Below are 111,371 nucleotides of genomic sequence, written 5' to 3'. Positions count from 1 at the left end.
TCGGTGGACATGGGCGGGCGTTTCCAGGTCAAGCACATCTCGGTGAAACCGGGCGCGTGCCTGTCGCTGCAGATGCACCACCACCGCGCCGAGCACTGGATCGTGGTCAGCGGCACCGCCGAAGTGACCTGCGATGAAAACGTGTTCCTGCTCTGCGAGAACCAGTCGACCTACATCCCGATCGCCTCGGTGCACCGCTTGCGCAACCCGGGCAAGATCCCGCTGGAAATCATCGAAGTGCAATCGGGCAGCTACCTGGGTGAAGACGATATCGAACGCTTCGAAGATATCTACGGCCGCTCCACTCCGATCGAACGCGGCGTGTCGGTGAAAACCATCGCGCAATAACTGATCGATAAAACAAGAAGCCCCCGTCCAGCCTGCTGCGTCCCCTATCCGCAGCGGGTTGGGCGGGGGCTTTTTTTGTCATGATTCTGTGTCGCCTGAAATGGCCTCTTCGCGAGCAGGCTCGCTCCCACACTTGAAATGCATTCCCCTGTGGGAGCGAGCCTGCTCGCGAAGAGGCCCGGTCAGACACCGCAAGTCCCGATGCCCATCGCCAACCTCGCCTACGCTTAGGTAGGATGACCCTCTCTCTTTTCGAGGTTGTGCGACATGTTCATCGGCATTCTGCTGGTCATCACCTGGTTGATCCTGCTGTTGCGCTACCCGGCCAAGGCCCTGCCGGTGTCGGTGGCGGCGGCGATTGGCCTGGGTTTCGTGGCCATGTGGGTGGTGTGGCTGGACAACCGCGAGATCAAGCAACTGGCGCGCCTTGAGATGCGTATTGCCTACGCCCCCGAACAATGCCCGGCCGATCGTCCGCTGCAACTGAAAATGAAGAACGGCAACGACGTGCCCCTGACCGAACTGCGCTGGCGCATCGCTGCCTACGCGCCGGGCGACACGGTCAATCTGGCCGACAACCAATACACCGCTCCGCGCTATCGTGGCCCCGGCGAATTGCAGGCCGGCGGCGAATGGGAAGACTGCCTGCCGATGCCGCCCCTGCGCCCCGGATATCGCCCGCAAACCCTGGAGTTTCGCGCCGAGCGATTGCAGGGTAGTTTCTCCGACTGATCCCCTCCCCCGATTTTTTGCACAAGGAATGCGCCATGCCCGTTGCGTTGATTACCGGTTGTTCCAGCGGCATCGGCCGCGCCCTCGCCGATGCGTTCAAAACCGCCGGATACGAAGTCTGGGCCAGTGCGCGTAAGGCTGAAGATGTGGCGATGCTGGCGGCAGCCGGGTTCACAGCCGTGCAACTCGACGTCAATGACAATGCGGCGCTGGAACAACTCGCCGAGCGGATCAACCAGCAACACGGCGGCCTCGATGTGCTGATCAACAACGCCGGCTATGGCGCTATGGGACCGCTGCTCGACGGCGGTGTGGCGGCCATGCAGCGCCAGTTCGAAACCAACGTGTTTTCGATTGTCGGCGTCACCCGCGCGCTGTTCCCGGTGCTGCGCCGGGCCAAGGGGCTGGTGGTGAATATCGGCAGCGTTTCAGGGGTTCTGGTCACGCCGTTCGCCGGTGCGTACTGCGCCTCGAAAGCGGCAGTGCATGCTTTGAGCGATGCCTTGCGCATGGAACTGGCACCATTCGGCATTCGCGTCATGGAGGTTCAACCGGGGGCAATCCAGTCGAGTTTTGCCAAGAACGCCGGGCATGAAGCCGAACAGTTGATCAATGAACAATCACCGTGGTTTCCACTGCGTGAAGGTATTCGCGCGCGGGCCAAGGCGTCGCAGGACAAGCCGACCCCGGCCGGTGAGTTTGCGGCTGAACTGTTGAAGGCTGTGCAGCAGAGCAAACCGCCACGCTTGATCCGTATTGGTAATGGCAGCCGGGCGTTGCCGTTGTTGGCGGCGTTGTTGCCCAAGGGCTTGCTCGAATCGACGTTGATGAAGCGGTTCGGATTGCGCGCAAAGCTCTGAACTAGAGTCGACACCTTCGCGAGCAAGCTCGCTCCCACATTGGCTATCTGTCACACCGAAGATCTCCTGTGGGAGCGAGCTTGCTCGCGAAGAGGCCAGAAAATACACCTCAAACACTCAGGCCCAGCCCTTCATGAAATCAATGAACGCCCGCACTTTCAGCGGCAAATGCCGGGTGTCAGGGTACAGCGCATACACCCCCTGCTGCGCAAACCGGTAATCCACCAGCAAACGCTGCAACCGCCCGGCATCGAGATCGTCCTGAATCAACCATTGCGGCAAAATCGCCACACCTTGCCCGGTCAACGCAAACGCCCGCAGCGTCGCCGAGTTGTCGGCGACGATGGCCGTGGTTCCCGGTTTTGGCTGGTAGACATGTTCCTCACCGGCCGGATCGGTCACCGTCAACTCCGGCACTCGCCCATGGCCCAGGGTCGGTATCGACTCCAGCGTGGCCAGCGTCACCACCGGCGCAAAGCGTTCGACCAACCCCGGCGCCGCCACTGCAAACACTTCGAACGTCGACAACTGCACCGCACGCAGATTGGAGTCGTGCATGCGCCCCAGCCGAATCGCCAGGTCAAACCGCTCGGAAATCAGATCGGCATGGGTCGATGATGTGGACAAATGAATATTCAGTTGCGGTTGCTGCTGGCGAAACACTTCCAGCGCCGGCACCACCTGGGCCAAGGCAAACTCGACAGTCGTGGTGATGCGCAAGGTGCCCTTAAGCTGAGCGTGCTCCGAACGCGCCTCTTCGATCGCCAGCCGCGCCTCATCCAGTGTGCGCAAACAGCGTCGATAAAAGCGCTCACCGGCATCGGTCAGCGCCAGTTGCCGCGTATTGCGGGTGAGCAAGGTCACGCCCAGTTCTTCCTCCAGGCGCTTGAGGTTGAAACTGACCACGGCGCGCGTTTGCCCCAATGTGTCGGCAGCAGCCGTGAGTGACCCCGCCTCGACCACCGCTTTGAAGGTGTCAAACCGATCCAGACTGACCATATCCAAAGCACTCTTTGTCAAAATGATTTTGACAAACTAGCAGCCAAACCAGCGTTTTCCTATGACCCGAAGCGCCCTACCCTGCACGTCTCATCACAGGGAAGCTGCCATGGCTTATCGCTCGAAAGTCGCGCTGGTGTATTTGTTGGGCTTCGCGCTCGACTTGCTGAACATGTTCGTCGCCAGCATCGCCTACCCCGACATCGCGCAACAATTGCACGCCTCGGTGACGCAACTGGCGTGGATCAGCAACGCCTACATGCTCGGCCTCACGCTGATCATTCCATTGAGCGTGTGGCTGGCGACCCGGATCGGCGAGCGGCGCTTGATCCTCGCCTCGCTGCTGCTGTTCGGTGTGGGCTCGGCACTGGTGGCGCAGGCGGGATCGATTGAAAGCCTGATTGCCTGGCGACTGCTGCAAGGCCTCGGTGGCGGACTGCTGCTGCCGGTGGGCCAGGCCTTGGCGTATCGACAGTTCCCGGCGACGCAACGCGCGCACTTCACCGGAGTGGTGTTGCTGGTGGCGCTGCTGGTGCCGGCACTGTCGCCGGCGGCCGGTGGTTTGATTGTTCAGACGTTGTCCTGGCGCTGGATTTTTTACCTGAATCTGCCGGTGACACTGCTCGCACTTGGGCTTGGCCTGCTCTGGTTGAAAGCCGATCAACCGTTGACTGAACGCCCGACGCTGGACGCGCGCGGCCTGCTGCTGGCAGCCTCGGCGCTAAGTTTACTGTTGATCGCCATCAGTCTGTTGAGCGACGCCGACACCCGTAACCTCGGCATCGCTGCCCTGCTGCTGAGCCTTCTGACCCTGTGCATTTACCTGCGCGATGGCTGGCGCAAACCCGGCGCGATCCTCGACCTGCAACTGATCAAGAACCCGTCGTTGCGTCTGGCGATGCTGATCTACCTGTGCGTGCCGGGGGTGTTCACCGGCACCCACATGATTGCAGTGTTGTACCTGCACAACCTCGGCGTCGGCGCGGCGCAAACCGGCGCATTGATGCTGCCATGGGCCGTCGGTTCGGGCGTGGCGATCATGCTTGGCAAGCGCAGCTTCAACCGCATCGGCCCCAAGCCATTGCTCAGCGCCGGCATGCTCGTGCAATGCCTGGGCATCGTTTTGCTGATGCGCAGCGAACAACCCGCCAGCACGCCGCTGATCATTGCCTATGCCCTGATGGGGCTGGGCGGTAGCCTGTGCAGCGTCACCGCGCAGACCTTGGCCTTTGTTGGCATCGCGCCAGAAAAAATGGGCCACTCCAGTGCCCTGTGGAACATCAATCGCCAACTCGGTTTCTGCCTCGCGGCGGCGCTGCTCGGTTCACTTCTGGGCGCCTTGGGCGGTGTTGGTTTCCAAGCCTGTTTTATCGCCGCCGCGCTGCTGACCCTGTTGCCAATGGTCGCCGTCCTGCGTTTCGACTCGACCCACGTGCTCGCGCTATTGAACCCGACTACCCTTGAGGAAAAAACTGCATGAACGACGCCACGCCCTACCTGGACGAAGTGATCCAGGCGCACGAGGCCATCGAACGATGGTTTGCCGTAGAAGAAGATGACGCCGCGCTGCAGTGCTTGCTGGCGCGTTTTTCGCCCCGCTTTTCCATGGTGACGCCGTTGGGCCGAGCCCTGGATGTCGATGCCTTGCGCGTGCTGTTTCGAGCCGCAGGCGGACAGAAGAAAGGTTTCAGAATCCAGCTCAGTGAGTTACGCGTGATTGCCCTGCATCAGCGCGGCGCGACCGTGAGTTACCGCGAACAGCAGAGCGATGCGAGCGGTGTGCACACGGATCGGCGCTCGACGGTAGTGTTTGAAAAACTCGAAACCGGGCGGGTGTTGTGGCTGTATTTGCAGGAGACGTTTTGTGCTGATTGAAGATTCGGCATTCTCTTGAGACACCGAGCCGCCCTCTTCGCGAGCAAGCTCGCTCCCACAAGGGATCCTGGTTGCGCCGCAGATCCAATGTGGGAGCGAGCTTGCTCGCGAATGGCAGCGACTCGGTTCATCAGTTATCCACAGCGCTCTGATTCACTACCACCGTGCAGGTAATCCCCGCCGCCAGCAGCACACCTTCCGGCACTTCATCAATATGAATCCGCACCGGCACCCGCTGTGCCAGTCGTACCCAGTTGAACGTCGGGTTTACATCGGCGATCAGCTCGCGGCTTTCCGGGTTGTCGCGGTCATAGATGCCGCGGGAAATGCTTTCCACGTGGCCCTTCAAGACTTCGCCGCTCATCAACTGCATGTCGGCCTTGTCACCGACTTTGACGTGGGGCAGTTTGGTTTCTTCGAAGAAGCCGTAAACCCAGAACGAATTCATGTCGACCACGGCCATTTTCGCCTCGCCGATGCGCGCGTAGTCGCCGCGATGCACATTGAGGTTGGTCACGTAGCCGTCGACGGCGGCGCGCACTTCGGTGCGTTTGAGGTTGAGTTCGGCGGCTTCCAGTTGCGCCTGCGCATGTTGGTAATCGGCCAGCGCGGCGTCGGCGATGTTGCTGGCGTCGTCGCGGTTTTCCTTGGAGATCACCAGGTTGTCGAGGTCGGCGCGGCGATGAGCATTGACCTTGCGCATCTCCCACGTCGACTTGCGCGAGGCAACCAAAGACTGTGCTTGTTTGACGGCGATGCGGTAATGCTCAGGGTCGATCTGCATGAGCAGATCGCCCTTCTTCACTAACTGGTTGTCGCGCACCGGTACATCGATCACTTCACCGGTGACGTCGGCGGCGACGTTGATGATGTCGGCGCGTACCCGACCATCGCGGGTCCACGGCGTGTTCATGTAGTGCTCCCACAGCGTGCGGCCGATCCACAACGCCAGGGCCAGCACCAACAAGGTCGCGAGCAGGCTGAAAAACTTTTTCATCGGGACGTTCTCAACGGTAGACAGTCAGCGCCATGGCGCCGAACAGACAGGTAAACAGACTCAGACGCAACAGCGCCGGGTGCCAGAAGAAGCGGTACAGATCGAACCCGGACAAGAAGCGGTCCACCGCCCAGGCCAGTGCCGCAGCAATGAAGAACATCAAGGTCATGGTCGGCATGTACACGCCGTGGAAGGCGATTTCACGAGGCATGGGCAAGTCCTTCGGGCTTGGCGATGGCGTAGGCAGCGAGTGGAGATTGCGGGTCGAGCAGCGAAGTGCGGATGAAGTGCAGATAGCTCTTCACCCGACGCAATGCTGAGGTATCGAAGTGCGGCGCGAATGGCTCATCGGTCGCCGCCACGCGACTGATCGCATGATCGACAGCGACCAGTGCGCGTTCGAGATTGCTGGCGTTCGGTTGCAGAAACAGCCGCACCAGCGCGCGACCCATTACGCGGATCGCCTGGCGCCACGGTTGCGGTTCGGCATAGGCCGGGTGCACCGGCAAAATCGCCTGCTCCTTGCGCAGCTCGATGATCGCGTGGCCGACTTCCAGGACCACGAACATCCAGCGCAGCAGGTTCTTCTGCACCTTCGGCTGCCCGGCCGCGAGACCGTAAGCCTGGTGCAGCAAATCACGGGTACGGCTCTCGAAACTCGACGCCAGGCCTTTGAGCTTGCCGCTGATCGCGTAAACCACTTGGCCACGCAGATCCTGCTCCAGACGCTTCCACAACCAGCGGCTGTTCGGCGGCAGGATAATTGCCCCGGCAGCGGCGCAGACCAGCATGCCCATGACCATGGCGATGTAGTCGTTGATGAAGGTGTACGGGTTGTAGATGGTCAGGTTGTCCGGCACCGAACCGGTGCTGAAGAAGATCAGCAAACCTAGGCCGACACCGGCGTATTGCGGGCGCGACGTGAGGAACGAACCGAGCACGATCACCGGCGCGAGCATCACGCACAACAGCGGAAAACCGTCGATCCACGGGAAGATGAAAAACATCTCGACGAAGCCGATCAGCGCGCCGAGAAACGTGCCGCAGGCCATTTGAAATGCCATACGTTTGGGGTTCGGCGTAGCGGCGGAGAGGCCCACGGTAGCGGCGGCAATCAGGGTCATCGTCGCGCCGCTTGGCCATGCGGTGGCGACCCAGTAACTGCCGAGCACCACCAGAATGAACGAGGCGCGAATGCCCGACGCGGCGGCGGCCCACCAGTTGGTTTGCGGGGTGAATGGCTCGTCCCAGCGCTCACGTTCGTGGCGGTGATCGGCCAATGACGCGTGGGTCTGTGCATAACTGTGCAGGTCGTCGACGAAGCGGTAGAGCAATTCGTAGGCGGTGTGGAAATCCAGTTGTTCGGCTTCGCTCGGGTCAGTGTCCTGAAAGGTTGCCCGCAAGCTTCGAACCCGTGCCGGCAGCCCTTCCTTGTAGGTCGCCAGCGCTGTCGCCAAACGCGCAGCATCGGGGCTGGTCAGGGCACGACCGCTGAAGCCGTCAAGCACTTCGGCGAGATCCTGCAAACCCGGTCTGATCGCGGCAACCACATGTTCTTCGCCATTGCCGCGCAAGCGTTCAAGCAATTGATGCAGAGCGTTGAAGCGCGTGGTGATGCCCATGAACTCGCTGTTCAAGCGACTCAGTCGGCCGTTGCGCCGACGCATGTGCGGGTCTTCGAACACGGTCACGCTGCGCAGCCCTTCCAGCCCCACGGCTTCGGCGATAAAGCGCACGTTGCTCGCCTCGAAAGCTTCGGCTTTGCTGCGCCCGCGCAGGCCATCGGTGACGAACAGCGCGAACACGCCGAAGCGCTGATACAAGGCGTTGCGCATGGCCGCGCTGGCGGTTTGCGGCAGGATCGCGGCGCTGATCAGGGTTGAGCAGAGAATCCCCAGCGAGATTTCCAGCACCCGCCATACCGCCGCCATAAATGCGCCGTCCGGGTGCGCCAGCGCCGGTAATCCGACCATCGCTGCGGTGTAGCCGGCGAGGACGAAACCGTAAGCGCGGAAGTTGCGGCAACGTGCGGCACCGGCCGAGCAGATGCCGACCCAGATCGCCAACGAGCCAAGAAACAGCTCGGTGTTTTGCGCGAACAACGCGATCAACGTGACCATCATCGCCGACCCGGCCAACGTGCCGAGGAAGCGATAGAAACTCTTGGCAAACACCTGGCCGCTCTGCGGCTGCATGACGATGAACACGGTGATCATCGCCGTGCGCGGTTGCGGCAATTCCAGGCGCATGGCCAGCCACAGCGTTAGGAATGCGGCGATCAACACCTTGAAGATGTAGACCCAGGTCACGCCATCGCTGCGCGCCCAGTCGAAGAAACCACGGCGCCATTCCAGGGAGTAGAGCCAGCGCAGAGGTGCGGGCAAGGGGGTCATGAATTCTGCTCAGAAAAGTCGGGTCGGACCGGGATCCTGTGGGAGCGAGCTTGCTCGCGAATGCGGTGAGTCAGGCAACCAATGTGCTGGCTGACACGCCCTCTTCGCGAGCAAGCTCGCTCCCACAGGTTGTGTGTTCAACGCAGGAGAACCGGGGTTTTCGGCACTTGGGTTTTCTCGGCGGTCGGCACATCGTTGCCTGCCCCCAGTCCACCGCCCAGCGCCGTCACCAGTTCGGCATGCGCACTCAACCGCGCCGCCTGCACCTGCTGCTGCACCTGCTGCTGCTTGAACAGCAACGTCTGCGCATTGAGCACGTTGAGGTAATCGGTGAGGCCGCGCTGATAAGCGATCATCGCGATGTCGTAGGTCTTCTGCGCCGTGGCCACCGACTCGGCGGCGAAGCCTTGCTGCTTGTCCATCGACTCGCGGCGGATCAACTGATCGGAGATGTTCTTCAGCGCATTCACCAGCGTCTGGTTGTAATGCGCCACGGCGATGTCGTAACCGGCGGAGGCCTCACCCAATTCGGCGCGCAGTCGGCCACCGTCGAAGATCGGTAGCGAGATCGCCGGACCAACGTTGTAGTTGAGTTTCTTGCCGGTCAAAAACTCCAGCGCGCCCCCGCCGGTAGCCATGTAGCCGAGGCTGCCGACCAGATCGACGTTGGGGTAAAACCCGGCATGCGCCACATCGATACCGCGCGCCTGCGCCGCCACTTGCCAGCGACTGGCAACCACATCGGGACGCTGGCCGAGCAATTCGGCGGGCAATGCCGATGGCAGTTTCAGCGCAGCACCGAGGGACAATGTCGGGCGCTGCAACTGTGCGCCCGCCCCCGGACCTTTGCCGGCGAGCGCGGCGATCTGGTTGCGGCTCAGGGCGATTTCTTCATCCAGCGCATCGAGCTGACGATGGGTTTCCGGCAGTGGCGTTTCGGCCTGGCTGACTTCGAAGTGCGTGCCGATCCCGCCGTTCAAGCGCTTCTGCGCCAGATCGAGAATCTGTTGTTGCTGCTTGAGCGTCGCGGCGACGATGTCGCGCTGCGCGTAATGCAGCGACAGTTCGATGTAGGCGCGGACGATGTTGTTCTGCAATTCCAGCTGCGCCAGCCGCGCCTCGGCCGCGCTCATGTGCGCCAGATCCACCGCCCGCTCGCTGGCATTGCTTTCACGGCCCCAGAGATCGAGCGCGTAGCTGAAACCCAACGCGGCGTTGTTATCCCAGGTGGTGGTGTTGGCCAGATCGCCCGGGCCGTAGAACTGATCGGTCGGCCAGTTGTGGCGTTTGAGGGTCGACTCGCCATTGATCTGCAATGACTCGGCGGATTCGGCGACACCGGCCATGGCTTTGGCTTGACGTACTCGCGCAGCAGCCATGGCCATGCTCGGGCTGCCCTGCACGGCGAGGTCGATCCAGCGATTGAGTTGCGGGTCGCCGTAGGCTTGCCACCATTGCGCGGTGGGCCAGTTGGCGTCACGGGCGGCGTGGGCGATGGCGTCATCGGTGGCCAGTGTATTGGCCTCCATTGCCGTGCCCTGTGGGGCAATTCCGTCCGTTGAGATGCAGCCGCCAAGACCCAGGGTAAAAGCCAGAACACTGAGCGGCAAAAGCGCTCTGTTGATGCGACGCGGCACAGCTGCGAATTCCTGAGAGAGGGGATCGATGCTTCCTCTGTAGGAGCTGCCGCAGGCTGCGATTTTTTGATCTTGATTCCCTTAAAACAAAATCAAAAGATCGCAGCCTTCGGCAACGCCTACAGGGATCGGCGCAATTCTATGGAAGGCCCCGTACGGCGATAAGCTGGGATTTCTGTGAATCTTTGTTACGGTTAACGAGATAATCCTTAAGTCTGGGGTCTCAGCCCCCGAAACTTCGTGTCACAATTTGCCATCTCCCTTGAGAGCACCCCATGGACACTTTGCAAAACATGCGCGCCTTCAGTTGTGTCGCCGAAGCCGGCAGCTTCACTGCCGCCGCCGTGCAACTCGACACCACCACCGCCAACGTCTCGCGCGCGGTCTCCAACCTGGAAGCCCACCTGCAAACCCGTTTGCTCAACCGCACCACGCGGCGCATCGCCCTCACCGAAGCGGGCAAACGCTACCTGCTGCGCTGCGAACAGATCCTCGCTTACGTCGAAGAGGCCGAAGCCGAAGCCAGTGACGCCCACGCGCGCCCGGCCGGGCAATTGAAAGTGCACACCATGACCGGCATCGGTCAGCACTTCGTCATCGACGCCATTGCCCGCTACCGCAAAACCCACCCGGACGTGACCTTCGACCTGACCCTGGCCAACCGCGTGCCGGACCTGCTCGACGAGGGCTACGACGTGTCCATCGTGCTCGCCAGCGAACTGCCGGATTCGGGTTTCGTCTCGCAACGGCTGGGCATCACCTACAGCATCGTCTGCGCTTCGCCGGCCTATGTGAAAGCCAACGGCGCCGCGCAAAAGCCCAGCGACCTGCTCAACCACGCCTGCCTGCGCCTGGTCAGCCCGGTAATCCCCCTGGAAAAATGGGCTTTCGACGGCCCGGAAGGCCAGGAAATGGTCACCATCAACAGCTCGCCGTTTCTGGTGAACTCCGCCGACGCCATGAAAACCGCGATCACCAGCGGCATGGGCGTGGGCGTGTTGCCGGTGTATGCGGCGATCGAAGGCTTGCGCAACGGCACACTGGTGCGGGTCATGCCGAACTACCGCTCGCAAGAGCTGAACCTGTATGCGATCTATCCGTCGCGGCAATATCTGGATGCGAAGATCAAGACGTGGGTTGAGTATCTGCGCGGGTCGTTGCCGGAAATTCTCGCGGCGCATCAAGCCGAATTGGCCGCCTACGAACTCAGCGGCAGCCTCGCCGGCGCGCGTGTCGCCAACTGATTTGTAAACACAATGCGTCTTCTGTAGGAGCTGCCGCAGGCTGCGATCTTTTGATCTTGATGTTTAAAAATCAACAGATCGCAGCCTACGGCAGCTCCTACAGAACGGGGATTTCGCGGATCTTTCCGACAGGTTTTGCAGGTTGTCCGTCGGAAGTGCGCTGGCTAGGATTTGGGTGTCGCTGACGCATCAGCGACCGGGTCTGGAAAACCCGATTTCAACTACCAAAGCTCATGGCATACTGCGGCGCTTTTTAGCTCGCAATGTTATGGCGGCTGTGCGCGGGAGGCCCTAGGGCCTGCCGGTTTTGGTGAGTTGACCGGTTTTTCCAGTCCGCGCACAGCTGCCACCCTTTCGCCTGGAAAACGAAAAGTGGCAGCTTCAACTCAACTTGCCACGAGTATGTTTCCTATGTTCAAACCAACGCCTAATCCACCCGAAACCGACGACACCACCCCCTACGAATTCCCCGGTTCGAAGAAATTCCACGAAGCCGCCGAGCGCGCCCTCGACCACTACCTCAAACCCAACGCACTCACCCTGCGCTTTCATAAACCCAGCACCATGTTCCAGGTCGCCCCCGAACAGGACAGCGAAAGCCTGCTGGTTCACGCCTGCGAATCCCTGGCCCAGGCCAGCCTGATGACCAGCGACATCGCCGCCTACATCGACCTGCCGCAACGACGGACGATTCTGGCGATTCAGCAGATCATCATGCTTGCCGAACTGGCGGTGAACCGCGTGCTGGATAACCACGAAATCTCCCAATCCCCGGCACACAGCTAAAAGCCCCTCACCCTAACCCTCTCCCGGAGGGAGAGGGGACTGACTGTGGTGTATGGCAGAGTTACGCCGACGTGAAATACCGAGTCGAACTCAGACTTTGAAAAGCCCAAAAATCGGCTCCCTCTCCCTCGGGAGAGGGCTGGGGTGAGGGGCAGCAAACAACGCAAATCAAAAGCCGAACACCCGTGCTCTTCACCACTCAACAGGATGAGCGTTAGCTCGGCTGCAGCTCTTGATCTGTAAGGCGACGTCGGAAGGCTGAGTGGAGGGATTGATCCGGGCGTGGGAGCGCAGCGACCGTTTGGCGCAGCCAAACACAGCGAGAGGAGGTGCAGCGAAGCAAACCGTAGGCGCTGCGCCCGGATCGATCCCGCAGCGAAGGAACCCCGAGCCCCAGCGAGCGGGCCGCACGTAGGAGCAAGCGTTTTTTGCTTACTTTTTTAGGCGCTTGTAAAAAAGTGAGTCGCCGTAAGGGCGAAACCGCCAGCCGCAGCCCCCGAAGCAACGGATATACACCCAAAAACCCCAAGAACATGGTCGGCCCAAAGGCCGCCAAGACACCCCAAAACAAAAATGTTAGCGTGCTTGGTATCAAGCCCGAACAAGAGCCAAAAACGATGAAAAAAACTGTCCTGGCCTTCAGCCGCATCACCCCGCCCATGATCGAACGCCTGCAACAAGAATTCGACGTCATCGTCCCCAATCCAAAAGCCGGCGACATCAACGCCCAATTCAACGAAGCCCTGCCCCACGCCCACGGCCTCATCGGCGTCGGCCGCAAACTCGGCCGCGCACAACTGGAAAACGCCACAAAACTGGAAGTGGTCTCAAGCGTCTCCGTCGGCTACGACAACTACGACCTCGCCTACTTCAACGAACGCGGGATCATGCTCACCAACACCCCCGACGTGCTCACCGAAAGCACCGCCGACCTCGCCTTCGCCCTGATCATGAGCAGCGCCCGCCGCGTCGCCGAACTCGACGCCTGGACCAAGGCCGGCCAATGGCAAGCCAGCGTCGGCGCGCCACTGTTCGGCTGTGACGTCCACGGCAAAACCCTCGGCATCGTCGGCATGGGCAACATCGGCGCCGCCGTCGCCCGCCGTGGCCACTTCGGTTTCAACATGCCGATTATCTACAGTGGCAACAGCCGCAAAACCGAACTGGAAGAACAACTCGGCGCGCAATTTCGCAGCCTCGATCAACTGCTCGCCGAGGCCGATTTCGTCTGCCTGGTAGTGCCGCTCAGCGACAAGACCCGCCACCTCATCAGCCATCGCGAACTGGCCTTGATGAAACCCGACGCGATTCTGGTCAACATCTCCCGTGGCCAGGTCGTCGATGAACCGGCGTTAATCGAAGCCCTGCAAAACAAGCGTATTCGTGGCGCTGGTCTCGACGTCTACGAAAAAGAACCGCTGGCCGAATCGCCGCTGTTCCAGTTGAGTAACGCCGTGACCCTGCCGCACATCGGCTCGGCGACGAATGAAACCCGCGAAGCCATGGCCAATCGCGCCCTCGCCAACCTGCGCAGCGCCCTGCTCGGCGAACGCCCGCAGGATCTGGTCAACCCGCAAGTCTGGCGCGGATAAAAAAATATGGGCAAGTGCAACATCGCACTTGCCCGTTAGTTATTGCCATACACAACTTGAAATTGAACAACAAACCAATTCAAACAACAGCGTTATAAGCTCTGCCTAGCAGCCGAATAATCGACAAGCGCTATGGAGAGCAAAAACCTTGAACACCCTGACCACCGACAAACTTATCCGTTACAGCAAAGTTATATTGATGGCCTACATCAGTTTCTTTGGCCTGCTGGTGATGATCCACAACTTCACCGACTATGACTCAAACTACACTTACGTGGCCCATATCCTGAGCATGGACACCACCACTGCCAGCGAAACCATCAAGTATCGGGCCATCGAGTCGCCGATGATTCATCACCGGATTTACTGGTTCATCATTACTTTGGAAGTCACCTACACCGTGCTATGCCTGATGGGTACCTATCAGTTGTTGCGCCATATCAATGCCCCTGCCGAGGTATTCCATGAGGCAAAGAAGTTCTCGATCATGGGCATACTCGCGGCCATTTTCATTTATTACGTGTGCTTGCAAACCGTGGGTGTGGAATGGTTCGACATGGACACTTCGCAATCATGGAATGCCAAGGACTGGGCACGGCATATTGTTGACTTCATATTCCCGGTGATGATTTACATCACCTTGAAAGTCGAGCGCTGACGTTCAGCGCTCGTTTATTTCAAGCCAACTTTCCCTGTACTGGCGGCACCACTGCTTTCGGTTTACGAAACACCAGCACATTGCCCAGCATCACTAACACCAGACCGACCAGCGCCGGCGCTGTCCATTGGTACCCTTCAGCAAACGCCGAAACGTTGAGCGCCACCACCGGAAACAGCACCGTGCAGTAAGCCGCACGCTCCGGTCCCATGCGCCCGACCAGCGTCAGATACGCAGTGAAACCAATGACGGAACCGGGGATCACCAGATACAGCAGCGCACCGACGTAACGCGGGCTCCAGTCCATGTCGAATGGAATGTCTTTGACCAGGCACCACACCGACAGCATCGCCGCACCATAGGCCATGCCCCAGGCGTTGGTGGTCAGCGGCTTGAGACCGGCCTTCTGCTGCACACTCGAGAGCATGTTGCCCGCCGAGAAACACAAGGTGCCGCACAAGGCCAGGCCGAGTCCCAGCAAGGTTTGCGGGCTGGCGTGATGCCCGGCCAGTTCCGGCCAGAACAACATGCCCAGGCCGAACAGCCCCAGCGCACCGCCCATCAGCACATTGCGCGCGATGCGCTGGCCAAAGAACACCCGCGCATTCAGCGCGTTCCACAGCGTCGCGGTGGAAAACACCACCGCGACCAGACCGCTGGGGATCCACTGACTGGCGGTCAGGAAACACATGAAGTTGACGCAAAACAGGCACAGCCCCTGAGCCACGCAGATCAGATGCCCGCGGCGGTTCATCGGCTGCAAGCGACGGCTGAGCAGCAACAGCGCAAACAGCACCAGCGCGGCGAGCCCGAAGCGATAGACGATCGACACCGGAATCGCCACCACGCCAAGCTGCCATTTCAGGGCAATCCAGGTGGTGCCCCAGATCAGCACGGTCAGCAAATACAACGACAGGTTCATGGCAGACACTCCTCGGTAGGCCTTGAGTGTCCGTCCGGGTCAGGCTTGTGCGCTTGCAGATTCTTGCGCTTTTGTCTGGCGGCAGGCTGGCAGCGCGGTGTCTACGGAGTAGGATGCAAGGCGTTGAAGAGAACCGACCATGGCCGCCATCGATACCCTGCAAGTCTTTCAAGCGTTGAACAGCTCGCCGAACGCACGCCTGGTGCACAGCGCCGAGCTCGGTGACGGCTTGTCTGCCGCTTTGTGGACCAACCACCACGATGCGCAGGATTATGAAGCGCCGAGCCACCACACGTTGTCCTGTTACATCGCCGGTGGCACCGGCACCTTTCGGCGCGATCAACCCGGGCAAAAAGGCGGGCCGGACAAGTTGTGCATCCTGCCGGCCGATCATGAATCGGGCTGGGTGATCAACGGTGATATTCGCTTGGCGCACCTGTATTTCAGCGCCGAACAATTCGCCCTCGGTTGCGTCACGCTGCTCGATCGCGAACCCCGCGAGATGCAGTTGCGCGAGCAGACCTTTCTCGAAGATCCGCAACAGGCGCAACGCTTCCGGCAGTTGCTGACGCTGAATTGGGACGAGCCAGCCGAGCGTCTGCTAACCAGCAGCCTCGCCCATGAGTTGATCAGCCACACTTTGCTCAGTCAGGTCGGCGCGCGTCAGGGTTTGCGATTGAAGGGCGGACTGGCACCACACCAGCGTCGGCAACTGGTGGAGTTCATCGACAACCAGTTGGCCGAGCCGATCAGCCTCGGTCAACTGGCCGGATTGTGTGCGCTGTCGGAATACCACTTTGCGCGGATGTTTCGTACCAGTTTCGGCCTGCCGCCGCATCAATATGTGCTGGCGCGGCGCCTGAGCCGGGCGCGGGAGTTGTTGCGCGGCACGGCGTTGCCGTTGGGTGAGATTGCGCTGGCGTGCGGGTTTGCAAGCGCCAGTCATTTCACTAATCGGTTCAAACAGATTTTGGGAGGAACACCTGGCGAGTATCGACAGGCGTTTTTACGATGACTTATTCCGCAATTACTCAAAGCTCTGCCATCGCCACAGCTCAAACGAATCAATATACGGTGTCCCAAAATAGACCCTATAGTAGATAGAAACACGCGCAATACTCGCTATTTCTTTGTCCAGCAGGGGTACCTGATAATCGATCCACCCGAGCTTGTTTTCGAAGCGTTTCAACACGTTTCCAGATGGTTCGTAAAACTCGATATGCGATACATTCTGGGTCGCAAAAACATCTAATGCAAAGCGCAAACGGTGAACTTTTTCAGGTTTCAGAACAATCCGAAGTTCGGCAGAATCATTTTCATTCTGGTGGTCACCGCTGCATTGAATCCCGGTCCCCTCGAACTGACCCTCCACATAACGCTGATCCGACTCAAACAAAATCGTCGACATAGAAGCGCCGTTTTCGCCACCGAGCGTTTGTAGAGAAAAATGTTCAAGATCCAGACTCGAAAATCTCTCCGGTGAATCAGGCTTCACACCGTTGAAGTCTTCTTTCGCAATGAGCTTTAAAAAATAACCCTCGGCTCCAGCTACATGGTCATTTGACATGGCAATACTCTCTTCCAAAGACATTGAGAAGACAGTACACATTTAAATCCTCCCCAAAGCACCTGTCATAACTGACAGGCACTTAGATCGTTTTACAATTACCATGCAGTAGCTGAGAACGAAAATACCTATAAGGGGCCGCCGAAAAGCGCATTAACTTCACTGTTCTCAAAACTCCAAGGTACTCGACAACGAAACCTGCCGCGCATCCCCCATCGACACAAAGAACCGGCTCGCCGCCGAGGTGTAGTACGTGCGATCAAACAGGTTCTTCACATTCAGCTGAAACTTGACCTTCTGCCCCTCAACCCTGGTGTCGTAAGTGGCAAACGCATCCGCCACGGTATAACTCGGCAGATCAAAATCATTCACCGCGTTACCCGCTCGTTCGCCGACATAACGCGCCCCGGCGCCGACGCGCAATTGATCGCCGCCGATCACACTGCCGAAGTCATACACCGCCGACAACGAACCGGAATTCTTCGCTACGTTCTGCAGGCGCTTGCCTTTGTAGTCCGGGTCTTCGGTCACTTCGGCATCGGTGTAGGCGTAGCTGCCAATCATGCTCCAGTGGTCGCTCAACTGACCGGTCAGGTCCATTTCCAGACCGCGCGAACGCACCTCACCGGCCGCACTGTAAATCGTCGTCGGGCCTTCGGAATTGGCCACCAGCACGTTGCGTTTCTTGATGTCGAACAATGCGATGTTGCCGGTGACACGCCCCGGCATGTCCAGCCGCGCACCCAGCTCCCACGACTTGGCTTCTTCCGGGGCGATGCTGCCGTCGAGCACGGTGCTGCTGCCACTCAGCGGGGCGATGGTCGAGTTGGGTTTGAACGATTCGGTGTAGCTGCCGTAGAACGACAAGGCGTCGGTGTAGCGATACACCAGACCTGCGCGCGGGACGAACTTCTGGCCGTTGCTGTCGGTGTTGGCCTTGAACGGCACGCCTTTGCCGGCGTACTGGTCGTATTCCTGGAAGCGCCCGCCGGCGACCAGAATCCACTGCTCGTTGAGGTGAATCGAGTCCTGCAGGAACACCGAATCGCTGCGCAGTTCATCGGTCTGCGCGCTGTCGGGAGCGCTGACGGTCGTACCGGCGACTTCGCGGCCATACACCGGATTGACGTAGCTGAAGGTGGTCAGACTTTTCTGCCGGATCAAGTCCTCGCGGTAGATCTTGCGGTACTCGTCATCGACGCCGAACACAAGGTCATGCTGCATGCCTAGCACATTGACCTTGCCTTCGAGGCTGGCAGTGGTGAAACGGTCGGTGCTGATCGCGTTCTGGGTGCCGTCCATGCTGCGGGTCAGCGTGCCCTTTTTGGTGTCGATGGCGGTCACGCGGACCTGGCTGGCGTCGTAGGTTTCGCGGTTCCAGCTGTAGCCGAAGTGGGCTTTCCAGTCGTCGTTGATTTCGTGATCGGCTTCAAAGTGATACAGGTCCGAACGGCCTTCCATGTTGTTGAACGGTTCGTCGAGGCGTTCTTTGCGCGAGATGTCCAGCGGATGATTGGTGCGCGGATCGATCAGCGTGCCACGGTCGAACGGCGTGAGAAATTCGCGGTGTTCGTAGGCGAACAACAGCTTGGTGCTCTCGCCGAACCAAGCCAGCGACGGGGCGATCAGGGTTTCACGGTGAGTGCCGAAGTTGCGCCAGTAATCTTCGTCTTCGTGGTCGAGCACCATGCGATAGGCCAGCCCGGAATCGCCCAACGGGCCGGTGCTGTCGAAGGTGCCACCGCTGCCGTTCTTGCCGTCACCGTAAGTCGAACCGCGCAAGGTCAGCGCATTGTATTGAGTAAGTTCAGGCTTCTTGCTGACCAGGTTGACCACGCCACCCGGGTCTTGAATCCCGTAGAGCAACGAGGCCGGGCCTTTGAGCACTTCAACCCGATCGACCGTGGCGTTCATGCCACGGCCCTGCACGATCGGCATGCCGTCGCGCATGATCGAGCCATTACGGTTGTCACCGAAACCGCGCGTCATCACCGAGTCCTGAGTGCTACCCAAAGTATTGCCCTGGGTGATGCCACTGACGTTGGCCAGTGCGTCATCCAGATTGCGCGGCGCCTGATCGCGGATGACTTGCGCCGGGATGACATTGACGGTTTGCGGGACTTCCTGAAGCGAAGCTGAGGAGCGCATCACCGAACTGGTTTCCGGTGGCTGGTAGCTCATCGATTCATCGCGGGTCGAGGTGATGGTCGTGGCGCCGAGATTCAGCGCACCTTCAGTAGGCTGAGGCTCCAGCGCCAGCGTGTGGCTATCGGTGCGGCGGAAGTTGAGGCCGGAGCCGCTGAGCAGACGTTGCAGTGCCTGTTCGGCACTCATCTGGCCATTGACGGCCGGAGCTGTCAGGCCGTAGGGCGCTTCGTCGGTGTAGACCACGCTTTGCCCGGTGACGCGGCTGAAGTCGCTCAAGGCTTGCGGCAGCGGTTTGGCGGCCAGGGAAAAGTTGAACTGCTTTTGCGCCTGACTGCTGGTGGTTTCAGCGGCGAGCGCGACGCTCAGCGGCAACAGCGCCAATGCCGAAAAGCTCAGTGCCGAAACGCTTAACCACTGTTTGACCGAACCCGATTTTGCCCTGGACTTCATTGCTCAATGACCTGTGTAGAACCGCAACGGATGCGAATGACTCGCAGTTTCAGTCACTACACGGATGGGGCTGAGGTTTACCTCACCAACATTTGAAAATTATTTTTTGTGGTGTTCGATCGGGCTCCATCGCGAGCAGGCTCACTCCTACATTTGGAATGCGTTCCCCTGTGGGAGCGAGCCTGCTCGCGAAGAGGCCAGCAGCCTCAACGCAAAATAATCAGATGACCCAACACCTGATGCTGCTCAAACCCCATCACCCCTTGCAGCGAACTCAACACGGCCTGCGGATCCTTGCTCGGAAAACTGCCACTGACCTTGCGCGCCGCCAGCTCATCGTTGAGCAACACAATCCGCCCGGGGTAATAACGGCGCAAATCCTCCACCACATCAGCCAGTGTCGACTTGTAATAAGTCAGCCAGCCCTGACGCCAGGCCAACTGCGTCTCACTGTCCACCGTATGCAGTTTTTCTGCCGTACCGTCACCGTAAGCGACCTGCTGCCCGGCCGTAAGAATTTGCTGCTCAGCATCACGATCCGCCGTCACACCAACGCGCCCCGACAACACCGTAACCTGCGCACCGTGAGGTTGCAGGCGCACTTCGAATTGCGTGCCGAGCACCCGCGCCTCACCCTGCTCCGCCGCAACCACAAACGGATCCCCCGTATGTGTGACGCTGAAGAAACCGGCACCACGACGCAATTGCACATGCCGCTCGCCATGACTGAAATCCACGGCAATCGCACTGTCGCCATCCAGCGTCACTTGCGATTGATCGGCCAGTGTCACCGTGCGGATCTCACCGGGTGCCGAGACATAATCGGCGCCCAGGTCATCGATCCAGCGCTGCGGCTGCCACCCGGTGCCGAGGCTGACCATCAGCAACAGACACGCGGCCATCGCCAGCGCGCCCGACCAGCGCAAAACGGGCGAACGACGCGGGCGGTCCATCGCATGAAGGTACCCCTGCAACGCGAAGGCTTCTTCATCGGCCAATGTTCGCGCCGGGCCTTCACTCAACTCCCACACAACCTGAGCCTGTGCGTAAGCTTCGGCGTGCGCCGGATCGGCCCGCAGCCATTGGCTGAAGGTCAGTTGATCGCCGGCACTCGGCCGATCATGCAGCAGGCTCAACCAGGCAAACGCGGCCTGCTCTTGCGCGGGCGTGGGGATAACGGAATCGGCGGGCTTCACGGTGCTTTCCCTGGCAGGCGTGGCGCGGGTTCGCGCAGGCTGGCCTTGCAGGCCTCGAGGGCGCGCATCATATGTTTTTCCACGGCACTTTGGGACAGGCCCATGGCTTTGGCGATTTCCGCATACTTGCGGCCGTGAATGCGATTGAGCAAAAAGATTTGCCGGGTGCGCTCGGGCAAGGCGCGCAACGCCGCTTCGACATGTTTCAGATCATTGCCCGCTTCCAGCGCCGCTTGCGGTTCGCTGCCGTGGCTGTGCGGCTCGTCCGGTTGCCAGCCTTCGTTGACCCGCGTGCGCGTGCCTTCGCTGCGCAGATGATCGATGGCGATGTTGCCGGCGCAGCGCAACAGATAGGTACTGAGCTCTTCGACCTGCACCAGCGGCCGCCGCCAGAAACGCAGAAACAGATCCTGCACCAGGTCCGCCGCCGTCGCCCGACAACCGACGCGCCGGTTCACCAGCGCTTCCATTTGCGAACGCTGGGACAGGAACACCTGAAGAAAATGCGCACGCGCCCCACGCGGCTCGTCGTCGCGGGATTCCGGCGGCAGACCGATCAGCACTTCAGCACTGCGCCCATGCGGCGACCGGGCTGGCCAGCAGACTGACCCCGGCCAGCGCCAATACGAAACGCGGGCGATACGGCAGCAACAAGACCAACGCCAAGGCGCTGAGCATCAGCACGGCGAACCAGTCGACCAGGCCGAAGCTCCAGCCGTTGGCCTTCACCGCCGCCCAAAGCGACAAACACAGCAATAACCATCCGCCGACTTTCAGGCCCTGACGGCGACGTGTGGACGGTTTGTGACCGAGCAATTCATCGTGGTGGCGAGGCATCGACAGGCACAACGCGGTGAATCCGGTGTAGGTGAGCAACAAGGGCAAGAGCATCAGTTCGCCCCTTGTTCAAGGGTGATCGGCCGGGCCTGTTCGCGGCGGGGCTTTTTAATGCTGACGGTGCTGCCGGCACGCTGCATTTTCCACGCGGCCCAAGCCAGGAAGAAACCGGTTGCGAGGCACGTCAGATCAAACCCGGCTAACGCCCAATCACCCTGCATCAGGCTGACGGCGAGATTCCACGGGGTGGTCAGCGCATTGACCAGCGGCACCGCGACAAACAGGGCGGCGCTCAGGGTGAGTTGCTCAACCCAGGCCTTTCGTCCCGGACGCAGCAGCGCGTGCAGCACACTCAAAGCCCAAGCGATAAAGAACGCATTCACCTCCCAATCTGCGCGCTCGGCAAAGCTCACTGACAACAGTCGATTAGCCAGGAAAAATACAGCCACCGCCGCAACCAAGCCGGCCATGCTGGCGATGTTCAGCACTTCAACCAACCGCAGCTCGAACGGCATCAGGCCGCTCTTGGCGTGTTTGAGTTGACGCTTGCCCAACCAGATCACCAGCCCGGTGCCGATCATCGCCGTGCCGGCCAATCCGCAAATGAAATACAGCCAACGCAGGAGCGGCCCGGCGAAGTGGCCCATGTGCAAGCCATAGAACGCACCACCCACCGCCATCGCCATTGGCTGCTCCGGTGTGCTGCCGAGCATTTGCCCGGTCACCCCGTTGAAGGTCACGGCGCGGCCGAAATCATGCACCACACGGTCGCCCGCACGGGACAGCACCACCGTGGCATTGGCGTCCCCCGGATTGCTCACTGACAGACGCGCCGTATGGCCGCCCGACCATTGCTCGCTGGCCTTGCTCAACAGCGGCGCCATGGCCGCCAACGGTGCCGCGCTGTCGGCGCGTTCGGGCGTTTTCGAGGCGGGGAAAACTTCGTCATAAAACGTGCGCACGTCACTGCCGTACGACGCGACGATGCTCGCCGGCATGACCATCGACATGAAAATCACCAGGCTGCTGTAGGTGATCATCAAATGAAACGGCAACACCAGCACACCCACCGCGTTATGCCCGTCGAGCCAGGAGCGCTGCCCCTTGCGCGGGCGGAAGGTGAAGAAGTCCTTGAAGATTTTCTTGTGGGTGATGATCCCGGTGATCAGCGTAACGAACATCACCATCGCGGCAATCGTCGCCAGCCAGCGGCCCCACGGATAGGGCATTTGCAACTGGAAGTGGAAGCGATAGAAGAACTCGCCGCCCATGCTGTCGCGGCCCTGCACTTCGGCGCCGGTTTGCGCGTCGAGGGATTTCGACTCGAAGCGCCCGCGCTCACCGGGATTGGCCGGCACTGGCTGCCAGCGCACGGTCAGGCCGGGATCTCGGGCATCAGGCAAATCGATCAGCCAGCGTGAGGCGCCGGCCGCGTGTTGCTGCAGATAATCCTGGGCCAGCGTCAGGCTCGTCTCGGCACTCACCGATCGCGCGGGGATTTCCGGCTGCATCCAGTGGCTGATCTCATCTTTGAAATAGGCCAGCGTCCCGGTCAGGAAAATCGCGAACAGCAACCAGCCGAACAGCAGTCCGGCCCAGGTGTGCAGCCAGGCCATCGCCTGACGAAAGCCCTCTTTCATGCCAGGCCCAATCCACGTGCTGCGCCAGAGATGGTCGCCAGAATCACGCTTGGCACCAGCAAACCGACCCAGGCCGACCACGCCGTACGACAGGCGAAACACCAGAGCACCGCCACCAGATAGACCAGAAAGGAAATGGTCATGCCGGTCACCACCGCTTCGGCGCGGCTCAACGGCAGCCACAGCGTCAGGGTGACACTGGCCAGCGCCGCGACGAGATAGCCGCCAAACACCGCCGCCAACACCCGTGAGGTGACGGCCAGACGATAAGACATGGGAAGTGTGGCGAGCTTGCCTTTCATGTTTCGACCCTGAAACGAAAAACGTCCGGCCGATCAGCCGAACCTACAGGCGAGCAATATTAATGATAAATATTCTCATACGCAAAAGCATCTGATTGCCGGTTGAGCGTTTCGCCCCTTACAATGCGAACAGTTCTTGTTCTCTAACGCATACTCTCTACCGCGCCACCAAGCGCCCGGAGTAATACCGTTGTCGTCCGCCCATCCCGTCGAATCGCTCTATCAGGCCCATCACGGCTGGCTCACCGGCTGGCTGCGGCGCAGACTCGGCTGCCCGGACAGCGCAGCGGATCTGGCGCAGGACACGTTTATCAAGGTGCTGACCGCCCGCGAACCGCCGATGATCATCGAGCCACGCGCGTTTCTGACGACGTTGGCCAAGCGCGTTCTGTTCAATCATTACCGCCGTCAGGATGTCGAACGCGCTTACCTCGACACCTTGGCGCAGATGCCGGACATGGTCGCGCCGTCGGAAGAAGACAAGGCGATCATCTTGCAAACCCTGATGGAGCTGGATGAATTGCTCGACGGTTTGCCGCGTCAGGTCAAACGCGCCTTTTTGCTGGCGCAGGTCGATGGCCTGACGTATCCACAGATCGCCGCTGAACTCGACATCTCTGTGGCCACGGTCAAACGTCACCTGAACAAAGCTGCCATGCGCTGCTACTTCGCCCTATGAACCGCGCGCCGGATTTCTCCTCGCAAGTGGCTGAGCAGGCCGTGCATTGGCTGATGGAAATGCAGCAGGGCACGCTCTCCCCGCGCCAGCAACAGGCCTGGCAACAATGGCTGGAGGCACACAGCGAACACCGCCGGGCGTGGGAGCATATTCAGCGGGTCAATCAGCGTCTGCGCGGTGTGTCGTCGCCGCTGGCACACGCGGCGTTGAACGGGCCGAAGTCCGGCAGTCGTCGTCAGGCACTGAAACTTTTGCTGATTCTTGGCGCGGGTTCAGCCGTCACGTGGGGCATGCGCGAGCACAATCCTGTGCCGTCGCTGCTCGCTGATTACCGCAGCCCGCTGGGGCAGCGACGCAAAATTTCCCTGGGTGGCGGTGATAAGTTGCAACTCAATACCGCCAGTGCCGTGGACGTCGACGGTGCGCAGCGATTGATCCGCTTGCTCGAAGGCGAAATCCTCCTGACGGCCGCGCAATCTTTCGAAGTGCGCACGGCTCAGGGCCTTCTGAAAACCCAAGGCGCGCGCCTCAATGTGCGTCAGTTTGCCGATCGCACGCAGATTGCGCTGTTCGAAGGTCGCGTCGAACTGATCGGTAATGGACGCGCGCCGATGTTGCTGCCGGTCGCGCGTCAGCTCAGTTTCACCTCGGCATCGGTCAGCGAGGCCAAACCGCTGGAAGCCAACAGCGGCGCCTGGGCCGACGGCATGCTGGTGGCCGCGCATATGCGTCTCGGCGACTTCCTCGATGAACTCGGCCGCTATCGTCGCGGCCAGCTCAATTGCGACCGGAACGTTGCCGACCTGTTGATTTCCGGAACTTACCCGCTGGACGACAGCGAGCGGATTCTTGATCTGCTGGAAATCAGTTTGCCGGTGAAGGTGAGGCGCTTTACCCGCTACTGGGTGACCGTCGAAGCACGGGTTTGAAAAAACTCAAAAATAAATGAGCCGTTTTTCAGATCTGGCGTGACAGAGAAGGAAAGCCCCCTTGATTCAACCTTCTCAGGATCATCCACCATGCACCCCACCCGCCTCACGCCACTGGCCCGCAGCCTGCGCAATCTCGTCCTCGGCGCCAGTCTGAGTTTCAGCGCCCTGCCCGCCGCACTGGCCGCTGAAGCCAAGGCTTATCACATCGCGCCGTCGTCACTGGAAAACGCCCTCAACCAGTTTGGCCGTGAAGCGGGCGTGCTGATTTCGTTTGGTTCGCAAGTCACCAGCGGCGTGCAAAGCCGTGGCCTGGAAGGCAGTTACACCGTAGAACAAGGTTTGAACGCATTGCTCGAAGGCAGCGGTCTGCAAGCACACACCGAGGGCAATAACGCGTTCAGTCTGCAACCGGTGGCGGATGCCGCGCTAGAGCTGGACACCTCGACTGTCGTCGGCGACTGGCTCGGCGATGCTGCGCAGATCAATGTGTTCGAACATCCCGGTGCGCGCGATGTGATCCGCCGCGAAGAATTCGAGCGTCAGGGCGCGACGCAGGCGCGCGATGTGCTCAACCGCATCCCCGGCGTCAACGCCCCGGAAAACAACGGCACCGGCAGCCATGACATGGCGCTGAACTTCGGCATTCGCGGTTTGAATCCGCGACTGGCTGCCCGCTCGACCGTGTTGATGGATGGTATCCCGGTGCCGTTCGCGCCTTACGGTCAGCCACAACTGTCGTTCGCGCCGATCAGCATGGGCAATATGGATGCCGTGGACGTCGTGCGCGGCGGTGGCGCCGTGCGTTATGGTCCGCAGAACGTCGGCGGCGTGGTCAACTTCGTTACCCGGGCGATTCCTGACGAGCCAACGGTCAAGGGTGGCTTCCAGACGGAAACCAGCCCATCGTCGAGCCACGATGGCTTCAAGACCAGCGCCAACCTGCTGGCCGGCGGCACTAACGCCAATGGCCTCGGCGGTGCGTTGCTCTACTCCGGGACGCGCGGCGGCGACTGGCGCGAACACAGCGACACTGAAATCGACGACCTGATCCTCAAGGGCAAATACCAGCTCGACGAAGCCAATAGCTTCAACGCCATGGCCCAGTATTACGAAGGCAAGGCTGACATGCCCGGCGGTCTGAACGTGGCCGATTACGACGCCGATCCGTATCAATCGACGCGCCCGAAGGACCAGTTCTGGGGCCGCCGCACGATGTTCAATTTCGGCTATCGCTATCAGGAAGATCGCCGCGAATTCACCGCCAACACGTTCTTCACCAAGACCTTGCGCAGCGGTTATCTCGATCAGGGCTCCTTCCTCTCGCTGTCACCGCGCGAGTATTGGGTGCGTGGCCTGGAAACCCGATTCGCCCAAGGTTTCGACCTCGGCCCGACCAGCCATGAAGTCGGCGTCGGCTATCGCTACATCAACGAGGCCGGTCACGAACTGCGCTATCGCACACCGATCAGCAGCAACCAATACCCGACCACCGCCAGCCGCAACGACCGCGACACCCGTGGCGGCACCGAGGCCAATGCGTTCTTCGTCGACGACCGCATCGACATCGGCAAATGGACGATCACCCCGGGCGTGCGCTACGAAATGATCGAATCGCAGCAGACCAACAACCTGACCAACGTCAAATACAAGGGCGACTACAACACCGCACTGCCAGCGTTGAACGTGCTCTATCACCTGACCGACAGCTGGAACCTCTACGCCAACACCGAAGGCTCCTTCGGCAGTGTGCAATACAGCCAGATGCCCAACCGGGTGACCAGCGGCGAAGTAAAACCGGAGAAGGCCCGCACCTGGGAACTCGGCACGCGCTATGACAACGGCGCGTTGCGCGCGGAGATCGGCGCGTTCCTGATCAACTTCGACAACCAGTACGAAAGCAACCAGACCAACGACTCGGTGATCGCCCGTGGCGAAACCCGTCATCAAGGGATCGAAACCAGCGTCAATTACGCGCTGGATGACTTGAGCCCGGCGCTGGCCGGTTTCGATGTCTACGCCACTTACGCTTATGTTGACGCGACTATCCGCGAAGATGGACCGAACAAGGGCAATCGCGTGCCGTTCTCGTCGAAACACAAAGGCACGATTGGTGTGGGTTACAGCGAAGGACCGTGGAAGCTTAATCTCGACAGCAGCTTCCAGAGCGACCAGTTCGCCGACAACGCCAACACCTCGAAGGAAAGCGCCGATGGCAGCACCGGCAAGATCCCCGGTTACATGCTGTTCAGCAGCCGCGCCGGGTATGACTTCGGTCCGCAGTTGTCGGACTTGAATGTGGCGGTGGGCGTGAAGAACATTTTCAACACGCAGTACTTCACGCGCTCGTTTGATGACAACAACAAGGGCAAGTATGTGGGTGAGCCGCGTACGGTTTATGTGCAGACTTCTGTGGCGTTCTGAGGATTGAGAAGCCCCTCACCCTAGCCCTCTCCCTGAGGGAGAGGGGACTGATTTGGGGATGCTTCAGAAATTCATCGACCTGCAAGTGCTTTGTCGAATCCATAATCGACCCGGTCTTTCAGGTCGATGTAACCCGCAACACACCTCGGTCGGCCCCCTCTCCCGGAGGGAGAGGGCTGGGGTGAGGGGCCGCGCTCTTGTGCCTTGCGCAAAAATTCGCCACAAACAAAAACGGGCCTGCATTCGCAGGCCCGTTCTCATTGGGTGGCTTATGAAATCAGCGCATCAACTGTTGATCGCTGCCTGTTCGTTCTCAAGAAATTCTTCCTCCAGCAGAGCGTCATTCGCCTTGCTAAATGGCACCACAGCGGCACGTGGTTTACCTCGCAGTTTGCCGAAAAGATGCTCCAGGGCGTGCTCGAGTTTTTCGGCAGCGCCGTCGATTGCCTGTTCCAGCGAATCGGCCTTGTGGGTCACGGAAATCGGTTGATGGCCTTTTGGCCGCGCTTCCAGTTGGCAGCGCAAGTCATGGGGACCTGGTTTGTCACCGTTCTCGTCGCTCAGGTGGACTTCGACACGGGTCAGGTCTTCTTCATAACGTTCGAGCGTGCTCTCAATGGTTGTACGTACCCACTCCTCCAGTCGTTGACTACTTTGAATATGGTTATCGCTGTTGACTTGGATTTGCATAGTTCATCCCTTATTTCAGCTAGCTCGTGAGAGGCCTTGAGTTGAATTTCCTGACCTCCTGGTTACAACAATCGGCCCGACTGCCGAACATTTCAACCCCTGAAAAAAGATAAATATTCATTCGCAAAAAAAGCCGGACAACCGGGCAAAGCACTGGTAAGGTCGGGAGTTGGGTCGCTTGGCAATGTTGCAAAATTTGCTCACAACTGCCCGTCGTTCAACGGGTGCAAACTGCGAAATATCCCCGCCTCCTCGACCAGCCAATCATGCACCGCACGCACACCCGGATGGCTTAAAGCCCCCGGTGCATAGAGCAACACATAGCGTTTGTGATTAGGCACCGACAGGCCAAACGGCACAATCAACGTCCCTCGCTCCAATTCATCGTTAAGCAAGGTGCGGCGGGCAATCGCCACGCCCATGCCGGCAATCGCCGCTTCGATGGTCAGATGATTGCGATTGAAGGTATGCCCACGCCGTACGTCGGCGCCCTCAAAACCAATCGCGTTCAAATAGAATTCCCATTCCGCGTATTCATAACTGCCACGCCAGGCGGTGATGTCGTGCAGTACCGGGAAATGCACCAGATCCGCCGGTCCGTGCAACGGTGGTCGCCCGCGCAACAGGCTCGGTGCGCACACCGGGAAAATCTGCTCGTCGAGCAAGGCTGTGGATAACAATCCCGGGTAGCTGCCGTCGTTCAAATCGATCGCCAGATCAAAATCGCCTTCGTGCAAGGGCACGCTGCTGTCCTCTGCCACCAAGCGCAACTGAATGTCCGGATAGCGTTGCTGCAGGCGCGGCAAGCGCGGCGTCAGCCACTTGCTGAGAAACGACGGAATCGAGCGCACACGCAAAATCCCGCTGATCATCCCGGCGTCCAGTCGACGTAGTTCGGCATCAATGCTGCCATACGCCTCGTTGACCGTGATAGCCAGCCGCTGCCCCTCCGCACTCAGCTCCACACCACGCGCGCGCCGATGAAACAGACGGAAACCAAGTCGTTCTTCAAGTTGACGAATTTGCTGACTGACCGCCCCCGGGGTGATGTGCAGTTCTTCGGCGCAACGGGTGAACGACAGGTGCCGCGCGGCACAGGAAAACACCTGCAGCCAGACATAGGTCTGCGCATGCAATTGACGGCTCATCGTTTAGTCCTGCTAAAGGCTTACTTAGGAAGTTTCGTTAGTCACGTTGGACCGAGGTAGGCAGTATCGCCGACATTGCGCTTGTCCTACAAAAAATGGCAGCGATTCCTACTCCATTGCTTGTAAGGGTTTAGCATGGCTATCAGTGTTTTCGATCTATTCAAAGTCGGCATCGGCCCGTCCAGTTCCCACACCGTAGGCCCGATGCGCGCCGCCGCGACCTTCGCTCAGGCGCTGATTGATCAACGTTTATTGAACGATGTGCGCCGTGTGGAAATCCGTTTATACGGCTCACTGTCGGCCACCGGCGTCGGGCACGCCACCGACCGCGCAACGGTGATGGGCCTGATGGGCGAATGGCCGGACAGCATCGATCCGGCGACCATCGATCCACGTATCCAGCAACTGCGCGAGACAGGCCAACTGTCCCTCGCCGGTCAGAGAGAAATTGCCTTTGACTGGCAACGTGATCTCCTGCTGCTGGACGAGAGCCTGCCCTACCACCCCAACGCCATGTCCCTGACAGCCTTTGGCGAAACGGCCGAGCTGTTCGAGCAGACCTATTACTCGATTGGCGGCGGTTTCATCATCGAAGCGGCAGAAGCCGAGTCCGGTGTCGCCCCGGCCGGTGACGTGGCGTTGCCGTACGACTTCTCCAGCGCCGCCGAACTGCTATCGCTGTGCAAACAGCACAACCTGCGCGTGTCCGAACTGATGATGGCCAACGAACGCGCGTGGCGCACTGACGCGGAAATCCGCCAGGGCCTGCTGCACATCTGGTCGGTGATGCGCGAATGCGTCGAACAAGGCCTGCGCCACGAGGGGATTCTGCCCGGCGGTCTGAATGTGCCGCGTCGTGCAGCGAAATTGCATCGCAGCTTGTTGGAAATCGGCAAGCCGAACGTGATCAGTTCGACGCTGTCGGCAATGGAGTGGGTCAACCTGTTCGCCCTCGCCGTCAACGAAGAGAACGCCGCCGGCGGGCGCATGGTCACCGCACCGACCAACGGTGCAGCCGGAATCATCCCGGCCGTTCTGCACTACTACATGAAATTCAATCCGGACGCGTCTGACGATGATGTCGTCGCTTTCTTTCTGGGCGCGGCGGCTGTCGGCATTTTGTGTAAGAAAAATGCTTCGATCTCCGGCGCTGAAGTGGGCTGCCAGGGCGAAGTCGGTTCGGCCTGTGCGATGGCCGCTGCTGGCTTGGCCGACGTGCTCGGTGCCACCCCGGAACAACTGGAGAACGCCGCCGAAATCGGCCTGGAACACAACCTTGGCCTGACCTGCGACCCGGTCGGCGGCCTCGTGCAGGTACCGTGCATCGAGCGCAATGCCATCGCCGCCGTGAAAGCGATCAACGCCACGCAAATGGCCCTGCGCGGCGACGGCAAACACTTCATTTCCCTCGACCGGGTGATCCGCACCATGCGCGATACCGGCGCCGACATGCACGACAAATACAAAGAGACTTCACGGGGCGGCCTGGCTGTGAACTGGGTGGAATGCTGAGGCCCATTCCCTGACCGCCCCGGCAGGCCGCACGAAGCCGCCTGCCAACCGTGAGCCCGAGCAAAAATAATAACGAGGCGATACCGATGACCGATGTACGTACACCTGCTGCCGAAAATCCCGCTGTAGACCGCACACGCAATGCAGAAACGGCCCACAAGGGCTGGAACAAATTCGACACCACCTGGATGCTCGGTCTGTACGGCACTGCGATCGGTGCTGGCACCTTGTTCCTGCCGATCAATGCCGGTGTCGGCGGTTTCTGGCCTTTGCTGATTCTCGCCGTACTGGCTTTCCCGATGACGTTTTTTGCCCACCGTGGGCTGACCCGTTTCGTGTTGTCCGGGCGCTCCGGGGACATCACCGAAGTGGTCGAAGAACACTTCGGCATCGGTGCCGGCAAGCTGATCACGCTCCTGTATTTCTTCGCGATCTTCCCGATTCTGCTGGTGTACAGCGTGGCGCTGACCAACACCCTGAGCAGTTTCCTCGAACACCAATTGCACATCGCTCCGCCACCACGGGCGATCCTCTCGCTGGTGTTGATCCTCGGTCTGATGGCGATTGTGCGCTGTGGTCAAAGCGTCATCGTCAAAGCCATGAGCGTGCTGGTTTATCCATTTGTTGCCGCATTGCTGCTACTGGCGCTCAGCCTGATTCCAAACTGGAACGGTGCGTTTTTTGCCAGTGCCCAAGAAGCCATGCCAATGTCCGCTTTCTTCAAGACAATGTGGCTGGCGATTCCGGTGATGGTGTTTTCGTTCAACCATTCGCCGATCATTTCCGCGTTCGCGGTTGAGCAGAAACAACGTTACGGCGAGCAGGCCGAACGCAAAACCAGCGGCATCCTCGCCATGGCTCACGGCATGATGGTCGTCACGGTGATGTTCTTCTGCTTCAGCTGTGTGCTGGCGCTGTCGCCGGCGGATCTGGCAGCGGCCAAGGCGCAGAACATTTCGATCCTGTCGTACCTGGCCAACCACTTCCAGACCCCGGTCATCGCTTACGCTGCGCCGCTGATTGCGCTGGTGGCGATCACCAAATCCTTCCTCGGCCACTACATCGGCGCCAGTGAAGGCTTCCAGGGCATGATCGTGAAAAGCCTGCGCAGCCGAGGCCGGGTGATGTCAGCGAGCTGGCTGAACCGTGCGACCGCCGTGTTCATGATCCTCAGTTGCTGGGCCGTGGCAACGTTCAACCCGAGCATCCTTGGCATGATCGAAACCCTCGGCGGGCCGGTGATTGCCTGCCTGTTGTTCCTGATGCCGATGTACGCCATCCGCCGCGTGCCGGCCTTGCGCCAGTATTCGGGCCAGGTGTCCAACGTGTTTGTGGTGCTGATCGGCCTGATTGCACTGTCAGCGATCATCTACTCGGTTCTGCCCTGAAAACGGGCCATTAAAAAAGGCGAGCCGCGTGGCTCGCCTTTTTAATCCCCGTGTTCATTGTTCGACAATTTTCCCGGCACAGCCCTTGCTACTCCCCTGTGGGAACTGTCGCAGGCTGCGATCTTTTGATCTTCATGATCGAAATCAAAACACCGAAGATCAAAAGATCGCAGCCTCGTTTCACTCGACAGCTCTACATGAAGCAACAAATACAGGCCACGGAATGGCCGATGATCCGGTTGGGCGAACCAACCCGATCACGGCCGGTCAACAACTGCACGTTCAATCAGGCGGTGACGCATCATGGACAATCCTTTTCAGATCATTACCGATGCCTTCGCGCCGGACTATCAGATCAACCTGAGCATTCAAGGCCTGGACGGCAGCATCATGCTGACCCTGTCCAACAGCGGCCGGATCGTGGCCAAGCGCATGATCAGCGCCGAGCAGCGCAACGACCCCGCGCGCCTCAAGCGCCTGGTGCAAAGCATCCAGTTCGGCATTGCCATCGAGCAAGGCCACAGCGCCATGGCAATCCTCGAAGCGATGACCAGCGGCGACGGGCTGACCCCGCCACCGCCACGCGTCATCGGCCAGCCCGGGCAAGCAGCCGGGCTTTAAAGCTCGCCCTTCTCGACTTCCGGATGCTCGCTGGAACCGGCACCAAGTTTGCGCTGCGGTTTCTCGATCTTCACCGAAGGAAATTGTGACTAGGCGTAACGCACCACCAGAATCGAGAACGCCAGCAACAGAATGCCGCCGCACAGGTAGATGATGCCCATGTCCGGCGGATTGTGGTGCGAGACGTTGGAGATCAGCAAACGGGTCAGCGCGGTGATCGCCACGTAGATCAGGAAGCGCACCGGCATGTGGTTGGTCTTGACGACACCGAAATCCTGCGCTGTCACAAAAAAGACATTTTTAAAACCTCACTAAAAGCCGCACCATGCTACCTGAGAGGTGAACGCTTTGGCCCCTAACAGCGCACAGTTTTTTAGCATTATACTAATATCTTATCAATTTTTTAACGTGAAAGCCTCACACCAATAACTCTACAAACAAAAAACCAATGAAAGCCCACCAAGTGCTGGGCTTTCATTTTTGATCAGTCAAGCTCGAAAATACATTACAACAAGAAGGCCTATCACCACAAAATAAAACGGAGAAATAGATTTACTTAAAGCAATCTTCTTGAATGATTTTATTTCACCTTTAAAGCTTGTGGCATTCATATTGAAATCAATATCTTGATCTTTTTTTAATGCAACTACTTCGTAGAGCTTTCGATACAAAGTCTCCTGATGAAGATAGAAAGCATCCAGCCACCAAAACAGAGCTACGGGGACCAAGACAATTGTCAAGTAACTGAAGGTCAATTTATCAGCTCCAATAGCAAGCAAGGCTGCTACAAGCGCAATTGTCCACCCCTTCACCAGAAAGGAGTTTGCCGCCATGCGACTTATAACTCCCTGAACGAATGTTAAGTGTGCGATTTTACTATCCATATATTGCTCCTTGATTTTTCTGAGAGTATAGGAAATCCAGAGGATATTCCGGTTTCTCGCGCCGAAAGTAATCACGCCAGCTTAGCAGCGTTTCATTGTTGATTTGAGTCAAATGCGACAAATCAACATCGTAATTAATTCCTAAACTTTTCTTGAAATCTTCATTACCAGCACGATCCATCGCTTCAGCGGTGAATCGCCTATGTTCACGAAGCTCTCTTTTCCTCAAAAGCTTGGTCATAGCAATTTCGGAATAAATCCACGGTGATTCAGTAGCGCTTGTTCCGTTAATGGATTGGTCAATTTTTATCGAATTCGGTGTATTGACGAAAAACACACACTCACATGCGTCCATCGTTTTTGTTAAAGCTGTAGACAACATCATATGAACATGACTGGTGGACTTATTACGATCATCGTAATTGTAAACCTTACGATCTTTATCGTAGCAGTATTCATCATCAATCATTTTTAGAAGTTTTGCCGAATACCCCCAAATTGATGAGTCAATGAAGCAAGTTAATCCGAAAGTCTCATAAAGCCATCCAGACAGAGCAATAATACTTTCCTCATCACTATGAGAGTGGGACAAAAATATATCAGCGCTTACCAAGGGAAACCATTCTGCTACGATTTTTTCAGCGAAAAGTCCGCCTTTCGGATTTTTGAAAGACTCAAGAGTATCGTTTACCGTTCGCTTGTGCTGATCATGAATTGCTTTTCCATAAGCATAATAATGAGCACAAATACTGAAATCAACATCCAAATTAAAACCAGCGTGCATCTTAAACTCCCTATAAAACTGAATATTTGTAATCCATCCGCTTTGCGTAGCGCAGTATACAGGCCCCCAATGCCTGAAAGCACCCACCACCTGTATGAATATACAGACATAAAATGCCTCTGTCCCTCGTATGCTCCACAAGCCAACGGTTCAGCACTGCGCCCAAGAGCCTTGCGGGTGATGCTGGCCTGATGACATAGTTAACGCAATCAGGACTGATAGGGATTCGTCGTGGAGTCGAAACGGATAGCGCTGCTGATTGACTGTGACAACGTAAGCCATGCAGCCATAGGCGGCGTGCTCGACGAGCTTGCGAAGTATGGAATGGTGAACATCAGGCACGCCCACGGTAACTGGAGTTCTCCCCACCTCGCAGGGTGGGTCGAGAAGGTTCACCCCTACGCTATCCGCCCCATGCAGCAGTTCGCGTTCACAAAGGGCAAGAACGCCACTGACTCAGCGATGATCATTGACGCAATGGACTTGCTATACAGCAAGAACGTCGATGCTTTCGCACTCATGACCAGTGACAGCGACTTCACACCACTCGTGCTGCGCCTTCTGGAAAGCGGCCTGCCGGTGTATGGCTTTGGCGAGACGAAGACTCCCAAGCCGTTCGTGGATGCTTGCTCGCAGTTTATCTACACCGAGAATCTGATGGGCGACGATCAGGAGAAAGCTGCAGAGGGTGAGCCACCCAAATCGACGAAGCGCTCCCGCAACGAGCTGCGAAGCGACACATCTCTCGTGCGATTGCTGAGGACTGCTGCGGAGAAAACTGCCGATGACGCTGGGTGGTCGCATCTGAGCCAGGTTGGGGAATTCATACGCAACAACAGCTCCTTTTCAGCAGTGAACTATGGGCACCGCACTTTGGGCGACCTCATTCGCACGTCAGAGCTTTTCGAGATCGATATGCGTCACGGCGGCACAGCCATGTTCATCAAGAACCCGCGCAAACCAGCCGCAGCAACGCACCATCAGCACGAGTCCAGCACATCGTAGCGCGCCGTGGTTCTTAGCGCGTTCAGAACGCTTTCGTATTTAGTTCTGAACACGCTCTGAGGGCTTTCGTATATCACTAAGAATAGAATCACATCCATTTTCAGGAAAGTCGTAATGAAATTCATTGACGATGTTTTAGAGTCAATATCTGGAAGCACGAGAACAAAAATTGAAGACCCATTCATTGGCGCTTTCATCGGGTCATGGCTAATCTGCAATTGGGATAGCTTAGCGCTGCTGGTGTGGGGCGAGGGAACCGCCACAGATCGAATCGCGGCGATAAGTAAGCACTTTCATGAGTTGAAATTATTTGAATTCAACTCGCTCGTAGCAATCCCCCTCCTCATGACAGCCCTATTCATATTTGCCTTTCCTTGGGTGTCATGGGGGTTGAAATCTATACTCAAATACGCAAACGAACGCCTGCACGAACAAGCGGTAGCAATAGAAATCAGTAAGGTCGAGCGACAAGAAGCTCTAAACAAAAAAAGACTTTTAGCTGATCCCGAGAAGAAGTTCTTGGAAGAGAACGTTAGCTTAGATATTGAACGTAGAAAAGAGGTAATTGAGCAACTGAAACTCCGAACGGCTCGATTTAAGGAAAAAGCTGATGCAGCGGCTTCGGCAGCCGCTGAAGCGAAAGCGGAGTTAGAGGTTACTGCGGCTGTAGCCGCAGAGGCGAAAAGTCGAGCAAGTCAAGCTGCACTCGACGAGGAGAAAAAGCAAGCAAATGCAGAGCTTGAAAAACAACGTTTCAGTTTAGCAAGCGCGCAGCTGAAATCAGCGCAAGCATCAAATCGCTTCCCATCAGCTTATGCTCTTATGCAAACGTTAGAAGAAAGCCTCAAAAATGAAGATATTTATTTATCACTGGAAGGTCTTGGAGAAGTTGTAGCAATGATTTTCGGCTACAAAAGCTTCAAAACACTCGTGCATGACGAAAGCTTTAATAATAAAACCTTGGCACAGGTTGCATACATCTATTATGACCGAGATGAATTTGCAACGACTCTGGAAACCATAGTCCAAAATGAAGGTTCCAGAAACGAGGACTTAGACGCAGAATCGCTATTCGACCACGTGATCTCGATTTTCGACAATCTTGATTTTAAGCTACTCCCAAAAGATAAAGTCGAAGAAGTTTATCGGGAAGCATGTAACAACATGCGATATGACTTGCTGAATAGCGAGGAACTATCAGGCCCAATCGCAGAGTCGGATACTATTTTCGACGAGGTTGAGATTGACGATCTGGAGGACATCACTTTTGAAAATGGACTGAGCGTGACTTTTTCTGGCACAGCAAGTGGAAACCACAGAAAAGAATACGACGTTTCTGGACGTGATATCAAATTCAGCATCGAAATAAAAAGTGCATTATTGGTTGGCACCAAAGGGTTAGGAGAGCTGGAGCTTGGTGAAGTGTCAGCCAATCTGGCTGATTACGACTATGAGCCAGAAAATGAAGCGGATGAAGGTTGAGCAATTTTTAATCACGAAACTTGAATCAGATCTCGTAGCGTGACGGCGTATGCTCACGCAACAGCGGCGTTGGATCACTCGGAGCCTTGTAGCCCAAGCACGCCACCGGTTCACCTCTTCGCCCGTGCTACAGATGTGCGCCTGAATCGCTCCCCTCGCCTGCATCTGAGTCCTTCTGACGCCGCAGCATATGCTTGATACGTTCGAAAAAAGCCGCTCGAAAGCGGCCTGAATCATTTAGTGGGCTTTCAGTCTGTCTTCTCTTTCACTGACGGGAATCGGGCCGAGGCATATCGCACCACGAGAATCGAAACGGAAAGGAGCACCACACCACCAGTGAGGTAAAGAATGCCCTCGTCCGGGGATTTATGATGCGACACATCGCTAATCAGCAGTCGAATCAGGGCTGTCACGCCAATGTAAAGCAGGAACCGCAATGGCATATGATTTGTGCGGAAATAGATTCCGCTCATAGCAAGCAGTTCGAGATAGATAAACAGCAGCAGAATGTCATCGACGCTGATTTTTTCCTGATGAAGCATTTCGATGAAGGTGGTGACGCCTGCGTAAACTGTGATCGCACCAATCCCAAAAAGCGCAAGATAATGAAACAGCTCAACCCCAAGGTTTCCGAGGCTGTTTGCCCCAGCATGAACCCTCACGCGCATCCGATCAGCCCATTTCATACCCACTCTCCCCGCACACGCCGAAATCGGCAGAAAAAATCAACACAGCATTTCAGAACAAAAAAGAAGAAAGCCTACGCCATAAGCCAATGATTTTTCTTGGGTTTTAGAAAAATCATACACTGAGAAAAAATGTTAGTTACAGGATGGTTGGTCTTGAAGTAGATCCCGACCATTGCCCCCAATTCGAGATAGATGAACAGCAGCAGAATGTCATCGATCTTGATATGGCCTTCCTCGAGCATCCCGAGAAATTCCATCACCGCCGCCCATGCCGTCACCGCACCGATGGCGAACAACGCCAGATAGTGGAAGGTTTCGACGAACAGGTTGCCCAGGGACTCGGCCAGTTGATGCACGTTTTGCCGCAGTTTCTCGGCCCAGTTGATTTTCACGATGATGTTCCTTAGCTCGAATGCGAGCGGATGATGCGTGTCGGACGTGACGGTTTTCTGCACGTAACGGTTTTCATGCAGAAAAGAGGCCACGCCATCATGGCGAGCCGCCGCCAAACCCGCGCCGTGGCGTTTGGTCGCAGGTGTCAGGTTGGCGCAGAACCTGTGGGAGCGAGCTTGCTCGCGAATGGCCTCACACGATCCAACTGACAAACCCGAAATCCGGTCTACATTGAAAAGCCACTACCCATGGCGCAGGGATTCGCTTATCCTTTTCGCTGTATATGGATACAGTAGTCGTCAAGACAACTTAATGTGAAGGCATGTGAGGTGGTGAATGGCCGTCGAAGTGGTATACCGCAGCAGCCGAGATCTGGAGCGCTTGTTCATGGATAAAGCCGAAGCTGACCGTCATGACAAAATGCTCGAACTGGCCGAATATCTGGCCGATGTCCTGCAAAAAGCCGTTCCGTCCCTGACTGAACAGCAAGTGGAAGAAGCCGGGATCTACATGGCGAAGAATCGCGATGTGTTCGCCCGGGCGTTCAAGAGCCAGCCGGATGCACTGTCCGAACTGCTCAATGCACCGGCCGAACCGGTCGATAATGCCGAAGCTGCAGAACCTGCGGAAACGCCGGCGAAGCCAGCCAAAGCGGCAAAAGCGGCTAAGTAAGCAATGACCGAATTGAATAGGCCCTGAGTCGAATGGCTCAGGGCCTTTTTCATGCCTGTGAAACTCAGCGATACAAAACTTTCTCCGCCAACTCATCCGCCACCCGCGCCGGCGAACGCTTTTCCGCCTGCGCATGGGCGAAGACTTCAGTCAGCCGCGAGCTGATTTTCGAAAGATGCGCGGTAATCGTCGACAACTCTTCACCACGATGTTTCAGCGAGACGTAGATCAAGCCACCGGCATTGATCACGTAGTCTGGCGCATACAGAATCCCGCGCCGTTCCAGTTGATCGGCCACATCCAGATGTGTCAGCTGGTTATTGGCAGAGCCTGCCACTGCCGAACAGCGTAATTGCGTGACGGTATGGCTGTTCAAAACCCCGCCCAGACCGCACGGCGCGAGGATGTCACACGGCGTACTGAGCAACGCGTCGTTGGCGATCGGGTGAGCGTTGAGTTGTTCCATCGCCAGTTGCACCTTGCCGTGATCGATATCGCTGACCAGCAACTCAGCCCCGGCGGCATGGAGTTGTTCGGCCAAAGCAAAGCCGACATTGCCCAGGCCCTGAATCGCGATGCGCAAGCCTTCGAGGTTGTCGCTGCCCAGCCGCGCCATGGCCGTTGAGCGAATGCCGGCAAATACACCCATCGCGGCATGCGGAGCGGGGTCGCCGGCCGAGGTGGTGCTGGTGACGTGCTGAGTCTGTTGGGCGATGCAATCCATATCCGCCACCGAGGTGCCGCTGTCGATGGCGGTGATGTAGCGACCGTCGAGCTGTTCTATGCAACGACCAAAAGCTTCGAACAGCGAGCCACGATTTTCCACATGAGCCGGGCGCACGATCACTGCCACGCCTCCGCCCTGCGGCAGCCCCGCCAGCGCAGCCTTGTAGCTCATGCCCTGAGCGAGGCGAATGGCATCTTCGACGGCGGATTCGTCATTGGGATAGGCGAGATAACGACATCCGCCCAAGGCTGGCCCGAGGCGACTGTTATGGATGGCAATGACCGCCTTCAACCCGGTGACCGGATCAACGCTAAGGTGCAGCGATTCCAGGCGAGTGCTTTGCATGAGCGCAAACATCGTTGGGCTCCCGAATCACTTCTTGTAGAACGCCAGTATAGGCCTGCGCCTGAAAATTGCTGGAGCGCGCCGGAATAAGCGCCCGCGCCGACAACGGTTTTGCGGCATAACCCGACACCTGCGCAGCAGGGGACTGGACGAATCTTGCGGGCGGGGCTAAAACGAGGCATTCCCCGGAGATTTCGATGAGTGCGCGTCAACGTTTTTTCGAATGCCTGTACCGTTCACCGCCCGCGCTGTTCGAAGCCGCGCTGTGGATGGCGGCCGAGCACGAAAAAACGGTCGATCCCGACGCGCTGTTACAAGAATTCAGAGACCTGCAACAACGAGTCAGTTACGGCTTGCCGATGTTGCCGGTCAGTGAACTGGCGCAGCCCCTGTTGCGCCGCATGACTGATCTGGGCTTTGCCCAGGACCACTTCCTGCCGCTGCGCCCGCAAGCAGCGCTGTTGCACAAGGTGTTGCAGACCCGTCGCGGCCAGCCGTTGGCATTGGCGCTGATTGCCCTGGAGCTGGCGCGTGGCCTGGAGATTCCGCTGGTCGGGGTCAACTTCCCCGGACACTTCCTGTTGCGGGTGCCCGGCGCTGATCACTTGCTGGATCCGTGCGGCGGCCGGCGTTTGTACCCAAACGATTGTCGCGAACTGTTGCAGCGCCAGTACGGGCCGAACATGAAGCTGACCGCCGAGCATCTGCTGACCGCCAGCCCCAAGCAGATGCTCCAGCGCCTGTCGCGCAACCTGCGCCAGCTGCACCTGACTCATGATGATTTTATCGCCGCGCTGATCGACGCCGAACGGGTGCTCGAACTGGGTGACGCTGGCGCCGTCGATTACCTGGCACGGGCCAGTCTTTATCAGCGGCTCGACTGCCCGAATGCCGAACGCTTTGATCTGGAGCATGCGCTGATGCTCAGCGACGACCCGATTCAGCGCCTGCGCCTGACTGAACGCCTCAGCCACCTGCCGCCCAACTCCGTCGTCCACTGAATACGCTCGCGATGGCTGTGTGTCAGGCAACGAATGTAGTGACAGAAACACGGCCTTCGCGAGCAAGCTCGCTCCCACAGGTTTGGTGTGTACCTAAATTATCGGCTCGGCACACATCACTGTGGGAGCGAGCTTGCTCGCGAAGCAGGCGGCTCGGTCTTTCAGTTAAACCGCGTTATCGTTCTTCGCTAGCAGGCTAGCTCCCACAGGAGATTGCACTGTGTCGGTGGGCGAACGCACCTGAATAATCAGCAACGCGGCGATGACCGCCGGAATCGCACAGAAGAAGAAAATCTGCGCCACTGGAATATGCATCGCCAACAACAGGCTGCCGAACAGCGGCCCGAGAATCGAACCGAAACGCCCCACGCCCAATGCCCAACCGGTGCCGGTCGCACGCACATGCGCCGGATAGAAATTGCTGGCAAACGCATTCAGCGTCAGTTGCCCGCCGATGATGCAGAACCCGGCGGCGAACACGCAGGCGACCAGATATCGCGGATTGTCGTGATTAAGCCCCAGCAGGATCGTGCACAGCGCCGCCCCTGCCAACACCGCTGACAACAACCGCACCTTGCGCTTCAAGCGGTCAGCGAACCAGGCCATGCAGATCGCGCCCATGGTGCCGGCGAACAGGAACATCGACGTCACCAGATTGGCTTCGTTGAGTTTCAGGCCGCTTTCCAGGAGCAGCGTCGGCAGCCAGCTGATCATGAAATACAACAGAATCAGGCTGACGAAAAACGTTGCCCAGATCAGCAACGTCGGTCGCGCGTAGCCATTGCGGAACAACTCGACCACCGTCAGTTTGCTGCCCTGCTCCCGCTCGTTCTGTTCGAGGCTGGCAACGGGCGGTTGCCAATCCGGCAACATCCGCGCGGTGACTTTGCGCAGTCGCGCATACGGTGGCGCATCACGCAGCAAACGCGGCAACGACTCCGGCAGCATCCACCAGAGAAACGGAAACAGCAGCAACGGCGTGACGCCACCGGCGAGGAACACCGCTTGCCAACCGAATTGGTCGATGAAGCCTGCCGCGACGAAACCACCGGCTGCGCCACCGAACGAGAAGCCACAGGCCGCCAGCGTCACCATCAAGGTGCGCAGGCGCGGTGGCGAATATTCCGACATCAACGCCATAGCACTGGGCATCGCCCCGCCCATGCCGATGCCGCAGATAAAGCGCGCGATCATCAGCGTATTGAGCGAGTCTGCGAAGACCATCAGCACGGTCAGCGTGGCGTAGATCAGTACGCAAGCGAGCAGAATCCGTCGTACGCCAAAGCGGTCAGCCAGCGGCGTAACCGCCAGTGAACCAAGGGTGAGACCGAGCAGGTTGGCACTGAAAACAGGCCCGAATGCAGACTTTTCCAGACCCCAATCCTGCGCCAGCGCGGGCACCACATAACCGAGCACCTGGGCGTCATAGCCATCGGTGACCAGCAGCAAGGCGAGCAGGATCAAGAGCAACCACTGATAACGGGACACAGGACGGGCGTCGAGTGCCGCCCGGAAGCTGGCAATCTGGTTGTGCATCGCAAGGTACCTGTTTTGTTTTTATGATTTTGGGGTAGTTCAACGCCGAACCCTGTGGGAGCGAGCCTGCTCGCGAATGCGCTGTGTCAGCAAAATGAATGGTGACTGACACTCAGCCTTCGCGAGCAGGCTCGCTCCCACAGGGGAATTACGGGGTATCGGGTTGGTTGGCGGGATGCGCCTTGATGAACGCCGGATGTTCAGCCGCCAGTGCGGCAACGCGGCGGACTTTCGGGTAGGCATCCAACGAGACATTGAACCGCTCCGCTGCATACAACTGCGGAATCAGGTACACATCGGCCACGCACGGCCACTCGCCGAAACAGAAGCCCTCGTCGCCAATCAATTGCTCCACCGTCGCCAGCCCTTGGCTGATCCAGTGACTGATCCATTCCACTACCTGCGGCTCGTCGTGCCCCGACTGGCGCAGGCGATTGAGCACGCTGACGTTGTGCAGCGGATGCACATCGCAACCGATCACCGCCGCCACACCGCGCACCTGCGCGCGGGCGAACAAATCTTCCGGCAGCAACGGCACCTGTGGATAACGTTCTTCCAGGTACTCGATGATGGCCGGCGATTGAATCAGTAAACCGCCTTCGTCAGTGCGCAGGGCCGGCACCCGCCCCTGTGGATTGATCGCCAGATACGCCGCTTGCCGATGCTCGCCGCCGGGTGGCGCGATCAGATTGACCGGCAGCGCCTGATAGTCGAGGCCCTTCAGCGCCAGCGCGATTCGCACGCGGTACGACGAAGTCGAACGGTAATAGGTATAGAGATCCATAACCCGCTCCTGTCAGCGCGCCGCCAGCACTTTGCCGCGGCATTCGCCGAAGCCGATCGAAGCAAAACCGTCACGGGCACAACGCGCACGCAGGATGATTTCGTCGCCATCTTCAAGGAACTTACGCACTTCTCCGGAAGCCAGCTCGATTGGCTTTTTACCGCCCTCGGTGATTTCCAGCAGGCTGCCGAACTGACCGTTTTCAGGGCCGGACAAGGTGCCCGAACCGAACAGATCGCCGGCCTGCAATTGGCAACCGTTGACGCTGTGGTGCGCGACCATTTGCGCGACGGTCCAGTACATGTAGCGGGTGTTGCTCAGCGTCAGGCGATGGGCCGGCAGGTTCTGCTCGCGCATGGCTTCGGTGAGCAGCAAAACTTCCAGTTCGATGTCGAAGGCACCGCCGTCCTGATCGCGTTTATCGAACAGGTACGGCAGCGGCTGCGGATCACCTTCAGGACGCTTCGGCTGCGCGGTGCGGAACGGTTCCAGCGCTTCGGCGGTGACCACCCACGGCGAGACGCTGGTGATGAAACTCTTCGACAGGAACGGCCCCAGTGGCTGGTATTCCCAGGCCTGGATATCGCGCGCCGACCAGTCGTTGAGCAGGCAGAAACCGGCAATGTGATCAGCCGCGTCACCGATGGCGATCGAGTCACCCATCTCGTTGCCTTGACCGATCCAGATGCCCAGTTCCAGCTCATAGTCCAGGCGCGCGCACGGGCCAAACACAGGCTCGGTCTGACCGGCCGGTAGCGTCTGGCCTTTAGGGCGACGCACGTCGGTACCGGAAGCACGCACGGTGGAGGCGCGACCGTGATAACCGATCGGCACATGCTTGTAGTTCGGCAGCAGCGGGTTATCCGGGCGGAACAGTCTGCCGACGTTCTGCGCGTGCTCGATGCCGACGTAGAAGTCGGTGTAATCGCTGATGCGTGCCGGCAGATGCAGCTGGCAATCGGCGGCCAGGGGCAGCAGTTTCGCGCCTTGGGCTTCGATGTTGCCGCGGTGCGTGCTGCCTTCGCTGAACAGTTCCAGCAGACGGGTGCGCAGTGCCACACGCCCCTCACGACCGAGTTCGAAGAATGCGTTCAACTGGCCGCCGTGCATGGCTTCGACAGCGCTGCGCGCGACACCGTCGAACAGCCCGGCTTCCAGTGCTACTTGCAGATCGAAGATATGGTCGCCAATCGCCACGCCAGCGCGCGGCATCGCACCGTTACTGCTGAACACACCCAGCGGCAGGTTCTGCAGCGGGAAATCAGCGTGGCCGTTGGCCGAGGCAACCCAGCTGCGGGTGATGGAATTCTGCGTCATGGGTTATCTCCGGGTCGGGTCGAACGTGGCGGGCAAAGTGGCCCAGCAGGCGTCATAAGTGGATTGCAGTTGCGGACAGTCGAGGGCGAAGCGGCTTGGGCGCAGCACCTGACTGGTCTCGAACATGAAGGCCATGGTGTTGTCGATCTTCGCCGGTTTGAGTTCGGCGTTGATCGCTTTGGTGCAAGTCTCGCCATCAGGGCCGTGGGCGCTCATGCAGCTGTGCAGCGAGGCACCGCCGGGCACGAAGCCTTCGGCCTTGGCGTCGTATTCGCCCTGGATCAGGCCCATGAATTCGTTCATCAGGTTGCGGTGAAACCACGGCGGACGGAAGGTGTTCTCGGCGACCATCCAGCGCGGCGGGAAGATCACGAAATCGAGGTTGGCCAGACCGTGCACGCTGGTCGGCGAAGTCAGCACGGTGAAGATCGACGGATCCGGGTGATCGAAGCTGACGGTGCCAATGGTGTTGAACCGGCGCAGGTCGTATTTGTACGGCACGTTATTGCCGTGCCAGGCGACCACGTTCAGCGGCGAGTGATTGAGCTCGGTGGCCCACAACTGACCGAGGAACTTCTGTACCAGCGTGGTCGGTTGCTGCAGATTTTCGTAAGCGGCGACCGGGGTCAGGAAGTCACGCGGGTTGGCCAGACCGTTGCTGCCGATCGGTCCCAGATCCGGCAGACGCAGCGGCGCGCCGTGGTTCTCGGCAACATAGCCGCGCGCTTGTGGGTCGAGCAATTCAACACGGAATTTCAGGCCGCGCGGCAGCACGGCGATTTCCAGCGGCGCGACTTCCAGCACACCCAATTCGGTGGCGATGCGCAGACGACCGAGTTGCGGCACCAGCAGCAATTCGCCGTCGGCGTTGAAGAACACCCGCTCCATCGAGCGGTTGGCAACATAGTTGTAGATGCTGATGCCGGCCGGTTTCTCTGCACCCGCGTTAGCGGCCATGCTCACCAGTCCATCGATGAAATCGGTCGGCTCGGCCGGGATCTCCAGCGGGTTCCAGCGCAGGCGATTGGGCGTCACTTCGCCCAGCGGCCCACCGGCCAGTTGCCGCTCCAGTTTGACGAAGGCCGGGTGATTGGCCGACGGCTGAATCCGGTACATCCAGGTGCGCCGCGCTTCACTGCGGGTCATGGTGAATGCTGTGCCGGAAAACAATTCGGTGTAGAGGCCGTAGGGGGCTTTTTGCGGGGAGTTCTGGCCAACGGGCAGCGCGCCGGGCAACGCTTCAGAGCTGAATTCGTTGCCGAAACCGGACTGATACGCCAGCGCCTGGGCGGTTGAATCGGGGTTCATGGAGCCTCCTGAACAGGGAGTCGGCAGTGGCCCATCGCTCTGGCTCAGAGGTTTCGGCACGCCGGGGTTGTTATTATCGTAATTCGATTACGCATAACGTAATTTGCTCGCTATCCAGCGTCAAGCTATAAAGACGCCCATTCGTTTCGGAACCCGGCCGCACCATGGAAAAAACCAGCGACAGCAACGGCAAACAGAAAGTCCGCTCCGCCGAAGTCGGCACCGACATCCTCAAGGCTCTGGCCGAGTTGTCGCCGTCCACTTCGTTGTCGCGTCTGGCCGAACATGTGCAGATGCCGGCGAGCAAGGTTCATCGCTATCTGCAAGCGTTGATCGCTTCAGGATTCGCCGAGCAGAACACCGCTACCAACCATTACGGGCTCGGCCGCGAAGCCTTGCGTGTAGGCCTGGCCGCACTCAACAGTATGGACGTGCTGAAAGTCGCCGCCCTGCCGTTGGCCGAACTGCGCGACGAACTCAACGAAACCTGCTTTCTGGCGGTGTGGGGCAATCAGGGCGCGACCGTGGTGCATATCGAACCGGCGGTGCGCGCGGTGACGGTGGTGACGCAACTGGGTTCAGTGTTGCCACTGCTCAGTTCATCGACTGGACTGGTGTTCAGCGCCTACTTGCCCCATCGGGAAACCGATGAGTTGCGCGAGCAGGAAATTGCCGCTGTGGATCATCCATTGAAGGATGAAAAAACCTACGCAACCCTGTGCGAACAGATCCGCGAACGCGGTCTGCATCATGTGCATGGCCTGCTGATGCCGGGTGTGGATGCGCTGTCCGCCCCGGTGTTCAACGCCGTCGGCCAGGTCGCCGCCGTGTTGACCATCGTTGGCCCCACTTCATTGTTCCACGCCGACGAAAACGGCCCGGCGGCGCAGCGGTTGCTGGCGGCGACGCGGGCCGTGAGTTGGCGGATGGGTTATGAACCTCTGCAGGGCTGAATGGCGCCAATCGAGCGAGTAACGAGGGCCGTTACTCGCGCAGTTTCATCTCTCAGTTGAGCAGACGAGTGGTGCTGTTCACGACCGCAGGAGGTGCGGTGATTGCTGTCACGTAGTTGATGCTGACTTCAACACCGGTGACGCCTGCCATCACATCGGCGAAATCCCTGACGCTCGATAGCAGAGCAATCGGGTTCACGGGCGTGCCGATCGCCGCCACTTTGCCAACGTACAACAGAATCGCCCCTCGCCACGCCGATGCAAAGTGTGCGTTCGCAGCCTCATCGGAGCCCTGACTGGAAGCCACAATGCCCAGCACAACCGACTGAGTAATGCGCAGTACGGTCAGTGCCAGGCCAAGTGGCGCAATGAACATCGAAGCTACATCCAGGGCAAATTCGGCCAGTACCCTCACATCCTTCCACAGCGCTTCCAGATAACTGCTCGTCTGAAAATCCACATCAGCGACGAGTTGCCCGATTTTAGCCAGGTACTCCTGTTTGAAAGCCAGTACTGGATAACTGTTGGTCAATTCCGGAGTGCTGGTCGCTACCGGGTTCGAGTCCCAGTAAGTGTCCAGGAGGTTTTTCACTGCCTGCTGATGTTCCAGACGAGCGAGGCTCAAGACCTTTTTGTTGAAGGCCACGCTTTTCAATCGACCAGCAAGTTCCTGGACAGGGAAGAAATCCTTGCCATCAGGCGTATCGGGAATATAGACAAAAAACTCATCACGCCCGCTGACTTTGCGCCCAAAAACGTAAGCCCCGACAAGGGCGCGTCCCCTGAGAGTGAACTCGTAAACGCCAATGCCCGGCATCCCACCCGTGGTGATGATGCCCTGACGAGGCAGATCGCGATCAAATCCGTTAATGAGTCCCTGCAACCAGCTGAATTGGTCGAGGGAGAGCTCGCCTTTGATTTTCTGAATCAACGCGGTCCGGAGCATTTCATTTTGTTTTGTTTTTCGATACAGACTTGCTTTCAAGTCAATGTCGGACGCATTGAGGAATTTATCTTTCAGATATTGAAGATACTTTTCACCGGGCCTCAGATCGATCAGATCATTGATAACTCTGGCATTCAGTTGGGCAATGGGCTGTCCGGTAAACGTCCAGAAGGTGGCCTGTCTGAGTTGCTCTCGCAAATTTTCAATCCCGGCCAATTGAGGGTTCACCCAGGTGAAAAATTTCTCGAACGCACTTACGTCACTGCGCCACTTTTGCCACTGAATAAACAGATCGGTCAGGCTGATCTTCGAGTCTGCGTGAAATTTGACCCATACCTCGTCAGGGTTAATGTCCACAGATAAACCTGTCCGGGCAAAATACTGCTTCAGCTCCTTCTTCACCAAATGGCAGGCAAACTGTTTGAACGGCTCGACCGCCAGCATTTCCCGGGAATGATGATGAATAGCCTTGAAATCAGCGTTCAGACGATTGAGTAGGTGCTGATCGCTCGAGCTGGCCTTTCTGTACCATTGAGGGGTGGCAGCCTCGGTTTGATCGATACTCCACAAGATGTGATTTTGAACGGTTCCGAACAAAGGCTCCGCTTCGGGTAAATCGACCAACTTAATCTTCGACCACCACCATTCATTCAGTACCGCAAATGGTTTTAGACTCAGATAATCACTTTGCATCTGCGCACTGTCGCTGGCATGTGCCTGACTCAGCAAGTACGCCCAGGTTTCAGCCTTGGCCGCCCATTGCGCCAACTTTTGCTGCAGGCTTTTCAGGTCGGTGAACTCAAACCACTCCTGCCCGGCTGGCGAACCCGGTATATGCAGGACATGCGCGCTGCGATCGGCTGCCACACCTTTCCTGCGATAAACCAGCAAACCATTGAAAGGCTTGAACCAGTGTTTGAGCGCCACGCCCAGCGTTTCAATGGACGTATCGCCGAGGTTATAACCCATCACCAATTTATGAGCTGAAGGTCCCACGTGTTTCTGCAGAATCGCCGCGAACAGGGTCAGCGCTGTTTTACGGCTAAGGACCAATCGCAGCGACTCGGTAACTTCGGCTTGCGAATACAGAAGACGTTGAGCCGTGGTATAGGCAACACGAACGTCCAACGACTTGATGGCACGCAGGATGTTCGATGGACTCAACTTTGGCAGACTGGAGGGGACCTCCGGAACGATCTGATATTGACCTGCCAGATCATGAGCACCTTGCATAAAGGCCTGAGTCAGCGTTTTGCGCTCGGTGAGTTCCACCTTTTTTCCATCCGCCAGAGGCACGGTATGGGTGACTTTCACGAATACAGTGTCCGGGTCGATACGCTCATCTTTACCCGGCGATATGAAGTCCTCTACGGCCAACCGCGCGTAGTCTTTCAGCGAAGCAACTCCGTGAGTGACCTCATGAAGTTTGACTTCGGCTTCAAGCAGCTCTTTTTGCAGGGAAACATACACTTCCTGATTGACATCGGAAGTGCTTTTCAACCATTGCGGCCAAGCATTCCGCTCGACATGCTTAATCAGTTGTACCTGGCGTTTTCTGGCCTGACGATTCAAATCGGGCAACGATTGTGCGGCCTCTACGGCGACAACAATTTTATCAAACTCCGAGTCTGGCTTGCCGACGGATTCTAGATACCCAGTGATGTCGCTGTACATCGTCTGAATCCGCTTATCAACGAATCTCTCAAACAAATTCGCACGAACTTTCAAAAAACGAATAGCAGGGACGTAGGCGAACCCAACGCGTTCACTGAGCGACAGCGTTTGCAGAAACTCTTCCTGAGTTTCCGCGGAGCCCAGTCGGCTCAACAACGCTTGTTCAAGCTTCCAAATGGAAGAAAACAATTCGAGACCACGATTCGCGCAGTAGAGTACGACAGCGCCCTGCTCACCGGGAATCAACTGCTCATAGACAGGGGTTGTAAGGGGCAATACAAACATCGCGTTCTGCTCGATGTATTTGCCATTCTGACCTTCAATGAAAACCCCGTAACAAGTACCGGTCAGACTGGGTTGTACGGTCGTACTGATCAGCGCGCTTTGTTGCTGAGTAATGACCCCTTGAATCGTCAGCGCCTCCAACTCACGAGCGAAAAGGCTAGCCTCGAGCAAACCTAAAGCAGACTTTCGCGACAACTGAGGATAAGCCCCAGCTGCTTTTTGAACGGTCGGGTTTTCCCAGTACTGCCGCACAGTTGCCGTGTAATCAACCGCCAGTTTCTTCAGCAAATCTGCTACTGATTTTTCAATAGCCGAGATCGGGACTTGCGTAAGAATGTCTTCACGGCTGGTAAAATTCGGGTGATCGAATACACCATAATCATTGACATCATAGTTTGGCGGCCGACCACTTTGCAGGCACTCAAGCGCGATATCCAGCAACCGCCCGACCGGCTGTTTATTTTTCGGTTTGGCGCCCGCCACGACATTGACGAACAGGCTGCTCAGCCGCACACCTTCGGATACCTTCCATAACGCCTCACGCAAAGTGTCCTGCACCACCACTGAAAATGACGGAACACGCTTCAATTCCTGCGAGATACTTTCCAGGGCTTTCCCCACTTCACGCAGACTTTGGCTTTCGGCTTCTTTATTAATTTCCATAATGGAATCTCTATCAGCTTGATAATGACAAGTGACCAATTACAACTTGCCTCGCCAAATCAAGCTAATTCAGATCCAGAACAAAAAGATACCCACCGCACTGTTTCCAACAGTGTTTAATTACAACACCAACAACCCCCTAAGTTACAACTACAAACATCTAACAACCTCACACCTACATCAAACCCAATGTTCTGGCCCTGGCCACCGCATGCGTTCTACGCATCACCCCCAATTTTATATAGATCCTTCGGACATGAGTTTTAACGGTATGCAATGAAAGGAAAAGTTTTTCTGCGATTTGTTGATTGGAATCACCTGCCGCAATCAACACCAAGACTTGTAACTCTCGCTGACTCAGTGAACTTTCAGCTTCAGGTTCGGCTACAACTTGCTGCTTTTCCTCCAGCACATTTGTCCGATCAAATATGTTCGGCGAGCGCAGGGTGACCTGGCGTATCAGCAATTGCGCCTCCGAGCGCCGGACGATCTTCAACGCACATTCCACATGCTCAACCACCCGTAACGACTCGCTGTGCAGCAATGCCACTTCGGCGAGGGCAAAATGCAACTCCGCCTCAAGTGTCTGCGCCCCGCACTTGCGGGCTTTATCCAGCAACATCTGAAGTTGCTCCGGGAGATCACTACCGCGTTGCAAAGATGCCGTGGCCAATATCAGCAAATACTGGATACGCGCTATCAGTTGAATCGTCGCCGGAGGTGCCTGCAACGCGTTCGGCGGTTGATAGTGGCGCAGCACCCGGCTCAACGCCTCATGTGCCAACTGCGCCCGCCCCTGCTGCAGCCAGATCTGGCTACTGACCTGTAACAACACACCACGGTAAACCGTGTCTGGAATCCTGCGCTGCTGCATCAACCGCTCGGCCTCGTGCAAGCGCTCGAATGCTTGCGTGTATTCACAGTGGTTGGCCGCTATCTGCGCCAGCCCCAGATAGCCGAACAACACCCGTTTATCGTGACTGCGCAGACAATCCTCCAGGCCACGTTTGAACAGAACGGCGGCTTGCTCCTCCAGCCCCATGACCAACGCCAATCGACCACGACGCAGGGCGATACGACCGAGCAGCGGCGATGGCCGCTCAGCGCGCTGGCCAAGTAACTGCTCGATGCTCAGTAGCAGGTTGTCAGCGCGGGCTGGAGCACCACGCTGCTCAAGCAACTGCGCGTGATCAAGTTCCAGCAAGCCTTCAAACAGCAAGGAGCCTTGTGCCCGCGCCAGACACAACGCTTCGCGACTGATGGCGTGCGCTTGTTCGAGTTCATCACAGAGCAAGGCTTGTTGAGTCAGCCCTGACAGGCACAGCAGCCTTGTGGCCCAGGCATCGCCATCGAGCGCTTCCAGAGCTTGCTGAAAAAGTTCGCGCGCAGGCGTCATACGCCCCTGCAAATGCATCAGCCAGCCTTGTTGTGCTTGCCAGCGTGCAATCAGTTGTCGTTCCAGTGCCGCCGAAGGTTGCGGCATGAACCTCGCCAGGTGCGCGATGCACTGCGTGGCCTGTTCAAAACGGCCGGCAAACAAAAGAGCTGCGGTAATCAGCCCAACCAATTGCGGTGATCCCAAGGTCACTCCTTCGCCCTGAGATTCATGCAGGCGCAACAACAGCACCACCGTTTGCTCTTCAAAAAGATGCTCGAAGTTGAAGTGCTGCAACAGACTCACTGCCGTTTCGAATTCCTCGGCAAGCAACGCCTGCTCGAAAGCCGAGCGCCAATCCCCGGCAGCGGCGAACCATTGGCATGCCCGACGATGCCATGAGCGGGCCGCAGGCCAGCGCTCATCGCGCATCACTTGAGCCAAAGGTGCAAAGATCTGCAACCACTGGGACGAGTCATTCCATGGTTCGATAAAGCAACCCAGCGTTTGCAGGGTGCGCAGGTAGTCCGCGCCTTCTCCGGCACCGAACAGGTGCTCACACAACTCAGCATTGAAGCGCGGCAGATTCGCCAGTACCCGCCAGACCTCGGCCAACTCCGGCGTCAGGCCGCTGAACAATTCATGCTGCAAATAATCCAGCAGCGTTTCCACCCGTTGCTGCGGCTGAAGGGTCTGCGACCAGTCGCATTTTTGCAGCAGCGCCATGCGCACCCCGGCGCACCATCCACCGGTTCGATGAACAATCCGCGCGGCCACACTGGCAGCCTGCTCCGCTGACAGGTGTTTTAACGCCTGGGCGATTTCTTCCGGGGTCAGCGCCAGCGTCGCGCTTTCGCATTCAAACAATTCGTCGTCCAGCAGCAACCGTGGCCAATTGCACTGGGGGCGTCGACGCGCGCCGATCCACCAGATCAATGCCGGGCTGCTGAGCGCCAGCAAGCGGTCCAACAATGCATCGAGAGCCGGGTCGGGGAGCCGACAATAGTCGTCGATAAACAGCCAGGTGGGCGCTGACCAGCGTGCCAGTGCCGCCGCCAATTGCGCCTCATCCATTGCTGCCAGCCCCAATGCCAGACTCAGCCGCTGACAGAACTCCTCCGTACTCAACGACACGCCCATCAGTGGCAGCCAGTGCACCACACAGTGTGCCGGTGCCTGTGACAAGCATTCGGAGAGCAACGCGCTTTTGCCACTGCCGGGCGGCGCGCAGATCAGCCTGATCCGCGCCACCGATGTCAGTAGCGGCTCACTCAGTCGAGGCCGAAGTTGATGATGGGAAGAAAGTCTGGGCAAGAATCCGGGGCGATCCAGACAGGCAGTCATAGCGGTCATCGGGTGAGCCTTTTTATCGTTGTGCCCTCACCCTAGCCCTCTCCCCTGCACTTGTTGACGAGTATTCAGCGCGCTGATTGGTGTCCATAAAAAAGGCGACCGAGCGGTCGCCTTTTGCCTCGCCTGTGTATCACAACCGTTACCGCACGCCCTCTGCGCGCAAGGCCGCTGGCGTGTAGTCGGCAGCCTTGGCTTCGAAGCCGAACTCGAAACTGTGCTTCTCTTCGTTCTTCATTCCCAGGGCAATGTAGCGACCGGCAATGATGTCGTAGAGCGCTTCCAGTGTGTAGGCCTGCGCCTGGTGATCGTAGTAGTACTGAGCGTGACCTTCGGCGACACGCCACAGTTGCCCGCGACCGTCGTAGTGGTCTGCCAGCGCCACTTGCCAGCTGTCTTCATCGATGTACATGTGACGCTTGGCATAGATGTGCCGCTCGCTCGGCTTGACCGTGCCGATCACTTCCCAGACGCGGTGCAGTTCATAACGGGTCAGGTCCTGATTGATATGGCCGGCCTTGACGATGTCGTCGTACTTGAGCTTCGGCGAATCGAGTTTGTAGCTGTTGTACGGGATGTACATTTCCTTTTTACCGACCAGTTTCCAGTCGTAGCGATCCGGAGCGCCGGAGAACATGTCGAAGTTGTCCGACGTGCGCAGGCCATCGGCGGCGGTACCCGGGCCGTCATAGGCCACTTGCGGCGCCCGACGCACGCGGCGCTGGCCGGCGTTGTAGATCCACGCCAGACGCGGTTCCTTCACCTGATCGAGGGTCTCGTGGACCAGCAGCACGTTACCGGCCAGACGTGCCGGCGCCGTTACCGACTGTTTGAAGAAAGTCAGCACGTTGGCGGCTTTTTCCGGATCGAGATCCTTCATCAGTTGCGGCACGGCGATCTCTTCTTCGAAGCGGATCGGCGTGTAGCTGCCGTTGGTCTGCGGGGTCACCTGGGTGATGATGCGCCGCAGGTTACCGCCGTGATACCGGGTGATGTGGTTCCACAACACCTCCACGCCAGTCTTCGGAATCGGGAAGGCGTAGTAGCGGTTGCCTGTGAAATTGGCCAGGCCATTACCATCGTTAATGCTGGTGACATTGAGCGCGCTGCGTTTGGCCGACTCATAGATTTCCGCTGGCACGGCGACCGTGCGGTGAGTCGGATAGACCGGGATCTTGTAGGTTTCCGGGTAGCGTTTGAACATCGCCACCTGCCCGTCCGAGAGCTTGTCCTTGTACTTGTCGACGTTGGAAGCAGTGATGGTGAACAGCGGTTTTTCATTGGCAAACGGGTCGGCGAGGAAGCCTTTGCTGTCCACCGCCCCGGCGTTTTTCGGGATGCCGCCGGTCCATGCCGGTATCGAACCGTCAGCATTGCCGGCCTTCTCGGCGCCGAGCGGCGTCAGACTGGTGCCGAGTTTGTTGGCCTCCTCCGGCGACACCGCAGCCATCACGTTGGCCGCCAGCAGACTCAGGGCCAGCACACCACATTGCAGAATCATTTTGTGCATTGCATTCATCCTTCTCGGGCAGATCAGAAGTTCACGCCGAAGCTCAGGGCGACGAAGTCACGGTCTTCGAGGACGTTGTAGTCGCCACCGAAAAAGTCGGTGTAACTGAGGCTCGCGGTATAGGTGTTGCGGTAGTCGGCATCGACGCCGACGCTGATCGCTTTCGCACCTTCGTTGAACAGGCCGTTGGGGCCATAACCGGCGACGTCATGCGACCACGACAGGTTGGGTTTGAAGTTGACCCCGCCGATCACGTTGGCGTAATCGAGGATCGCCCGGGCACGGTAGCCCCACGAGGTCGAGGTGACGAAACCGTCGGTATCACCACCGAAACCGTATTGGCCGTATACCGAGTCGCGGCCATAACGCAGCTCGCTGCGCGACTCCAGGCCACCGACATGCACCACCGCAGCTTCGCCGACCACGGTCAGGCGTTCCGCGCCCAACACCTGATCGAAAAAGTGCGTGAGGGTGCTCTGGATTTGCGTGACTTCCTTGCGCCGATAACCTTTGTTGTCCGCCCCCGGGGTGGTGGCGACCGGCGAAGCAGCGCCACCGGCAATCGGATTGAGCAGCGCTAGCGTCAGGTCATTGGTGTTGACCTGTACCGGTGCATTCGGGCGGTAGCTGATCTCGCCAGTCCATGCCGTGCCGGTCGGCAATGTGGTGGAGAAACTCGCGCCGTAGAGGCGAATGTCTTCCGGGTACTCAAGGTAGTAACCACCGCGCCCGAGCATCACGCTCTGCGCCAGGCCGGAACCGCTGCCGGGTGCCAGGCCATTGGCGATCCCGACCATGCCCGGCAATGCCGCCAGCGTCGACAGGCCAGCCGTGGTAGTGCCAACCGTTGGCGTGCGGCTGTGGTAGTTCATGAAATACAGGCCATATTCGGTGTCGTCACCGAGCCAGCGCAATGCCGTGCCCCACTGCCCGGAATCCCGCGCATCGCGGTCGCCGCCACGGGGGATCACCACGCCTTCGCGAGTCACCTGAATGCCTTGGCCAAAAGCCTGGGTCAGCGGGACAAACGGTGCGATTGCCGGGTTGCCAACGGTGTAGCCGTTGTTGCAACCGTCCGCCGCCACATCGACACCGAAGAAGGTGCCGCAGTTGTCGAGAACGGTCTGGTCCCATTCCAGTTGATAGAACCCTTCGACGGTCAGTTGATCGGTCAGGCCTTGGGAGCCAAACAGCATGTTGACCGGAATCAGGCCTTCCTTGATCTCCGCTCCGGGGCGACGAAACGCCGAAACGTCGATCGGGTTGATGCTGTTGATCGAGTTACCGATGAAGGTACTTTCGCCCCAGCTCACGACCTGCTTGCCCGCGCGCACGGTGCCCGGCAGATCGGCAATGGAATAGTTGTGATAGACGAATGCATCGAGAATTTGTGCGCCGGAGGACTTCGCACCTTCCTTGCGTCCGCTGTCGCTGATCGGCTTGAACTCGCGGTCTTCGTCCTTCAGTTCGAAGTCATACCAGTACTTGCCACGCACGAAGACACCGGTGTCGCCGTACTTGAGTTCAAGATCGTGAATACCTTTGAAGATCTTCGAGAAGGTCTCGCCCTTCTTGAAATTCAAACGCCCGTCATCACCGGTCGAGGATTGCCCGGTCCCGCCATTGACCGTGCCGACCAGCGACTTGTCGGCATCGCGCATGCCCCAGCTCGCACCGATCGACAGCGACGAGTCGAAGGTGCCCTCGATCTCGCCAATGTTGAACGCAACCGCGTGCGCCTGGGCGCAGCAACCCAAAGCCACCGCGGCGGCCAGCGCCTGCGGTGTGAAGATGGCGCGCATTGTTGTTTTTGTCATGCGTCTTCCCCGGTGAGTGACAGAAGGCCCCACCCTACTGCCGGGCAACCTCGTCGATAAGCGCACCAAGGAGGTATTCGTGTTGTCGCTCGAAAGGATGAATAGCCTTTAACGACGGGGCTTTGCGCCGTTCATGGATCGGCTGGATGGAAGATCATCAGTGCCGCGCATGGTGCACATCAGCACATGGGACTGTTACGTGCCCCGCAACAGTGCATGTCCGGAATCGGTATTTTTCCTACGTGGTCAACACCTTATTCTGAACGCGCTTTCACGGGACACTCCGCAAAGCGCGCAGCACTGGCCTTTGAGCGACTCAGGCCATTGCTGACAGATTTCAGATGAATCGAAGACTTCGGTTTATCGCCCCGGTGTTCACTGACGTTGATTTGTAGCTCCTTGATCCAACGTCTTACCTTGGCCGCTGCGTTTGCAGCGGCCTTTTTTATGGGCGCCGTTTTACTCACATCACCTGCATCAGCGGGAAGATCCCCCCATTGCTGTAGGAAATATCCTTTTGGTCTTTTAATGCCAAGCTATCAAACCGCTTTCCACATTATTCATACAACCAGGCAGGTCATTACTGACGATTGATGCAGATATTTCCGTTCGAAAGCTGATGTAGGTTAATTGCTCCGCAAACCGAAAAATTCGCAGTGAGTAAAACGAATGTTGGAGCAAAGTTTTGTTGAGGGCGCCGAAACAAAAATTGAAGGAAAAGGGTCTGCAGCCAACCTCATCATGATCAAGCGTCTTGACGCCATACTGGAGCGCAAGCTCGAGATAACCGATACCGATCGACGGTTCTATGCCTATTCACTTCGAATGATGGAGCGATTCAGAGCGATGGGATTCGCCGACGACTACATTCCCAAAAGTAATCCGTCCCTTTGGAATAACCTCCATACGGCCACACTTGAAGACTTCAAACTGAGCGACGATGAGTCATTACGCTATACGGAAGAGGCCATCGACGCGGCGAAAAAACAAGAGTTGGAAGCATTTGAATGCGTCAGCAGATCCAAGAGTTCGACTGCCAAACTCGAACAAGCTGTCAGGCAAGAAAATCTCAGAGATTTGTTATCAGTTTTGGCTATCGGTTTGGCATTTCCCTCCATCGACACACTGTTCGGACGTTATCGTTTTGAAGTTATCGCGCGCGGTGAATTGTGGAGAACATACGAGGAATTATTTCGTGAGGGTGTACTGGCTGAGGGTAATGCGGCTGTTGCCATTCCGGGTCCAAACTGGGAAATCCCGGAATTCATGATTGATAAGCGGTACGAGGAGTAATAGAAGGAGCCTCGCCGCATCCAGAGCGCAGCGAGGCTCAAACGTTTCTTAAAGCGAATACTTCTGCAAATTCGCCATCATTTCCTTCAACGCCTCAATATTGTCCTTCGGATGCGCCGCCCCTTCGAAATCACAAATCTGCTGCCAGTGCGCCGCGACATCTTCCGGCGAGAACCCTTCGCGAGGGTCGAAGCCGGCACCGAGGCTGCGTTCCCAGCGCACCTTGCCCATCCAGCCGCCACCGACTTCGAACAGTCCGGAGGTTTCCTGGCATTGCTCACTGGCCAGATACACCACCAACGGGCTGACCAGTTCTGGCTTCAATTGCTCAAACACTTGCGGCGGGATCAAGCCTTCGGTCATGCGCGTGCCGCCGGTAGGCGCGATGGCGTTGACGAGGATGTTGTTCTTGCGACCTTCGATGGCCAGCGTACGGGTCAAACCGTAGAGGCCCAGTTTGGCCATGCCGTAGTTGGACTGGCCGAAGTTGCCGTAGATGCCTGAGGTCGAGGCGGTGAAGATTACCCGGCCGTAGTTTTGCTCGCGCATATGTGGCCACGCGGCGCGGGTGACTTTGTAGGCGCCTTCGACGTGGACGCGGTAAACCAGATCCCAGTCGGCGTCGTCCATTTTGTGGAAGGTCTTGTCGCGCAGGATCCCGGCGTTGTTCACCACGACGTCGACGCGACCGAAGACATCAAGGGCGTTTTGCACCAGTTTGTCGCCGTCGGTGACCGAGTCGTGGTTGGCTTCGGCAATGCCGCCAGCCTCGCGGATTTCGGCGACGACGCGGTCGGCAGCGGAAGCATTAGCCCCCTCGCCCTGGGTCGAGCCGCCGAGGTCGTTGACCAGCACTTTGGCGCCCTGTTTGGCAAACAACAATGCGTGGGCGCGTCCGAGGCCACCACCGGCTCCGGTGACGATGACAACTTTATCTTCGAAACGCACAGACTCATTCATCGCAGCAACTCCAGCAGGCCAGTATTGAGTCCGAGTGTCAGGCACAGGGCTTTGGGTCACAACGAATACGGCTGAGGCTGAATGGTGTGCGATAAGGTTAGGGGATGATGAAGGCGTCAAAAGATCAAAAGATCGCAGCCTGCGGCAGCGCCTACATTGAATTTGTGTAGGCGCTGCCGCAGGCTGCGATCTTTTGATCTTTCAGGAGCAGGCGACTTTGCGCGGTGGCAGCACAAAACGATCGCGAAACTCCAGATAATGCTTGAGCACCTGCACCGGCGCCTCGGTCTGTGGATAGTGGCCGATGCCTGGCAGCAACACCGTGTCGGCGTCGGGGATCAATTCACGGTAACGCTCGACCATGTGCGCCCCGGAAATCGGATCGACTTCGCCATCGATCACCCGTAACGGAATCTCGCCACGCTGCATCGCGCTCACCCAACGATCACGCTGCACTCGACGCTCGGGAATGTAGCTGATCAATTTGTGCATGATCCGTGGCCCGCGATTGCTGTCGACCAGACTCCAGAAATCGTCCAGCTCGCTTTCGCTCGGTCGGGTTTGCGGGCCGAAGATCTGCCGGAAGCTTTTCACCAGCGCATCGCGAGTGAACGCACGACCGATCATCCAGCCCAACGGGCTGAGCAGCAGTTTCTGCATCAGCACCGGACGATGGGTTTCCGGAAACAACCCGCCGTTGAGGAACACGCAACTGGCGATCTCGATCTTGTCTTCGTATTGCCTGGCGAGCAGTTCCTGGGCAACGCTGTCGCCGTAGTCGTGAGCAAGCAAGTGAACCGGTTGCCCGACCTGCAGATGCGCGAGCAATGCCTGCTGCAGGTCAGCCTGCTCCAAAAGGCTGTAGGTGTGATTGAGCGGTTTGGCCGAATCGCCAAAGCCGAGCATGTCGCAGGCAATCACCCGATATCGCTGGGCCAGCGGCTGCCACAGATAATGCCAATCCCAACTGGCGGTCGGAAAACCGTGGATCAGCAGCAGCGGCTCACCCTGCCCGGCCGTCCAGTAGCGAATCGGCTGGCCACGAAAGACAAACGTCTGGCTGCGTTTACGCCAGACACACAGAGGAATCTCGGCAAGAGGCATTAGAGTTTATATCCGGGGTCTTGTTTATCGAGTTTGCGCAGCAACGCTGGCCATGCCAGCGCGCCACCCATGCCTTGAGCACTTTTGGTGACACCGGCGATCATCGCTTTGGCGCCTGCCAGGATTTGCGGTTCGATGGCGATGAGTTCAGCGCCACCGGTTTGCGCCATGACCTGAATGTCGCAGGCGCGCTGGAAGGTGAACATCATCAGAAAAGTGTCGGCGATGGTGCCGCCACAGGTCAGCAGACCGTGGTTGTGCAGCATCAGGAAATTGTTTTCGCCAAGATCGGCTTGCAGGCGCGCCTTCTCTTCATGGTTCAGCGCCACGCCTTCGTAGCCGTGATAAGCCAGGCTCGAAAGCACGAACAGCGACTGCTGGCTGATCGGCAACACACCCTGCTTTTGCGCCGACACCGCGACACCGGAGGCGGTGTGGGTATGCAGCACGCAAACCACATCGTGCCGCACTTCGTGCACGGCGCTGTGGATGGTGTAGCCGGCGGGGTTGATTTCGTAAGGGCTGTCCATGAGTTTGTTGCCGGCCTGATCGACTTTCACCAGGCTCGACGCAGTGATCTCATGAAACATCAGACCAAACGGGTTGATCAGGAAATCTTCGGTGCCAGGCACCTTGGCGGAAATATGGGTGAAGATCAGATCGTCCCAGCCATGCAGCGCGACCAGACGATAACAAGCGGCGAGATCGACACGGGTCTGCCACTCTGCGGCACTGACCTGGTCTTTGACATTAAGGGACGATTGGACGGGGGCTACGCTCACTGTATGCACCTCTGCGTTCTTATTGTTCTGCACGTACGAGCAGTCTAGTCAGGCGCAGAGCATTGCGTAGTTGCATTGCCAGCCAGCTTGATGACTGAGCGGGTCAGCCAGGCAAACTCCTTGGATCCATGTCAAAGCCACGACGCCAACAAAGGCGCGGCAAACAGATTGAGCAACCCGGTCAAAACCATCACCAGCCCGGCGACAGAGCCTTCCTCGCCGCCCACTTCATGGGCCCGACTGACACCGGCACCATGCGCGCCAACCCCGAAAAGCGCACCGCGCGCCAGAGCACTGCGCAACGGCAACCACTTCAACAACACGCCACCGAGCATCGCCCCGAACACACCGGTGAACATCACGAATACCGCGGTCAACTCCGGCACGCCGCCGAGGTCCTGCGCCAGCGGCATGGCGAACGGTGTGGTGATCGAACGCGGCACCAGTGACAGCGTCACCGAGCTGTCGAGCGCCAGCGCCCTGGCCAGCCCGAATGAAGTGCCGATCGACGCCGCACTGCCGGCAACCATGCCCAACAACAGCGCCGACCAGTGCCGCATCAACAAACGGCGTTGCTGCCAGATCGGCACGGCAAAAGCCACGGTGACGGGACCGAGCACCAGCATCAGCCAGTGGGTGTTGCTGGAATATTCGGCATAGGCAGTGTGCAGGGGCACGGCGAGCGCCAGCAGCAACGCCGGCACCAGAATCAGTGGTGACAAGACGTAGCGCCCGGTGCGCCGATACAACCAGCGGCTGAACAGATACGCCAACAGGGTGAAGGCCAGCCAGAACATCGGCATCCATTCAAGCTTCATGGGAACGCCTCATGCGCACGGCAAGTTCTACGGTGAAAGCCGTCACCAGCATGACCATCAATGTACTGGCGGCGATCACCAACAGGATTCGCCAGCCGTCATTACGCAACAGTACGCCATAGTCGAGCAGGCTCATCAGCGCCGGAATGAAGAACAACAACATCTCGGCCATCAGCAACCCTGCGCCCAATTGCAGGGCGGCGGGTTTTATCCAGCCAAAGGCGAAGGCCAGCAGCAACAGCGCCATACCGATCACACCGCCAGGAATCGGCCACGCCAGCCAGACCGCGAGTTGGCAGCCGAGCAAGTAGAGGCCGAGCAATACAGCGAGTTCAGCGAGAAGACGAGACAGATGTTTGAGCGGGACGGCGTTCATGATTTTGCTCCAGACAGGCGCTTATTTTACGAAGCGCCCTGCCATCCCCGAAGCGAATTGTTAGACTCAATACCATTCCAAAATGGAATCGGACAATGGAATTCAAACAACTGCGCAGCTTTGTCGAAGTGATGCATCAAGGCGGTTTTACCCAAGCCGCAAAAACCCTGCACATCAGCCAGTCAGCGGTGAGCAAACAGATCGCGCAACTGGAACAAAGTCTCGGCACGCCTCTGCTGGAGCGGCTGGGTTCGCAATTGCGCCTGACGGCCGCTGGCAGCGTGGTGCTGCAACGGGCCGAAGGCATGCTGCGCTTGCGCAACGAACTGCTCGCGGAACTGGACGACCTCAGTCATTTGGCACGCGGAGAGTTGCGCCTCGGCCTGCCATTACTCGGCAGCGACGCGCTATTCGCCGAACTGTTTGCGGAATACCGGCGGCGCTATCCGAATATCAGCATCCAGTTGCTCGAGGGCGGTAGCCGCAATATCGAGCAGGCTGTGCTGAGCGGTGAACTGGAGTTGGGCGGCAGTCTGTTGCCCAAGGATCCGCAATTCGACTGTCAGCCGTTTTGCGATGAGCAACTCGACGCCCTGCTACCGGTGGATCATCCACTGGCCGATCGAGGTGAAATCGGTCTGGAGGAATTGGCCGAGACGCCCTTTCTGCTCTATCAGCGCAGCTTCGTGCTCAACGACCGCTTGCTGCAGGCGTGCCAGCAACTGGGGTTTACGCCGAAGGAAGGCGGGCGCAGCGGTCAGGCGGATTTCCTTGCGGCGCTGGTGGCCGCCGGGCAAGGCGTGGTGCTGTTGCCCAGCGTGGTTGCACGCGGTCTGGTGCGGCCAGGCGTGGTGCGCCTGACCTTACGCGCGCCGGATTATCTGCGTTGGGATATCGCGTTTATCTGGCGGCGCGGCGCGTATCTGTCAAAAGCGGCGCAGGCATGGCTGGCGCTGTTGCGCGAGCGTGGAATCAGCCCTTGAGCGTGTCGATCAACTGCGCCAGCCAAGGCTCGGCGTCGGTTTCCGGGGTGACGCTTTCGCTGGCGTCGATGCGCAGCATCTCTTGCACTTCGCGCACACCGAGCTCGCCGAACAGTTCACGCATTTGCTCGCCACCGCCGCAGAAAGTGTCGCCGTAACTGGCGTCGCCCAAGGCAATCACTGCGCCCGGCAAACCGAGCAGTGCGGCGGGCAGCTGGTCGCGAATCGCTGAGTACAGCGGTTGCAGGTTGTCGGGCAATTCGCCCATGCCGGTGGTCGAGGTCACCGCAAGCAATGCTTCAGGGCCGAACGCCTGGATGTCGGCCAGGCTGGCGCGCGAGTTGTGGAAGGTTTCAAAGCCAGCGGCTTTCAACAGGTTCTGGGCGTGACGGGCGACTTCTTCGGCGGTGCCGTAGACCGAACCGGAGAGGATGGCGACTTTCATCAATCTGATCCTGAAACTGAAAAAAAAGAGCCGCGATAGTAACAGTCTCAAGCGCAAAGCTGCGACTGGATCTCAATTGGCGGTAATGGCCAGTAGACAGGCCGTGCGGTTCTTCTAGAATGCCTGCCACTGACAACTCTGAAAGGATTCAAAGATGATCAACGCCAGCCTGCTGCAAATGGTGATCAATGCGTCGAATGACGGGATAGTGGTCGCGGAGAAAGAAGGTGAACAGAACGATATCCTGATCTATGTGAACCCGGCCTTTGAACGACTGACCGGCTACACCAGTGAGGAAATCCTCTATCAGGACTGCCGCTTTTTGCAGTCTGGAGACCGCGATCAGGACAGCCTGAAACTGATTCGCGAGACGCTGGATAACGGCGGCTCGTGCCGGGAAATCCTGCGTAACTATCGCAAGGACGGTACGCCGTTCTGGAATGAACTGTCGATTTCAACGGTGAAAAACGTCGAAGACGGGCAGACGTATTTCGTTGGCGTGCAGAAGGACGTCACCGTTCAGGTCAAGGCACAACAGCGCGTTGTTCAACTGGAAGCTGAGGTCGTTGCCCTCAAAGCAGAACTGGCTGCATTGAAAGCGACAAACGGTCAAAACAAAATCGCGAACTAAGTGTCATTAACTACAATCACCAATGACTTTGTAACTATACCTTTCGAGTTAGCCATGCAGCGCGACGCCCTCCTCACTCAGGATGAGCTGGATTTCATCCAGACCATGCAGCACAACCCGCAACTGAACGTGCGGGATGCGACGTCGAGTCTGCTGGTTAACGGCGGTTCGCAAATCCGTGATTTGCTCACGCGCCTGGCAGCTCACGAGCAAGTGACCATTCAGGCCAACTTCGAAAATCAGCAGATGACCTTCCCGTTGCATCTGGTCGAAGACGAGTTTCACGCGTTGCACCTGCGTCTCGGCGTACCGAGTATTTACGAAGACGGCCCGATGGTGCGGCCATGGCGTTTGACTCTCGAAGAGCCGGTAGCTCTGGAAAACGCCAAAGGTCAGCCGGGCACGTTGTGGGTCCACGAGGTTTCGCACAAAGGTGTGCTGCTGGAAGTGCGCAACAAGACCAAACCGCCCAAGCATTTCGCCCTGTGGTTCAGCCCTTCGGGTTACGAGCGGATTTCATTGCGCGGCAATTTCGAACGGGAAACCGAGAGCGGTTTCTACGCCTACGAACTGAGCCAGACCGACACCGATGAAACCGAGCGTCTGCGCCAGTTCATCCTGCAGCAACATCGCCTGACGCATCCTGCCCTTCACACCTGAGTTTCAGGTATCCAGATTGCCGGCCAGAAACTGCAGCATGCGCTGACGCATGTTCGCGCCTTCATTGCCCAGGCAAGCAACAGAGGATCCGGCCAAGCTGTCCTGTGCCAGATCTGAAGCGTCGCCCGCCAGCATCAACTGACAATCGAGACTCAATGCCAAGCGGTTCAAACGCCGAGGCAATTCGGCGCTGGGCGCGTGATTGGAAAACAGCACGAGTGCATCAGGTTTGATCTTTTCGCAAACCAACGTCAGCTCATCGAATGGCTGACCTGTGGTCAGCACCCGAACACCGGAATTGCTGTCGCTGAGAAACAGCGCCGCCACCAACAACTCCAGCTCTCGACATTGCCCGGCCAGCGCGCTGACGATCACTCGGCGCGGTTGCGTACCACGCAGCATGACGATCCGCTGCAATACCCGCGCCCGCAGGAATCCATCGAAGAACAACCACTCGCTGGTTTGCCCGAAAGCCTCCTGGCGCTGCAACAATTGCAGCCACAAAGGCATGAGGATGTCCTGAAACACCACCGGCAATGAGTATGAAGAGAAAATCTGCCCATAGACGCGGTCCAGTTGCTGGTCGTCGAACGCACTGACCGCCTGCTGGATCTGCTCCTGCCATTGCAGGTAATCCGCCTGCACCAAGTCATCCGGGATGATGTGCGCCAATACTTTCATCGGTTCGGTCTTGGCGAGGATCTTGCCGACCTTGCTCACGGCGACCCCGCGATCAATCCAGTCGACGATGCTGCGCACGCGCTCGATATCGGTCATCGAATAGAGCCGATGCCCACTTTCGGTGCGCGTGGGCTGAATCAGACCATAGCGCCGCTCCCACGCGCGCAAGGTCACCGGGTTTACACCTGTCAGGCGTGCGACCTCACGGATAGGGAACAGATCCTCGCGCTCGAGCACAGAAGATGTCTGCGCAGCAGGCTTTGCGTCCGTGATGACAGGCATAGGCTGTTCAACTTCCATGTCGGAGAGATTTGGATCCCATTCTAACGCTTATGCCCCGATTGCGATCAAGTGCAGAAATGCGACGAAAGTCGCTGGTTTAATCGGGAAAAACCGGAATAATCCTTGCTTGTTGAAAAACGCAGGCCTCTACCCCGGCCCTGCGTCAGGCGAAACTCCTACCCGGAGCGACGCAAATGAAATACGGAGATACATAATGTCTACTTCCCCTGTCACGCTGATGGTTGCCCGTCGCGTCGCTGATGGCCGTTATCAGGACTTGATCGCCTGGCTGCGCGAAGGCGAACAACTGGCCACTGATTTCCCCGGTTACCTGGGCTCTGGCGTGCTCGCTCCGCCGCCCGGCGATAATGAATTCCAGATCATCTTCCGCTTTGTCGATGAGCAGACGTTGCATGCGTGGGAACATTCGGTTTCACGTACCGCGTGGCTGAGCCGTGGCAGCGACCTGTTTGCCCACCCGAAAGAACATCGAGTCAGTGGCATCGAAGGCTGGTTCGGCGCTGCCGGGCAACGTCCTCCACGGTGGAAACAGGCCGTCGCGATCTGGCTGGCGTTCTTTCCGGTGTCACTGCTGTTCAACTTTGTCCTCGGCCCGTTGCTCGCAGAACTGAGCCTGTTGCCGCGTATGTTGATCAGCACGGCGTGCCTGACGCCGTTGATGGTTTACTTCTTTATTCCATTGTCGACCCGATTGCTGGCGAACTGGCTGAACAGTACGCCGGTACGACTGCCTGTTTCGGCGACACCTCAGAAACATTAAAGATCGCAGCCTCGTTGCACTCGACAGCTCCTGCTGGACTGAACACAGACCAGGGTAGGTGCTGTCGCAGGCTGCGATCTTTTCAGGCTCGTCGCTGTTATAGTTTTTGCTCCAACCGCGATGCGAGCCGTTCATGCCTGATTCCTCAGCCCCGATCCTCATCACCGGTGCCGGCCAGCGTGTCGGCCTGCATTGTGCGCAGCGGCTGCTCGAGGATGGCTATCGCGTCATCTTCACTTACCGCAGCGAACGCCCCGGCGTGCAAACGCTGCGCGATCTGGGCGCCCTCGGCCTGTTCGCCGACTTTTCCAGCGAAGCCGCGATTCTCGCTTTCATCGCCGAACTGAAAACCCACACCGACAGCTTGCGCGCCATCGTGCACAACGCCTCCGAGTGGCTGGCCGAAACCCCGGGCAGCGAAGCCGAAGCCTTCACGCGCATGTTCAATCTGCACATGCTCGCACCGTACCTGATCAACCTGCACTGCGGTGAACTGCTAAAACACTCGACGCCCGCCGACATCATTCATATCAGCGACGATGTCACCCGCAAGGGCAGCAGCAAGCACATTGGCTATTGCGCCAGCAAAGCCGGGCTCGACAGCCTGACCCTGTCCTTCGCCGCCCGCTATGCGCCGACCATCAAGGTCAACGGCATCGCCCCGGCCCTGCTATTGTTCAATCCCGACGACGACGCGGCGTACCGCGCCAAGGCACTGGCCAAGTCCGCGCTGGGCATCGAACCCGGCAGCGAAGTGATCTACCAGAGCCTGCGCTATCTGCTCGACAACCCTTATGTCACCGGTACGACCCTGACCGTCAACGGCGGAAGGCACGTCAAATAACACCTGCCTGCGAGGCTGCCCATGACCCGCTCACTGCCCGAGAATTACCGCGAAATCCTCATTGGCCTCGGTGAAGATCCCGACCGCGAAGGACTGCAAGACACCCCGGTGCGCGCGGCCAAGGCCATGCAATACCTGTGTCACGGTTACGAGCAAAGCGTCGATGAGATCGTCAACGGCGCGCTGTTTGCCTCGGACAGTGACGAGATGATCATCGTCGCCGACATCGAGTTGTACTCTTTGTGCGAACATCACTTGCTGCCCTTCATCGGCAAGGCCCATGTGGCTTATATTCCGACGGGCAAGGTGCTGGGTCTGTCGAAAATCGCGCGACTGGTGGACATGTTCGCCCGACGCCTGCAGATTCAGGAAAACCTCACCCGGCAAATTGCCGATGCGGTGCAACAGGTCACCGATGCCGCCGGCGTCGCGGTCGTCATTGAGGCCAGACACATGTGCATGATGATGCGCGGTGTCGAGAAACAGAATTCGACCATGAACACCTCGGTCATGCTCGGCGCGTTCCGCGAGTCGAGCAACACCCGCCAGGAGTTCCTGCAATTGATTGGACGGAGCAAGTAAATGCCACAACTTCAGCCGGGAATGGCGCGCATCCGGGTCAAGGATCTGCGCTTGCGCACCTTTATCGGGATCAACGAGGACGAAATCCTCAACAAGCAGGATGTGCTGATCAACCTGACCATTCTGTACGCCGCGCAGGAAGCGGTGCGTGACAATGATATCGACCACGCGCTGAATTACCGCACGATCACCAAAGCGATCATCGCCCACGTCGAGGGCAACCGCTTTGCGCTGCTCGAACGCCTGACGCAGGAATTGCTCGACCTGGTGATGAGCAACGGTTCAGTGCTGTATGCCGAAGTCGAAGTCGACAAGCCGCACGCGCTGCGTTTTGCCGAGTCGGTGTCAATCACGCTTGCAGCGAACCGCTAGCTTCAAGCTTCAAGCTTCAAGCGGCAAGCTGTAAACTTCGTATCACCGCCACCCATTTTGCAGCTTGAAGCTCGTCGCTTGAAGCTGTCTCGCAGAGACTCCCATGAACGAGCAACAACGCCTCGAACTCGAAGCTGCCGCCTTCCGCCGGCTGGTCGCCCACCTGGACAGCCGCAAGGACGTGCAGAACATCGATCTGATGAACCTTGCCGGGTTCTGCCGCAACTGCCTGTCGAAGTGGTACAAGGCCGAAGCCGACGAGCGCCAGATCGAGATCAGCCTCGACGACGCCCGCGAAGTGGTTTACGGCATGCCGTACGCCGAGTGGAAAGCCCAATTTCAGCAAGAAGCCAACGCCGAGCAACAAGCCGCGTTCGCCAAAGGAAAAACCCATGAGTGATCTGAACACCCTGCGCGCCAGCCTCAAGAGCGGCGAACACGCTTTCGCCGACACGCTGGCCTTCATCGCCGCCGGTTACGACTATCAGCCGCAGGCGTTCAACAACGGTGGCGTGGAAAACGCCGCCGGGCAGAACGAAGGTTCTTGCAAGACCCTGGGTCTGGCACTGCTGGAAGGCCTGAGCGATGAAGACGCGCTGCTGGCGTTCGGCGAGCATTACCGCTCGGTAGTGGCGACGCCTGAGGGCAGTGATCACGGCAATATCCGTGCGTTGATCCAGCACGGTCTGGCCGGCGTCAAATTCACCGCTCAACCCCTGACCCGCCGCTGATTCCTCTATCCACACAAAATCCCTGTGGGAGCGAGCCTGCTCGCGAATACGGACTGACATTCAACATTGATGTCGACGGATACACCGCATTCGCGAGCAGGCTCGCTCCCACATTTGATCTGTGGTGACTGTGATTCTCGGGCACAAAAAAACCGGCCAATCTGGCCGGTTTTTTTATGTCTGCGATTTAGAACGAAGCGTTCTGCAGACCGTCCAGGTAACGCTCGGTATCCAGTGCCGCCATGCAGCCAGCGCCGGCCGAGGTGATCGCCTGGCGGTAAACGTGGTCAGCCACGTCACCGGCAGCGAAGATGCCTTCGACGCTGGTCGCCGTAGCATTGCCTTCACGGCCGCCGTGCACTACCAGATAACCGTCTTTGAGGGTCAACTGGCCTTCGAACAGCGAGGTGTTCGGGGTGTGGCCGATGGCGATGAACACGCCGTCGACGGTGATTTCGTCGAAGCTGCCATCGTTGTTCTTCAGACGCGCACCGGTCACGCCCATGTTGTCGCCCAGCACTTCGTCGAGGTTGGCGTTCAACTTGAGGATGATCTTGCCTTCAGCCACGCGAGCGTTGAGCTTGTCGATCAGGATCTTCTCGGCGCGGAAGGTTTCGCGACGGTGGATCAGGGTCACGGTGCTGGCGATGTTGGCCAGGTACAGTGCTTCTTCAACAGCGGTGTTGCCGCCGCCGACCACTGCAACAGGCTTGTTGCGGTAGAAGAAACCGTCGCAGGTCGCGCAGGCCGAAACGCCTTTGCCCATGAACGCTTCTTCCGACGGCAGGCCCAGATAGCGCGCGCTGGCGCCGGTGGCGATGATCAGGGCGTCGCAGGTGTAGGTCGCGCTGTCGCCGGTCAGGGTGTACGGCTTGGCAGCAAAGTCCACGGCGTTGATGTGATCGAAAACGATCTCGGTTTCAAAACGCTCGGCGTGCTCGCGCATCCGCTCCATCAGGGCTGGACCGGTCAGACCGTGCACATCGCCCGGCCAGTTGTCGACTTCAGTAGTGGTGGTCAGTTGACCGCCAGCCTGCATGCCGGTGATCAGCAGTGGCTTGAGGTTGGCGCGGGCCGCGTATACCGCAGCGCTGTAACCGGCTGGGCCGGAACCGAGAATAATCACTCGCGAATGACGGACTTCAGACATGACCTGCTCCTGTTGACCGGGCCGAAAAACTGGCACGGATCGCCGGACTGCCGGCGGGAATAAAAAAGGACCGTGGAAAACCTTGGGGAAGGCTTGAGCTCGACAGTCCTGTAAAAAGTTGGGTGCAGCGTATCGAGGGGGGCAAGATTAAGGAAATACGGTTTAACAATCCAGCTCATAGGTGGTCTCTATGCCGACACACTGACGAGATGGACGTCTTTGTTACAGTGAATGTCGATCGCTCTACCGTGCTTTCGCCGTCGTTGCAAAGTCGGTAAGGTCGGCGCGTTTTCCCTTGCTCGGAGCACCTTATGCCCGCCCCTGTTCTGTCCGGCCCGCAATACCTGCGCGAAGGCCTCAAACTGGTTCTCAGCCCCGGCCTGCGCCTGTTCGTGTTGTTGCCGCTGGCGATCAACCTCGTGCTGTTCGTCGGATTGATTTATCTGGCCGGCCACCAGTTCAGTCTATGGGTCGATACGCTGATGCCATCGCTGCCCGAATGGCTGAGCTTCCTCAGTTACATCCTCTGGCCACTGTTTGTAGTGCTAGTGGCGCTGATGGTGTTCTTTACTTTCACTATGCTGGCCAACGTAATCGCCGCACCGTTCAACGGCTTCCTCGCGGAAAAAGTCGAAGTGGTGGTACGCGGCACTGATGACTTCCCGGCGTTCAGCTGGGGCGAACTGATCGCCATGGTCCCGCGCACCTTGGCCCGGGAAATGCGCAAACTCGGCTACTTCCTGCCACGGGCGATCGGACTGTTCATTCTCTCGTTCATCCCGGTGGTGAATATCGTTGCTGCACCGCTGTGGCTGTTATTCGGCGTGTGGATGATGGCGATCCAGTACATCGACTACCCGGCGGATAACCACAAACTGGGCTGGAACGAAATGCTTGCCTGGTTGCGGCAAAAGCGCTGGCAGAGCATGAGCTTTGGCGGGATCGTCTATCTGGTGCTGCTGATCCCGGTGGTCAACATCCTGATGATGCCGGCGGCGGTGGCCGGGGCGACGTTGTTCTGGGTGCGTGAGCGCGGTGCCGAGGTGCTGGCTCAGGAAAAGGCCTGAGCCAGACGCTGTGGTTTTGCCGCTGCCTCAGTGGAAAAAGCTCCACGTCCCGATCAGCACCAATGCCCACAGGGCGATGCCTGGAACGATGATCAAAAAATTCCAGGCATTCAGGCGGTTGTTGCCCAAGCCATGCGGATCGTTGGCGGCCAGGTTGATCAGTTGCTGGCCTTCACTGGCGACATAAGCTCTGAGCGGCAGCAGTGCCATAGCAAACAAACTCAGGTACAACAAGCCTTCGAAACGGCTCGATAGTTTATCGAGCACCACTGCAAGCAACGTCAATACAACAAACACCGTTGCCCACTGCTCAAGATCCCAGCTGGATTTTCGGCCGCTGTCGTGAATCGTCTTGTCTGCATGACGATACAGCCTGTGCACGAAAAATATATAGAAGATACCGCGCGCCACTGGCCACAGCTCTTCCTGCGTCCGCTGCTTGTACAGGCTCCAGTTTTTGTACGACCAATAATAGAAATACAGGCCAAAACTGAGCACCGACAGCAGAATGAATTTCCATCTGGCAACCACGTAAAATCCCGCAGCCTGCACATCTTCGTTCAACAGATTCGCCTCAGGGGACGCGTAGACATTTTCCGCCATAGCCATTTCCTTGGTTCAAACGTTCAATCAAGGCTAACGACCGACTGGCGAAAATATTGAGCCCAGCGGGGCCAGTGGCTGTCATCAATCCATCATCAACTCGACACAATGACGACATGGCCTCAGTCGACACTGGGGTCATGACGACAGCTCTACATATCACTCTGATCAGCGAAACCTTCCCACCGGAAATCAACGGGGTGGCCAATACCCTTGGCCGCTTGTGCGATGGACTGCGCGCGCGTGGGCATCAGGTTGAACTGGTGCGCCCGCGTCAGGCCGGTGATCCGCAGCGCAGTGAAGATGACGCGCTGCTACTGTGTCGGGGTTGGCCGTTGCCGGGATATCCGGGGCTGCAATGGGGTCAGTCGTCGATGCACAAACTGCTGCGGCGCTGGAAGCGCCAGCGTCCCGACGTGTTGTACATCGCCACGGAAGGCCCGCTCGGGTTGTCGGCGCTGCGTGCGGCGCGCCGTTTGGGGATATCGGTGGTCAGCGGTTTTCACACCAATTTTCAGCAATACACCAGCCAATACGGGCTCGGTCTGCTGACGCGGATGCTCACGCATTATCTGCGCTGGTTTCACAATCGCTCGGCCATGACGCTGGTGCCGAGCGTCAGCCAGCGCCTGGAACTGGAGCGGCGGCATTTCGAGCGCTTGGCGCTGTTGTCGCGCGGGGTCGACAGCCAGTTGTTTCATCCGAGCAAACGGCTGAACGCCTTGCGTGAGCAATGGGGCCTGTCCGAGCAGGACATTGCGGTGATTCACGTAGGACGACTCGCGCCGGAGAAGAACCTTGGCCTGCTCAAACGCTGCTTCGAAAAACTGCGCGACACTTATCCACAGCGCAATCTGAAACTGATCGTCGTCGGCGACGGGCCGCAGCGGCTAGCGCTGGAAAAGGATGTGCCCGAGGCGATTTTCTGCGGCGCGCAGCGCGGTGAAGCGTTGGCGGCGCACTATGCGTCTGGTGATTTGTTTCTATTTCCGAGTCTGACCGAAACCTTCGGTAATGTGGTGCTGGAGGCGCTGGCATCCGGGCTGGGTGTGGTGGCTTACGATCAGGCTGCGGCGGCGCAGCATATTCGCCATGGCTACAACGGCGTGCTGGCGATGCCTGGTGATGAGCCAGCCTTTTGCGAGGCGGCGGCATGGTTGCTGGAAGAGGATGAGAGGTTGCGCTGCGTGCGCCTGAATGCGCGGCAGCATGCGAGTCGCCAGGGCTGGCCGGCGGTTATCGAGCAGTTTGAAAAGCATTTGCGCGGGGCTTGTGTAGGGGAGCAAGTGGTGCCGAATGCGCAGACATTGCCCTGATTCTCTGCTGACGTTAGAACCGCCTTCGCGAGCAAGCTCGCTCCCACAGGGGATCTCCAGTGAACACAAATTTTGTGAACAGCAGAGAAACCTGTGGGAGCGAGCTTGCTCGCGAAGGGGTCAGTGAGAGCGCCGCTTAAACCAGCGTCATCAACGCCTCACGGCTGAACGGCAAAATATCCTGTTCACGCCCTTCGCGGACTTTCTGCGCCCAATCCGGATCGACCAGCAACGCACGCCCCACCGCCACCAGATCGAACTCCTCTTTATTCAGACGCTCCAGCAGATTCTCCAGACTGGCCGGTTGCGCGACCTTGTCGGTGTTGACCATGAATTGCAGGAACTCGCCATCAAGGCCAACACTGCCAACGGTGATGGTCGGCTTGCCGGTGAGTTTGCGGGTCCAGCCGGCCAGGTTCAGCTCGGAACCGTCAAATTCCGGCTCCCAGAAGCGGCGCGTCGAGCAGTGGAAAATATCCACGCCAGCGTCAGACAGCGGCTTGAGGAATTCACCCAGCGCTTGCGGGGTTTGCACCAGACGCGCCGTGTAGTCCTGCTGTTTCCATTGCGAGAAACGGAAGATGATCGGGAAGCCTTCACCGACCGCCGCACGCACGGCTTGAATCAGTTCGATGGCGAAACGCGAACGGTTGGCCAGGCTGCCACCGTATTCGTCGGTGCGCTGGTTGCTGCCCTCCCAGAAAAACTGGTCGATCAGGTAACCGTGGGCGCCGTGGATTTCCACGCCGTCCATGCCGATGCTTTGTGCATCTTTGGCAGCCTGGGCGAAGGCTGCGATCACATCCTGAATGTCTTGTTTAGTCATGCCGTGCACCACGACCTGACCGTCCTTGATTTTTTCCGACGGACCGTAACCCGGCACGCTGGCGTCCGGCTCGGTGCCGATGCGACGCACGCTGCCCACATGCCACAGTTGCGGAACGATCTTGCCCCCTTCGGCGTGAACCGCATCGACGACCTTCTTCCAGCCGGCCAATGGCGCGTCGCCAAAGAACTGCGGTACGTTCGGATAGCCATTGGAGGCAATGTGGCCGACGGTAGTGCCTTCAGTGATGATCAGGCCAACGCCGGCGGCCGCGCGACGACGGTAGTACTCAATGACTTTCGAATTAGGCACGCCGCCCGGGGAAAAGGAGCGAGTCATCGGCGCCATGACCACGCGGGTCGGCAGTTCGAGGGCACCGAGTTGGAACGGTTTGAACAGGGCTTGAACCGGCATTGGAAGGCTCCACAGGGAATGACTTTATGACGGCGATAATATGGACAGTCAAAGGCTTTGAACAGCACTATTGATTTGAATGATCAAGGATCAGAAACGAAAAGATCGCAGCACCGGCAGCCCCTTTAAGAGCTGCCGAAGGCTGCGATCTTTTGATCTTGCTGTTTCAGCTCAGCGCTTTTTCAATCGCATGCACAATGGTCGGATCATCCGGCGCCGTGCGCGGCGAGAACCGGGCCAGCACCCGGCCGTCCTTGCCGAGCAGAAACTTCTCGAAATTCCAGGTGATGTCCCCAGGAAACTCCGCCCCCTCGCCCGCCAGCAGACGGTAGAGCTGGTGACGATCATGACCGTTGACTTCGAGCTTGCTCGACAACGGGAATGTCACGCCATAGTTGAGGCTGCAGAAATCCTGAATTTCCTTTTCGCTGCCTGGTTCCTGGCCGGCAAACTGGTTGCACGGCAGGCCCAGCACGCTGAAACCTTTGCCTTTGTATTGCTGATAGAGGTTTTCCAGCGCCGCGTACTGTGGGGTCAAGCCGCATTTGGAGGCGACGTTGACCACCAGCACGACTTGGCCCTTGAACGGCGCCAGCGGTAGCTCCTGACCATCCAGGGCTGTCAACTTAAGGTCGTGAAAAGCACTCATGACGAACTCCAAGATTCCCGTGTTCTACTCGAAACAGCCACTTGGCGAGGTCACCAAGGACAGCCGCGGACTAAAAAGGCGCCCGCAGGCGCCTCTCCAGTACTCGAAGCTTAGCGCAGAAAATCAGTGGTGATGGCCACCTTCGCCATGGACGTGGCCATGAGCGATTTCTTCCTGGCTGGCATCACGGATGTCAACGATCTTCACTTTGAAGTTCAGGCGCTGACCGGCCAGTGGGTGGTTGCCATCAACGGTCACGTCATCGCCGTCGAGGTCACGGATGGTGACGATTTGCATCTGGCCGTCCGGCGCCGAAGCGTGGAACTGCATGCCGACTTCCAGCTCGTCAACGCCTTCGAACATGCTGCGGCTCAGGGTGCTGACCAGCTCAGCGGCGTATTCGCCGTAAGCGTCTTCCGGCTCAACGGAAACTTCCAGCTCGTCACCAACAGCTTTGCCATCCAGAGCTTTTTCCAGGCCAGGGATGATGTTGCCTGCGCCTTGCAGGTAGACCAGCGGAGCGCCGCCGGCGGAGCTGTCGATGACCTCACCAGCGTCGTTGGTCAGGGTATAGTCGATGGAGACAGCCTTATTGGCGGCGATCAGCATGGGGCGAGACCTTTTGCATAAGAATATAGAAAGGCCAAGTTTAGCGAAGCAATCGCGCGAAAGCGAACACAACCCGGACAAACGGGTTTCGACGATCGCAGGCTTTCATCAGGACGAGGACGGTCACTGGGTCGTCGAGCTTTCCTGTGGCCACACCCAGCACCTGCGGCATCAGCCGCCCTGGCAATCGCGCGCCTGGGTGCTGGACCCGGCGCAACGTATTGAAAAAATAGGCCAACCCTTTGCCTGCGGTTGGTGCGCACAAGGCTCGGTTAGCGATAACCTTGGCGACTGAATTTCGGTAGGTCGTCAGCTATAGGCGATCGCCATTGCCATTGCCATGCAACTTTAGAGAATTCGCATGCAAACTTTTTTTATCGCGCCCACCGATTTTGGTGTGGGTCTGACCTCCATCAGCCTCGGGCTGGTGCGCACGCTTGAGCGAGCCGGGCTGAAAGTCGGTTTCTTCAAACCGATTGCCCAGCCGCATCCGGGTGACACCGGCCCCGAGCGTTCCACCGAACTGGTGGCGCGCACCCACGGGTTGAAACCGCCACAACCGTTGGGCCTGGCGCACGTCGAGCGGATGCTCGGCGACGGTCAGCTCGATGAGCTGCTCGAAGAAATCATCACGCTGTATCAGCAAGCCGCCATCGGCAAAGACGTGCTGGTCGTCGAAGGCATGGTGCCGACCCGCAGCGCCAGTTATGCCGCGCGGGTCAACTTGCACCTGGCCAAAAGCCTGGATGCCGAGGTGATTCTGGTCTCGGCGCCAGAAAACGAAGTACTCGCCGAACTCTCCGGCCGTGTCGAATTGCAGGCGCAATTGTTCGGCGGCCCGAAAGACCCGAAAGTCCTCGGGGTGATCCTCAACAAGGTCAAGACCGAAGAGAGCATGGACGCCTTCGCTGCGCGCCTGAAGGAGCATTCGCCGTTGCTGCGCAGCGGTGATTTCCGCCTGCTCGGCTGCATTCCCTATCAGCCGGAACTCAACGCACCACGTACCCGTGACGTTGCCGACCTGATGGGTGCACAAGTGCTTAATGCCGGTGATTACGAAACCCGCCGAATGACCAAAATCATCATCTGCGCGCGAACCATGCGCAACACCGTCGAGCTGCTCAAGCCCGGCGTGCTGGTGGTGACGCCGGGCGATCGCGACGACATCATCCTCGCCGTCAGCCTCGCCGCGATCAACGGTGTGCCGCTGGCGGGCCTGTTGCTGACCAGCGACACCCTGCCCGATCCGCGCATCATGGATCTGTGCCGTGGTGCGTTGCAGGCCGGTTTGCCGGTGCTATCGGTGAGTACTGGCTCCTACGACACCGCCAATCTGCTCAACGGCCTGAACAAGGAAATCCCGATTGACGACCGCGAGCGTGCGGAGATCATCACCGATTTCGTCGCCAGCCATCTCGACGCCAAATGGCTGCACCAGCGCTGTGGCACGCCACGGGAAATGCGCCTGTCGCCGGCGGTGTTCCGCTATCAGTTGATCCAGCGTGCGCAAGCGGCGAACAAACGCATCGTCCTGCCTGAAGGCAGCGAGCCGTTCACCGTGCAAGCGGCGGCGATCTGCCAGGAACGCGGGATCGCCCGTTGCGTGTTACTCGCCAAACCGGAAGATGTCGAAGCAGTGGCCCGCGCCCAAGGCATCGCCTTGCCGCCAGGGCTGGAGATTCTTGATCCAGACCTGATTCGCGAGCGCTACATCGAGCCGATGGTTGCCTTGCGCAAGACTAAAAGCCTCAACGCGCCGATGGCCGAACAGCAACTGGAAGACACCGTAGTGATCGGCACCATGATGCTGGCGCTGGACGAGGTCGACGGCCTGGTCTCGGGCGTGATCAACACCACTGCCAACACCATTCGCCCGGCCCTTCAGTTGATCAAGACTGCGCCGGGCTGCACGCTGGTGTCGTCGGTGTTCTTCATGCTCTTCCCAGAGGAAGTGCTGGTTTACGGCGACTGCGTGATGAACCCACACCCGAGCGCCAGCGAACTGGCCGAGATCGCCCTGCAAAGCGCCGACTCGGCGGCTGCATTCGGCATCATTCCGCGCGTGGCGATGATCAGTTACTCCAGCGGCGAATCGGCCACTGGCGAAGAGGTCGAGAAAGTCCGCGAGGCCACCCTCCTCGCCCACGAACAACAGCACTCGATGCTGATCGACGGCCCGCTGCAATACGACGCCGCCGCCAACGCAGAAGTCGCCCGGCAACTGGCACCAAACAGTCAGGTGGCCGGTCGCGCCACGGTGTTCGTCTTCCCCGATCTAAACACCGGCAACACCACGCACAAAGCCGTACAACGCAGCGCCGATTGCGTCAGCCTCGGGCCGATGCTGCAAGGCTTGCGCAAACCGGTGAATGACTTGCCACGCGGCGCACAAGTCGATGACATCGTCTACACCATCGCCCTCACCGCGATTCAAGCCGCCAACCGACCTATGGATGTGTAAATGCTGGATTTTCTACCTGCACCCGTGCGCGGCGTGATCGCTTCGCTGCTGTTGGCACTCAACACGATTCTGCTGTGCTCGTTTCTGTTCTGCGTGGCACTGGTCAAGGCGTTGCCGTTTGCCTTGACTCAACGCTTCGCCGGTTGGCTGATGAGCCACACCCATGAAGCGTGGATCAGCAACAACAAGGGCTGGATGAATCTGGTGCGCCGCACTCGCTGGCACATCAGCGGCCTGCAAGGGCTGGACTACCAACACTCGTATCTGATCACCAGCAACCACCAGAGCTGGGTGGATATTCTGGTCCTGCAATACGTGCTCAACCGACGGATTCAGCCGCTGAAGTTCTTCCTCAAGCAGGAGCTGATCTGGGTGCCGGTGATCGGTCTGGCCTGGTGGGCACTGGGCTTTCCGTTCATGAAGCGCTACTCCAAGGCCTACCTGGCCAAGCATCCGGAGAAGAAAGGCAAAGACCTCGAAACCACCCGCAAGACGTGTGCGAAATTTCGCGATAACCCGGTGGGGATTTTCAACTTCGTCGAAGGCACACGCTTCACCGAAGGCAAGCATGCGCAGCAGCAGTCGCCGTTCAAATATCTGCTCAAGCCCAAGGCTGGCGGGATCGCCTTTGTGCTGGATGCAATGGGCGAGCAACTGGAGTCGATCGTCAACGTGACCATCCACTACCCGGCCGGGCGTCCGGGGTTCTGGGATTTGCTCTGCGGCAATGTGCGCGATGTGGTGGTGCACTTTGAAGAGCTGAAGATTCCCCAGCAGTTCATTGGCAAGAATTACGATCAGGACGGCGAGTATCGCCTGCAGTTCCAGGGCTGGATCAATCAGCTGTGGCTGGACAAGGATGCGCTGCTCGAACAGATGCACCGCGAATACCCAGCCAAACACTGATCCCTTGTAGGAGTGAGCCTGCTCGCGATAGCGGTTGATCAGCCACCAACAATGTTGAATGACACACCGCTATCGCGAGCAGGCTCGCTCCCACAGTTTTGATCGCCGTATGCCCGAATAAAAAAGCCCGCCGATGATTGCTCATCGGCGGGCTTTTTGTTTGTCGCTAACGCTTAGATCGCGCCACGCTTGCGCAGCAGATCCAGCACTTGCTTGACGCTGTCTTCCAGACTCAGCGTTTGCGTGTCGATCACCAGATCGGCATTCAGCGGCACGTCGTACGGGAAGGATTCGCCCGGGATGTTGTCGCCAGCGGCGGCATACAGACCTTGCGGATCACGCTCGGCGCAGACAGCCGGCGAGGCCTGTACGTAGACCGTCAATAGACGATCCTTGCCGATCAGGTCCTTGGCCTGCTCGCGACCTTCAGCGCTTGGCGCGACGAACGCGGCCAACGTCAGCAAACCGGCTTCGTTGAACTGACGCGCGACGTGCGCGGCACGACGCCAGTTTTCGGTACGGCCGGCGCGATCCTGTGGCAGACCTTTGTTCAAGTCATGGCGCAGGTTCTGACCATCCAGTACAAACACCGCACGACCCATGTCGAACAACTTGCGCTCGACGGCGTAAGCCAGCGTGCTCTTGCCCGCGCCCGACAGGCCGCTGAACAGCACGGTCGCCGGTTGCTGGCCGAAGCGCTGGGCACGTTCTTCAGTGGCCACGTGCGCCAGTTTGCCGTGATGCGTGGCAATGCCATGCGTCACCTGTTGCGCGACGATCATGCCGGCGCCGACGGTGCCGTTGGTCAAGCGATCAATGACGATGAACGCGCCGGTGGTGCGGTTGCTTTCGTAACCGTCGAGGGCGATCGGCGCGTCGAGCGCAATCTTCACCTTGCCGATTTCGTTGAGCTGCAACGCGCTCGCCGGGCCTTCTTCCAACGTGTTCACGTCGACCTTGTTGACGATGCTGGCAATCGAACCCGGCACGTAACTGGTGGCGCGTTTGATGTCGTATTTCTTGCCCGGCAGCATCGGCTCTTCAGCCATCCACACCAGCATCGCTTCGAAGCTGTCGGTGACCGGCGGCACGTTGTCGGCATGCACCAACAGGTCGCCACGGGAGATGTCGATTTCGTCTTCCATGGTCAGCGTCACCGCTTGACCCGGACCGGCGTGCTCCAGCTCACCTTCGAAGGTGACGATGGATTTCACCCGGCTGCTTTTGCCCGACGGCAGCACCACGACTTCGTCACCCTTGTGCACGATGCCGCTGGCCAGGGTGCCGGCGAAACCACGGAAGTTCAGGTTCGGACGGTTGACGTACTGCACCGGGAAACGCAGATCGGTGAAGTTGCGATCGCCCGCGACTTCCACGGTCTCGAGGATTTCCATCAGCGACTGGCCGGTGTACCACGGCGAGCGCTCGGACTTGTTCACCACGTTGTCGCCCTTGAGGGCAGACATCGGCACGAAGTGCATGCTGGTCGGCTTCATCTTCAAGCCTTCGGCGAACTTCAGGTAGTCAGCCTTGATCGACTCGAACACGCCTTCATCGAAGTCTTTCAGGTCCATCTTGTTGATGGCGACGACGATGTGTTTGATCCCCAGCAAGGACGCAATGAAGCTGTGGCGACGGGTCTGGGTCTGCACGCCGTAACGCGCGTCGACCAGAATGATCGCCAGGTCACAGGTGGACGCACCGGTGGCCATGTTGCGGGTGTACTGCTCATGGCCGGGGGTGTCGGCGATGATGAATTTGCGTTTGGCGGTGGAGAAATAGCGGTAGGCGACATCGATGGTGATGCCCTGCTCACGCTCGGCCTGCAGACCGTCGACCAGCAATGCCAGATCGATGTCGTCACCGGTGGTGCCGACTTTCTTCGAGTCGCGGGTGATCGCTTCGAGGTGATCTTCGTAGATCATCTTCGAGTCGTGCAGCAGGCGCCCGATCAGGGTGCTCTTGCCGTCATCGACGTTACCGCAGGTCAAAAAGCGCAGCAGTTCTTTACGTTCGTGCTGGCCCAGGTAGGCGAGGATGTCCTCGCTGATCAAATCAGATGCGTGCGACATGACAGCCCCTTAGAAATAGCCTTGACGTTTTTTGTCTTCCATCGAGCCGGCGCCATCGTGGTCGATGACACGGCCCTGGCGCTCGGAAGTTCGCGTCAGGAGCATTTCCTGAATGATGTCCGTGAGGCTTTCTGCCTCGGACTCCACCGCGCCCGTCAACGGGTAGCAGCCAAGGGTACGGAAACGCACTTTCTTTTTGACGATGCGAGCCTTGTCCTCATCGGACAGGTGCTCGAGGATGCGCTCGTCGTCGATCATGATCAGCGTGCCGTTCTTCTCGATCACTTCGCGTTCAGCGGCGAAGTACAGCGGCACAATCGGGATGCCTTCGAGGTAGATGTACTGCCAGATGTCCAGTTCGGTCCAGTTTGACAGAGGGAATACGCGAATGGATTCACCCTTGTTGACCTTGCCGTTGTAGACGTTCCACAGCTCTGGGCGCTGGTTTTTCGGGTCCCAGCGGTGCTTGCTGTCGCGGAACGAGTACACGCGCTCTTTGGCGCGGGATTTCTCTTCATCGCGACGGGCGCCGCCGAACGCTGCGTCGAAACCATGTTTGTCGAGCGCCTGTTTCAGGCCTTCGGTTTTCATGATGTCGGTGTGCTTGGCGCTGCCGTGGGTGAACGGGTTGATGTTCTGCGCCACGCCATCGGGGTTGATATGGGTGATCAGGTCCAGGCCCAGTTCTTCGACCATCTTGTCGCGGAACTTGTACATTTCCTGGAATTTCCAGCGGGTGTCGACGTGCATCACCGGAAACGGCAGTTTGCCCGGGAAGAACGCCTTGCGTGCCAGGTGCAGCATCACGGCGGAGTCTTTACCGATGGAGTACAGCATCACCGGGTTATCGAACTCGGCGGCCACCTCGCGGATGATGTGGATGCTTTCCGCCTCCAGCTGTTTCAGATGCGTCAGTTTGTCGACCATGGCTACTCACGAAAACTTTCTTATGAACGGCCAGCGGGCCGTGTTCGAGCGGGGAATCCTAGCACAGCGACCTTCTTCTAATCAGGACGCTAGCTAGAACGAAAGGGCATATGAATATGCCCACCAGTTCGGCCGATGAGGGCCCATGTGGGAGCGAGCTTGCTCGCGAAAGCGGTGTGCCATTCAACAATGAAGGCGACTGATACGGCCTCTTCGCGAGCAAGCTCGCTCCCACAGGGATTTGCGGTGGTTTTCAGATCGGGTTAGGGCAGTCGATGAAGATGTGTTCGACAGCAAAGCGTTTTGCCAGATAGTCACCCAGGGCCTGTACGCCGTAGCGTTCGGTGGCGTGGTGGCCGGCGGCGATGAAGCTGATGTCGTTCTCGCGGGCGCTGTGGAAGGTCTGCTCGGAGGCTTCTCCGCTCAGGTACAGATCAACGCCTGCCGCGACGGCCTGATCGATATAGCCCTGACCGCCACCGGTGCACCAGCCTACTCGGCGAATCATCGGGCTGCCCTCGATCAACAGCGGTTCGCGGCCCATGGTTTCCTGCACCTTGCGGGCGAAATCGCGCGCGGTCATCGGATCCTTCAAAGACCCGACCAGACCGACAATTTTCAGATTGTCCGGATCCAGCGGCCCTTCCACAGTGATGTCCAGTTGGCGAGCAAGCTGCACGTTATTGCCAACATCCGGATGCAGATCCAGCGGCAAATGGTAAGCGAGCAGACTGATGTCGTGCTTGAGCAATGTCTTCAGTCGACGCTGCTTCATGCCAGTGATGCACGGGTTCTCGCCCTTCCAGAAGTAACCGTGGTGCACCAGCACCAGATCCGCCTCGGCTTCGACGGCGGCATCCAGCAACGCCTGACTGGCGGTGACGCCGCTGACGATGCGCATCACTTGCGGCCGGCCTTCGACCTGCAAGCCGTTGGGGCAATAATCGGCAATTTTCGAGCTGCTGAGGTAACGGTCGGCTTCTTCGACGAGGGTGCTGAGGGCAACGGCCATGAAAGACTCCTAAATATCCCGTTCAGAGGCGCGCGCGGCCTCGTATAATGCGCGACATTATGGGCGGTCTGACCCCGCCTGCAACTTTTCCAGGACGTGCTTAATGCTCAAGGCGCTGCGTTTTTTCGGCTGGCCGTTGTTGGCTGGTGTGCTTATCGCTCTGTTGATTATTCAGCGTTACCCGCAGTGGGTCGGGCTTCCGAGCCTCGACGTCAACCTGCAACAGGCCCCGCAAACCACCAGCGTGCAACAGGGCCCGGTGTCCTATGCCGACGCGGTGACCATTGCCGCGCCTTCGGTGGTCAACCTCTACACCACCAAAGTCATCAACAAACCGGCGCATCCGCTGTTTGAGGATCCGCAGTTTCGGCGCTTCTTCGGTGACAACTCGCCAAAGCAGAAACGCATGGAATCGAGCCTCGGTTCAGGCGTGATCATGAGCCCGGAAGGCTACATTCTGACCAACAACCACGTGACCAGCGGCGCGGATCAGATTGTGGTCGCCCTGAAAGATGGCCGCGAAACCCTCGCGCGCGTCATCGGCAGCGACCCGGAAACCGATCTCGCGGTGTTGAAAATCGATCTGAAAACCCTGCCGGCCATCACTGTCGGCCGCTCCGACAACATTCGCATCGGCGACGTTGCATTGGCCATCGGCAACCCGTTCGGCGTTGGCCAGACCGTGACCATGGGCATCATCAGCGCCACCGGGCGTAACCAGTTGGGCCTGAACAACTACGAAGACTTCATCCAGACCGACGCGGCGATTAACCCGGGTAACTCCGGCGGAGCGCTGGTCGATGCCAACGGCAACCTTACCGGCATCAACACGGCGATCTTTTCCAAGTCCGGTGGCTCGCAGGGCATCGGCTTTGCGATTCCGGTGAAACTGGCAATGGAAGTGATGAAGTCGATCATCGAGCACGGTCAGGTAATTCGTGGCTGGCTCGGCATCGAGGTGCAGCCGCTGACCCAGGAACTGGCCGAGTCGTTCGGCTTGTCCGGGCGTCCAGGGATTGTCGTCGCGGGGATCTTCCGCGATGGCCCGGCGCAGAAGGCCGGCCTGCAACTGGGTGACGTTATTTTGAGCATCGATGGCGAGCCGGCCGGAGATGGTCGCAAGTCGATGAACCAGGTCGCGCGGATCAAGCCGACCGACAAAGTGACGATCCAGGTGATGCGCAACGGCAAAGAACTGAAGCTCACCGCAGAAATCGGCCTGCGTCCGCCACCGGCGCCAGTGAAAGAAAAAGAAGAATAAAACTTCGTTCGCGCCAAGCACGCTAATAAAAGACATTCTCAACAGGCATGTTATATTGTTTCAATTCTAAGAATTGGAACAACATAACATGTCGTCTCGAACAAAGGCTTCCCTGCTCGGCCTGAGCCTTGGTCTGCTGGTCGATCCAGCCTTCGCCGAAGAACCCAAGCCGCTTGAACTCGACGCCATCAGCGTCATCTCCGACTACGAATCGCCGACCGGCCCGGTCAAAGGCTACCGCGCCACGCGCTCGTCCAGCGCGACCAAAACCGACACGGCGATCCGTGATATCCCGCAGGCGATCAGCGTAGTGCCCGCCAGCGTGCTCAAGGATCTGGGCAGCAGCAGTGTCGAGCGCGCGCTGGATTTCGCCGGCGGCGTATCCAAGCAAAACAACTTCGGCGGCCTGACGCTTTACGAATACAGCGTGCGCGGCTTCACCACCTCGGAGTTCTACAAGGACGGCTTCAGTGCCAACCGGGGTTATCCGAGCACGCCGGACGCGGCGAATATCGAGCGCATCGAAGTACTCAAAGGCCCGGCCGCCAGTCTGTATGGTCGAGGCGATCCCGGCGGCACGGTGAACATCGTCACCAAAAAACCGCAGGCCGAAGCCTTCACCACTCTGCAAACCAGCGCCGGCAGTTGGGATCGCTATCGCACCGCGCTGGACGTCAACACACCGCTGGATGATGAGGGTGATGTGCTGTCGCGAATCAACCTCGCGGTTGAGGACAACAACAGTTTTCGCGATCACGTCGACAGCCAGCGCGTATTCGTCGCGCCCTCGATCAGTTGGCAATTGAACCCGGACACGTCGTTGCTGGTGGAAAGCGAAATCGTCCGCCACAGCTCGACCTTTGATCGCGGTATCGTCGCGCCCAACAATAAATGGAGCGGTGTTTCGCGCTCGACTTTCCTTGGCGAACCCAACGACGGCAACATCGATAATCACAACAATCTGCTTCAGGCCACGCTAGAACATCACCTCAACGACAGCTGGAAGCTGCGTCTGGCCAGTCATTACAAGGAAGGCAAACTCTGGGGCGATGCTTCGGAAAGTCGTCCATTGAACGCCAACGGCCGCACCGTCAACCGCCGCTATCGCGAGCGCGACACCAATTGGCACGACAGCATCACCCAACTGGAACTGCGCGGTCTGTTCGATCTCGGCCCGTGGCAACACGAATTGCTGATTGGCACCGAGTACGAAAACTTCCGCAAGAACGAGCGCGTCACCACTATTGCTGGCGGCCCCTACGCCATCGACATCTACAAGCCGATCTACGGCCAGCCGAAACCCAACGGCGCGCGGTCGGGCACTGACTTCTTCGAACAGGTCGAAAGTCATGCACTGAACCTGCAGGACCAGATCGTCTTCACCGACAAACTGCGCGGGATGATCGGCGCACGCTTCGAGCATTTCGATCAGCACATCGACGATCACAGCCGCAACGCCACCAGCAACCAACGCCACGACGCGCTCACCCAGCGGGTCGGCCTGCTCTATCAATTGACGCCGGAAACCGGGTTGTTCGCCAACGCCTCGACCTCGTTCAAACCGAATAATGGCCTCGACGCCGCCGGCAAATCCTTCGACCCGGAAGAAGGCGTCGGTTACGAAATCGGCATCAAGAACGAGCTGTTCGACGAACGCCTGAGCAGCACCCTCGCCTTCTTCCACATCGACAAAGAAAACGTTCTCGCCCTCGACCCGGCCACCGACACCAGCCGCGCCATGGGCAAGGCACGCAGTCGCGGCTTCGATTGGCAGGTCACCGGGCAAGTCACCGATGCGGTGCGAGTCATCGGCGCCTTCGCCTACATCGACGCCGAAGTGACCAAGGGCGACGCGGTGATTTCCACCGGCAGCCGCATCCTCGGCGTGGCCAAGCGTAGCGGCAGTCTGCTCGGGGTTTATGAGTTTCAGGATGGCCATTTGCGTGGTTCGGACGTCGGTGCAGCGTTCACCTACGTCGGCGATCGCTCGGGAGAATCCGGCAGCGACTTCGAATTGCCGGCGTATCACACCGTCGACCTGCTCGCGCATTACAAGGCCAGCGATAACGTCACTGTCGGCCTGAACCTGAACAACCTCTTCGACGAGAAGTATTACGAGCGCTCCTACAGCAACTACTGGGTCAACCCCGGTGAGCCGCGCAATTTCACCGTCAGCCTGACTCTCAACCTGTAAAAGGACGTCACCATGCAATACGGCAAATCCCTTGTACTTATCGCCGCGCTGTTCGCCGGTCAGGTCTCGGCCCATGGCCTGTGGACTGAGCAACGGCGCGGCAATATCGAAGTGGTCTACGGTCATGGCGCTGAGGACAACGCGTTCAAGGCGCAGAAGATCAGCGGCGCGTGGGCTTACGACGCGAGCGGCAAGATGATTCCGGTGAGCGTCGAGCGCCTGACGGATCACGCACGACTGAAACCACTGAAAGCTCCGGCCGTCCTGGCCGTGGCGCTGAACAACGGCATGTGGTCGCAGACTGCTGACAAAAAGTGGGTCAACGAAGGCCGGAGCAAAGTGCCGGGCGCTGTCGAAGCGACGCAGACGTTCAAATACAGCCTGGCGATTTATCAGCCGGGAGCGAAGTTGCCAAAACTGGATCAGATCAAATTGCTGATTCTTCCGGAGGTTGATCCGCTCACCGTGGGGCCAGGGAAATCATTACCGGTGCGGGTGCTGCTCGATGGCAAACCGGCGGCGGGTGTGAAGTTGATTGGCGACTATCGCAATGCGCCGAACACGTTGAGCACCGAGACTGACAAGGATGGTCGGGCGCAGGTATTGGTGAGGAATGAAGGGTTGAATGTGATTGCGGCGCAGATTGAAGTGCCGGTGAAGGACAGCGCGGATGTGAACAGTCGCGGCTTGTTTAGCTCACTGACCTTCCTTGGCGAAGCGCATCACGAATAAGAGCAGACCCTCACCCCAGCCCTCTCCCGGAGGGAGAGGGAGCCGACCGAGGTGTAAGGCGTCATGCATCGACCTGAATTACCGAGTCGATTATGGATTCGGTAAAGCAAGTTCAGGTCCGTGCAACTCGGGAGCATCCCCCAATCAGTCCCCTCTCCCTCTGGGAGAGGGTTAGGGTGAGGGGCTCTTGCCTTTAGAGGTCGCCAAGCCCGTCGATCAGCGCCTGATTCTGCTCCGGCGTGCCAATCGAAATCCTCAGGAACTGCGCAATCCGCTCCTGCTTGAAGTGCCGCACAATCACGCCCTGCTCACGCAGCTTGGCCGCCAGCCCCGCCGCATCATGCTGCGGATGCCGGGCAAAAATGAAGTTAGCCGCCGACGGCAGCACTTCAAAACCCTTGGCCTGCAACTGTGCAATCACCCACTCACGGCTCTCGATGACCAGACGGCAGGTCTTGTCGAAGTGCTCACGATCTTCAAACGCCGCTGCCGCCCCGACAATCGCCAGACGATCCAACGGATAGGAGTTGAAGCTGTTCTTGATCCGCTCCAGCGCCTCGATGAGATCGGGATGGCCGACCGCAAAACCAACGCGCAAACCAGCCAGCGAGCGCGACTTGGACAGGGTCTGTGTAACCAGCAGGTTCGGATAACGGTCCACCAGACTGATCGCCGTCTCGCCGCCGAAGTCGATGTACGCCTCATCCACAACCACTACCGAATCCGGGCTGGCCTTGAGGATCTGCTCGACCGCATCCAGCGCCAGCAGGCAGCCGGTTGGCGCGTTCGGGTTAGGGAAGATGATCCCGCCATTCGGCTTGGCATAGTCGGCCGGATCGATCTGGAACTGCGCGTCCAGCGGCACCGCATCAAACTCGATGCCGTACAAACCGCAGTAAACCGGATAGAAGCTGTAACTGATGTCCGGGAACAACAGCGGCTGATCGTGTTGCAGCAAACCGTGGAAAATGTGCGCGAGCACTTCGTCCGAACCGTTGCCAAGGAACACCTGATTGCTCTGCACACCGTAATACTGGGCGACGGCGGTTTTCAGCAGGTCGCTGTTCGGGTCCGGGTACAGGCGCAGGTTGTCATTCAGTTCGACCTGCATCGCTGCCAAGGCTTTTGGCGACGGGCCGTACGGGTTTTCGTTGGTGTTGAGCTTGACCAGTTTGGTCAGCTTCGGTTGTTCGCCCGGTACGTACGGCACCAGATCCTTGACGAACGGGCTCCAGAATTTGCTCATCGCTCAGTTCCCCTGCCCTTGTAGAAAGTCTTCGTCTTTGATGCGGTATTCAGCACTGCGCGCGTGGGCGCTCAGCGACTCGCCACGGGCCAATACCGACGCTGTTTTACCCAGCTCGGAAGCACCGGCCTCGGAGCAAAAGATGATCGACGAACGCTTCTGGAAGTCGTACACGCCCAGCGGCGAGGAGAACCGCGCGGTGCCGGAGGTCGGCAGCACGTGGTTCGGGCCTGCGCAGTAATCGCCCAGGGCTTCGGAGGTGTGACGGCCCATGAAGATCGCGCCGGCGTGGCGGATCTGCGGCAGCCAGGCTTGCGGATCGGCGACCGACAATTCCAGGTGCTCAGGGGCAATGCGATTGGCGACTTCGATGGCTTGGGCCATGTCCTTCACCTGAATCAACGCACCACGGCCATTGATCGAGGTTTCGATGATGGTCGCGCGATCCATGGTCGGCAGCAGCTTGTCGATGCTCGCAGCGACCTTGTCGAGGAATTCGGCATCCGGGCTGACCAGAATCGCCTGGGCGTCTTCGTCGTGCTCGGCTTGCGAGAACAGGTCCATGGCGATCCAGTCCGGATCGGTCTGGCCATCGCACACCACGAGGATTTCCGAAGGCCCGGCGATCATGTCGATGCCGACCTGACCGAACACGTGGCGCTTGGCAGTGGCGACATAGATGTTGCCCGGGCCAACAACCTTGTCGACCTGCGGCACGCTTTCGGTGCCATAGGCCAAAGCAGCAACCGCTTGTGCGCCACCGATGGTGAACACCCGGTCGACACCAGCGATGCATGCGGCCGCCAGCACCAGCTCATTGATTTCACCGCGCGGGGTCGGCACGACCATGACCACTTCGGTCACGCCGGCGACCTTGGCCGGAATCGCGTTCATCAGCACCGACGACGGGTACGACGCCTTGCCACCCGGCACATACAGGCCTGCGCGATCCAGCGGCGTGACCTTCTGGCCCAGCACGGTGCCGTCAGCTTCGGTGTAGCTCCAGGAATCCTGCTTCTGTTTTTCGTGATAGCTGCGCACACGGGCCGCGGCTTTTTCCAGGGCTTCGCGCTGGGGCACGGTGATGCGGGTCAAAGCCAGTTCCAGACGCTCACGCGGCAGGATCAGCTCAGCCATCGAAGCGACTTCAAGGCCATCAAACTTCTGGGTGAACTCGACCAGCGCCGCGTCACCGCGTTCGCGCACAGCCTTGATGATGTCCAGCACGCGCTGATTGACCGAGTCGTCAGACACACTTTCCCAGCTCAGCAGATGATCCAGATGATGCGCGAAATCCGGGTCAGCAGCGTTGAGTCGGCGAATTGCAGTCGGTGCGGTCATAGCGAGAGCCTCATAGGAATGGCAAAAACTCAGGCGCCCTAACTTAGCAGTCGTTTCCGCTTGGGCACCTGAGATTCTGGCTATGAGGCGGATAGACGGGCGCGACTTAACGTCGCGCAGGTGAATCAGCCGCGGTGTCGCGATTCCACTGCGTTGCGCAGGGTATCGATCAACGCCTGGATTCGGGCGTGTTGCATTTTCATCGAAGCCTTGTTGACCACCAGGCGCGAGCTGATCGTGGCGATCAGTTCCTGAGGTTCCAGGCCGTTGGCGCGCAGGGTGTTGCCGGTGTCGACCACGTCGATGATCTTGTCAGCGAGACCGATCAGTGGCGCCAGCTCCATCGAGCCGTAGAGTTTGATGATGTCGACCTGACGGCCCTGCTCGGCGTAGTAACGCTTGGCCACATTGACGAATTTGGTCGCCACGCGCAGACGGCCTTTTGGCTCCGGCGCGCCGATCTTGCCGGCGGTCATCAGCTTGCACTGGGCGATCTGCAGATCCAGTGGCTCGTAGAGGCCCTGGCCGGTGTATTCCATCAACACGTCTTTGCCGGCAACGCCAAGGTCGGCCGCGCCATGCTCGACATAGGTCGGCACATCGGTGGCGCGCACGATCAGCAGACGAACGTCGTCCTGGGTCGTGGGAATGATCAGCTTGCGGCTCTTGTCCGGATTCTCGGTCGGCACGATGCCCGCTTCGGCAAGAAGCGGCAGGGTGTCGTCAAGGATGCGGCCCTTGGACAGTGCGATGGTCAACATGGGAAACGTCAGTCCTTATCAAGGTACTCATGTCCGGTCGCAATCGGCGCCGGACACACATCGAGCCGGAAACCGGCTCGACTCTTAAAATCAGTGGACACGTCCCTGTGTCCCAATGCAGCAATCAGCCCGGAACGCGACGGATCTTGGCGCCCAGCATCTGCAGTTTTTCTTCGATGCACTCGTAACCACGGTCGATGTGGTAGATGCGGTCGATCAAAGTATCGCCTTCGGCAACCAGTGCCGAGATTACCAGGCTGGCCGAAGCACGCAGGTCGGTCGCCATGACTGGCGCGCCTTTCAGAACTTCAGTACCGGTGACGATAGCGGTGTTGCCTTCAACCTGGATCTTTGCGCCCATGCGGTGCAGTTCGTACACGTGCATGAAACGGTTTTCGAAGATCGTCTCGATCACGGCACCGGTGCCTTCGGCAATGGCGTTGAGCGAGATGAACTGCGCTTGCATGTCAGTCGGGAACGCCGGGTACGGCGCGGTGCGCACGTTGACGGCTTTCGGACGCTTGCCGTGCATGTTCAGCTCGATCCAGTCTTCACCGCAGGTGATTTCTGCGCCGGCTTCACGGAGTTTTTCCAGAACGGCTTCGAGGATGGTCGGATCAGTGTCCTTGACCTTGACGCGACCGCCGGTCACGGCAGCGGCGACCAGATAGGTGCCGGTTTCGATACGGTCAGGCATGACCTTATAGAAAGCCGAACCCAGACGTTCGACGCCATCGATGGTGATGGTGTCGGTGCCAGCACCGGAAACCTTGGCGCCCATGGCGTTGAGGAAGTTCGCCAGGTCAACCACTTCAGGTTCACGGGCGGCGTTCTGCAACACGCTGCGGCCCTTGGCCAGTGCAGCGGCCATCATGATGTTCTCGGTACCGGTCACGCTGACGGTATCGAAGAAGAAGTGCGCACCGCGCAGGCCACCTTCAGGCGCCTTGGCCTTGATGTAGCCACCTTCAACGTCGATCACCGCGCCCATGGCTTCGAGGCCACGGATGTGCAGGTCAACCGGACGCGAACCGATGGCGCAACCGCCAGGCAGTGCCACTTCGGCTTCACCGAAACGAGCAACCATCGGGCCCAGTACCAGGATCGACGCACGCATGGTTTTCACCAGTTCGTACGGGGCGATCAGGGTCTTGATGGTGCGCGGGTCGATTTCGACGCTGAGTTTTTCGTCGATCACCGGCTCGATGCCCATGCGACCGAACAGCTCGATCATGGTGGTGATGTCGTGCAGGTGCGGCAGGTTGCCAACGGTCACCGGGCCATCGCACAGCAGGGTGGCGGCCAGGATCGGCAGGGCGGAGTTTTTTGCGCCGGAAATGCGGATCTCGCCATCAAGACGAGCACCACCGGTAATAATCAATTTATCCATAAGAATCTCGACGCCCTTAGGCTCAGGTGCGCTCGGCCCAGGCCGCGCTGCTGAAAAATTTCATAGTGACCGCATGGATGCTGCCATCGGTGATCCATGGGTTCAAATGGGCATAGACCTGCTGCTGACGCTTCACCGGGCTCAACGCCGCCAGTTCATCGCTAATCACGTTCAGCAGGAAATTGCAGCCTTCGCCCTCAACTTCTACCAACGTTCCGGGCAGCTTTCCTTCAAGGAAGCTCTTCACTTCTACGGCCTGCATGCTCAACCTCAATCGGCGCCCTGTGCGCACGGGTCGGACATCATACAAAAAAGCCCCGCGCCTGCGAACCCCGCATGGCAGGACTCTGACGGGGGGCTTCTTTATAGATGTGGGTTCAGGGGTGCGCCAACAGTTCGGTCAGTTCACTGACCTGAGCAATTTCGCGCATGTCTTCGGGCATCGCACGGATGCTGACAGCCTTGCCGGCCGCATTCGCATCGCGCATGAAGCACAGCAGCAACGATAAACCGACGCTGCTGGACTTCTTCACCGCCGAGCAATCGATCACCAGCGAAGAGGCCTTGCTGGACTTGATCAGCGCCTGGCCTTGCTTGCGCAGGTCAGCGCCGGTGCGATAGTCCAGCACTCCGCTAAGCAGAAGCTCGTCGACATCACTCATACGAACTGCGGCCTCATTCATTGCGCGGGGTTCTTTTCGGTGGCTTCTTTGGCCTTGGCCACTTCCCCGGCCCAACCATTGATGGTCTTGTCCAGATCGTTGCCATTGCGCTGCATCGCGTCGGCGAACTGATCGCGGAACAGTTTGCCGATGTTGATGCCGTTGATGATCACGTTGCGCAGTTTCCACTCGCCGTTGATCTTCTCCAGCGTGTACTGCACAGGATAGATTGCGCCGCTGCTGCCCTTGACGGTCATGTTTACGCTGGTGCGATCGCCCGATTCGTCCTTGGCAGGGTCAACGGTGATGCCCTGGTTGTTGTACTCAAGCAGAGCGTTGCCGTAGAACTGGAACAGGCCTTTCTTGAAGTTTTCCTGGAAGGTCTGCATCTGCGCAGGCGTGGCCTTGCGCGAGTACTTGACCGTCATGATGCTCTTGGAAATGCCTTCGGCATCCACCACTGGCCCGACGATGTTGTTGAGCGCCGTGTAGAAATCCGTCGGGTCCTGCTTGTATTTCTCTTTGTTGGCAGCCAGGTCGGCCAGCAACCGGGTGGTGGTGTCCTGCACCAGATCATGTGCCGAAGTCGCAGCAGCCACGGCGTTACCCATCAACGGCAAGGCCGCCAACAGCACCAACAGGCTGCGTCGCAAGATAGAGATCATTCAAAAGCTCCTCATTTGGCGTCTTTGCTAACGGTATTGAGCAGGAATTTACCGATAAGGTCTTCCAGTACCAGTGACGACTGCGTGTCGTGGATGGTTCCACCATCCTTCAGCGGCTTGTCTTCTCCGCCAACGCTGATACCGATGTACTTCTCGCCCAGCAGACCAGCGGTCAGGATAGACGCTGTGGAGTCGGTCGGAAGATTGTCGACCTTTTTATCCACTTGCAGGGTGACCCGACCGGTGAAGCTGTCGCGATCCAGATCGATCGCCGTGACCTTGCCGATGGTCACACCGGCCATGGTCACTTTGGCTCTGACCGTCAAACCGGCGATATTGTCAAAGTAGGCATAAAGTTTATAGGTGTCGGTGGTCGACGTCGGAGACAGACCACTGACCCGCAAAGCAAGCAGCAACAAAGCCAGGATCCCTGCCAGCAGGAACAGGCCGACACCGATTTCCAGGGTGCGGTTTTGCATCAGAAATCTCCAAACATCAAAGCGGTCAGAATAAAGTCCAGGCCGAGCACTGCCAGCGAGGCAAACACCACGGTCTTGGTGGTAGCACGACTGATGCCCTCGGAAGTGGGCTCACAGTCATAGCCTTGGAATACGGCAATCCAGGTCACTACAAAGGCGAAAACAATACTTTTGATCACGCCATTGAGCACATCACTGGTGAAATTCACGCTGTTCTGCATGTTCGCCCAATAAGAGCCTTCATACACACCCAGCCAGTCGACAGCCACCCACGAGCCGCCCCAGATGCCTACCACGCTGAAAATCATCGCCAGCACCGGCAGGGAAATGAAGCCGGCCCACAGGCGCGGGGCAATGATGTACTTGAGCGGATCGACACCGATCATTTCCAAGCTGGACAGCTGTTCGGTGGACTTCATGTTGCCGATCTCGGCGGTCAGTGCCGAACCGGCACGACCGGCGAACAACAGCGCCGTCACCACCGGGCCGAGTTCACGCAGCAGGGTCAGCGCAACCATCTGCCCCACCGCCTGCTCCGAACCGTAGCTCGACAGAATGCTGAAACCCTGCAGCGCCAGCACCATGCCGATGAAGATCCCGGAAACAACAATGATCACCAGCGACATTACGCCGACCGAATGCAGTTGCTTGACCAGCAGGCCGAAGCCACCACTGATGCCACCGCGACCCAACAACGCGTGAAACAGAAACAGCGTCGCACGACCGAACACCGCGACGGCATCGATCGCCGCCTCGCCGAACCGGCGTACGCGTTCTATTAATGAAATTCTGCGCATCAGCGCTTCCCCAGAAGATCTGCGCGGTAATCCGTCGCTGGAAAATGGTACGGCACCGGGCCATCGGGATCGCCGGTCATGAACTGACGGATACGCGGCTCGTCCGAGTTCATCAACTCGTCCGGCGTACCCTGCCCCAGCACCTGACCATCACCGACGACATAGATGTAGTCGGCAATGCTCGCGGTTTCGGCCAGATCGTGGGACACCACGATACTGGTGATCCCCAGTGCATCGTTGAGCAGGCGGATCAGGCGGACCAGCACGCCCATGGCGATCGGGTCCTGCCCGACGAACGGTTCGTCGTACATGAGGATCTGCGGATCGAGCGCAATCGCTCGCGCCAGTGCGACGCGGCGCTTCATGCCACCGGACAGTTCGTCCGGCATCAGCTCGATGGCACCGCGCAGACCGACCGCCTGCAATTTGAGCAGGACGATGTCGCGGATCATTTCTTCCGGCAAATCAGTATGAACACGCAGGGGGAAAGCCACGTTCTCGAAAACATCGAGATCGGTGAACAGTGCGCCGCTTTGAAACAGCACACCCATGTGCTTTCGCGCATCGAACAGATCGCTGCGCGAAAGCGCAGGCAGGTTCTGGCCGTTGACCCAGACTTCGCCGCTGGCAGGGCGCAGTTGTGCCCCCATCAATCGCAGCAGCGTGGTCTTGCCACACCCGGAAGGTCCCATGATGCCGGTGACCTTGCCGCGCGGGATGCGAATATCGACGTTATTGAAAATGCTGCGCGCACCGCGCTTGAAGGAGACTCCCTTCAGCTCGACCGCGTAGGCGTTATCGGCACTCATCTAAACTCCTTGCGATGCAGCCTCTCACTCGGACGCCTGTCTTTACTTAAAAAGTACGTACATCCCGGGCAGGCCGAACTGGCGGCGAACTATATCACTGCAAAGGCTACGCGCCCAAGGCTTGTACCAGCCTGTGTTCGGCGATATGACAGGTGCGCAGGCTCTTTTCCCGGGTTTTGGTAACGAGTAATGACAAAGCACGACGAACTTGCGTGAGGCTTTGCAACATAACCGCTATAATCGCCGCCTTTTCATCGGGCTATACGATTTCTGACATGAGCCAATCCAGCGACCTGATTCAATCGGCACAACGCACCATCCAACTCGAAGTGGAAGCCGTACAAGGCTTGTTGCCCCATATCGACGCCGATTTCGTACGCGCTTGCGAGATGATTCTGGCCAGTAAAGGCCGTGTAGTCGTGGTTGGCATGGGCAAGTCCGGGCACATCGGCAACAAGATTGCAGCCACCCTGGCCAGCACCGGCACCCCGGCCTTTTTTGTCCACCCGGCCGAAGCCAGTCATGGCGACATGGGCATGATCACTCGTGACGATGTGATTCTGGCCCTGTCGAACTCCGGCTCGACCAATGAAATCGTAACCCTGCTGCCGTTGATCAAACGTCTGGGCATCCAGCTGATCAGCGTCACCGGCAACCCGCAATCGCCGCTGGCCAAGGCTGCCGAGGTCAATCTCAATGTTCATGTCGAGCATGAAGCCTGCCCGCTGAACCTGGCACCGACCTCGTCGACGACCGCAGCACTGGTCATGGGCGATGCGCTGGCCGTGGCACTGCTGGAAGCACGCGGCTTCACCGCCGAAGATTTCGCTTTCTCGCACCCGGGTGGCGCCCTCGGCCGTCGCCTGCTGCTGAAAGTGGAAAACGTCATGCACGCCGGACAAGAGTTGCCGCAAGTCCAACGCGGCACGCTGCTCAAGGACGCACTGATGGAAATGACCCGTAAAGGTCTGGGCATGACCGTCATCCTTGAAACCGACGGTAAACTCGCCGGGATCTTCACCGACGGCGACTTGCGCCGCACGCTGGATCGCAGCATCGACATCCGCAGCGCCACCATCGACCAGGTAATGACGGCCCACGGCAAGACTGCCCGCCCGGAAATGCTGGCCGCCGAAGCCCTGAAAATCATGGAAGATCACCGAATCAACGCATTGGTAGTCGTAGACGAGGAAGATCGCCCGGTCGGCGCCTTCAACCTCTCCGACCTGCTGCGCGCAGGAGTCATGTAATGAGCAACGATCTGCTGCAACGCGGCAAAGCGATCAAACTGGCGGTTTTCGACGTCGACGGCGTCCTCACCGACGGGCGCCTGTACTTCCTTGAAGACGGCAGCGAGTTCAAGACCTTCAACACCCTCGACGGTCAAGGCATCAAAATGCTGATGAACGCCGGCGTGCAGACCGCTATCATCAGCGGCCGCAAGACACCCGTCGTTGAACGTCGAGCGAAAAACCTGGGGATTCCCCACCTGTTTCAGGGCCGTGAAGACAAACTGGTCGTGCTCGACGGCCTGCTTGCGCAACTGGGCCTAAGCTATGAAGAAGTCGCCTACCTCGGTGACGATCTGCCCGACCTGCCGGTGATTCGCCGGGTAGGCTTGGGCATGGCCGTGGCCAACGCTGCCGATTTCGTCCGCGAACACGCCCATGGCGTTACCCACGCCCGTGGTGGCGAAGGTGCCGCCCGCGAATTCTGCGAATTGATCCTGCGCGCCCAGGGCCGCCTCGATGCGGCCAACGCCGCGTACCTGTGAGCCAAACCATGTTCAGCAAAAAATTTCGTAACTTCCTGCTGTTCGGCTGCATCGCTGCGATTTTCGCAGCGGTCGGCTATTGGAATATCAGCCCGGAACGCTTTCTCGACAAACCACCGGTCACCTCGGTTGAAACGCCTATCGACTGGTATGCAACCAACACGCATACCCTGCAATACCTGCCGGATGGCAAGGTGCAGTATGAGATGACGTCCGAAAAAGCCGAGCACGTGAAGGCAACCGACGTCACGCTCGTGACCAAACCCGACCTGAACATGTATCGCGGAACAGAATTTCCGTGGCACGTGACCAGTGAGCGCGGTGAAGTGAACTCAGGCGGCACCGAAGTCGAACTGATCGACTCGGTACGCGTTGCGCGCACCGATGAAAAGAAGCGTGACATCCTGATCACGTCCACTCGCATGACCGTGTTCCCGCAGCAGGAATATGCGCAGACCGAGCAACCCGTTAGAATCGACGGCGCTGGCGGTGTATCGACTGGCGTTGGAATGAAAGCGTACCTGAAGGAAAGCAGGATACACCTGCTATCGAACGTAAGAGGACAGTATGAGGCTCGTTAAAACCCTCCCTATTTTGCTCAGTCTGGGCGCAGCACTGGGAAGCGTGAGCGCCTGGGCTCTGCCGAACGATCAGCAGCAACCTATCCGCATTCAGGCCGACGACGCCCAACTGGACGACAAGAACGGCATCGCCACCTATAAAGGTGATGTGATCATCACCCAAGGTTCGATGATCGTTAAAGGCAACACCGTCACCATGACTCGCGCGCCGAATGGAGATATCGACGTGGTGACCTCCGTGGGCAACCTGGCTTATTTCGAGCAGTTGCAAACCCAGGGCGACACCAAACCGGTTCAAGGCTACGGCGTGACGATTCAATACCATGCCCAGCAAAACCGCGTCGTGCTGATCGACAAGGCCAAGGTCGTCGACAAAGACGGCAACGTCACTCAGGGCGAGAAAATCGTCTACGACACCGTGAAGAAACTGGCCAGCGCTGGTCGCGCTACCGGCAGCAAGGTCACCGAAACGCGTCCGCGCATCGACATGGTGATCCAGCCGAAGAAGAAAACCGACGAGAAAACCCAGTAATGGCAACTCTGAAAGCTCAGCACCTGGCCAAGGCCTATAAAAGCCGCCAGGTCGTGCGTGACGTCAGCCTGTCGATCGACAGCGGCCAGATCGTCGGCCTGCTCGGCCCGAATGGCGCCGGCAAGACTACGTGCTTCTACATGATCGTCGGCCTGGTACAGGCCGATCAGGGTCGTGTGCTGATCGACGATCTGGACGTCAGCCACCAGCCGATGCACGGTCGCGCCAAGGCCGGTATCGGCTATCTGCCGCAAGAAGCGTCGATCTTCCGCAAACTGTCGGTGGCCGACAACATCATGGCCATCCTCGAGACCCGTCAGGAGCTCGACAAGGCCGGCCGTCGCAAGGAGCTGGAAAGCCTGCTGCAGGAATTCCACATCAGCCACATCCGCGACAACCTTGGCATGAGCCTGTCCGGTGGTGAACGCCGCCGAGTGGAAATCGCTCGCGCGCTGGCAACGGCACCGAAATTCATCCTGCTCGACGAACCGTTCGCCGGTGTCGATCCGATCTCGGTCGGCGACATCAAGCAGATCATCCACCACCTCAAGGCCAAGGGCATCGGTGTATTGATCACCGACCACAACGTCCGTGAGACGCTGGACATCTGCGAAACCGCTTACATCGTCAACGATGGTCAACTGATCGCCGAAGGCGATGCAGAAACCATCCTGGCCAACGATCTGGTCAAGGAAGTGTATCTGGGCCACGAGTTCCGCTTGTAAGCGTAACAGTGCCCGGTGCGCCGCCCGGGCGCTGTATCGATTCAAGCAGGAATTAATACGCTTTAATTGTTACAGCGCTCTAGGCAAACACTTCAGTTTCAGGCATATAATTTGCTTAAGTTTGGCGCCCCGGCGCCCTGTAGTGGATGGCGCATAGCGCCGGCGAATAAGGTGTTAAGCCCCTGCCATGAAACCATCGCTAGTCTTGAGAATGGGCCAGCAGCTGACGATGACACCGCAGCTGCAACAGGCCATCCGCCTGCTCCAATTGTCGACCCTGGATCTGCAACAGGAAATCCAGGAGGCTCTGGAATCCAATCCGATGCTCGAACGCCAGGAAGAAGGCGAAGACTTCGACAATTCCGACCCTATGGCCGACAACGCCGAACAGAAGCCCAACACCGAGATCCAGGAACCCTCGTATCAGGAAACCGCGCCGACGGTGGACAACCTGGAGGAAGGTGACTGGAGCGAGCGTATCCCCAACGAACTGCCGGTCGATACCGCCTGGGAAGACGTCTATCAGACCAGCGCCAGCAGCCTGCCCAGCAGCGATGACGACGAATGGGACTTCACCACCCGCACGTCCGCCGGCGAGAGCCTGCAAAGCCACCTGCTGTGGCAACTGAACCTGGCACCGATGTCCGACACCGATCGCCTGATCGCCGTCACCCTGATCGATTGCATCAACAATCAGGGCTACCTGGACGAAACCCTCGAAGAAATCCTCGAGGCGTTCGATCCGGAACTCGACATCGAACTCGATGAAATCGAAGCCGTCCTGCACCGCATTCAGCAATTCGAACCTGCTGGTATCGGCGCGCGCAACCTTAGTGAATGCCTGCTGCTGCAATTGCGTCAGCTACCCGCCAAGACGCCTTGGCTGGCTGAAGCGAAACGTTTGGTCAGCGATTACATCGACCTGCTCGGCAGCCGCGATTACAGCCAGTTGATGCGCCGCATGAAGCTCAAGGAAGACGAGCTGCGCCAGGTCATCGAACTGGTGCAAAGCCTCAATCCGCGCCCTGGCTCGCAAATCGAATCCACTGAGGCCGAATACGTTGTCCCTGACGTCATCGTGCGCAAGGACAACGAGCGCTGGCTGGTCGAGCTGAATCAGGAATCGGTGCCGCGTCTGCGCGTCAACGCCCAGTACGCCGGTTTCGTCCGCCGTGCCGACACCAGCGCCGACAACACCTTCATGCGCAATCAGTTGCAGGAAGCCCGCTGGTTCATCAAGAGCCTGCAGAGCCGCAACGAAACCCTGATGAAAGTAGCCACCCAGATCGTCGAGCATCAGCGCGGTTTTCTGGAGTACGGCGACGAGGCCATGAAACCGTTGGTTCTGCACGACATCGCTGAAGCGGTCGGCATGCACGAATCGACCATTTCCCGGGTGACCACACAGAAATTCATGCATACCCCGCGCGGTATTTATGAACTGAAATACTTTTTCTCCAGCCACGTCAGCACCTCCGAAGGCGGCGAATGCTCGTCCACGGCGATCCGCGCGATCATCAAAAAACTGGTTGCCGCGGAAAATCAGAAAAAGCCGTTGAGTGACAGCAAGATCGCTGGTTTACTGGAGGCACAAGGCATTCAGGTGGCTCGCCGCACCGTCGCCAAGTACCGCGAATCCCTCGGGATCGCGCCTTCGAGCGAACGCAAGCGGTTGATGTAAGCCACGTTACAGCGTTCCAGTGGCAGGCTATCCGGCCTGCCGCTTTATGCACTGGCAACGAAGGAGAAGCTGTATGCAAGTCAACATCAGTGGACACCAACTGGAAGTGACCGAACCTCTGCGCACCTACATCAACGAAAAACTCGACCGATTAGAGCGCCATTTCGACAAGATCACCAACGTGCAAGTCACGATGTGCGTCGAAAAGCTGAAGCAGAAAATCGAAGCCACCTTGCATATTCCCGGCGGAGAAGTGGTTGCCAATGCCGAGCATGACGACATGTATGCCGCCATTGACCTGCTGACCGACAAGCTGGATCGCCAACTCAAAAAGCATAAGGAAAAGACCCAGAGCCTCCTCCAGGGCGCGACCGGTCGATAACCCCCCATTCCATGATCCGACTTGAAAGTATCCTGACCCCCGGCCGTTCCCTCGTGAACGTGCCGGGCGGCAGTAAAAAGAAAGCCCTCGAACAAATTGCCAACCTGATCGCCCGCGAAGTGGCGGATCTGGAGATGCAAGATGTCTACGAGGCACTGATTGCCCGTGAAAAACTCGGTTCCACCGGTTTTGGTAACGGCATCGCCATTCCCCATTGCCGCCTCAAGGGTTGCACAGCACCGATCAGTGCGCTGATGCACCTTGATGCTCCGATTGATTTCGACGCCATTGACGGCGCACCGGTTGACCTGCTGTTTGTTTTGCTGGTCCCGGAGGCTGCCACCGATGCGCACCTGGAGCTGCTGCGCCAGATCGCCAGCATGCTCGATCGCAAGGAAGTGCGTGAAAAACTGCGCAGCGCTCCAAGCAATGAAGCGTTGTATCAGGTTGTCCTGGACGAGCAGAACGGGCACTAATCATGCGCTTGATCATCGTCAGTGGCCGTTCCGGCTCGGGTAAAAGTACGGCTCTGGATGTCCTTGAGGACAACGGCTATTACTGCATCGACAACCTGCCCGCAGGCTTGCTGCCGGAACTGGCCGAACGCGCGCTGATTCACACGGAACTGGCGCAGCCGCTGGTAGCCGTGTCCATCGATGCGCGCAACCTGCCGAGCCACCTGACACGCTTTCCCGAACTGCTTGAAGATGTCCGGGCCAAACACATCCAGTGCGACGTCCTGTATCTGGACGCCGACGAAGAAACCCTGCTCAAGCGTTTCTCCGAAACCCGCCGTCGTCACCCGCTGAGCAACGCCAACCGCTCACTGGCCGAGGCGATCCAGGATGAAACCGCCCTGCTCGGCCCGATTGCCGACCTCGCGGACCTGAAGATCAACACCACCAATTTGAACCTGTACCAGTTGCGCGACTCCATCAAGCTGCGTCTGCTGAACCAGCCGGAGCCGGGGACCGCATTTCTGGTCGAGTCCTTCGGCTTCAAGCGCGGCATGCCGGTGGATGCGGATCTGGTGTTCGATGTGCGCTGCCTGCCCAATCCGTACTGGAAGCCGGAACTGCGCGCGCAATCGGGTCTCGATGCGCCGGTGGCTGAATACCTGGCGGCACAGCCGGAGGTCGAAGAAATGTTTCAGGACATCTTCACCTACCTGCACAAGTGGCTGCCGCGCTTCGCCGCGAGCAACCGCGCTTACGTCACCATTGCCATTGGCTGCACCGGCGGGCATCACCGCTCCGTCTACCTGACCGAACGTCTGGGTCAGGCCCTGCAGAAAACCCTGAAGAACGTCCAGGTTCGCCACCGCGACCTCACTTAAAGGATTCACACCGCGATGCCTGCTCTGGAAATCGAAATCATCAACAAGCTGGGCCTGCATGCCCGCGCATCGGCCAAGTTTGTTGGAGTGGCCGGGCAGTATCCGGATTGCACGATCAGAGTGGGTCGTACACCAGAGACCACGGTTGATGGCAAAAGCATCATGGCGATGATGATGCTGGCGGCTGGCAAGGGCACCAAGATCTATCTGAGTACCGAAGGGCATCAGGAACAGGAAGCGCTGGATGCGCTGGTGGCGTTGATCAACAACTACTTCGACGAAGGCGGCTGACAGCCAAGGTCAAAAGATCGCAGCCTGCGGCAGCGCCTGCATTGGAATACGTTCCCTGCAGGAACTGCCGCAGGCTGCGGTCTTTTGCTCTGCTTCAACCCAACGCCGTATCCATCACCATCATCAGACAAAACCCGATCAACAAGCCAAGACTGGCCAGTTTGTCATGACCATTGCGTCGCGACTCGGGAATCACTTCATGGGTCACTACCAGCAACATCGCCCCCGCCGCCAGAGCTAGTCCTAATGGCAACAACACCTGCGCCAGACTGACCAGCCACGCACATAACAACGCAAACACCGGTTCGACCAGACCTGACGCCGCACCGATCAGGAACGCCCTGACCCGCGACATCCCCGCCCCGGCCAACACCAGCGCGATCACCAGACCTTCCGGGACATCCTGCAAAGCGATACCCATGGCCAGGCTGTCCGCATCCGGCATGCCGCCGCCAGCAGAAACGCCGACGGCCATGCCTTCAGGGATGTTATGGGCAATGATGGCGAACACGAACAGCCAGATCCGTGGTGGAATCACCGGATGCTCGACGGTGCCGACGAGCATTTCCGGGGACGCGCCGGAAACCTTCCGATCGACCAGATACAGCCCGAACGCACCCAGCATGATGCCTAAGCAGATCAGGCTGCTGGCGCCCCACGATGTCAGTCCGAGGCTTTCGGCGGCAGCAATGCCCGGCACGATCAACGAAAACGCCGTCGCCGCGAGCATCACCCCGGCACCAAAACCCAGCAAGGTATCACTGAGTGTCTGCGGCATCCGCCGGATCACCAGCACTGGCACAGCCCCGAGCGCCGTGCCGAGGGCGCAGATCGCGCCGCCCTGCAACGCGCGCAACAGCCTCGGCTCGAGATTCAGCCATTCCAGTCCGTGGGCGACCAGCAAAGTCATGCCCGCCAACAGCAACAGCGATCCCACTGCGTAACGAAACATACGCCCACTTCCGATCGCCAGCGTTTCAGTGCCCATAGTCAGCCTTGGATTGTTTTTATAGAAGACTTAAACCAGCGCAGCCTGATAACGCGCAGCGACTTCAGGCCAATTGATCACGTTGTAAAAGGCGTTGATGTATTCCGGCCGACGGTTCTGGTAGCGCAGGTAGTAGGCGTGCTCCCAGACATCGAGGCCGAGAATCGGCGTGTTGCCGTTCATCAAGGGGCTGTCCTGGTTGCCGCTGCTTTCCACCAGCAGTTTTTTCTCCGGGGTCACGCTCAGCCAGGCCCAGCCACTGCCGAAGCGGGTCAGCGCGGCTTTGGTGAAGGCTTCCTTGAAGCTGTCGAGACCGCCCAATTGCTCTTCGATGGCTTTGGCCAGCGCGCCGTCCGGTTTGCCGCCGCCGCTTGGCACCATCACTTCCCAGAACAGCGAGTGATTGGCGTGACCGCCGCCCTGATTGATCACTGCCGCACGGAGTTTTTCCGGCAATTGCTGAACACTGGCGACGAGTTTTTCTACCGGCCATTCGGCATATTCAGTGCCTTCTACGGCGGCGTTGAGGTTGTTGATGTAGGTCTGGTGATGCTTGGTGTAGTGGATCTCCATAGTCTGCGCATCGATGTGCGGTTCGAGCGCGTCGTAGGCGTAAGGCAAGGCAGGCAAGGTAAAAGCCATTTCAATGGACTCCGTGGTGATGGGGGGCAGGCGCGCGGCGCGCATTGCCGGTATCCGGATGCAGCAGGCGTTGGGTGCGCGGGTATTCACCGTGCTCGCTGATGAAATTCAACAGCTCGACGTAAGTCTTGCTGCTCTGGCGCAGCGCCGCTTCACGCAAGGCCAGGCGCTGACGTTCGTCCTGCATGGTCTGCAACAAGCGTTGATGGATGGCGCAGAGGTATTCGGCGCTCTCCTCCGGCTGATTCAGGCGCAAGTGCAGATCGGCCAGGTTGTGGTGGGAGATGACGCAAGCCGCCACCGCTTCGTCGGCATCCGCCCAGCGTTCGAACAACACTTGCGCCAGGGCCAGGGCTTGCAGGTAAGCCTCACGGGCGTCGATCAGTTCGCCGAGCATGAAGCAGCGATTGGCCCGTTCGATCGTGCGTTTCCAGTGCTCCATGGTGAGCCTCCAAAGCGGTTGCGGGGTTTACACGCCGCCGGCGGTGAGTTTCTCGGGATTGAGCAACTCTTCCAGTTGGCTGCGCGACAGGTCGGTGTGTTCCAGGGCGACGTCGATCACCGCACGGCCTTCCTTGTAGGCCTGCTTGGCGATTTCGGCGGCTTTCTGGTAACCGATGATCGGGTTGAGCGCGGTCACCAGAATCGGGTTGCGCGACAACGCTTCTTTAAGGCGCGACTCGTTCACCTTGAAGCTGGCGATGGCTTTGTCGCCGAGCAAGCGGCTGGAATTGGCCAGCAGCTCGATGCTGCTCAGCAGGTTCTGCGCGATGATCGGCAGCATCACGTTCAGTTCGAAATTGCCCGACTGACCGGCAATGGTGATCACCGAATCGTTGCCGATCACCTGCGCGGCAACCATGGCGGTGGCTTCCGGGATCACCGGATTGACTTTGCCCGGCATGATCGACGAGCCCGGTTGCAGGGCTTCGAGTTCGATTTCACCGAGGCCGGCAAGCGGGCCTGAGTTCATCCAGCGCAGGTCGTTGGCGATTTTCATCAGCGACACCGCAGTGGCCTTGAGCCGGCCGGAGACGGCGACGGCGGTGTCCTGCGAGCCGATCAGCGCGAACAGATCCTTGCCCGGGGTGAATTCCACGTCGGTCAATTGACTCAACTGGCGGCTGAAACGTGCGGCGAATTCAGGATGCGCGTTGATCCCGGTGCCGACCGCCGTGCCACCCTGCGCCAGGGATTGCAGGCTTGGCAGCAAATCCTGCAGATGACTGATGTTGGCCTTGAGCTGCTGCGCCCAACCGTTCAGTACCTGGCTCATGCGCACCGGCATCGCGTCCATCAAATGCGTGCGGCCGGTTTTGACGTGGCGATGTACGTGCGTGGCTTTGTGCTCGATCACTTGCACCAGGTGCAGCAGCGCCGGCAGCAGTTGTTCGTGCAGGGCCAGCGCAGCACTGACGTGAATGGTGGTCGGGATGATGTCGTTGCTGCTCTGGCCGCAGTTGACGTGATCGTTGGCGTTGACCGGCTCGCCGAGCAGACGGCTGGCCAGGGTGGCGATCACTTCGTTGGCGTTCATGTTGGAACTGGTGCCGGAACCGGTCTGGAAGATGTCCACCGGGAAATGCGGCATGAAGTCGCCTTCGAGCAAGCCTTGCGCGGCGTCGCTGATGGCTTTGCCCTGCGCGGCGCTGATCTGATTGAGTTCAACGTTGGCGCGGGCGGCGGCGGCTTTGGCGAGGATCAGCGCGCGGATGAATTGCGTCGGCATCGGTTTGCCGCTAATCGGGAAGTTATCCACCGCGCGCTGGGTTTGCGCGCCGTAGAGAGCGTCCACCGGCACCTGCAGTTCGCCCATGCTGTCGCGCTCAATACGTGTCTTGGTCATCTGAAAATCCTTGCACCAGTTCAATAAGAGGAATCGAGGGCAGCAGTTCGCAGGTGGCGAGCTGCCAGGTATAGCGTTGCCAACGCTGGAGCCGGAATTTGCACAGGGACAGGCGCTCCATTTCACGCAGTGGACGCCAGGCTTGATCGAGACAGAAGCTGCGCCAATGCCACGGCAAGGCGATGTCGGTGGCCGTGTCGAGCAGCAGATGGAAGGAGGTTTCAGCGATGGTCCAGGGAGAAGTCGCCGTACAACAGGCCAGATACCGGCCCTCGGCCAGATAGTGTTCGATCAGGCGCGGTTCGTCGGGATCCATCGCGCAACGGATCTGGCGACTCATCCAGCGCCAGCTTTCGAGGTACGGCTGCTCGTGCAAGGCAGAACTCATGATCCGGGGCTCATCCGATAATGAGATTTATTATTAGATGATAATGAGAACCAAAACAAGAGCGTCGAACCATGCAGATCTCATTGTGAGAGCGAGCCTGCTCGCGAAGGCGTCGTGCCGGTCACCACTGCGGTCGGCCGTGAAATCGCTTTCGCGAGTAGGCTCGCTCCCACATTGGTTTTGTATGGAGCCAATAAAAAAGGCGCGCCACCCGATGAGGTGGCGCGCCTTTTGTGTGTGACGGCCGGGGTTTAGCTGCCCGCGACAGTCATCCGTTCGATCAACACCGAACCGGTCCGAATGTTGCTGCGCAGCTCCAGATCATTACCGACCGCGACGATCTGCTTGAACATGTCGCGCATGTTGCCGGCGATGGTCACCTCCTGCACGGCGAACTGGATTTCGCCATTCTCGACCCAGAAACCCGCCGCCCCGCGCGAATAGTCGCCGGTGACCATGTTCAAGCCATGGCCCATCAATTCGGTGACCAGCAAGCCACGGCCCATGCGCTTCAACAGTGCAGCCTGGTCTTCATCGCCATGGGTGACGAACAGGTTGTGTACGCCGCCTGCGTTGGCCGTGCTCGGCATACCGAGTTTACGTCCGGAGTACGTGCCGAGGATGTACGACACCAGCTCGCCCTTTTCGACGAACGGTTTGGCATACGTCGCCAGACCATCACCGTCGTAGGAAGCACTGCCCATCGCGCGCATCAGGTGCGGACGCTCATCGATGGTCAGCCATTCCGGGAACAGCTTCTGCCCCAGGGTGCCTTCAAGGAAGGACGACTTGCGATACAGGCTGCCACCGGACACCGCCGAGAGGAAACTGCCAAACAGACCACCCGCCAGTTCTGCGGAAAACAGCACCGGCACTTCGCAAGTCGGCACCGGGCGCGCGCCCAGACGGCTCGCCGCCCGTTGCGCAGCACGCTGGCCGATGCTTACCGGATCCGCGAGCAAAGTGCCCTGACGGTTTACGTCATACCAGTAATCGCGCTGCATCTGGCCATCGGCCTCGGCAATCATCACGCAACTCAGGCTGTGCCGGGTCGATGCGTAGCCACCAATGAAACCGTGGCTGTTGCCGTACACGCGGCAGCCCTGATGAGTACTGAGGGTGGTGCCGTCGGCATTCTTGATTCGCGCATCGGCGTCGAATGCCGCCGCTTCACAGAGCAAGGCCTTCTCGATGGCCTGCTCCGGGGTGATGTCCCACTCGTGGAACAGGTCGAAATCGTGTTGTTCCTTGGCCATCAACGCCGCATCGGCCAGGCCCGAGGCCTCGTCTTCGGATGTGTGTTTAGCAATGGCCAGTGCCGCCGCGACGGTCTCGCGAATCGCATCCGGACCGGTCGCCGACGTGCTGGCCGAGCCTTTGCGCTGGCCCACATACAGGGTGATGCCAAAGCCCTGATCGCGGTTGAACTCGACCGTTTCGACTTCGCGCTGACGCACCGACGTCGACAGTCCCTGCTCCAGCGACACCGCGACTTCGCAGGCACTGGCGCCCTGACGCTTGGCTTCGGCGATGATCTGCTCGACTTGTTCCTGCAGTGCCGGCAATGCCTGCGGGCCGACGCTTTGAACTGCACTCATGCTCATCTCCACTCAAATTCTGCTTTCGGCTGGGGTCATCGAGCGACCGGGCCGGACAAGCGGCCCCCGACTGGTTATCATGGCGGCGTTTCTTTGCGGACTGCCACCATGGTTGATTCTTACGACGACTCCCTCGATACGGGAGAAAAAAGCAAATCTCAGGTCAAACGCGAGCTGCATGCTCTGGTTGACCTCGGCGAGCGCCTGACAACACTCAAGCCAGACTTGATCGCAAAACTGCCGCTGACCGACGCTATGCGCCGGGCGTTGGCCGATGCGCCCAAGCACACCGCGAACATCGCGCGTAAACGGCACTTGCAGTTCATCGGCAAACTGATGCGCGATCAGGACACTGACGCGATTCTGACCTTGCTCGATCAACTCGATGCCTCGACTCGTCAGTACAACGAGCGTTTCCACAATCTCGAACGCTGGCGTGATCGCCTGATCGCGGGCGACGATGCCGTGCTGGAAAAATTCGTCGTCGAGTATCCGGACGCCGATCGCCAGCAACTGCGTTCCCTGATCCGTCAGGCTCAGCACGAGGTTGCGCAAAACAAACCTCCTGCTTCCAGCCGCAAGATCTTCAAGTACATCCGTGAGCTGGACGAGACTCAACGCGGTCTGCGTTGATATTCGCCACCGGGTGGTCGCCCTGCGCGCCACCCGAAGCTCCACCTCCTCTTATGCGCCCGTGCCACCCACGGTGATCGCATCGATTTTCAGCGTCGGCTGACCGACACCTACCGGCACCGATTGCCCATCCTTGCCGCACGTGCCCACACCGCTGTCCAGCGCCAGATCGTTACCGACCATCGACACCCGGCTCATCGCCTCGGGGCCGTTGCCGATCAACGTCGCGCCTTTGACCGGCGCAGTGATCTTGCCGTCTTCGATCAGGTACGCCTCGCTGGTGGAGAACACAAACTTGCCGCTGGTGATATCGACCTGACCGCCGCCGAGGTTGGCGCAGTAGATGCCCTTCTTCACCGACGCGATGATTTCTGCCGGATCGCTTTCGCCACCGAGCATGTAAGTGTTGGTCATGCGTGGCATCGGCAGATGCGCATAGGATTCACGACGACCGTTACCGGTGCGGGCCACGCCCATCAACCGCGCGTTGAGCTTGTCTTGCATATAGCCCTTGAGTACGCCGTTTTCGATCAGCGTGGTGCACTCTGTTGGCGTGCCTTCGTCGTCGACGCTGAGCGAACCGCGACGGCCGCTCAAGGTGCCGTCATCGACAATGGTGCAAAGCTTCGAGGCAACCATTTCACCCATGCGACCGCTGTACGCCGAGCTGCCCTTGCGGTTGAAATCGCCTTCCAGACCATGACCGACCGCTTCGTGCAACAGCACGCCGGACCAGCCCGAACCCAATACCACCGGCAAGGTGCCAGCCGGTGCCGGAATCGCTTCCAGATTCACCAGCGCTTGGCGCAACGCTTCACGGGCATAGCCCATGGCGCGATCTTCGGCGAGGAAATAGCGGTAATCGGTACGCCCGCCGCCGCCATGCCCGCCACGCTCGCGACGGCCATTCTGTTCGACGATCACACTGACGTTGAAACGCACCAGTGGACGCACATCGGCGGCCAGACCGCCGTCGGTGGACGCCACCAGAATCCGCTCCCACACACCCGCCATGCTGACGCTGACCTGCTGGATACGCGGGTCAAGTGCGCGGGTGGCGACATCGATGCGCTTGAGCAGCTCGACTTTCTCGGCGCGGCTCAACACTTCCAGCGGGTTATCCGGCGCGTATAACTGTGCAACATCTTGAGTGGTAAACGCCTGGACTGTGCCGTTCTGCCCGGCCCGGGAGATCGAACGCGCGGCACGGGCCGCTGCGCCGAGGGCTTCGAGGGTGATCGCGTTGCTGTAGGCAAAACCGGTTTTCTCACCGGACTGCGCGCGCACGCCGACACCCTGATCAAGGTTGAAGCTGCCTTCCTTGACGATGCCGTCTTCCAGCGCCCAGGATTCGGAAATCTGGCCCTGGAAATACAGGTCGGCGGCGTCGATGCCGGGGCCGGCCAGGTCGCCGAGCACGCCTTGCAGGCTCTCGATCGTCACGCCGCCGGGCGCCAACAGGTGATCACTGACTGAGGACAACAACTCGCTCATAGGTTTACGCCTTAAATTCGTGTTCTGAGGCAGGCCGCTGTGCGCCCTGCGAGAAAAACCGCCGATGACGCGTCACCGGCATTCGCGCCCTGATGGACGCTTGTTCATTGCTATCGCGCTCGGCCAACAACACCGCTTCGCCTTGATCCTGACTCGCCAGCACCCGGCCCCACGGGTCGATGATTGCCGCATGGCCGAACGTTTCTCGCGGTCCCGGATGGGTTCCGCCTTGTGCTGCGGCAAGCACATAACACTGTGTCTCGATGGCGCGTGCGCGAATCAGCACATCCCAATGCGCTGCGCCGGTCACCGCAGTAAAGGCTGACGGTGCGGTAATCAACTCGGCACCGGCGGCACGTAATTCGCTGTACAGCTCGGGAAAGCGCAAGTCGTAACACACGGTCAGACCGACTCGCCCCACGGGCGTATCGGCAACGACAACGCCACTGCCATAAGCATAGTCATCGGATTCGCGATAACGGCCGCGATTGTCCGCCACATCCACATCGAACAGATGCAACTTGTCATAGCGGGCAACGACTTCGCCATGCTCATTGACCAGCAGCGAGCAGGCGTTGGCTTTGGCCGTCGGCTGATCCACTGGAGGCAACGGCAAGGTGCCGGCCACTATCCATAACTTGAGGTCGCGGGCGGTCTGTTTCAACCACGGCAGGATCGGCCCTTCGCCCAATGCTTCGGCGCGGCCGATATCAGCGATGTCGCGACGGCCCATGGCGGCGAAGTTTTCCGGCAGCACCGCCAGCTTCGCGCCACCGGCCGCTGCCTGTTCGAGCAGGCGCCGGGCCTGGGCCAGATTGGCCAGCACGTCGCTCTGGCTGACCATTTGAATCACCGCTAAAGACATGGCGAACTCCGCAAGAGATATGCGGCCATGCTACTCCATCGGTTCAGTGGCTGGCTGTTCAAAAAGGCTTGTCGAAGGTGATTTTCGGCTCTTTCCATGGGCCTTTGACGGTGTATTTCACACTGGCAAAGCGCGCCACGCGGTCACCGATCAGCTTGTCGATCAGGAACAACGCGCCGCCGACCGCCGGTGCGCCGACGATCAGCGCCGCAATCGGCAAGTTGTTGGTCACCGGCAAGGTCACCAGCAACTTGGCGTCCACCTGATCACCGACCAGATCCAGCGTACCGTCCAGCTCAATGTTGCTCGAAGGACCGGTCAGGCGAATCGGTTCACGGGTGACATACACACCGTTATTTGCCACCAACAGGCCTTTGACCCGGTCGTAGCTCAAGCCTTTGCCGAACAGATCGGAGAAGTCCAGACGCAGACGCCGGCCGATGGAGTTGAAGTTAAGCAGGCCAAACACTCGCAACGCCTGCGCACCGCCCTCCACTTCAACAAACTGACCTTTGTTCAACGACGCATCAAGGGTGCCGGAGAAGCGCTTGGTCGCCAGCCAGGCCGGCGAGCCCGGCCAGCGGCCATCGACGTCCATATGAAATTCTTCGCTGGTCACGCTCGGCGCAAAGCCCCACCCCTTGAGGACATCGGCAAGATTCTTGCCGCCAATCCGGCCCTTGAACCAGCTATTGGTCGCCCCCGGCGCACCTTCCCAGCCGCCGTTGCCCTGCAACAGGATGCCTTTGAGGCCCATGTCGAGGTTGTTCAGGGCGATGCCTTTCGCGGTCGGTCGCACTTTGAGCGACCAGCCGCCGACCAGATCCGGCCCGAGAAACAGTTGATTGATGGTGATGTCCAGCGCCG

The 111,371-nt window shown here is 58.7% G+C and carries 110 protein-coding genes and 3 pseudogenes (2 of these 113 running past the window's edge); 50 read left to right on the top strand and 63 right to left on the bottom strand.

Annotated elements, in window-relative coordinates; genetic code table 11:
- From BMY54_RS20245 to BMY54_RS20235, 3 genes are all read left to right on the top strand, one after another.
- On the top strand, nt 1-348 hold the end of the coding sequence (locus BMY54_RS20245; RefSeq protein ID WP_007914094.1) for a mannose-1-phosphate guanylyltransferase/mannose-6-phosphate isomerase. It extends 1,104 nt beyond the left edge of the window; only the last 348 of its 1,452 coding nucleotides appear in the window; the start codon falls outside the window, past its left edge; the stop codon is at nt 346-348.
- 267 nt (nt 349-615) lie between these two features.
- Nucleotides 616-1,080 (top strand): multidrug transporter, encoded by a 465-nt coding sequence (locus BMY54_RS20240; RefSeq protein WP_093436253.1) that lies wholly within the window; start codon nt 616-618, stop codon nt 1,078-1,080.
- A 35-nt stretch (nt 1,081-1,115) separates the two neighbouring features.
- Nucleotides 1,116-1,940: an SDR family oxidoreductase gene (locus tag BMY54_RS20235; protein WP_093436248.1), complete on the top strand. Its 825-nt coding sequence runs from the start codon at nt 1,116-1,118 to the stop codon at nt 1,938-1,940.
- A gap of 117 nt (nt 1,941-2,057) precedes the next feature.
- On the opposite strand, the gene BMY54_RS20230 is transcribed toward BMY54_RS20235, so the two are convergent.
- Nucleotides 2,058-2,939, bottom strand: a complete 882-nt coding sequence (locus BMY54_RS20230) for a LysR family transcriptional regulator (RefSeq protein ID WP_093436243.1) — start codon at nt 2,937-2,939, stop codon at nt 2,058-2,060.
- 109 nt (nt 2,940-3,048) lie between these two features.
- Here BMY54_RS20230 and BMY54_RS20225 point away from each other — a divergent pair, with 109 nt between their 5' ends.
- Together BMY54_RS20225 and BMY54_RS20220 are read left to right on the top strand one after the other, a co-directional pair.
- Nucleotides 3,049-4,419, top strand: a complete 1,371-nt coding sequence (locus tag BMY54_RS20225) for an MFS transporter (protein ID WP_093436239.1) — start codon at nt 3,049-3,051, stop codon at nt 4,417-4,419.
- Nucleotides 4,416-4,814, top strand: a complete 399-nt coding sequence (locus BMY54_RS20220; RefSeq protein ID WP_093436234.1) for a DUF4440 domain-containing protein — start codon at nt 4,416-4,418, stop codon at nt 4,812-4,814. The genes BMY54_RS20225 and BMY54_RS20220 overlap by 4 nt, the downstream gene beginning before the upstream one ends.
- Nucleotides 4,815-4,944: 130 nt before the next feature.
- Here BMY54_RS20220 and BMY54_RS20215 read toward each other — a convergent pair whose 3' ends face one another.
- From BMY54_RS20215 to BMY54_RS20200, 4 genes are all read right to left on the bottom strand, one after another.
- A complete protein-coding gene (locus BMY54_RS20215; protein ID WP_038357606.1) occupies nt 4,945-5,811 on the bottom strand; it encodes an efflux RND transporter periplasmic adaptor subunit in 867 nt (288 codons plus the stop codon).
- Nucleotides 5,812-5,821: 10 nt separating this feature from the next.
- On the bottom strand, nt 5,822-6,022 hold the full coding sequence (locus BMY54_RS20210; protein ID WP_007914106.1) for a DUF1656 domain-containing protein: 201 nt from the start codon (nt 6,020-6,022) through the stop codon (nt 5,822-5,824).
- Entirely contained in the window at nt 6,012-8,204 is a 2,193-nt protein-coding gene (locus tag BMY54_RS20205; protein WP_093436229.1) for an FUSC family protein, read from the bottom strand. The genes BMY54_RS20210 and BMY54_RS20205 overlap by 11 nt, the downstream gene beginning before the upstream one ends.
- Before the next feature lie 137 nt (nt 8,205-8,341).
- Nucleotides 8,342-9,841 (bottom strand): efflux transporter outer membrane subunit, encoded by a 1,500-nt coding sequence (locus BMY54_RS20200; RefSeq protein WP_093436224.1) that lies wholly within the window; start codon nt 9,839-9,841, stop codon nt 8,342-8,344.
- Between the two features lie 275 nt (nt 9,842-10,116).
- On the opposite strand from BMY54_RS20200, the gene BMY54_RS20195 reads away from it, so the two are divergent.
- The 4 genes from BMY54_RS20195 to BMY54_RS20180 all read left to right on the top strand — a co-directional run bounded on the left by BMY54_RS20195 (nt 10,117) and on the right by BMY54_RS20180 (nt 14,121).
- Nucleotides 10,117-11,085: a LysR family transcriptional regulator gene (locus BMY54_RS20195; RefSeq protein WP_007914118.1), complete on the top strand. Its 969-nt coding sequence runs from the start codon at nt 10,117-10,119 to the stop codon at nt 11,083-11,085.
- Nucleotides 11,086-11,496: 411 nt separating this feature from the next.
- Nucleotides 11,497-11,871 (top strand): DUF6124 family protein, encoded by a 375-nt coding sequence (locus BMY54_RS20190; RefSeq protein WP_093436220.1) that lies wholly within the window; start codon nt 11,497-11,499, stop codon nt 11,869-11,871.
- Between the two features lie 617 nt (nt 11,872-12,488).
- Nucleotides 12,489-13,463, top strand: a complete 975-nt coding sequence (locus tag BMY54_RS20185; RefSeq protein WP_093436215.1) for a 2-hydroxyacid dehydrogenase — start codon at nt 12,489-12,491, stop codon at nt 13,461-13,463.
- Between the two features lie 148 nt (nt 13,464-13,611).
- Entirely contained in the window at nt 13,612-14,121 is a 510-nt protein-coding gene (locus tag BMY54_RS20180; protein ID WP_093436210.1) for a DUF2165 family protein, read from the top strand.
- 19 nt (nt 14,122-14,140) lie between these two features.
- Here the strand turns inward: BMY54_RS20180 and BMY54_RS20175 are convergent, their stop codons facing one another.
- Nucleotides 14,141-15,043 (bottom strand): DMT family transporter, encoded by a 903-nt coding sequence (locus tag BMY54_RS20175; protein WP_093436207.1) that lies wholly within the window; start codon nt 15,041-15,043, stop codon nt 14,141-14,143.
- Nucleotides 15,044-15,182: 139 nt separating this feature from the next.
- On the opposite strand from BMY54_RS20175, the gene BMY54_RS20170 reads away from it, so the two are divergent.
- Entirely contained in the window at nt 15,183-16,058 is an 876-nt protein-coding gene (locus tag BMY54_RS20170; RefSeq protein WP_093436205.1) for an AraC family transcriptional regulator, read from the top strand.
- A gap of 12 nt (nt 16,059-16,070) precedes the next feature.
- Here BMY54_RS20170 and BMY54_RS20165 read toward each other — a convergent pair whose 3' ends face one another.
- From BMY54_RS20165 to BMY54_RS20135, 7 genes are all read right to left on the bottom strand, one after another.
- Nucleotides 16,071-16,652: a hypothetical protein gene (locus BMY54_RS20165; protein ID WP_093436202.1), complete on the bottom strand. Its 582-nt coding sequence runs from the start codon at nt 16,650-16,652 to the stop codon at nt 16,071-16,073.
- Between the two features lie 126 nt (nt 16,653-16,778).
- Nucleotides 16,779-19,208 (bottom strand): TonB-dependent siderophore receptor, encoded by a 2,430-nt coding sequence (locus BMY54_RS20160; protein ID WP_093436199.1) that lies wholly within the window; start codon nt 19,206-19,208, stop codon nt 16,779-16,781.
- A 206-nt stretch (nt 19,209-19,414) separates the two neighbouring features.
- Nucleotides 19,415-20,404 (bottom strand): FecR family protein, encoded by a 990-nt coding sequence (locus BMY54_RS20155; RefSeq protein ID WP_093436195.1) that lies wholly within the window; start codon nt 20,402-20,404, stop codon nt 19,415-19,417.
- A complete protein-coding gene (locus tag BMY54_RS20150) occupies nt 20,401-20,967 on the bottom strand; it encodes an RNA polymerase sigma factor (RefSeq protein WP_093436192.1) in 567 nt (188 codons plus the stop codon). Before BMY54_RS20150 ends, BMY54_RS20155 begins: the two co-directional genes overlap by 4 nt.
- A gap of 1 nt (nt 20,968) precedes the next feature.
- Nucleotides 20,969-21,295, bottom strand: coding sequence for a DUF3325 domain-containing protein (locus tag BMY54_RS20145; protein ID WP_093436188.1), 327 nt, complete (start codon nt 21,293-21,295; stop codon nt 20,969-20,971).
- Nucleotides 21,295-22,881 (bottom strand): PepSY-associated TM helix domain-containing protein, encoded by a 1,587-nt coding sequence (locus BMY54_RS20140; RefSeq protein WP_093436184.1) that lies wholly within the window; start codon nt 22,879-22,881, stop codon nt 21,295-21,297. The genes BMY54_RS20145 and BMY54_RS20140 overlap by 1 nt, the downstream gene beginning before the upstream one ends.
- Nucleotides 22,878-23,183, bottom strand: coding sequence for a DUF3649 domain-containing protein (locus BMY54_RS20135; RefSeq protein ID WP_016986986.1), 306 nt, complete (start codon nt 23,181-23,183; stop codon nt 22,878-22,880). The genes BMY54_RS20140 and BMY54_RS20135 overlap by 4 nt, the downstream gene beginning before the upstream one ends.
- A 190-nt stretch (nt 23,184-23,373) precedes the next feature.
- Here BMY54_RS20135 and BMY54_RS20130 point away from each other — a divergent pair, with 190 nt between their 5' ends.
- The 3 genes from BMY54_RS20130 (at nt 23,374) to fecA (ending at nt 27,215) form a co-directional block, all read left to right on the top strand.
- A complete protein-coding gene (locus tag BMY54_RS20130; RefSeq protein WP_093436181.1) occupies nt 23,374-23,862 on the top strand; it encodes a sigma-70 family RNA polymerase sigma factor in 489 nt (162 codons plus the stop codon).
- On the top strand, nt 23,859-24,791 hold the full coding sequence (locus BMY54_RS20125) for a DUF4880 domain-containing protein (protein WP_093436178.1): 933 nt from the start codon (nt 23,859-23,861) through the stop codon (nt 24,789-24,791). Before BMY54_RS20130 ends, BMY54_RS20125 begins: the two co-directional genes overlap by 4 nt.
- A 90-nt stretch (nt 24,792-24,881) precedes the next feature.
- A complete protein-coding gene (gene fecA / locus BMY54_RS20120; protein ID WP_093436175.1) occupies nt 24,882-27,215 on the top strand; it encodes a TonB-dependent Fe(3+) dicitrate receptor FecA in 2,334 nt (777 codons plus the stop codon).
- A gap of 285 nt (nt 27,216-27,500) precedes the next feature.
- On the opposite strand, the gene BMY54_RS20115 is transcribed toward fecA, so the two are convergent.
- Both BMY54_RS20115 and BMY54_RS20110 read right to left on the bottom strand, forming a co-directional pair.
- A complete protein-coding gene (locus BMY54_RS20115) occupies nt 27,501-27,905 on the bottom strand; it encodes an HPF/RaiA family ribosome-associated protein (protein ID WP_034154535.1) in 405 nt (134 codons plus the stop codon).
- A gap of 200 nt (nt 27,906-28,105) precedes the next feature.
- Nucleotides 28,106-29,053 (bottom strand): LysR substrate-binding domain-containing protein, encoded by a 948-nt coding sequence (locus tag BMY54_RS20110; protein ID WP_093436172.1) that lies wholly within the window; start codon nt 29,051-29,053, stop codon nt 28,106-28,108.
- 135 nt (nt 29,054-29,188) lie between these two features.
- On the opposite strand from BMY54_RS20110, the gene BMY54_RS20105 reads away from it, so the two are divergent.
- From BMY54_RS20105 to BMY54_RS20095, 3 genes are all read left to right on the top strand, one after another.
- Complete coding sequence (locus BMY54_RS20105) at nt 29,189-30,565, top strand: L-serine ammonia-lyase (RefSeq protein WP_093436168.1); 1,377 nt, start codon at nt 29,189-29,191, stop codon at nt 30,563-30,565.
- Nucleotides 30,566-30,651: 86 nt separating this feature from the next.
- The gene (locus BMY54_RS20100) at nt 30,652-31,953 is read left to right on the top strand and encodes a serine/threonine transporter (RefSeq protein WP_093436166.1); all 1,302 of its coding nucleotides are present in this window, start codon (nt 30,652-30,654) and stop codon (nt 31,951-31,953) included.
- 303 nt (nt 31,954-32,256) lie between these two features.
- Complete coding sequence (locus BMY54_RS20095) at nt 32,257-32,574, top strand: DUF3509 domain-containing protein (RefSeq protein WP_093436161.1); 318 nt, start codon at nt 32,257-32,259, stop codon at nt 32,572-32,574.
- On the opposite strand, the pseudogene BMY54_RS20090 reads toward BMY54_RS20095, so the two are convergent.
- The 3 genes and pseudogenes from BMY54_RS20090 to BMY54_RS20080 form a co-directional block, all read right to left on the bottom strand.
- Nucleotides 32,571-32,834, bottom strand: a pseudogene (locus BMY54_RS20090) (phosphate-starvation-inducible PsiE family protein); the annotation flags it as partial. The gene BMY54_RS20095 and the pseudogene BMY54_RS20090 overlap by 4 nt on opposite strands.
- Nucleotides 32,835-33,062: 228 nt before the next feature.
- Nucleotides 33,063-33,458, bottom strand: coding sequence for a hypothetical protein (locus tag BMY54_RS20085; protein ID WP_093436156.1), 396 nt, complete (start codon nt 33,456-33,458; stop codon nt 33,063-33,065).
- A complete protein-coding gene (locus BMY54_RS20080) occupies nt 33,451-34,242 on the bottom strand; it encodes a hypothetical protein (protein ID WP_093436152.1) in 792 nt (263 codons plus the stop codon). Before BMY54_RS20080 ends, BMY54_RS20085 begins: the two co-directional genes overlap by 8 nt.
- Nucleotides 34,243-34,473: 231 nt before the next feature.
- On the opposite strand from BMY54_RS20080, the gene BMY54_RS20075 reads away from it, so the two are divergent.
- Together BMY54_RS20075 and BMY54_RS20070 are read left to right on the top strand one after the other, a co-directional pair.
- A complete protein-coding gene (locus BMY54_RS20075; RefSeq protein WP_093436148.1) occupies nt 34,474-35,247 on the top strand; it encodes an NYN domain-containing protein in 774 nt (257 codons plus the stop codon).
- 114 nt (nt 35,248-35,361) lie between these two features.
- Entirely contained in the window at nt 35,362-36,729 is a 1,368-nt protein-coding gene (locus BMY54_RS20070) for a hypothetical protein (protein ID WP_093436143.1), read from the top strand.
- Nucleotides 36,730-36,977: 248 nt separating this feature from the next.
- Here BMY54_RS20070 and BMY54_RS20065 read toward each other — a convergent pair whose 3' ends face one another.
- Both BMY54_RS20065 and BMY54_RS20060 read right to left on the bottom strand, forming a co-directional pair.
- The gene (locus BMY54_RS20065; protein WP_175559637.1) at nt 36,978-37,421 is read right to left on the bottom strand and encodes a phosphate-starvation-inducible protein PsiE; all 444 of its coding nucleotides are present in this window, start codon (nt 37,419-37,421) and stop codon (nt 36,978-36,980) included.
- A gap of 140 nt (nt 37,422-37,561) precedes the next feature.
- Nucleotides 37,562-37,810, bottom strand: a pseudogene (locus tag BMY54_RS20060) (phosphate-starvation-inducible PsiE family protein); the annotation flags it as partial.
- 337 nt (nt 37,811-38,147) lie between these two features.
- Between BMY54_RS20060 and BMY54_RS20055 the strand changes: the two are divergent.
- Nucleotides 38,148-38,402, top strand: a pseudogene (locus BMY54_RS20055) (YebG family protein); the annotation flags it as partial.
- 145 nt (nt 38,403-38,547) lie between these two features.
- Here BMY54_RS20055 and BMY54_RS20050 read toward each other — a convergent pair.
- Nucleotides 38,548-39,567 carry a Leu/Phe/Val dehydrogenase gene (locus tag BMY54_RS20050; RefSeq protein ID WP_093436130.1) on the bottom strand — a complete coding sequence of 340 codons (1,020 nt, stop codon included), beginning with the start codon at nt 39,565-39,567 and terminating at the stop codon, nt 38,548-38,550.
- Between the two features lie 185 nt (nt 39,568-39,752).
- Between BMY54_RS20050 and BMY54_RS20045 the strand changes: the two genes are divergently transcribed.
- Complete coding sequence (locus BMY54_RS20045; protein ID WP_093436126.1) at nt 39,753-40,556, top strand: SirB1 family protein; 804 nt, start codon at nt 39,753-39,755, stop codon at nt 40,554-40,556.
- Nucleotides 40,557-40,721: 165 nt separating this feature from the next.
- Here the strand turns inward: BMY54_RS20045 and BMY54_RS20040 are convergent, their stop codons facing one another.
- The 4 genes from BMY54_RS20040 to hmgA all read right to left on the bottom strand — a co-directional run bounded on the left by BMY54_RS20040 (nt 40,722) and on the right by hmgA (nt 45,501).
- Nucleotides 40,722-42,092, bottom strand: coding sequence for an MFS transporter (locus BMY54_RS20040; RefSeq protein ID WP_093436123.1), 1,371 nt, complete (start codon nt 42,090-42,092; stop codon nt 40,722-40,724).
- Nucleotides 42,093-42,240: 148 nt separating this feature from the next.
- Entirely contained in the window at nt 42,241-42,876 is a 636-nt protein-coding gene (maiA, locus tag BMY54_RS20035) for a maleylacetoacetate isomerase (protein ID WP_093436118.1), read from the bottom strand.
- A 12-nt stretch (nt 42,877-42,888) separates the two neighbouring features.
- Complete coding sequence (gene fahA / locus BMY54_RS20030; RefSeq protein WP_093436113.1) at nt 42,889-44,193, bottom strand: fumarylacetoacetase; 1,305 nt, start codon at nt 44,191-44,193, stop codon at nt 42,889-42,891.
- 3 nt (nt 44,194-44,196) lie between these two features.
- The gene (hmgA, locus tag BMY54_RS20025) at nt 44,197-45,501 is read right to left on the bottom strand and encodes a homogentisate 1,2-dioxygenase (protein WP_093436108.1); all 1,305 of its coding nucleotides are present in this window, start codon (nt 45,499-45,501) and stop codon (nt 44,197-44,199) included.
- A 164-nt stretch (nt 45,502-45,665) separates the two neighbouring features.
- On the opposite strand from hmgA, the gene BMY54_RS20020 reads away from it, so the two are divergent.
- A complete protein-coding gene (locus tag BMY54_RS20020) occupies nt 45,666-46,454 on the top strand; it encodes an IclR family transcriptional regulator (RefSeq protein ID WP_093436103.1) in 789 nt (262 codons plus the stop codon).
- A gap of 52 nt (nt 46,455-46,506) precedes the next feature.
- Here the strand turns inward: BMY54_RS20020 and BMY54_RS20015 are convergent, their stop codons facing one another.
- The 4 genes from BMY54_RS20015 to BMY54_RS20000 all read right to left on the bottom strand — a co-directional run bounded on the left by BMY54_RS20015 (nt 46,507) and on the right by BMY54_RS20000 (nt 56,074).
- A complete protein-coding gene (locus BMY54_RS20015) occupies nt 46,507-50,022 on the bottom strand; it encodes a dermonecrotic toxin domain-containing protein (RefSeq protein ID WP_093436098.1) in 3,516 nt (1,171 codons plus the stop codon).
- Nucleotides 50,023-50,197: 175 nt separating this feature from the next.
- On the bottom strand, nt 50,198-52,750 hold the full coding sequence (locus BMY54_RS20010) for a LuxR C-terminal-related transcriptional regulator (protein WP_093436094.1): 2,553 nt from the start codon (nt 52,748-52,750) through the stop codon (nt 50,198-50,200).
- A 139-nt stretch (nt 52,751-52,889) separates the two neighbouring features.
- Nucleotides 52,890-54,257, bottom strand: a complete 1,368-nt coding sequence (locus tag BMY54_RS20005; RefSeq protein WP_093436089.1) for a DUF1329 domain-containing protein — start codon at nt 54,255-54,257, stop codon at nt 52,890-52,892.
- A gap of 23 nt (nt 54,258-54,280) precedes the next feature.
- Nucleotides 54,281-56,074: a DUF1302 domain-containing protein gene (locus BMY54_RS20000; RefSeq protein WP_093436084.1), complete on the bottom strand. Its 1,794-nt coding sequence runs from the start codon at nt 56,072-56,074 to the stop codon at nt 54,281-54,283.
- A gap of 669 nt (nt 56,075-56,743) precedes the next feature.
- Here BMY54_RS20000 and BMY54_RS30965 point away from each other — a divergent pair.
- A complete protein-coding gene (locus tag BMY54_RS30965; RefSeq protein ID WP_225919964.1) occupies nt 56,744-57,367 on the top strand; it encodes a hypothetical protein in 624 nt (207 codons plus the stop codon).
- 48 nt (nt 57,368-57,415) lie between these two features.
- Here the strand turns inward: BMY54_RS30965 and BMY54_RS19990 are convergent, their stop codons facing one another.
- The 5 genes from BMY54_RS19990 to BMY54_RS19970 all read right to left on the bottom strand — a co-directional run bounded on the left by BMY54_RS19990 (nt 57,416) and on the right by BMY54_RS19970 (nt 61,407).
- Nucleotides 57,416-58,327 carry an SDR family oxidoreductase gene (locus BMY54_RS19990; RefSeq protein WP_093436080.1) on the bottom strand — a complete coding sequence of 304 codons (912 nt, stop codon included), beginning with the start codon at nt 58,325-58,327 and terminating at the stop codon, nt 57,416-57,418.
- A 201-nt stretch (nt 58,328-58,528) separates the two neighbouring features.
- Nucleotides 58,529-59,431 carry an alpha/beta fold hydrolase gene (locus BMY54_RS19985; protein WP_093436075.1) on the bottom strand — a complete coding sequence of 301 codons (903 nt, stop codon included), beginning with the start codon at nt 59,429-59,431 and terminating at the stop codon, nt 58,529-58,531.
- Nucleotides 59,431-60,213, bottom strand: coding sequence for a class II aldolase/adducin family protein (locus BMY54_RS19980; protein ID WP_093436071.1), 783 nt, complete (start codon nt 60,211-60,213; stop codon nt 59,431-59,433). The genes BMY54_RS19985 and BMY54_RS19980 overlap by 1 nt, the downstream gene beginning before the upstream one ends.
- 131 nt (nt 60,214-60,344) lie before the next feature.
- Nucleotides 60,345-61,031 (bottom strand): LrgB family protein, encoded by a 687-nt coding sequence (locus BMY54_RS19975; protein WP_093436067.1) that lies wholly within the window; start codon nt 61,029-61,031, stop codon nt 60,345-60,347.
- The gene (locus BMY54_RS19970) at nt 61,021-61,407 is read right to left on the bottom strand and encodes a CidA/LrgA family protein (RefSeq protein WP_093436063.1); all 387 of its coding nucleotides are present in this window, start codon (nt 61,405-61,407) and stop codon (nt 61,021-61,023) included. Before BMY54_RS19970 ends, BMY54_RS19975 begins: the two co-directional genes overlap by 11 nt.
- Nucleotides 61,408-61,502: 95 nt before the next feature.
- Here BMY54_RS19970 and BMY54_RS19965 point away from each other — a divergent pair, with 95 nt between their 5' ends.
- Entirely contained in the window at nt 61,503-62,390 is an 888-nt protein-coding gene (locus BMY54_RS19965; RefSeq protein ID WP_093436058.1) for a LysR family transcriptional regulator, read from the top strand.
- Here the strand turns inward: BMY54_RS19965 and BMY54_RS19960 are convergent.
- Nucleotides 62,380-62,835 (bottom strand): flavodoxin, encoded by a 456-nt coding sequence (locus BMY54_RS19960; RefSeq protein ID WP_093436056.1) that lies wholly within the window; start codon nt 62,833-62,835, stop codon nt 62,380-62,382. The two genes, BMY54_RS19965 and BMY54_RS19960, sit on opposite strands and share 11 nt — an antisense overlap.
- Nucleotides 62,836-62,989: 154 nt before the next feature.
- Here BMY54_RS19960 and BMY54_RS19955 point away from each other — a divergent pair, with 154 nt between their 5' ends.
- Nucleotides 62,990-63,466, top strand: a complete 477-nt coding sequence (locus BMY54_RS19955) for a PAS domain-containing protein (protein ID WP_093436053.1) — start codon at nt 62,990-62,992, stop codon at nt 63,464-63,466.
- A gap of 54 nt (nt 63,467-63,520) precedes the next feature.
- Nucleotides 63,521-64,126: a hypothetical protein gene (locus BMY54_RS19950; RefSeq protein WP_016987019.1), complete on the top strand. Its 606-nt coding sequence runs from the start codon at nt 63,521-63,523 to the stop codon at nt 64,124-64,126.
- A gap of 3 nt (nt 64,127-64,129) precedes the next feature.
- On the opposite strand, the gene BMY54_RS19945 is transcribed toward BMY54_RS19950, so the two are convergent.
- Nucleotides 64,130-65,089: a MerR family transcriptional regulator gene (locus BMY54_RS19945; RefSeq protein WP_093436050.1), complete on the bottom strand. Its 960-nt coding sequence runs from the start codon at nt 65,087-65,089 to the stop codon at nt 64,130-64,132.
- 214 nt (nt 65,090-65,303) lie between these two features.
- Here BMY54_RS19945 and BMY54_RS19940 point away from each other — a divergent pair, with 214 nt between their 5' ends.
- The 6 genes from BMY54_RS19940 to BMY54_RS19915 all read left to right on the top strand — a co-directional run bounded on the left by BMY54_RS19940 (nt 65,304) and on the right by BMY54_RS19915 (nt 68,399).
- Nucleotides 65,304-65,870, top strand: coding sequence for a putative antibiotic biosynthesis monooxygenase (locus tag BMY54_RS19940; RefSeq protein WP_093436046.1), 567 nt, complete (start codon nt 65,304-65,306; stop codon nt 65,868-65,870).
- Between the two features lie 133 nt (nt 65,871-66,003).
- Nucleotides 66,004-66,714, top strand: a complete 711-nt coding sequence (gene folM / locus BMY54_RS19935) for a dihydromonapterin reductase (RefSeq protein WP_093436042.1) — start codon at nt 66,004-66,006, stop codon at nt 66,712-66,714.
- A 21-nt stretch (nt 66,715-66,735) separates the two neighbouring features.
- Complete coding sequence (gene folE / locus BMY54_RS19930; protein ID WP_093436038.1) at nt 66,736-67,296, top strand: GTP cyclohydrolase I FolE; 561 nt, start codon at nt 66,736-66,738, stop codon at nt 67,294-67,296.
- Nucleotides 67,297-67,668: a dihydroneopterin triphosphate 2'-epimerase gene (gene folX / locus BMY54_RS19925; protein ID WP_093436035.1), complete on the top strand. Its 372-nt coding sequence runs from the start codon at nt 67,297-67,299 to the stop codon at nt 67,666-67,668.
- Between the two features lie 103 nt (nt 67,669-67,771).
- Nucleotides 67,772-68,068 (top strand): DUF1244 domain-containing protein, encoded by a 297-nt coding sequence (locus BMY54_RS19920; protein ID WP_093436032.1) that lies wholly within the window; start codon nt 67,772-67,774, stop codon nt 68,066-68,068.
- Complete coding sequence (locus BMY54_RS19915) at nt 68,061-68,399, top strand: HopJ type III effector protein (protein WP_093436028.1); 339 nt, start codon at nt 68,061-68,063, stop codon at nt 68,397-68,399. Before BMY54_RS19920 ends, BMY54_RS19915 begins: the two co-directional genes overlap by 8 nt.
- A 187-nt stretch (nt 68,400-68,586) precedes the next feature.
- Here the strand turns inward: BMY54_RS19915 and trxB are convergent, their stop codons facing one another.
- Entirely contained in the window at nt 68,587-69,549 is a 963-nt protein-coding gene (gene trxB, locus BMY54_RS19910) for a thioredoxin-disulfide reductase (protein ID WP_007912350.1), read from the bottom strand.
- Between the two features lie 311 nt (nt 69,550-69,860).
- On the opposite strand from trxB, the gene cysZ reads away from it, so the two are divergent.
- The gene (gene cysZ / locus BMY54_RS19900) at nt 69,861-70,616 is read left to right on the top strand and encodes a sulfate transporter CysZ (RefSeq protein ID WP_064119384.1); all 756 of its coding nucleotides are present in this window, start codon (nt 69,861-69,863) and stop codon (nt 70,614-70,616) included.
- A 27-nt stretch (nt 70,617-70,643) separates the two neighbouring features.
- Here cysZ and BMY54_RS19895 read toward each other — a convergent pair whose 3' ends face one another.
- Nucleotides 70,644-71,219, bottom strand: coding sequence for a hypothetical protein (locus BMY54_RS19895; protein WP_093436025.1), 576 nt, complete (start codon nt 71,217-71,219; stop codon nt 70,644-70,646).
- Between the two features lie 116 nt (nt 71,220-71,335).
- Here BMY54_RS19895 and BMY54_RS19890 point away from each other — a divergent pair, with 116 nt between their 5' ends.
- Nucleotides 71,336-72,535, top strand: coding sequence for a glycosyltransferase family 4 protein (locus BMY54_RS19890; protein WP_093436022.1), 1,200 nt, complete (start codon nt 71,336-71,338; stop codon nt 72,533-72,535).
- A gap of 136 nt (nt 72,536-72,671) precedes the next feature.
- Here BMY54_RS19890 and BMY54_RS19885 read toward each other — a convergent pair whose 3' ends face one another.
- The 3 genes from BMY54_RS19885 to BMY54_RS19875 all read right to left on the bottom strand — a co-directional run bounded on the left by BMY54_RS19885 (nt 72,672) and on the right by BMY54_RS19875 (nt 75,033).
- Nucleotides 72,672-73,775, bottom strand: a complete 1,104-nt coding sequence (locus BMY54_RS19885) for an NADH:flavin oxidoreductase (protein WP_093436019.1) — start codon at nt 73,773-73,775, stop codon at nt 72,672-72,674.
- Between the two features lie 166 nt (nt 73,776-73,941).
- Nucleotides 73,942-74,424, bottom strand: a complete 483-nt coding sequence (locus tag BMY54_RS19880; protein WP_093436016.1) for a glutathione peroxidase — start codon at nt 74,422-74,424, stop codon at nt 73,942-73,944.
- Nucleotides 74,425-74,547: 123 nt separating this feature from the next.
- A complete protein-coding gene (locus BMY54_RS19875; RefSeq protein ID WP_008085027.1) occupies nt 74,548-75,033 on the bottom strand; it encodes an FKBP-type peptidyl-prolyl cis-trans isomerase in 486 nt (161 codons plus the stop codon).
- Between BMY54_RS19875 and BMY54_RS19870 the strand changes: the two genes are divergently transcribed.
- From BMY54_RS19870 to BMY54_RS19860, 3 genes are all read left to right on the top strand, one after another.
- Nucleotides 75,002-75,328, top strand: coding sequence for a DUF3565 domain-containing protein (locus BMY54_RS19870; protein ID WP_093436299.1), 327 nt, complete (start codon nt 75,002-75,004; stop codon nt 75,326-75,328). The genes BMY54_RS19875 and BMY54_RS19870 overlap by 32 nt on opposite strands.
- Before the next feature lie 66 nt (nt 75,329-75,394).
- Entirely contained in the window at nt 75,395-77,494 is a 2,100-nt protein-coding gene (pta, locus tag BMY54_RS19865) for a phosphate acetyltransferase (RefSeq protein ID WP_093436013.1), read from the top strand.
- Entirely contained in the window at nt 77,495-78,400 is a 906-nt protein-coding gene (locus BMY54_RS19860; RefSeq protein ID WP_093436010.1) for an acyltransferase, read from the top strand.
- 173 nt (nt 78,401-78,573) lie between these two features.
- On the opposite strand, the gene cysN is transcribed toward BMY54_RS19860, so the two are convergent.
- From cysN to BMY54_RS19845, 3 genes are all read right to left on the bottom strand, one after another.
- A complete protein-coding gene (cysN, locus tag BMY54_RS19855) occupies nt 78,574-80,472 on the bottom strand; it encodes a sulfate adenylyltransferase subunit CysN (protein ID WP_093436007.1) in 1,899 nt (632 codons plus the stop codon).
- 9 nt (nt 80,473-80,481) lie between these two features.
- Complete coding sequence (gene cysD / locus BMY54_RS19850; protein ID WP_007912374.1) at nt 80,482-81,399, bottom strand: sulfate adenylyltransferase subunit CysD; 918 nt, start codon at nt 81,397-81,399, stop codon at nt 80,482-80,484.
- Between the two features lie 253 nt (nt 81,400-81,652).
- The gene (locus tag BMY54_RS19845) at nt 81,653-82,411 is read right to left on the bottom strand and encodes a Nif3-like dinuclear metal center hexameric protein (protein WP_093436004.1); all 759 of its coding nucleotides are present in this window, start codon (nt 82,409-82,411) and stop codon (nt 81,653-81,655) included.
- Nucleotides 82,412-82,514: 103 nt separating this feature from the next.
- Here BMY54_RS19845 and algW point away from each other — a divergent pair, with 103 nt between their 5' ends.
- The 3 genes from algW to BMY54_RS19830 all read left to right on the top strand — a co-directional run bounded on the left by algW (nt 82,515) and on the right by BMY54_RS19830 (nt 86,598).
- Nucleotides 82,515-83,672, top strand: coding sequence for a Do family serine endopeptidase AlgW (gene algW, locus BMY54_RS19840; protein WP_093436001.1), 1,158 nt, complete (start codon nt 82,515-82,517; stop codon nt 83,670-83,672).
- 88 nt (nt 83,673-83,760) lie between these two features.
- Nucleotides 83,761-85,866, top strand: coding sequence for a TonB-dependent siderophore receptor (locus BMY54_RS19835; RefSeq protein ID WP_093435998.1), 2,106 nt, complete (start codon nt 83,761-83,763; stop codon nt 85,864-85,866).
- Nucleotides 85,867-85,878: 12 nt separating this feature from the next.
- Entirely contained in the window at nt 85,879-86,598 is a 720-nt protein-coding gene (locus BMY54_RS19830; RefSeq protein ID WP_093435995.1) for a DUF4198 domain-containing protein, read from the top strand.
- A gap of 193 nt (nt 86,599-86,791) precedes the next feature.
- Here the strand turns inward: BMY54_RS19830 and hisC are convergent, their stop codons facing one another.
- The 10 genes from hisC to BMY54_RS19780 form a co-directional block, all read right to left on the bottom strand.
- The gene (gene hisC, locus BMY54_RS19825; RefSeq protein WP_093435992.1) at nt 86,792-87,844 is read right to left on the bottom strand and encodes a histidinol-phosphate transaminase; all 1,053 of its coding nucleotides are present in this window, start codon (nt 87,842-87,844) and stop codon (nt 86,792-86,794) included.
- A gap of 3 nt (nt 87,845-87,847) precedes the next feature.
- Nucleotides 87,848-89,185 carry a histidinol dehydrogenase gene (hisD, locus tag BMY54_RS19820; protein WP_093435989.1) on the bottom strand — a complete coding sequence of 446 codons (1,338 nt, stop codon included), beginning with the start codon at nt 89,183-89,185 and terminating at the stop codon, nt 87,848-87,850.
- A 125-nt stretch (nt 89,186-89,310) separates the two neighbouring features.
- The gene (gene hisG / locus BMY54_RS19815) at nt 89,311-89,946 is read right to left on the bottom strand and encodes an ATP phosphoribosyltransferase (RefSeq protein ID WP_007912384.1); all 636 of its coding nucleotides are present in this window, start codon (nt 89,944-89,946) and stop codon (nt 89,311-89,313) included.
- 124 nt (nt 89,947-90,070) lie between these two features.
- Nucleotides 90,071-91,336 (bottom strand): UDP-N-acetylglucosamine 1-carboxyvinyltransferase, encoded by a 1,266-nt coding sequence (murA, locus tag BMY54_RS19810; protein ID WP_007912385.1) that lies wholly within the window; start codon nt 91,334-91,336, stop codon nt 90,071-90,073.
- 22 nt (nt 91,337-91,358) lie between these two features.
- Complete coding sequence (locus BMY54_RS19805) at nt 91,359-91,598, bottom strand: BolA family protein (RefSeq protein WP_093435986.1); 240 nt, start codon at nt 91,596-91,598, stop codon at nt 91,359-91,361.
- A 115-nt stretch (nt 91,599-91,713) separates the two neighbouring features.
- A complete protein-coding gene (locus tag BMY54_RS19800) occupies nt 91,714-92,019 on the bottom strand; it encodes an STAS domain-containing protein (protein WP_034154488.1) in 306 nt (101 codons plus the stop codon).
- Complete coding sequence (locus BMY54_RS19795) at nt 92,016-92,663, bottom strand: MlaC/ttg2D family ABC transporter substrate-binding protein (protein WP_007912390.1); 648 nt, start codon at nt 92,661-92,663, stop codon at nt 92,016-92,018. Before BMY54_RS19795 ends, BMY54_RS19800 begins: the two co-directional genes overlap by 4 nt.
- An 11-nt stretch (nt 92,664-92,674) precedes the next feature.
- Nucleotides 92,675-93,142 (bottom strand): outer membrane lipid asymmetry maintenance protein MlaD, encoded by a 468-nt coding sequence (gene mlaD, locus BMY54_RS19790; RefSeq protein WP_007912400.1) that lies wholly within the window; start codon nt 93,140-93,142, stop codon nt 92,675-92,677.
- On the bottom strand, nt 93,142-93,939 hold the full coding sequence (gene mlaE / locus BMY54_RS19785; RefSeq protein ID WP_003221704.1) for a lipid asymmetry maintenance ABC transporter permease subunit MlaE: 798 nt from the start codon (nt 93,937-93,939) through the stop codon (nt 93,142-93,144). Before mlaE ends, mlaD begins: the two co-directional genes overlap by 1 nt.
- Nucleotides 93,939-94,748 (bottom strand): ATP-binding cassette domain-containing protein, encoded by an 810-nt coding sequence (locus BMY54_RS19780; RefSeq protein WP_007912403.1) that lies wholly within the window; start codon nt 94,746-94,748, stop codon nt 93,939-93,941. The genes mlaE and BMY54_RS19780 overlap by 1 nt, the downstream gene beginning before the upstream one ends.
- Before the next feature lie 275 nt (nt 94,749-95,023).
- On the opposite strand from BMY54_RS19780, the gene BMY54_RS19775 reads away from it, so the two are divergent.
- The 10 genes from BMY54_RS19775 (at nt 95,024) to BMY54_RS19730 (ending at nt 102,050) form a co-directional block, all read left to right on the top strand.
- Nucleotides 95,024-95,998, top strand: coding sequence for a KpsF/GutQ family sugar-phosphate isomerase (locus BMY54_RS19775; RefSeq protein WP_007912405.1), 975 nt, complete (start codon nt 95,024-95,026; stop codon nt 95,996-95,998).
- On the top strand, nt 95,998-96,522 hold the full coding sequence (locus tag BMY54_RS19770) for a KdsC family phosphatase (protein ID WP_093435982.1): 525 nt from the start codon (nt 95,998-96,000) through the stop codon (nt 96,520-96,522). Before BMY54_RS19775 ends, BMY54_RS19770 begins: the two co-directional genes overlap by 1 nt.
- An 8-nt stretch (nt 96,523-96,530) precedes the next feature.
- Nucleotides 96,531-97,103, top strand: a complete 573-nt coding sequence (gene lptC / locus BMY54_RS19765) for an LPS export ABC transporter periplasmic protein LptC (protein WP_038357537.1) — start codon at nt 96,531-96,533, stop codon at nt 97,101-97,103.
- The gene (gene lptA / locus BMY54_RS19760) at nt 97,090-97,635 is read left to right on the top strand and encodes a lipopolysaccharide transport periplasmic protein LptA (protein WP_016984154.1); all 546 of its coding nucleotides are present in this window, start codon (nt 97,090-97,092) and stop codon (nt 97,633-97,635) included. The genes lptC and lptA overlap by 14 nt, the downstream gene beginning before the upstream one ends.
- The gene (gene lptB, locus BMY54_RS19755; RefSeq protein WP_008085069.1) at nt 97,635-98,360 is read left to right on the top strand and encodes an LPS export ABC transporter ATP-binding protein; all 726 of its coding nucleotides are present in this window, start codon (nt 97,635-97,637) and stop codon (nt 98,358-98,360) included. The genes lptA and lptB overlap by 1 nt, the downstream gene beginning before the upstream one ends.
- Nucleotides 98,361-98,547: 187 nt before the next feature.
- Entirely contained in the window at nt 98,548-100,041 is a 1,494-nt protein-coding gene (locus tag BMY54_RS19750; protein ID WP_093435977.1) for an RNA polymerase factor sigma-54, read from the top strand.
- Between the two features lie 73 nt (nt 100,042-100,114).
- On the top strand, nt 100,115-100,423 hold the full coding sequence (gene hpf / locus BMY54_RS19745; protein ID WP_093435973.1) for a ribosome hibernation-promoting factor, HPF/YfiA family: 309 nt from the start codon (nt 100,115-100,117) through the stop codon (nt 100,421-100,423).
- 11 nt (nt 100,424-100,434) lie between these two features.
- On the top strand, nt 100,435-100,899 hold the full coding sequence (gene ptsN / locus BMY54_RS19740; RefSeq protein ID WP_093435969.1) for a PTS IIA-like nitrogen regulatory protein PtsN: 465 nt from the start codon (nt 100,435-100,437) through the stop codon (nt 100,897-100,899).
- Nucleotides 100,900-100,901: 2 nt separating this feature from the next.
- Nucleotides 100,902-101,759 (top strand): RNase adapter RapZ, encoded by an 858-nt coding sequence (gene rapZ / locus BMY54_RS19735; RefSeq protein WP_038357533.1) that lies wholly within the window; start codon nt 100,902-100,904, stop codon nt 101,757-101,759.
- A gap of 15 nt (nt 101,760-101,774) precedes the next feature.
- Nucleotides 101,775-102,050, top strand: coding sequence for an HPr family phosphocarrier protein (locus tag BMY54_RS19730; protein ID WP_008085079.1), 276 nt, complete (start codon nt 101,775-101,777; stop codon nt 102,048-102,050).
- Nucleotides 102,051-102,144: 94 nt separating this feature from the next.
- Here the strand turns inward: BMY54_RS19730 and BMY54_RS19725 are convergent, their stop codons facing one another.
- From BMY54_RS19725 to pmbA, 6 genes are all read right to left on the bottom strand, one after another.
- Entirely contained in the window at nt 102,145-103,038 is an 894-nt protein-coding gene (locus BMY54_RS19725; RefSeq protein WP_093435964.1) for a ZIP family metal transporter, read from the bottom strand.
- A 30-nt stretch (nt 103,039-103,068) separates the two neighbouring features.
- Nucleotides 103,069-103,680 carry a superoxide dismutase gene (locus BMY54_RS19720; protein WP_093435959.1) on the bottom strand — a complete coding sequence of 204 codons (612 nt, stop codon included), beginning with the start codon at nt 103,678-103,680 and terminating at the stop codon, nt 103,069-103,071.
- A gap of 1 nt (nt 103,681) precedes the next feature.
- Nucleotides 103,682-104,122, bottom strand: a complete 441-nt coding sequence (locus BMY54_RS19715; protein ID WP_016984162.1) for a hypothetical protein — start codon at nt 104,120-104,122, stop codon at nt 103,682-103,684.
- 27 nt (nt 104,123-104,149) lie between these two features.
- Nucleotides 104,150-105,526 carry a class II fumarate hydratase gene (locus BMY54_RS19710; protein ID WP_093435954.1) on the bottom strand — a complete coding sequence of 459 codons (1,377 nt, stop codon included), beginning with the start codon at nt 105,524-105,526 and terminating at the stop codon, nt 104,150-104,152.
- Nucleotides 105,507-105,914 (bottom strand): FagA protein, encoded by a 408-nt coding sequence (locus BMY54_RS19705; RefSeq protein ID WP_093435950.1) that lies wholly within the window; start codon nt 105,912-105,914, stop codon nt 105,507-105,509. Before BMY54_RS19705 ends, BMY54_RS19710 begins: the two co-directional genes overlap by 20 nt.
- Before the next feature lie 251 nt (nt 105,915-106,165).
- A complete protein-coding gene (gene pmbA / locus BMY54_RS19700; protein ID WP_093435945.1) occupies nt 106,166-107,512 on the bottom strand; it encodes a metalloprotease PmbA in 1,347 nt (448 codons plus the stop codon).
- Between the two features lie 108 nt (nt 107,513-107,620).
- Here pmbA and yjgA point away from each other — a divergent pair, with 108 nt between their 5' ends.
- Complete coding sequence (gene yjgA / locus BMY54_RS19695; protein WP_007915377.1) at nt 107,621-108,145, top strand: ribosome biogenesis factor YjgA; 525 nt, start codon at nt 107,621-107,623, stop codon at nt 108,143-108,145.
- A 51-nt stretch (nt 108,146-108,196) separates the two neighbouring features.
- On the opposite strand, the gene tldD is transcribed toward yjgA, so the two are convergent.
- The 3 genes in view from tldD to BMY54_RS19680 are tightly spaced (at most 58 nt apart) and all read right to left on the bottom strand, a layout consistent with a single transcriptional unit that may run on beyond the window.
- Nucleotides 108,197-109,639 carry a metalloprotease TldD gene (tldD, locus tag BMY54_RS19690; RefSeq protein WP_034154473.1) on the bottom strand — a complete coding sequence of 481 codons (1,443 nt, stop codon included), beginning with the start codon at nt 109,637-109,639 and terminating at the stop codon, nt 108,197-108,199.
- A 4-nt stretch (nt 109,640-109,643) separates the two neighbouring features.
- Entirely contained in the window at nt 109,644-110,504 is an 861-nt protein-coding gene (locus BMY54_RS19685) for a carbon-nitrogen hydrolase family protein (protein ID WP_093435941.1), read from the bottom strand.
- 58 nt (nt 110,505-110,562) lie between these two features.
- Nucleotides 110,563-111,371 carry the 3' portion of a YhdP family protein gene (locus tag BMY54_RS19680; RefSeq protein WP_093435938.1) on the bottom strand. Its footprint extends 2,998 nt past the window's final position, so only the last 809 of its 3,807 coding nucleotides appear in the window; its start codon lies off the right edge, out of view — the gene reads right to left on this strand; the stop codon is at nt 110,563-110,565.

This window comes from Pseudomonas sp. ok266, assembly GCF_900110195.1.
Lineage (GTDB): Bacteria > Pseudomonadota > Gammaproteobacteria > Pseudomonadales > Pseudomonadaceae > Aquipseudomonas > Aquipseudomonas neuropathica.
The sequence above is the reverse complement of the archived record's forward strand: the minus strand, read 5'-3'. Positions and strand labels throughout refer to the sequence as shown.

What these genes read in the sequence shown, in the direction of transcription:
- hpf (WP_093435973.1), top strand. Translation starts at nt 100,115, where the DNA reads ATGCAAGTCAACATCAGTGGACACCAACTGGAAGTGACCGAACCTCTG.
- rapZ (WP_038357533.1), top strand. Translation starts at nt 100,902, where the DNA reads ATGCGCTTGATCATCGTCAGTGGCCGTTCCGGCTCGGGTAAAAGTACG.
- cysD (WP_007912374.1), bottom strand. Translation starts at nt 81,399, where the DNA reads ATGGTCGACAAACTGACGCATCTGAAACAGCTGGAGGCGGAAAGCATC.
- BMY54_RS20205 (WP_093436229.1), bottom strand. Translation starts at nt 8,204, where the DNA reads ATGACCCCCTTGCCCGCACCTCTGCGCTGGCTCTACTCCCTGGAATGG.
- fecA (WP_093436175.1), top strand. Translation starts at nt 24,882, where the DNA reads ATGCACCCCACCCGCCTCACGCCACTGGCCCGCAGCCTGCGCAATCTC.
- BMY54_RS19830 (WP_093435995.1), top strand. Translation starts at nt 85,879, where the DNA reads ATGCAATACGGCAAATCCCTTGTACTTATCGCCGCGCTGTTCGCCGGT.
- BMY54_RS20000 (WP_093436084.1), bottom strand. Translation starts at nt 56,074, where the DNA reads ATGACAAAAACAACAATGCGCGCCATCTTCACACCGCAGGCGCTGGCC.
- BMY54_RS20160 (WP_093436199.1), bottom strand. Translation starts at nt 19,208, where the DNA reads ATGAAGTCCAGGGCAAAATCGGGTTCGGTCAAACAGTGGTTAAGCGTT.
- BMY54_RS19890 (WP_093436022.1), top strand. Translation starts at nt 71,336, where the DNA reads ATGGCCTCAGTCGACACTGGGGTCATGACGACAGCTCTACATATCACT.
- algW (WP_093436001.1), top strand. Translation starts at nt 82,515, where the DNA reads ATGCTCAAGGCGCTGCGTTTTTTCGGCTGGCCGTTGTTGGCTGGTGTG.
- BMY54_RS19915 (WP_093436028.1), top strand. Translation starts at nt 68,061, where the DNA reads ATGAGTGATCTGAACACCCTGCGCGCCAGCCTCAAGAGCGGCGAACAC.
- BMY54_RS20015 (WP_093436098.1), bottom strand. Translation starts at nt 50,022, where the DNA reads ATGGAAATTAATAAAGAAGCCGAAAGCCAAAGTCTGCGTGAAGTGGGG.
- BMY54_RS19920 (WP_093436032.1), top strand. Translation starts at nt 67,772, where the DNA reads ATGAACGAGCAACAACGCCTCGAACTCGAAGCTGCCGCCTTCCGCCGG.
- BMY54_RS20230 (WP_093436243.1), bottom strand. Translation starts at nt 2,939, where the DNA reads ATGGTCAGTCTGGATCGGTTTGACACCTTCAAAGCGGTGGTCGAGGCG.
- BMY54_RS20225 (WP_093436239.1), top strand. Translation starts at nt 3,049, where the DNA reads ATGGCTTATCGCTCGAAAGTCGCGCTGGTGTATTTGTTGGGCTTCGCG.
- BMY54_RS19955 (WP_093436053.1), top strand. Translation starts at nt 62,990, where the DNA reads ATGATCAACGCCAGCCTGCTGCAAATGGTGATCAATGCGTCGAATGAC.
- BMY54_RS20140 (WP_093436184.1), bottom strand. Translation starts at nt 22,881, where the DNA reads ATGAAAGAGGGCTTTCGTCAGGCGATGGCCTGGCTGCACACCTGGGCC.
- pta (WP_093436013.1), top strand. Translation starts at nt 75,395, where the DNA reads ATGCAAACTTTTTTTATCGCGCCCACCGATTTTGGTGTGGGTCTGACC.
- BMY54_RS20135 (WP_016986986.1), bottom strand. Translation starts at nt 23,183, where the DNA reads ATGAAAGGCAAGCTCGCCACACTTCCCATGTCTTATCGTCTGGCCGTC.
- cysN (WP_093436007.1), bottom strand. Translation starts at nt 80,472, where the DNA reads ATGTCGCACGCATCTGATTTGATCAGCGAGGACATCCTCGCCTACCTG.
- BMY54_RS19750 (WP_093435977.1), top strand. Translation starts at nt 98,548, where the DNA reads ATGAAACCATCGCTAGTCTTGAGAATGGGCCAGCAGCTGACGATGACA.
- BMY54_RS19715 (WP_016984162.1), bottom strand. Translation starts at nt 104,122, where the DNA reads ATGGAGCACTGGAAACGCACGATCGAACGGGCCAATCGCTGCTTCATG.
- BMY54_RS19945 (WP_093436050.1), bottom strand. Translation starts at nt 65,089, where the DNA reads ATGCCTGTCATCACGGACGCAAAGCCTGCTGCGCAGACATCTTCTGTG.
- BMY54_RS20050 (WP_093436130.1), bottom strand. Translation starts at nt 39,567, where the DNA reads ATGTTTGCGCTCATGCAAAGCACTCGCCTGGAATCGCTGCACCTTAGC.
- folM (WP_093436042.1), top strand. Translation starts at nt 66,004, where the DNA reads ATGCCTGATTCCTCAGCCCCGATCCTCATCACCGGTGCCGGCCAGCGT.
- BMY54_RS19960 (WP_093436056.1), bottom strand. Translation starts at nt 62,835, where the DNA reads ATGAAAGTCGCCATCCTCTCCGGTTCGGTCTACGGCACCGCCGAAGAA.
- BMY54_RS19975 (WP_093436067.1), bottom strand. Translation starts at nt 61,031, where the DNA reads ATGAAGCTTGAATGGATGCCGATGTTCTGGCTGGCCTTCACCCTGTTG.
- BMY54_RS20175 (WP_093436207.1), bottom strand. Translation starts at nt 15,043, where the DNA reads ATGAACCTGTCGTTGTATTTGCTGACCGTGCTGATCTGGGGCACCACC.
- BMY54_RS20070 (WP_093436143.1), top strand. Translation starts at nt 35,362, where the DNA reads ATGAAATTCATTGACGATGTTTTAGAGTCAATATCTGGAAGCACGAGA.
- BMY54_RS20110 (WP_093436172.1), bottom strand. Translation starts at nt 29,053, where the DNA reads ATGAGCCGTCAATTGCATGCGCAGACCTATGTCTGGCTGCAGGTGTTT.
- BMY54_RS20170 (WP_093436205.1), top strand. Translation starts at nt 15,183, where the DNA reads ATGGCCGCCATCGATACCCTGCAAGTCTTTCAAGCGTTGAACAGCTCG.
- BMY54_RS20100 (WP_093436166.1), top strand. Translation starts at nt 30,652, where the DNA reads ATGACCGATGTACGTACACCTGCTGCCGAAAATCCCGCTGTAGACCGC.
- yjgA (WP_007915377.1), top strand. Translation starts at nt 107,621, where the DNA reads ATGGTTGATTCTTACGACGACTCCCTCGATACGGGAGAAAAAAGCAAA.
- trxB (WP_007912350.1), bottom strand. Translation starts at nt 69,549, where the DNA reads ATGTCTGAAGTCCGTCATTCGCGAGTGATTATTCTCGGTTCCGGCCCA.
- BMY54_RS20125 (WP_093436178.1), top strand. Translation starts at nt 23,859, where the DNA reads ATGAACCGCGCGCCGGATTTCTCCTCGCAAGTGGCTGAGCAGGCCGTG.
- BMY54_RS19885 (WP_093436019.1), bottom strand. Translation starts at nt 73,775, where the DNA reads ATGCCGGTTCAAGCCCTGTTCAAACCGTTCCAACTCGGTGCCCTCGAA.
- BMY54_RS20010 (WP_093436094.1), bottom strand. Translation starts at nt 52,750, where the DNA reads ATGACCGCTATGACTGCCTGTCTGGATCGCCCCGGATTCTTGCCCAGA.
- BMY54_RS19730 (WP_008085079.1), top strand. Translation starts at nt 101,775, where the DNA reads ATGCCTGCTCTGGAAATCGAAATCATCAACAAGCTGGGCCTGCATGCC.
- BMY54_RS20240 (WP_093436253.1), top strand. Translation starts at nt 616, where the DNA reads ATGTTCATCGGCATTCTGCTGGTCATCACCTGGTTGATCCTGCTGTTG.
- BMY54_RS20020 (WP_093436103.1), top strand. Translation starts at nt 45,666, where the DNA reads ATGGAAAAAACCAGCGACAGCAACGGCAAACAGAAAGTCCGCTCCGCC.
- BMY54_RS20195 (WP_007914118.1), top strand. Translation starts at nt 10,117, where the DNA reads ATGGACACTTTGCAAAACATGCGCGCCTTCAGTTGTGTCGCCGAAGCC.
- BMY54_RS20235 (WP_093436248.1), top strand. Translation starts at nt 1,116, where the DNA reads ATGCCCGTTGCGTTGATTACCGGTTGTTCCAGCGGCATCGGCCGCGCC.
- BMY54_RS19880 (WP_093436016.1), bottom strand. Translation starts at nt 74,424, where the DNA reads ATGAGTGCTTTTCACGACCTTAAGTTGACAGCCCTGGATGGTCAGGAG.
- BMY54_RS19990 (WP_093436080.1), bottom strand. Translation starts at nt 58,327, where the DNA reads ATGAATGAGTCTGTGCGTTTCGAAGATAAAGTTGTCATCGTCACCGGA.
- BMY54_RS19710 (WP_093435954.1), bottom strand. Translation starts at nt 105,526, where the DNA reads ATGACCAAGACACGTATTGAGCGCGACAGCATGGGCGAACTGCAGGTG.
- BMY54_RS20080 (WP_093436152.1), bottom strand. Translation starts at nt 34,242, where the DNA reads ATGCACGCTGGTTTTAATTTGGATGTTGATTTCAGTATTTGTGCTCAT.
- fahA (WP_093436113.1), bottom strand. Translation starts at nt 44,193, where the DNA reads ATGACGCAGAATTCCATCACCCGCAGCTGGGTTGCCTCGGCCAACGGC.
- BMY54_RS19770 (WP_093435982.1), top strand. Translation starts at nt 95,998, where the DNA reads ATGAGCAACGATCTGCTGCAACGCGGCAAAGCGATCAAACTGGCGGTT.
- lptB (WP_008085069.1), top strand. Translation starts at nt 97,635, where the DNA reads ATGGCAACTCTGAAAGCTCAGCACCTGGCCAAGGCCTATAAAAGCCGC.
- cysZ (WP_064119384.1), top strand. Translation starts at nt 69,861, where the DNA reads ATGCCCGCCCCTGTTCTGTCCGGCCCGCAATACCTGCGCGAAGGCCTC.
- BMY54_RS20115 (WP_034154535.1), bottom strand. Translation starts at nt 27,905, where the DNA reads ATGCAAATCCAAGTCAACAGCGATAACCATATTCAAAGTAGTCAACGA.
- lptC (WP_038357537.1), top strand. Translation starts at nt 96,531, where the DNA reads ATGTTCAGCAAAAAATTTCGTAACTTCCTGCTGTTCGGCTGCATCGCT.
- tldD (WP_034154473.1), bottom strand. Translation starts at nt 109,639, where the DNA reads ATGAGCGAGTTGTTGTCCTCAGTCAGTGATCACCTGTTGGCGCCCGGC.
- BMY54_RS20185 (WP_093436215.1), top strand. Translation starts at nt 12,489, where the DNA reads ATGAAAAAAACTGTCCTGGCCTTCAGCCGCATCACCCCGCCCATGATC.
- BMY54_RS20105 (WP_093436168.1), top strand. Translation starts at nt 29,189, where the DNA reads ATGGCTATCAGTGTTTTCGATCTATTCAAAGTCGGCATCGGCCCGTCC.
- BMY54_RS19860 (WP_093436010.1), top strand. Translation starts at nt 77,495, where the DNA reads ATGCTGGATTTTCTACCTGCACCCGTGCGCGGCGTGATCGCTTCGCTG.
- BMY54_RS19805 (WP_093435986.1), bottom strand. Translation starts at nt 91,598, where the DNA reads ATGCAGGCCGTAGAAGTGAAGAGCTTCCTTGAAGGAAAGCTGCCCGGA.
- BMY54_RS19835 (WP_093435998.1), top strand. Translation starts at nt 83,761, where the DNA reads ATGTCGTCTCGAACAAAGGCTTCCCTGCTCGGCCTGAGCCTTGGTCTG.
- BMY54_RS19800 (WP_034154488.1), bottom strand. Translation starts at nt 92,019, where the DNA reads ATGAATGAGGCCGCAGTTCGTATGAGTGATGTCGACGAGCTTCTGCTT.
- BMY54_RS20145 (WP_093436188.1), bottom strand. Translation starts at nt 21,295, where the DNA reads ATGCTCTTGCCCTTGTTGCTCACCTACACCGGATTCACCGCGTTGTGC.
- BMY54_RS19685 (WP_093435941.1), bottom strand. Translation starts at nt 110,504, where the DNA reads ATGTCTTTAGCGGTGATTCAAATGGTCAGCCAGAGCGACGTGCTGGCC.
- BMY54_RS19845 (WP_093436004.1), bottom strand. Translation starts at nt 82,411, where the DNA reads ATGGCCGTTGCCCTCAGCACCCTCGTCGAAGAAGCCGACCGTTACCTC.
- BMY54_RS19985 (WP_093436075.1), bottom strand. Translation starts at nt 59,431, where the DNA reads ATGCCTCTTGCCGAGATTCCTCTGTGTGTCTGGCGTAAACGCAGCCAG.
- BMY54_RS19950 (WP_016987019.1), top strand. Translation starts at nt 63,521, where the DNA reads ATGCAGCGCGACGCCCTCCTCACTCAGGATGAGCTGGATTTCATCCAG.
- BMY54_RS19870 (WP_093436299.1), top strand. Translation starts at nt 75,002, where the DNA reads ATGGAGACAGCCTTATTGGCGGCGATCAGCATGGGGCGAGACCTTTTG.
- folX (WP_093436035.1), top strand. Translation starts at nt 67,297, where the DNA reads ATGCCACAACTTCAGCCGGGAATGGCGCGCATCCGGGTCAAGGATCTG.
- folE (WP_093436038.1), top strand. Translation starts at nt 66,736, where the DNA reads ATGACCCGCTCACTGCCCGAGAATTACCGCGAAATCCTCATTGGCCTC.
- maiA (WP_093436118.1), bottom strand. Translation starts at nt 42,876, where the DNA reads ATGGATCTCTATACCTATTACCGTTCGACTTCGTCGTACCGCGTGCGA.
- BMY54_RS20210 (WP_007914106.1), bottom strand. Translation starts at nt 6,022, where the DNA reads ATGCCTCGTGAAATCGCCTTCCACGGCGTGTACATGCCGACCATGACC.
- BMY54_RS20040 (WP_093436123.1), bottom strand. Translation starts at nt 42,092, where the DNA reads ATGCACAACCAGATTGCCAGCTTCCGGGCGGCACTCGACGCCCGTCCT.
- BMY54_RS19775 (WP_007912405.1), top strand. Translation starts at nt 95,024, where the DNA reads ATGAGCCAATCCAGCGACCTGATTCAATCGGCACAACGCACCATCCAA.
- BMY54_RS20005 (WP_093436089.1), bottom strand. Translation starts at nt 54,257, where the DNA reads ATGCACAAAATGATTCTGCAATGTGGTGTGCTGGCCCTGAGTCTGCTG.
- BMY54_RS20190 (WP_093436220.1), top strand. Translation starts at nt 11,497, where the DNA reads ATGTTCAAACCAACGCCTAATCCACCCGAAACCGACGACACCACCCCC.
- BMY54_RS19780 (WP_007912403.1), bottom strand. Translation starts at nt 94,748, where the DNA reads ATGAGTGCCGATAACGCCTACGCGGTCGAGCTGAAGGGAGTCTCCTTC.
- pmbA (WP_093435945.1), bottom strand. Translation starts at nt 107,512, where the DNA reads ATGAGTGCAGTTCAAAGCGTCGGCCCGCAGGCATTGCCGGCACTGCAG.
- murA (WP_007912385.1), bottom strand. Translation starts at nt 91,336, where the DNA reads ATGGATAAATTGATTATTACCGGTGGTGCTCGTCTTGATGGCGAGATC.
- BMY54_RS19795 (WP_007912390.1), bottom strand. Translation starts at nt 92,663, where the DNA reads ATGATCTCTATCTTGCGACGCAGCCTGTTGGTGCTGTTGGCGGCCTTG.
- mlaD (WP_007912400.1), bottom strand. Translation starts at nt 93,142, where the DNA reads ATGCAAAACCGCACCCTGGAAATCGGTGTCGGCCTGTTCCTGCTGGCA.
- hmgA (WP_093436108.1), bottom strand. Translation starts at nt 45,501, where the DNA reads ATGAACCCCGATTCAACCGCCCAGGCGCTGGCGTATCAGTCCGGTTTC.
- BMY54_RS20045 (WP_093436126.1), top strand. Translation starts at nt 39,753, where the DNA reads ATGAGTGCGCGTCAACGTTTTTTCGAATGCCTGTACCGTTCACCGCCC.
- BMY54_RS20085 (WP_093436156.1), bottom strand. Translation starts at nt 33,458, where the DNA reads ATGGATAGTAAAATCGCACACTTAACATTCGTTCAGGGAGTTATAAGT.
- BMY54_RS20215 (WP_038357606.1), bottom strand. Translation starts at nt 5,811, where the DNA reads ATGAAAAAGTTTTTCAGCCTGCTCGCGACCTTGTTGGTGCTGGCCCTG.
- BMY54_RS20165 (WP_093436202.1), bottom strand. Translation starts at nt 16,652, where the DNA reads ATGTGTACTGTCTTCTCAATGTCTTTGGAAGAGAGTATTGCCATGTCA.
- BMY54_RS19965 (WP_093436058.1), top strand. Translation starts at nt 61,503, where the DNA reads ATGGAATTCAAACAACTGCGCAGCTTTGTCGAAGTGATGCATCAAGGC.
- BMY54_RS19705 (WP_093435950.1), bottom strand. Translation starts at nt 105,914, where the DNA reads ATGAGTTCTGCCTTGCACGAGCAGCCGTACCTCGAAAGCTGGCGCTGG.
- BMY54_RS19940 (WP_093436046.1), top strand. Translation starts at nt 65,304, where the DNA reads ATGTCTACTTCCCCTGTCACGCTGATGGTTGCCCGTCGCGTCGCTGAT.
- BMY54_RS20095 (WP_093436161.1), top strand. Translation starts at nt 32,257, where the DNA reads ATGGACAATCCTTTTCAGATCATTACCGATGCCTTCGCGCCGGACTAT.
- lptA (WP_016984154.1), top strand. Translation starts at nt 97,090, where the DNA reads ATGAGGCTCGTTAAAACCCTCCCTATTTTGCTCAGTCTGGGCGCAGCA.
- ptsN (WP_093435969.1), top strand. Translation starts at nt 100,435, where the DNA reads ATGATCCGACTTGAAAGTATCCTGACCCCCGGCCGTTCCCTCGTGAAC.
- BMY54_RS19970 (WP_093436063.1), bottom strand. Translation starts at nt 61,407, where the DNA reads ATGAACGCCGTCCCGCTCAAACATCTGTCTCGTCTTCTCGCTGAACTC.
- BMY54_RS19895 (WP_093436025.1), bottom strand. Translation starts at nt 71,219, where the DNA reads ATGGCGGAAAATGTCTACGCGTCCCCTGAGGCGAATCTGTTGAACGAA.
- BMY54_RS19725 (WP_093435964.1), bottom strand. Translation starts at nt 103,038, where the DNA reads ATGGGCACTGAAACGCTGGCGATCGGAAGTGGGCGTATGTTTCGTTAC.
- hisC (WP_093435992.1), bottom strand. Translation starts at nt 87,844, where the DNA reads ATGAGCAAATTCTGGAGCCCGTTCGTCAAGGATCTGGTGCCGTACGTA.
- hisD (WP_093435989.1), bottom strand. Translation starts at nt 89,185, where the DNA reads ATGACCGCACCGACTGCAATTCGCCGACTCAACGCTGCTGACCCGGAT.
- BMY54_RS30965 (WP_225919964.1), top strand. Translation starts at nt 56,744, where the DNA reads ATGTTGGAGCAAAGTTTTGTTGAGGGCGCCGAAACAAAAATTGAAGGA.
- BMY54_RS20220 (WP_093436234.1), top strand. Translation starts at nt 4,416, where the DNA reads ATGAACGACGCCACGCCCTACCTGGACGAAGTGATCCAGGCGCACGAG.
- hisG (WP_007912384.1), bottom strand. Translation starts at nt 89,946, where the DNA reads ATGTTGACCATCGCACTGTCCAAGGGCCGCATCCTTGACGACACCCTG.
- mlaE (WP_003221704.1), bottom strand. Translation starts at nt 93,939, where the DNA reads ATGCGCAGAATTTCATTAATAGAACGCGTACGCCGGTTCGGCGAGGCG.
- BMY54_RS19720 (WP_093435959.1), bottom strand. Translation starts at nt 103,680, where the DNA reads ATGGCTTTTACCTTGCCTGCCTTGCCTTACGCCTACGACGCGCTCGAA.
- BMY54_RS19875 (WP_008085027.1), bottom strand. Translation starts at nt 75,033, where the DNA reads ATGCTGATCGCCGCCAATAAGGCTGTCTCCATCGACTATACCCTGACC.